This window comes from Ruegeria sp. AM7 (assembly GCF_056535965.1).
This window is the reverse complement of record NZ_JBQFJE010000001.1, coordinates 573,270-688,612: the sequence shown is the minus strand read 5'-3', so window position 1 is coordinate 688,612 and position 115,343 is coordinate 573,270. Positions and strand designations below refer to the sequence as shown.

Sequence of the window (115,343 nt, the reverse complement as noted above, 5' to 3'; positions counted from 1 at the left end):
GACCTGTCTGCGCTGCTGGGGATGGTTGAATATTCCGACGGCCACAACGCCTATATGACCACCGTTTTCCCCAAAAGGGACATCGTGAATACGCTGGGTGAATGGGTGGCAAAACAGGGTTTGCGTCAGTTCCGTCTGGCTGAAACCGAGAAATACCCCCATGTCACCTTCTTCCTCAACGGTGGCAAAGAAACCCCCGAGGTGGGCGAAGACCGCTATATGCCCAAATCGCCAAAAGTGGCGACCTATGATTTGCAACCCGAGATGTCCTCGGCCGAGGTGACGGCGAAATTTATTGAGGCGATTGAGGCCGGGTACGACCTGATCGTCACCAACTATGCCAACCCCGACATGGTAGGCCATACCGGCGATCTTCAGGCAGCTATCAAGGCGTGTGAGGCGGTGGATCAGGGGCTGGCACAGGTGATCGAGGCGCTGAACAAGGCTGGGGGTGCGATGATCGTGACCGCCGACCACGGCAACTGTGAGATGATGGTCGACCCCGAAACCGGCGGACCGCACACGGCGCATACGCTGAATCCGGTGCCCGTGGCCCTGGTTGGTGGTCCCGAGGGCGCGGCTTTGCGCGACGGACGCCTGTCCGATTTGGCCCCCACTTTGCTAGACCTGATGGGGTTGGACCAACCGCCGGAAATGACTGGGCAGAGCCTGCTGTCATGAGGCTACGTGCGGCTCTTGCTTTTGTTATTCTTGGATCACCCGTTTACGCGCAGACAGATCCGGCTACGGCGGCGTTGAATGCAGCCCGGCAACTGGAGCAAGCGTCGATCACCCTAACCGAGGCAGACAGCGCACGTGACAGGGTACGCGCCCTGACAGCAACCATTCAGGCCTATGAGGCTGGATTGACGGCCATGCGCGACGGGCTTCGACAAGCGGCAACACGTGAAGCGCAACTGTCCGCCGAGCTGCGGGCGCGCGAAAAGGACGTCGCACAGCTGCTTGGTATTTTACAAACCATAGAAACAACAAGCCCGCCTGTTTTGATGCTGCACCCGTCCGGCCCGCTCGGGTCGGCGCGCGCCGGGATGATGCTGTCCGAGGTCACACCCGGCCTGAACGCGCGCGCGCAGTCGCTTGCGCGAGACCTGCAAGAAGTACAAACATTACGTTTACTGCAGCAAAATGCATCCGAGACACTGGTCGAGGGGTTGGCTGGCGTACAAACCGCGCGCACCCGTTTAAGCGAAGCCATCGCTGACCGTACCGACTTGCCCCGCCGCTTTGTCGAAGACCCTATCCGGACTGCGATCCTGATCTCGTCCACAGAAACTCTGGACGGGTTCGCCAGCGGGTTGTCTCAGATTTCCGAGGGTGAGATTGCAGCCACAAACGCGGATGTTTCTGATAACAAAGGACAGATACAGCTGCCAACTCAGGGTGTCATTCTGCATCACGCGGACGAAACAGATGCTGCGGGTGTAACACGTCCCGGTATTGTTCTTGCAACGCGGCCTCGAGCAATTGTTACATCACCGACAGCGGCAACGATCCGATATCGCGGACCGCTGCTGGATTTGGGGAATCTGGTGATCCTTGAACCGCAACCCGGGCTTTTGTTCGTGTTTTCGGGCCTGCAGGAGGTTTACGGTGAGACCGGACAGGTTATCCCCGAAGGCTCTCCAGTGGGGTTAATGCCGGGTGAGACGCCAGAAATCGGCGCTATTTTGTCAACAAGCGGTGATGGCACTGGAACTGACCGGTCAGAAACGCTCTATATAGAGGTAAGACAGGATAATAGCCCCGTGGACCCGGAATCTTGGTTTCGGACCGACAAGGATGGATAAACGAGTATGAAGAAATTTGTGATGGCCGGTCTGGCCGGAACCCTGGCAGGCGTATTTGCAACAACTCAGATCGCTGGGCCGTTGTTGGCGCAAGAGGCCGATAGCAAGGCCAGTGTCTACGAACAGCTTGATCTGTTCGGCGACATTTTTGAACGCATTCGCGCACAGTACGTGGAAGAGGTCGACTCGGAAGATTTGATCGAAGCTGCAATTGACGGGATGCTGACATCGTTGGACCCGCATTCCAGTTACCTGTCCCCGAATGACGCGGAACAGATGCGCGTGCAGACCCGAGGCGAATTTGGCGGGTTGGGAATCGAAGTCACCCAAGAAGAAGGGTTTGTGAAAGTCGTCTCGCCTATAGATGGCACTCCGGCGGACGAAGCTGGAATCGAGGCGGGCGATTTCATCACGCATGTCGATGGTGAAAGCATTCTGGGTCTGACGCTAGACAAGGCCGTTGATCTGATGCGTGGCCCGGTTGGGTCCGAGATCGTGATCACCGTGGTGCGCGAAGGCGAGCAGGAACCATTCGACGTCACAATTGTTCGCGATACTATCAAACTGACCGCCGTACGCGCACGGACTGAGGGCACTAGCGTTGTGCTGCGAGTGACCACGTTTAATGATCAGACCTTCCCGAACTTGCAGGCCGGTCTGGACGAACAGATCAAAGAGATCGGTGGAATCGACAAAGTTAACGGGGTCGTACTGGACCTTCGAAATAACCCTGGCGGGTTGCTGACACAAGCCATCAAGGTTTCGGACGCCTTCCTGAACGAAGGCGAAATCGTCTCGACCCGTGGTCGCGATCCGGGCGAGGGCGAACGGTTCAACGCTACCTCAGGCGATCTGGCTGAAGGCAAGCCGATCGTGGTTCTGATCAACGGCGGTTCTGCCTCGGCCTCCGAGATTGTGGCCGGCGCACTGCAGGATCACCGCCGCGCTATCGTTGTCGGCACCAAGAGCTTTGGCAAAGGCTCGGTCCAAACGGTCATGCCGTTGCGTGGGGATGGGGCGATGCGTCTGACCACATCGCGCTATTACACTCCTTCAGGACGTTCGATTCAGGCACTTGGGGTCAGCCCGGATATCATCGTGGAACAGCCACGCCCTGCGCCGGCAACCGAAGAAGAGGAAGACAACCGTCCCTCACGCTCCGAAGCTGACCTGCGTGGCAGCCTGAACAATGACAGCCTCAGCGAAGATGAAATCCGGCAAATCGAGGAAGATCGCGCGAAAGCCGAAGCAACAGCGGAGTTGCGCGAAGAGGATTATCAGTTGGCCTACGCAATAGACATCCTCAAGGGTTTGTCGGCCTTCAACCCGAACGGCCCATCCCAGTAACAAGAAAGGGCCGCTCAAAAGGCGGCCCTTTTTTACTCCTCGATCTTTCGTAATTTTTCTTCGTTCAACCGTAGGGCAAGGATTACTCCGACCGAAACGGAGAGGGCGGCAAAAACAAAGGCCATATTCATTCCAGCATCAAACGCCGAAGCAATCGCGGCTTTAACCTTTTCACCTTCGGCCGAGCTGAGTTTAGCCATGACAGCCTTTGCAGAGTCCGTGGTGAGCGTGCCACCGTTTATGGCCCTCTGATCGGTCTCAGACATCTGAATCCCGTCCGCGCCAAGCTGTCTGGCAAGGCTGGACAAGCTGGTGACGTACATAATGGCCGTGGCAATCGCGACCGAGATCGCCCCGTACACGAGATGGGTCATAAAGCTCAACCCGCCTACAAGTCCGGCGCGTTCTGGCTTGACTGCGCTGACGGCGGCTGTACCCGAAGGACCGACCGTTAATGTTGCACCAAACCCGATCATGGCCATGCCTGGCAATATCTGGAAGTATCCAAGCCCAGTTGGCATCACCACGATGCTGATTGCTCCAAACGTGGCGAACAGATACCCCCATAGCAACAGGCGTTTGGGACCGAAGTCGTTGTACAAAGTACCGGATACAATAGATCCGACTGCCAGCAATATGGTGAGGGGCGCCAATCCCAGCGCCGAGTGAAAGACGGACCAGCCCAGAACCTTTTGCATGTATTGAGGGAAATAGAGTAACCCTACAAAAACCGCCGACACATTGAACATATTCAGGCCCAACGTGATCCGAAACTCGCGATTTTGCATCATTTGAGGCAACAGCAACGGTTCCTTCACGCGCTTTTCGACCTTTGGAAAGGCAACGAACAAAGCAGCGCTGACGAAGAACAGCATCAGAAGCGGCGGCGACACCCATCCCCAATCCGCACCGACGTCCAACCCGTAAAGCAAAAGCAAAACGGCAAAAGACAAAACGGCCATCCCGGCAAAATCCAAATGTTCGCCCTGTTTGTGTTGGGTTTCCCGCTCCATCAGCACCAGCGCGGTGACCATTGAAATGGTTGAGAACACCACGTTAGCCAGGAAAAACAAACGCCAGTCACCAAAACTGACCGCCGCGCCACTGATCAGCGGTCCGATGACGTTCCCGGTCGTGACGCCAGCGAGGATCATCCCCATAATTATCGCGCGATGTTCAGGCTTCGATATTTTGGTCGCACCAAAGGCCAATGTACACGGCCAGACACAGCCCGCACCGATGCCCTGTAACGCCCGAGACACGATCAGAAAATCCAAACTGGGCGCAAAAAAGCACATAAGGGACGCGAACAGAAAAATAATAAGGCCGTTCAGCATCATACGACGATGGCCAAACATATCTCCCATCCGTCCTCCGGCGACCATCGTCATCGCAAAGAACAGAGCATAGATGTTCAAAACCCATTGAGTACTGGTGATATCCGCGTCAAAGCTGTTTTCGATCGCCGGTACCAGGATCAATGCACCGGTAAAATCTATTCCGATGCCAAACCCAGTCACCATCAACGCGATGACTTTGATTATGCTGGTGCGATCCATTTAAACATCCTGAGTCTAAAAAATGGAACCAGTGATGCATGAAATTGGTTTTTAAGATAGAAAAAAGAGGGAACGTATTCGCAGAAGGTTAGCCCGAAGCGCTGTGTGACCTGCGGAACGCTTGCTTCAACATATCTAACTCGGCACGCAACAGCTCAACCTCGACCCGCAGATCATTTTCAACCGGTGAGCCTGCTATGATCGAGAAATCGCCTAGCTTTTCCGAGGTCGCTTCATCGATAACTAAAAATGTGTGCACCCCATCCGATAAAGCTGAATTGGGGACCGGCACAGTTAAACGCCACCCGTCATCCACCTCTGTCAGTTCGGTGCCCACAATTTCCTGATTACGGTATCTGACCTTGACGCAAGGTTCTTCGTCTGCGGTCAAATGAGCTTGCCAAATGCCGTTTTCCAGAAATAGAGGCGTGAGAGAAAGCTGTTTCATTGACGGGGCCTCACAAATCGGCTCGGTGGTGTCGGCAGAAGGTCAAATCGTGCAGCACAACGCTGTTCATAGAAGGACGGTCAAAAATCACGTCCAACCAAACCTTCTGAATCCGCTGTTCATTCAAAGGCAGATGCGCCAGGTCAAAATCGATCGCGTGGGACATATCACATCGCTCTAACCCGCGCAGCACCTGATCTGTGTTCGGTCCGTGCTGTATGTTCAGCCGGGCCATGGCGCTTATCTCGCGTTCCGTCCGCAAACCGAGATCGACTCGGAAAAGATGCTCTTTGGTCAGATTCCGGGTCGCCTCAGGTGGCAGTTCCACTGACACCGATAGGAACGACCCGCTGAACGCAAATACCTCTGTGCTTAGGCCGAATGGAGCGAGGTCTTTATCCTTGGTATTCCTAATTTGTCGCGCGGCTATCTCACACAGGGCGCAGTCATGGAACAATGTCACCTGACCGTCCAACTCTGCTTTGCGCGGGGCCGACGCGACGCCTCGGCGGGGCAGGGGCCGACGCCACAAATCCGGACGCCAGGACCAATCCGTTCCAAGAGGTTTGGGAAACTGCTCGGACCCGACCGACGGCCACCTTAACCTATTGTCGGCTTGAGAAATCAAACTGTCCAGATGAGAGCGCAGTTTGCGGGCTTCATCACGTTGTTTTCTCAACTGCAGCGTTTTTGTAGCCGACGCATCCTGCGCAGCTTGGCGCCAACGGGCAAGAACCCGTTGGTGAATATAGCGATCCAGAAGTTTGCCCATGGTCCCATCGCCTGAAATTGCCTTTCTTTAATCAAAGACCGGGTCAAAGATAAGGCGCAAACGGTGTAGCGGGGATTAAATTTTGATTTTTAGCTAACGGTTTCTAGTGGGCAGGCGGTTTGTTGTCTGATAGGCGGTCCACCGTTCTTGCAATCGGTCGGGCCAATGCGTACCGTCCGGCACCTGATTGCCGTGGATCATCCGAACACTACGTACCACAACCTTGAGGCAGGGCCGGGGCATGGAACCCACTCTTTTTTCATTCATTTGGAAACATTCCAAGAAACAGCAGCTGATTCTGTTAGTGCTCACCGTCTTGTCTTTTCCGTTTCTCTACGCCTCATTGGAGTTGCCGAAACAGATCATCAATGACGCGATTGGCGCGCCGGCAGATACCGTCACAGTGTTAGGAATAACGGTCACACAAGTTCAGTACCTGCTGATCTTGTGTGTGGCATTTCTGGCCACGGTCATCGCCAGCGGGTTGATGAAGATGCGCATCAACACGATGAAGGGCGTGCTGGCCGAGCGGATGCTGCGGCGTCTGAGATTCACCTTGATCCACCGCACCATGCGGTTCCCCAAATCGTACTTTGCCACCACCAGTCAGGGTGAGTTGGTGTCGATGATCACGTCTGAGGCCGAACCGATGGGCGGGCTAATGGGTGACGCCATCGCACAACCAGTGTTCCAATTCGGCCAGATGATGACCATCGTGACCTTTTTGTTCATGCAAAGTGTGTGGTTCGGCCTTGCCAGTATCGCCCTGATCCCATTGCAGGCGTGGCTGATCCCAAAACTGCAGCGCCAGATTAACCTGTTGAACAAGGATCGTATTCAGCAGGTGCGACAGCTGAGCTCGGAGATTGGCGAAAGTGCAGCTGGCATCAGTGATCTGCGCGCGAACGGTGGATGGCGTTATCGCCTGGCGCAGTTCAGTTACCGACTTGGGACTTTGTTCGAGATCCGCTTCAAGATTTACAACAAAAAGTTCTTCATGAAGTTCCTCAACAATCTGATCACTCAGATGACGCCCTTTCTGTTTTATTCGGTCGGCGGTTATCTTGCGATCACCGGAGAGGTCACGGTCGGCGCGCTTGTTGCGGCTCTGGGCGCGTATAAAGATCTGAGTGGCCCTTGGAAGGATCTTCTGACCTACTACAATCAAGTTCAGGACATGTCATTGCGCTGGGAAATCGTGACCGAGCGTTTTGCGCCGGACAACATGATCCCGGAAGAGCTGTTCGTAGGTGAGCCTGAAACGATCCCGCGCCTTACAGGCGACATCGAGTTGCACAATGTGACTGTCCGCGACGATGACGGCAAAACGATCCTCGAAGACATCGACCTGACGATCCCAAGTGGCGCTCGGGTCGCGATCAAATCCTCAAGCGCGGCCGAGCGCAGCGCGTTAGCGCAGGTGCTGACCCGCGAATTGCTGCCGGTTCAGGGTGATGTAAAGATCGCAGGCCATAACCTTGCGAGCCTGCATCAAGCCGTCATTGCCGCCCGTATCGGATACGCTTATTCGCGCCCGTACTTGTTTGACGGGACATTGGGCGACAACCTCTTGATGCCGCTGCGCACCCATCCGCAACAATCAGATGATGAAGAGAATACCCAAACACGGTGGAAGATAGAAGCCGAGCGATCCGGGAACCCAACCGACTCACTTTCCGCAGAATGGATTGATCCAGGCCTTGCGGGGCTGGAAAACGCTGACCAGATTCGCGACTGGTGGTTCGAGCTGGTCGAAGCGATGGGGATCGACGAGTTCATGTTCCGCCGCACTTTGCGTACACAGTTTGATCCAGCGCAACATCCGGCGCTGGCGCGCGACGTTGTAGCGCTTCGCGAGAGCGTCGCGCAGCGGCTTCGCGAAAAGAACCTGGACCGATATGTATACCGGTTCGATCCCGACCGGTTTAACCCGGCTGTGCCGTTGGGCGGCAACCTGCTGTACGCAGCCCCGTCCCGCGATATTTCTCCGGACATTCTGGCCGGTGACGGGCGGTTTCTGGCAATGCTGCGCGCACATGATCTGGATGACGAAGCGATGGCTATAGCCCGGGCCGTTCTGCACACGCTGAACCAGACTTTCGGGCGCGATGGAACAGATCACCCTCTGTTCCTGCGGCTGGGCATGACAAAGGACATGTACTACCGTCTGCTGGACATCGAAGATCGCCGTAAGGCCAAGGGCGACGATGCCATCAACGAACGTGAACGTGCATTGCTGCTAACCGTTCCGTTTTTGTTGACTGCCGAGCAAATTGGCCCCGACTTTCCCGATGAATATAAGGAAAAGATTCTTTCCATCCGCAGCGGTCAGGCCGAAAGGTTGCGCGCCTCAATGAATGGCATGTTCATTCCTGTCGCCCCAGACACCTATATCGACCGCATGACCGTTATGGAAAACGCATTGTTCGGACGGATTTCTCTTACAGCGGGTGCCCACGCCGACGACATCGAAGATGTAGTCGCCGAAGCGATGAACGAAGCGGGTCTGCGCCGCCGCGCAGCGGCCATAATCTATGACCTGCCATCCGGTCTGGGCGGGAACAATCTGCCGACAGTATTCCAGGAACGTGCGGCGTTTTCCCGTGCAGGGATCAAGCGACCCGACGTTCTGATTCTGGACACAGCGTTGGCAAGCCACGATTCGGAAAGCCGTTTGCGTACACGTCTTAAGCTGCGTGAATTGCTGCCCGACTCAATCATGATTTTCATGGAAAACCGGTTTGACCATCCCGAAGCCTATGACCTTTTTGTGGAAATCAAGGACGGTCGGATTGATGGCGTATCTAAAGCTCGCGTTGAAGACGAGCCAGATGCCACGGCCGATTTGAGCCGCAAGCTCAAGATCATTTCCTCGACCGAGCTGTTTTCGGGCGTCGATGGCCGCAACCAAAGACTGCTGGCTTTTTCTGCACAATGGTATGATGCAACCGCCGGTCAGGTGATCTTTTCACGCGGACAGGCTCCAGATGCCGCCTATTTGTGTATTTCTGGTCAAGCGAGGCTGGAATGGCCCGAAGAAGGCGGAGAAGCGCGGCCGATCTCAGATGTCGAACCTGGTCGACTGATTGGGGATCTGTCCGTCATCACAGGCGATCCGCGCCAATTGGACCTCGTGGCTGTTAGCGATTGTTCTTTTTTACGGATAGGAGCCGAGGAGCTACGCGCTGTTGTTGATAGCGACGCAAAAGTCGCAACGCAGCTGTTGCAAACAGTGGCCGGATACCTGACATCACTCGCCGTCCGTGTAAACGAAAAGGACTCGACCATTTTCTTTGAAGGCACCGACGCTGCAGGCCCGGAAACTTGAACATGGGCAAGCGAACACGTCCGACTTATTCGGCCCATGAAGTGTTGGTGGCCCAGGCCAGATCAAACCCTGAATTGTGGAGGCTTTTTGCGGGTCTAGGGTTGATCGTGGCGGTCGTTATCGCATTGAACCTTGTGATTTTCGCTTTCGCGGCTTGGGCGGGATCCTCCGCTTGGGCCGCTGGGCTTTTGACCGGATCGACACCATTCGCGCTGCTTGTGTTGCTGGCCAGCTTTGCATTCGTGACTGTCGGAGTAAGATTGGCCGTACGGCAAGTACACCACAGAAACTTGCGATCGGTCTTGGGCCCGTTTCCGGAAACCCTTGTCCAATTCTGGCGCGTTTTCAGGACATTGCTCTTGCTTGGAGCGGTCGTTGCCGTTTTGCCACCTTACGACATGGGCACCGAGTTGATCTCCAATACACCACTTGCGACATGGCTGATGTTTTTACCTTTGTCGCTTGCAGCTGTCCTGATTCAAACAAGCGCCGAAGAGATCCTGTTCCGCGGCTATATACAACAGTCTTTGGCGGCGCGATTCCGGTCGCCACTTATTTGGATCGGTGTGCCGTCCATTTTGTTTGCAGCTGGTCACTACGCACCCGGAACCGCTGGTTCCAATGCTGGTCTTATTACGCTGTGGTCCTGCATGTTTGGCGTTTTGGCTGCGGACCTAACGGCCCGAGCAGGCACATTGGGGCCCGCTATCGCGCTACACTTCTTTAATAACATCATTGCGTTATTGTTTATCTCGCTGCCCGATAGCCTCAGCAGTCTTGCGCTTTACGTGCTGCCATACGACATGTCGGATACCGATGTTCTGCGGCAGTGGCTACTTGTAGATTTCGCTGTGATGATTGTCGGATGGCTCGCTGCGCGACTTGCACTCAGGCGTTGATTGCATTTCTTTCCGTAGCGTCTTATTTGACGTCAAAGCCGCATCAGCAAGGTTCCGATATGAACTGGATCACAAACTACGTCCGCCCCCGGATCAACTCGATTTTCTCTCGCCGGGAAGTGCCAGAAAATCTCTGGCACAAGTGCGACGAATGCGGAACCATGTTGTTTCACCGCGAATTGGCAGAAAACCAGAATGTCTGCACCCAGTGCGACCATCACATGGCAATCACCCCGCGCGACCGCTTTGCGCATCTCTTTGATGGCGGCATTTTCACCGAAGTCGACGTACCTGCCCCCAAGGATGATCCGCTTCAGTTCCGCGATCAGAAAAAATACCCCGATCGCATGAAGGCAGCGCAGAAAAAGACCGGCGAAAAAGAGGCGATGCTGGTCGCCGCTGGCGAAATTGGCCGCACCCCGATCATTGCCGCTGCTCAGGACTTCTCGTTCATGGGCGGGTCGATGGGCATGTACGTAGGCAATGCCATCATCGCTGCCGCGCAAGAGGCGGTAAAGCTGAAACGCCCGCTGATCCTGTTTTCTGCAGCCGGTGGAGCGCGGATGCAGGAAGGCATCCTGAGCCTGATGCAGATGCCCCGCACCACGGTCGCGGTTGAGATGCTGAAAGAAGCGAACCTGCCTTATATCGTCGTCCTTACCCACCCGACCACCGGGGGGGTGACCGCGTCTTATGCGATGCTGGGCGACGTGCATATTTCCGAGCCCAACGCACTGATCTGTTTCGCCGGCCCCCGCGTGATCGAGCAGACTATTCGTGAAAAACTGCCCGAAGGGTTCCAGCGGGCCGAATACCTTCTGGATCACGGAATGCTGGACCGTGTGACCAAACGGACCGAAATGCGCGACGAACTGATCACCATCACCCGTATGCTGATGAACCAGCCGCCCGCGGTCAAAGGCGATCTGCCTGCACCCACACCCCAAGAGGCCGAAGCGGCCGCACCCTCGGCTGAAAAATGATATCCTCCTCTTCTGACGTCATCCTTGACCGGATGATGGCGCTGCACCCCAAGATCATTGACCTGACCTTGGACCGCGTGTGGCGTCTGCTGGCCGCACTGGAGAATCCGCAGACCAAACTGCCACCGGTGATCCATGTCGCGGGCACCAATGGCAAGGGCTCGACACAGGCCATGATCCGAGCCGGTCTTGAAGGGGCAGGGCTATCGGCTCATGCCTATACCTCACCACATTTGGCTCGTTTTCATGAACGCATCCGTCTTGCCGGACAGTTGATTTCGGAACCCGCTCTGACCGAGGTACTGGACGAATGCTACGCCGCGAATAATGGCGAAAACATCACCTATTTCGAAATCACGACCTGCGCCGCCCTGCTGGCTTTTGCCCGTACGCAGGCGGATTACACCTTGCTTGAGGTCGGATTGGGTGGCCGTCTGGACGCCACCAACGTGATACATGAGCCCGCTGTGACGGTGATCACGCCCGTTTCCATTGACCACGAACAGTTCCTTGGCAACACGCTTGGTAAGATTGCCGCCGAAAAGGCAGGCATCATCAAACCCGGCGTACCCTGTATCGTCGGGCCGCAGCAGGATGAGGCGCTCGAGGTTATCGAATACACTGCCGCTCGTCTGGGCGCACCGCTACTGATCCACGGCCAACACTGGCATGTGCACGAGGAAAACGGACGCCTGATCTATCAGGACGAAACCGGTTTGCGCGATCTGCCGCTGCCGAACTTGTTGGGCGCACACCAGATCCAGAACGCAGGCGCTGCAATCGCGGTCCTACGCCACCTGAACATGGGTGATGACGCCTATGAGGCTGCCATGACACGCGCCGAGTGGCCCGCCCGAATGCAACGCTTGAAAACGGGTCCGCTGGTCGAGGCCGCCCCCCAGGCCGAGCTGTGGCTGGACGGGGGCCACAACGTCGCCGCCGGGGTCGCTCTGGCCGATGTGCTGGCGAAACTGCCGCAACGCCCCACGCATATGATCTGTGGGATGCTCAACACCAAAGACGTCACCGGCTATCTGGCCCCGCTGGCCCAACAGGCCCAAAGCCTGACCGCCGTGTCCATCCCCGGTGAGGCCGCAACACTCAGCGCGGAAGACACCGCATCCGCTGCTGCCAAAGTCAACCTGCCAGCCACCACCGCACACAGCGTCGCTGATGCCCTCAACGCCATCACCACCAAAGACCCGCAGGCCCGCGTCCTGATCTGTGGTTCACTTTATCTGGCCGGTCACATCCTGCGCGAAAACGGATGAACCAAATCCGCGTAGCTTCATCTGGCTAAAAATACCTCGGGGGAGGCGCGCGCAGCGCGACGGGGGCAGAGCCCCCTATTCCCCCCAGTCCCGATCTTGCATCTCCCGCAGGCGTGACGCGGTGCGTTCAAATTCAAACGTTCCCTCGCCTTCGACATATAGCATCTCGGGCTCTGCGGCAGCCGAGCAAATCAACCGGACCTTTGCCTCGTACAGCGCGTCGATCAACGTCACGAACCGCTTGGCCTCGTTGAAATTGTTGCGCGACAGGCGGGGGATATCCTCCAGCACCAACACCTTCAACTCTTCGGCAATGGCCAGATAATCCGCAGGCCCCAGCATCCGCCCGCACAGATCATAAAACGACGCCCGCGCCACGCCGTTGCGGAAGGCCGGTAACTCAACCGCACGTCCTTTGACCTGCAGCACAAGCGGTTCTGCCGTCCCACCCGACAGGTCATTCCACACACTGCGCACGTTCTGCCGCGCCTCTGGGCCAATCGGTGTGAAATAGACCGGAACGCCCTCCAGCCGGTTCTGGCGATAATCAGTAGGAGAGACCAGCTCCCACACCTGCAACTGCTCTTTGAGATGCGCGATGAAGGGCAAGAACAGCTGCCGGTTCAACCCGTCCTTATACAGTTCATCCGGGTGCCGGTTCGACGTGGTGACGACCACAACGCCTCCCGCATGCAGCAGGTCGAACAACCGCCCCACGATCATCGCATCGGTGATATCGGTGATCTGCATCTCATCAAAAGCCAGCAGGCGCACCGATTTGATCACCTCCTGCGCGACCGGGGCCAGCGCATCCTCGACGCCCTCCTGCCGCGCCTTATGCATCCCGGCGTGGATTTCCTGCATGAAGGCGTGAAAATGCACCCGCCGCGCCGGGATATCGTCCAGCGCGTCCACGAACATATCCATCAGCATCGACTTACCGCGCCCGACACCACCCCACAGATACAGCCCCTGCGGCGCGGGCGGGGCCTTGCGGAAAAACCCCCGCTTGACCGGCACGGACAGGGCCGCGCGGATGCGTTCGAAATGGGGCAGCACCGCCTCTTGCGCGTCATCCCGCGTCAATGAGCCATCGGCGACGCGGGCCTCGTACAGCGAAATCAAATCCGTCATAGGCCCGAGCCTTACCCGCCGGGTTGCCACTTGAAAAGCGGGCATTTTCCTGAAGCATCAAATTTCCTTAACTGAAGCGGCAAATCTGCTGATTTGACCAATAGCCATTAACCTCTAGCGTTCTGGTAAAAGCAACTTCGAGGTCTGAATGCCCCACTCTGCGCGTCTTTTTAATCCGATCCTGATCGTGGGCTGCATCATTATCACGGTCAGCTTTGCCGTGCGCGCCTCGTTCGGGGTATTTCAGATCCCCATTGCCGAGGAATTCGGTTGGTTGCGCTCGGATTTCTCGATGGCCATTGCCATCCAGAACCTGGCCTGGGGTATCGGCCAACCGATTTTTGGCGCAATTGCCGAAAAAGTGGGTGATAGACGCGCGATCGTGCTGGGTGCGCTGACCTATGCGGCTGGGATGGTCCTGTCTGCCTGGTCCGTGACCCCTTTTGAACATCAGACCTATGCGTGGCTTGTGGGGTTTGGCATCGCAGGCACCGGCTTTGGCGTGGTTCTGGCCGTTGTGGGACGGGCCTCGTCAGACGAAAACCGTTCGATGTCGCTGGCCATTGTCACCGCGGCGGGCAGTTTCGGGCAGGTGCTGGGCGCACCCGCTGCCGAGTGGATGCTGAGCTTTCTGCCCTGGCAACAGGTGTTCATCGTCTTTGCCGCGGCGATTCTGGCCCTTGTGCTGACCCTGCCTTTCATGCGTGCGCCGCAACCCGCCACACGCGCACAACTTGAAGAGAGCATGGGCCAGATCGTCGGGCGCGCCTTTCGCGATCCGTCTTATGCGCTGATCTTTCTGGGTTTTTTCAGCTGCGGCTATCAGCTGGGCTTTATCACCGCCCATTTCCCCGCCTTCGTGACCGAGATGTGCGGCCCGATTCAGCCCGGAGGCGTCCTGCATTCCATCGGCATCACCACGACATCCGCGCTGGGGGCCATCTCGATCTCACTGATCGGTCTGGCCAATATCGGCGGCACGTTGCTGGCCGGTTGGGCGGGCAACCACTTTCCCAAGAAATACCTGCTGGCGGGGGTATACACCGCGCGCACATTCGCGGCGGCAGCGTTCATCATCTTTCCGATCACACCGATCTCGGTCATCGTCTTTTCGCTGGTGATGGGGTCGCTGTGGCTGGCAACGGTGCCCCTGACTTCGGGGTTGGTCGCGCATCTGTATGGGCTGCGCTATATGGGCACACTTTATGGTATCATCTTCTTCAGCCATCAGCTTGGCAGCTTTCTGGGCGTCTGGCTGGGCGGGCGGATGTATGACGTTTACGGGGATTACACGATGGTCTGGTGGATCGGCGTCGCCATCGGCGCCTTCAGCGCCATCGTTCACCTGCCCATCCGTGAAAACCACAGGGCAGTCGTGGCCTGAACTAGAGCGCCTCTTCGGGGTCAAGTAACCCTTCGCCCACAAGCCGTTCGGCCCAACCCTGCGGCCCATCGAAATGGTGCGTCTGCCAGCCGCGCGCGCGTGCTGTTTCGAGATTTTCCAGTCGGTCATCAGCGAACAGCAGCGATGCAGGTGGCAAACCGCAATCGGCCTCGACCATTTCATAGATCGGCGCATGAGGTTTGACCGCCTTCATCCGTCCCGAGACATACTGCCGGTCAAACTCGTTCAGAAACGGATAAACCGTGGTGGCATAGTCAAAATTCTGCACCCCAAAATTGGTCAGCGCAAAGACCGGCACGCCCTTGGCGCGCAACGCCCGCTGCAGCCGGACCGAGTGCAGAATTTCAGGGGCCGCCAGTTCGATCCATTTGTCATGCCACATGCGGATCTCATCGCGCCATTCGGGGTATTTCTCGGCCCAGTCATAGATCGTGTCGGTAAAATGATGCCCCTGATCGACCAGATCATTCATGCCGTGCAGGTCCACTTCGGCAAACATGGCGCGGCGGCGATCCTCGCCAATGGTTTTGTCGTAATACCGCTCCGGTTGCCACTCGATCAGAACGTTTCCAATGTCGAAAACCACGGCTTCAATCGGCATGCTGCGCCCCTGTCAAATCAATCTGTGATTGCGCCGACTGAACCAATCCCCAGCGCAATTTACAAGGCGAAACCGCAGCGCGGAACGCGCTGCCCGGCCCAACGGGAGGACGCGCATCTTTGATGCGCAGACAACCGGCGGGAGGGTTACGCCCGCAGCGCCGCCCTCAGTTCCCGTTCCAACGCATCCAGAAACCGCGATCGGTCGGCCTTGCCGAACGGTTTGCCACCGCCGCCCGCGCCCAACGGGTTGGCTGCGCGCAGATCGGCCATCAGATCGCGCATCGCAAGTTGTTGGCCTATATTGGCCGCCGTGAACGCCTCACCATTGGGGCGCAGCACCCGCGCACCCGCCTCGACGCATTTGGCCGCCAGGGGAATGTCGGACGTCACCACCACATCGCCTCCGCCACAGCGGTCAGCGATCCATTTATCGGCCTCATCCGCGCCCTCAGAGACGATCACGACCTGCACCAACGGGTTGGCCGAGGGGCGCAACCCGCCATTCGACACCAGCGCCATGGGTACTTTGTGGCGGGTGGCGACCCGCTCTGCCTCTGCTTTCACCGGGCAGGCGTCGCCGTCGATATAGAGCGTCGTCACGCCTTCTTCGCCTGTTTCTCAGCGGGCTTTTTCTTGACCTTGAATTCCTCGGGGATCGGCATCCGGTTGAACGCATCCAATCCGGCGATCTTATAGGCCTCGGCCAGCGTCGGGTAGTTGAACGTGTTCTGGACAAAGTAATCCACGGTGCCCTTCAGGTTCAGCACGGCCTGCGCAATGTGGATCAGCTCGGTCGCGCCTTCGCCGACGATCTGCACCCCCAGAACTCGGCGGGTTTTGAGCGAGAACAACATCTTCAGCATCCCATGTTCCAACCCCATGATATGCCCGCGCGAGGTTTCGCGGAACCGCGCCACGCCGACCTCATAGGGGATGCCGCGCTCCTGCAGCTCTTCCTCGGACATGCCGCAAGTGGAAATCTCGGGCACCGAATAGATGCCATAAGGGTACCAGGGGCTTTCCGGCAGGGTCGGGGTCTCCAACGCGTGGCACGCGGCGACGCGACCTTGTTGCAAAGACGTTGACGCCAGGGAGGGGTGCCCAATCACGTCGCCCGTGGCATAGATATGCGGCACGGCGGTTTGATAGGTCTTGCGATCTACGTTGATCCGGTTGCGGTGGTCGGTCTCCAGCCCCACAGCCGACAGGTTCAGGGCCGAGGTCGCGCCCATGCGACCGGCGGCGAACAACAGCATCTCTGCCCGCACGTGGCGTCCGTTGTCCAGCGTGACTTCCACATGACCCCCGGCATCCTCAATCTTTTCGACCGCCGAGCCCAGACGTAAATCCACACCGTTTTCGCGGATTTGATGGGTGAAATCATGGATCAACCGGCTGTCGATAAAGTCCAGAAATGTCTCGCGCGGTTCGATCAGCGTGACCCGCACATCCAAGGCCGAGAACATGGTGGCATATTCCACCCCGATCACGCCCGCGCCAATCACGCACAAGGAGCGTGGGATTTCAGCCATCTCAAGGAAATCGTCGCCATCGACCACGGTCTTGCCGTTGAAGGGCACGTAATCGGGCCTATAGGTCTTGGTGCCCGTGGCGATCAGGAATTTGGCGGCAGTCAGGCGAGAGGTCTCGCCCGCATCCGTAGCAACCTCGACCTCGTGTGGACCGGTGAATTTGGCCAGACCGTTCAGCGTTTCCACATGGTTGCGGTTGAACTGATGCTCCAGAACGTCAACTTCGTGGTCCAACGTCATGTGCAACCTCGCCTTGAGGTCTTCGGCCCGGATCTGATCTTTTACCCGATACGAGCGGCCGTAAAAGCTGCGCTCGCGCCAGCCTGACAGGTTCAGCACCGTTTCGCGCAGGGTCTTGGATGGGATGGTGCCAGTATGTACCGACACTCCGCCAAGCCGATCTTTGCGATCGATCACCAGCACCCGGCGTTGCAGCTTGCCTGCCTGAATTGCAGCAGCCCGTCCCGAAGGGCCAGACCCGATGATGATCAGGTCGTAATCGTAATCGCTCATGCGTTAGTCCCCGTAAAGCGCCTCGGCGTGGAAGGTGATGTGATCTTCCATGAAGGTCGACACAAAGAAATAGGAATGGTCATAGCCCGGCTGCAGGCGATAGGTTGCCTGTTGGCGACGCTCTGCAATCGCCTGCGCCAGCGCCTCGGGGCGCAACAGGTCGATGAACTGATCGCTGGCTCCGGTGTCAATCAGGACGGGGCCGTCAAAGCCCTTTTCCTTCATCATAAGCGAGGCGTCATGCTTGGCCCATGCGGCCTTATCCTCACCCAGATAGGCGCTCAGCTGCTTGCGGCCCCAATCGGCACCGGTGGGGTTCGAGATCGGCGCAAAGGCCGAGACCGAGCGATAGCGCCCCGGCAGGTTCATCGCCAGCGTCAGCGCGCCATGGCCGCCCATCGAGTGGCCAGTGATGGCCTGACGATCCATGTCGATGGCAAAGTTCTCGGCCAGCAGGGCGGGCAGCTCCTCGGCCACGTAATCCCACATGTTGAAATGTGGTGCCCAGGGGGTCTGGGTCGCGTTCACGTAAAAGCCCGCACCTTGACCCAGATCGTAGTCCTCGTGATCAGCCACGCCTTCACCACGGGGCGAGGTATCGGGGAACACCACCGCGATGCCCTGTTCCGCCGCCCAGGCCTGCGCGCCCGCTTTGGTCATGGCGTTTTCATGGGTGCAGGTCAGGCCCGAAAGATACCAGAGGACCGGGACGGGGCCGTCCTTGGCCTCGGCCGGCAGAAACAGGCCAAAGGTCATGTCACATTGGCAAGCAGTCGAGGCATGGCGGTAGACGCCCTGAACGCCTCCGAAGCAGGTGTTTTCCGAAACGGTTTCCATCTGGCTTTTGTCCTTACGTTAGGGTTGCGCCATGGCTAACGTTCCCAACACGGCTCGTAAAGTGCGGTGGTTAATACTGCTGGCATTTTTAAAAAAGGTGAAGATCAGGGCGTTCCGACCCAAGCGATCACCAATGGTACAGTCAGGATACTGGCTGCAGTTGACAGCAAGATCGCGGCCGACGCCCGATGTGGCGCAACGTTGTAATGCGCCGCAAGCATATAGACGTTCCCAGCGACCGGCAGCGCGGCCGCCGCAATCGCGACAGCAGCGGGGAAGGGCGCGATGGGAAAGATCCAAAGCAACGCAATGGCCACACATGCCGGATGGATGACAAGTTTGCAGAAACTCAGCCAACCGGCCACATGCACGCGCTCAGCCGACTTGCTGGCCAGCGAGGCTCCGATAGCGAACAGAGCGCCGGGCGTAGCAGCCCCCCCAAGGATCGTGAGAAAATCAATAAGCGGTGCAGGAACAGGCATCTGAAACGCGGACCAAAGCATCCCCGCCGAGATCGAGACGATCATCGGGTTTTTCACCAGACCCAACCCAATCAGTTTGAAAGTGGCCGGGGTGAGCCGTCCGTCTCTGCCCCCATTGATCAGGATCACGATCAATGACGAAAACACCACCAGATCAACCGTCAGAACCAGCATCACGGGGCCAATGGCGGCTTCTGTGAAAAGAAGGGCCAGCATAGGCAAACCGAGGAAACCGACATTGCCGATGGCTGCGCACTGTGCTTCGACCGCTGCGGTCGGCACGTCCAGCCCTCGGAACCAGGCGACAAGCGTTGCCAGCAGATAAACCACTACTGTTCCCGCAAGATACCCGACAACAAGCCTGGGGTTGAATATTTCGGCAAAGGGCAACGTTGCAGCAAAGCGGAACAACATGGCCGACAGTGCAAAATAGAACACGAATTTAGTCAGATAAGCCGTCGCTTCCTCGGTGAAGAACCGGGTACGACCCGCCCAATATCCAAGGCCGATGATCGCAAAGAAAGGAAGCGTGCGCAGAAAAATATCGACCATGCCGGAAGTGTTAGCACAGATTGATTACGCGGCAAGCTCCATCGCAAGGTCCGATATTCGACAGCCTGACTGGCGAAATTACAATATTTGATTGCGCGTTCAGAATTGCTTTGGTGAGAATCGTTGTATCTGAACTGACCGGTTTATAAACTCCTATATATACTGTTGGGAGAGAGCATGTCTGAAACCGCAGCCATTCTGCGCACAGGTCGCAAATTCGATCAGGTTCTGAAGGGCGCGCGAGAAGTCTTCATGGCCGATGGTTTCGAAGGTGCAAGCGTGGATGACATCGCCCGTGTTGCCGGCGTCTCGAAGGCAACACTTTATAGTTACTTCCCCGACAAACGCCTTTTGTTCATGGAAGTTGCCCAAACCGAATGCACACGTATGGCCGAGCATGTGGTGTCCCTGGTCGACGACTCACTACCAGCGCGCGAGGTCATGATGATCGCGGCCAAACAACTGACGGCTTTCTTGGTCTCAGATTTTGCGCAGCAGGTTTTTCGCATTTGCGTGGCCGAACGCGACAGGTTCCCAGAACTGGGCGAGGCATTCTACGAGGCCGGACCAAAACACGGCACGGGCCACATCGCCGAATATCTGCAAAAAGCGGTAAATAAAGGGGAGCTGCTTATTGATGATGTTCAACTTGCTGCTGAACAATTCTCGGAATTGTGCAAGGTGCGGATTTGGACATTGTCGGCCTTTGGTATTCAGACAAGCTTCTCACAAGACGAAATTAATAAAATAGCTTCGCAAGCAGTCGACATGTTCATGGCGCGGTACGGTGCATGACGACCGGGCTCAAACTGAACTGACCAAAATTTAAGCACTCGTTTCAACATCCTGCACAGCGCCGTCCTTAGATTTGACAGGTCGGGCGTTCTGAAGAACCCTTGATCGCAGCAAGCTAAGGGTATTCGACCATTGACCAGTGACTCTAACAGTTTTTCGCGCCGGTTGGGCGAGTTGCTCGACCGGATTTATCCGGATCACGATCAGGTCGCACTCGCCGAGCAGATCACACAGGCATTTTGGCCGTCGCAAACGCACAGACGCAGACAAGGTCGCAAGCCGGGGAACAAGTTATGGTCGGAAAAAGACAGCGTCTTGATCACCTACGGAAACTCGATCGAAGATCAGGTCCACAAGCCCCTTGACCTGCTCCACGACTTTTTGGTGCGACATTTAAGTGGGGTGGTCAACGGTGTGCATATCCTGCCGTTTTTTCCATTCACCTCCGATGACGGTTTTGCAGTCTCAGACTACTACAGCGTCAGTACTCAGCTTGGGGATTGGCCCGATATCACGCGCATCGCCACTGATTTTCATCTGATGTCCGATCTGGTCCTGAACCATGTGTCCAGTCAGGGCAGTTGGTTCACAAACTACCTGCAGGGCAAAGCGCCACACGATCGGTTTTTCTTTGAAGCCTCTCCGGAAGACGACCTGTCACAGGTTGTCAGGCCGCGCACCACGCCCTTGCTGCGGCAAGTCGAGACCAGCACAGGTGAGAAATACGTCTGGTGCACATTTTCCCACGATCAGGTCGACCTGGATTTCTCAAATCCCGCAGTTCTGATCGAAATGTTGCGGATCATTCGACTGCACATCGACAAAGGCGTTCGTATTCTGCGCCTTGATGCGGTTGCTTTTGTTTGGAAGGAAATTGGGACGAACTGTATTCACCTGCCGCAAACCCATGCCATCGTGCAGCTGCTGCGGCTGCTGTGCGACTATGCGACCGAAACGCTGGTTCTGTTGACGGAAACCAATGTACCCCGGACCGAGAACCTTAGTTATTTTGGCAACCGGAACGAGGCGCACGCGGTTTACAACTTCCCTCTGCCGCCTTTGATCCTGCACGCGCTGCAATCAGGCACAGCGCAATTTCTGCGCGAATGGCAGGCCGCCATGCCCCCGGCGCAATTGGGTTGCGCGTATCTGAACTTCACCGCCTCTCATGACGGTATCGGGATGCGCCCTGCCGAGGGATTGCTGCCGCCGGACGAAAAAGACCGCATGATCGACACGGTCCGCAGGATCGGAGGTCTGGTCTCGATGCGCGCACTGCCGGACGGGCGGGAAGAACCCTACGAGCTGAACTGTGGTTATTTTGAAGCCCTGACCGAGACATTTCACGGTCCCGATCAGTACCATCTGGCGCGTTTCATCTGCTCGCAGACCATCGTGATGTCGTTAGAGGGGATACCGGCCTTTTACATCCATTCCCTGTTGGCCACGCCCAATGATCACGAGGCGGTCGAACGGCGCGGCATGAACCGGGCGATCAACAGGCATCGCTGGCACTATCCCGATTTGTTGGCACGTCTGGCTGATCCGGGGTCAAATCAGGCGCTGGTGTTGTCGGAGCTGTCCAAACGTCTGCGCCTACGGTCGCAACAACCGGCCTTTCACCCGAACGCTACGCAGTTTACTCTGCGGCTGGATGATCGCGTCTTTGGCATATGGCGGCAGAGTCTGGATCGCAGCCAGTCGATATTTGCGCTGCACAATGTCTCGGCCGAGCAGGTCCATGTCAGCCCCGCCGAGATCAACATGATCGCCGAAGAGGTCTGGACCGACGCATTGACGGGCGAAATCCTTGCCACCAACGGCCCAGATATCGTGCTGGCCCCATACCAATGTAGATGGATCACGAACGCGGGCTGAATTCGTCCAGATCGTCGGAAACGGCGGCTTTCAAACGAAGCAGAAACTCGGGGTCGGCCGAATGCACGCGGTTCCACGTGGGGATGAACGGTGTCTCATGCGGGTTGTCTAGAAATATTTGCCCGGCGCGGATGATGTTTTCGGCGAACAGCTCGATGGATTTCTCTTCCTTGTGACGATCCAGTTCCAGCCCGTTCATCTTGGCATCGGTATAGTAACCCTCGAGCAGATCCAGCGCCGACCGGTAATAGGTCGCCTTGAGAGTGCGGAAGGTGTTCGGCGTGAACACCGTGCCGTCGGCGGCCAATTTGCGAAAGATCGCCTTGCAGATATCCGTGGACATACGCGACAACCCCCGATTTGCGTCCTCGGGTGATAAGTCCTGATGTTTGTGGTCGTAGTTGTCGGCAATCTCGACCTGACAGACGGATTTCGGGGCCAGATTGCGCCACGCCTCGGACAATACGCCGATCTCAAGCCCCCAATCCGACGGAATACGCAGGTCGGGCAGGGTAGGGGTGCGGATGGCGAATTCGCCTGACAGTGGATAACGGAAACTGCGCAGGTAATCGAGGTAATCCCGGTCGCCAATGACCTTTTTCAGCGCAATCAGCAGCGGACTTACCAACAGGCGCGTGACGCGGCCGTTCAGCTTGCCGTTGCCGACGCGGGGGTAGAACCCCTTGGCCATCTGAAAGGGAAAAGTCGGGTTGACCACTGGATAGACCAGCCGGTCCAACATCTCGCGGTTATAGGTGACGATATCACAATCATGGATCGCCATCACCGAACTGTCGGCGCAGGCCAGAAGATAACCGATGCAGGACCAAACATTTTTGCCTTTGCCCCGTTCTTGCGGGGCCAGACCCATTTCACGCAGATGGGATTCCAGCGCGGTCAGGCGGGGGCTGTCATTCCAGATAACCGAATGGTTTTGTGGCAGATCGGCAAAGAAGGTTCGGGCTCGGCGGTATTGATCCTCATCCGCCTGATCCAGTCCGATGATGATCCGGTGGAGGTAAGGCACCTGTGCCAGCTCATTTAGAATTCCGGTCAGCGCAGGGCCTTCCAGTTCGGAGTAAAGGCAAGGCAGAATGAGCGTGATTTTTCGGGTCTCGGCAAAAACCGAGATCTCATGCGTCAGATGCCCGGCCGGTCGGCTGCGCAAATTATGCAGCGTCGTGATGTTTCCGTTCTGATGGAAATCTGCCATATGAAATAGCCCCGTTCTTATCGAAGGTCCGCCGTCAGGGTCAGGATCGCATCCGACCACCCTTGCGGTCCACTCTGTTGTGTTCTGAGAACCCGCGCTTCTACCGGCGCAGGGAAGGGTGGTATGTTGGGGCCGTGCGGATTGGCGACCACGACACCCTGATCTGCGGCCTGTATCATCTCGATATCATTGGGCGCATCACCCAGCGCAATCGTGCGGACAGGATGCAAATGCCGCACGACTTCACGCATCGCATCCGCTTTGGTCTGACCAAAGGAAATGGTCAGAAACCGCCCGCCTTTTCGAGCGTAAAGCCCATGAGCGCGAGCCGCCTCCAGAAATTCTGCGAGGTTCACATCAGAACCGGTCCAAACTCCGGGCTCGCTAAACTTTCGTTGACGCGCCAAGTTTGCTTGTCGGGAACTCAACCCGGTTTTCTGCGCAACCTCATCGATCGTCATATCGCCGAATCCGACAAATCCCTGGGGCAGCTTTTTCAGCAAGGCGCGCAAGCGTGGATAGTCATCCTTACCCTCATCGGGATCGCCCGGCCAAAGTATTCCAGCGCCGTTTTCCACAATCGCAGGCATATCCGCCTGTCCCATAGCGTCCCGTAGGGGGATGATTTCCTGCGCTGTCTTACTGCTGGCAAGAACCACACCGGCGCCTATCTCAGCAAGGCGTTTCAATCCCGGCTTGGCGGCAGACCAACTATAGTTGCTGTGGTCCAGTAACGTCCCATCCAAATCAGAAAACACCAGTATAGGCAGCGGGCGTTTCATCTCGGGCTTAAGTCAATTCGTTGTATCATCCCCTGAAACGGTAAAATCCCGCTTTGTAGGATGTAAATCCATTCTGTCGAAATTCCGGTCAATTGAGTTGCCCGCGCCCAAAAATTAGGCGCGGGCGATCTGGCTTACTCGATAAATGTCTTCGCAAGACGGTCACTGATAGGTTGAGCCAGATAGGTGAACACTGCTCGTTCGCCTGTGTTCACAAACAGATCGGCGGGCATTCCCGGCACGAGGTCCAGCGCCGTTACTGCGATGGGCTGCTGCGCGTCGAGTTTGACCCGCGCCTTGTAGTACGCCTCGCCGGTGCGGTCGTCCTCCAGTGCGTCAGCCGAGATATCAAAGATCTCGCCACTGGCCTCCGGCACATCGGCTTGGGCAAAGGCGGACAGACGGATACGAGTGGTCTGACCGATATAGAGCTTGTCGATATCACCCGTTTTTATCCGTGCTTCTACGATCAGGTTCTGATCCGCCGGAACGATGTCCATGATGGGTTCACCCGGACGGATTACGCCGCCATTGGTGGACACCGCAAGGTTTACGACCCGACCACTGGTTGGGGCGAGAACTTGAGTACGTTGCAACCGCGCCAGCGTTCCCGCGAACTGAGGCCGAACCAGATCAAGCTGCGCCTCAACCACGGCCAGCTCTCCGGCGATCACCTCATCACGCAGCTTCTTTTGACTCAGCAGGGTCAATTCCAGTTCCTGCATTTGGTCTTCGGCCTGCGCGATCTGGGTCCGTAACGATGCATCTGCGCCGTTTAGACGCTCAAGCTCGATCTGGCGTGCACTGACGCGCGTGACCGCGACCAAGCCCTTGTCCAATAGCTTTTGCAGGTTCGCCAACTCGACATTGGTAATGTCGATCTGATTCTTTGTACTGCGACGCTGTTCCTCAAGCCCTGCAATCTGGTTACGCAGAGCCGCGATACGCTGAGCATTGATCTGCGCCTCGGTCCGACGAGCCCGCGCTTCGGCGTCGAATAATTGTTTTTGTGTCAGATAAGGCGAGACCCAGTGCAAGCGATCCATACCGTCCCGATAACCTGACATCGCAGTGGCTTCGTCGAATTGCTCCTGCCCGCTCATTTGCGCCAGTAGGCGCGCACGGCGAACAGACAGCTCACCCAACTGGCTACCTTGCACGCTCAGTTCGACGTCGATCTCGGTGCTGTCTAACTGAACCAAAGGTTGGCCTTGCTGCACGAATTCCCCGTCTGCCACAAGGATCGAGCGGATGATGCCGCCGTCCAGATGCTCGACCGTTTTGCGATCGCCTTCGACCACGAATGAGGCAGGGGCAACCACAGCACCATCCAGCTTGGACACGACCGCCCAATAGGCGCTGCCGCCGACGAAAACCGCCAGCGTGAACAGGCCGAAAAGAACATAGCGCCCGATGCCCGCCGAGGTTTCATTGATCTCTTTCAGCTGTGCCTCGTGAAAGGACACGGCGGTGTTGGATTTGGAATACTTCACCAGCTCGGTCATTGGGCTGCTCCGCTGATCTGAGTTTCACTTGATGGGTGGGCAACCGGCTTAACCACGCCCGATTGCGTCGGGGTGTTCAAAACGTTGCGGCGGTTGACCTTCATGACATCGTCTTTTTCGCCGAACTGGGTCTGGTTCCCATTGCGCAGCACCATGACCTTGTTTGCCGCCTGCAGTGTTGCCGGACGGTGGGTCATGACGATCGCGATGGCACCACGCGCTTGAGCCGCCAACAGCGCATCGCGCAGAGCCTGCTCACCATCGGCATCAAGGTCCGAGTTGGGCTCATCCAGCACAAGAACGAACGGATCACCGTATAAGGCGCGGGCCAGAGCAAGACGCTGACGTTGCCCGCCTGACAGGAAAAACCCTTGACCGATGCGTGTTTCATAACCTTCCGGCAAGCTGCTGATCATCTCGTGGACCCCGGCCTCGCGCGCCGCGCGCAGCACTTCGGCATCGTCTATCGCGGTGGAAAAACGCCCGATGTTTTCACGGATGGTCCCGTCGAACAGCTCAACATCCTGCGGCAAGTAACCGATCTGTTTGCCCAAATCCTCGCCGTTCCATTTCGACATTGGGCTTCCATCCAGCAAGACCTCTCCGCGTTGAGGAAACCAGATACCGGCAAGCATTTTACCCAGGGTGGTTTTGCCAGATCCGCTGTGGCCGATAATGGCCAGAACATCCCCGGCTTTAAGGCCGAAATCGATACTGCGGATGTTGGCATTAATAGCGCGCGGCGGGCCAGCCTGTGCGATCTTGACGTCCAGGGTCTTGAAGGCTCGGGGCAGGTTCAGGTTCGGCGGCGCATCCGCGTAATCTTCGGTCAACTGCTTAAGCTTGGAATACGACCCGCGCGCAGCCAGGAAGGTGCGCCACTGGCCGATCAGTTGGTCAATGGGCGACAGCGCTCGGGCCAGAACAATAGTTGCGGCGATCATGACACCTGCGGTCGACTCGCCTGTAATCGCCAACGCGGCACCTAAACCCAAGATGGCCGATTGCAGACCCATCCGAACGGTCTTGGACACCACCGAAAAGCTTGCTACACGATCCGCTGCGCTTGTTTTGTAACGGTGCGCGTCCGATTGCAAAGCAGTCCAGCGGCGAACCAAATCGCCCTTCATTCCCAGCGCATGAACCAGTTCCGCATTCCGGTCGCTTGTGTCGAACAGCGCGTCCGAGCGACCTCGGGCCTGCGAGGCTTGCTCCATCGGACCACGCGCACGGGCGTTGTTGATCAGCGCCATGATGGTCAGGGTAACTGCTCCGACCAGACCCAGCAGGCCCAGAAGCGGATGCAAGATGTACAAGACCATCAAGTAGATCGGGATCCACGGAGCATCGAAAAAGGCCGTTAAGGTGGTGCCCGAAATAAACTCACGAAATCCGTTGACGTCTTCGACCAGGTTTTCTCCGCTGGAGGTATCGCCCTGAACCCGACGACGCATGGCTGCGTTAAGAACCGGTGCGCCAACGCTTAATTCAAAACGGGCCGCCAAACGTCCCAGAATGCGCATCCGCATCAGATCAAGGCACGCAATCACGACGAATACACCCGCCAGCAGCACGGAGAGTGCGATCAGGGTGTCGGCATTTTGGCTTGTCAGAACGCGGTCATAGACCTGAAGCATGTAAAGTGGCCCGGCCAGCATAAGCAGGTTCAGGAACAGGCTGAAGAAGGCGACAGCGACAAAGCCTTTGCGCAGTGACCCCCAGGCAGTTTTGACGGGATTGGCTTGCTTGAACATTTCCTTGACCCTTTCCGGTTTGAAAAACGGGGCAGCACGTAGCCGCCCCGCTGTTGGTCAGTTACGCGACAAAGTCGTCGTCGTTCAGGTCGGCACTGTTGATACCGACAAGGCGGACCGAGCCTTCATTGCCGAAGGTGATCACAGCATCATCACCATCCTGAGCAACTCCTACGCTGCCGCTAAAGTCGGGCCCAAAGTCTCCGAACTGAAGCTGATCCAGACCGACTTCAAAGTCCTGAATGACGTCGTTGCCGAAGTTGCCCTCAAAGACGAAAGTGTCATTACCAGCGCCGCCGATCAGAATGTCGTCGCCACCCTCACCGTTCAGGACGTCATCGCCAGCCTGCCCATTCAGAGTGTTGGACCCCGAATTGCCTGACAGGATGTCATTGCCACCATTCGGGCTGCCCGCATTGTTCGACCCGTTGATGTTTTCGAAGCCGAACACCTGATCCAGGATTGCACCATCGGGTGCATTGACCTGTGCAACGCCGTTGCCTTCTTCATCCAGATCCAGAACAACGCCCGGCCCTGCAGTGAACAGCGCGGTGTCGACCCCTTCGCCACCGATGATCACGTCGGCACCTCCGAAGGAATGGATCGCGTCATTGCCGGCACCGCCATCGAGGATGTTGAACTCATTATTTCCAAGGATCAGGTCATCCCCGTCCGAGCCTACAACGTTTTCGAAATCGTCAATTTCAGCGACAATCTGACCGTTCTGGATGATGGCGCCATCCTGCGGGCCTTCGTCACCATTTCCAGCCGCATTCGGCGCAGGACCGCTCAAGTCCAGATCAACGGTTACACCGTCAAAACCTGAGACGTCGATCGTGTCGCTGTCATCCGAGCCGACAACCCGCTCGATCGAGCGCAGGATGTCCACTTCGATCTGGTTGTCGATGACGTCCTCGCCGATGACACCTATGCCACCAGTGGCTTCGGTATCCAGCGTTGCACCGGCATCTACCAGCGTGTCCTGCACGACCGGGCCGTTCTGGCCAGCAGGCGCATTGTGAAGATGGATGGCCGAGACAACACCCGGGATCGGCGTCAACAGATCAGCTTCGTTCAGGCCGGTCACGGTCAGCTCGCTGGAATAGGTGACTTCACCGGTTTCCAGGTTCTGAGTGATGACAGCAGTGGCCTGTCCGGTTGCTTCACTGTCAGAGGTCGGTCCGGGCTCTTGCGAAGCATCCAGCCCACCGCTGAGGGTGATGGTGCGGATGCCATGCTCGGTCACATCGCTGTCTACCAACAGTTGGCCGCGAATTTCACCCGCCGGGAAGTCCGATGTGTGGATGTTGTAGTACAGGTTGCCCTGAACAGCTTGCTCCACAAATTCAGCTCCGTTGGCTATGGAGGAGCCAAACTGATCAGGTGCCGAAACAACCGCGTCAGTGACGGTGACTGTAAAGCCGGTATCACGTGTGGCCGTCCCGTTGCCGTTCGCATCCAGGCTAACTTCGACTGCAACATCCAAATCCGAGAAATCGGCCGTGTCGATGCCTTCGCCACCGTCAATGAAATCATTGCCCAGACCGCCGGTCAGAACATTGTCTGCATCGCCTGCAATCAGGATGTCATTTCCTGCGCCACCAACAATGTCGCCATTGGTTGTTCCCAGGTCGACAAAGACATCATCCCCATCGCTCAGCAGAACGTTGCCATTGATAACGCCCTCGTCGTCGTTGACGATGGTCACAAAGCCAGCGTCCGACGCATCGATCGCGTTGACCGTACCGCGGATTTCACCTTCGTTCAGAACCGCACCAAGCAGGTTGAGACCGCCATCAACGCGCAGACCAGCCGCTGCATCCGAGTCTTCGGAACCGGCAATCAGGCCTTCGTTGACCACGACACCTGCGAATGAGGCGTCATCCTGGCTGGTGAACAAGCGCAGACCGTCACCGACCTGATTGCCTTCGACAGCGTCGCCACGACCTTGGAAAACACCTTCGTTCAGGATCGAAGCGGAAACAACATCGCCCGACACATCACCGGTTTGCAGCGAAACGGCGGAGCCATTGTTGCCTTCGCCCGCGTCGACCAGACCAGTGTTGGTAAAGCTGTAGTTGTCAGCTGTTCCATCCGCATAAACGGTGCCGTTGCGTTGATTGCCGGTGCCCAGAATGTCACCTTCATTGACAACGTCCAGACCAGTTCCGTCGATGTTCAGCGCACGGCTATCCGAAGTCACGGTACCCCGGTTAACAAATGAACCGCCTGTGTGGTCACCCGTACCGAAGTAGACGCCGTTCTGTCCGCCTGCGAACACGCCAGTTTCTTCGTTGATCAACTGACCACGAAAGTTGACATTGTTCACGGCGCGGAATGCACCGACCGTTCCGTTGGCACCTTCGGACGAGACCGTACCGGTGTTTGTGATGGTGCCGTCGAACCGAGCTGTGCCAAAGCCACCGCCTTCCTGGCGGACACCCTCCAGACGGATACCGTCACCAGCGGTGCCCAAAGCTGCACCTGCATTGCCCCGACCCGCGATCGTGCCGTCGTTGGTGATCGAAACATCGCCATTCCCTTCGCCGGCAAGTGACAACGAAACGCCCGCGCCATCATTGTGTTCGCCCGCGTCAATAGTACCCGATGCAAGGTTTTGGATCGAATAGTCGCGTGCAGTGTCATCAGCGTAGACTGCACCATTGCGCTGATCTCCGGTGCCCAGAATGTCGCCACCATTGATCAGATCAACACCGGAACCATCGATGTTCACAGCGCGGCTGCCGGACTGGATGGTTCCAAAGTTCAGAACGTCCAGATCATGTTCGCCATCTCCGATGTACAGACCGTTGCGCGGCCCTTCGATCACACCGGTCGAGGTGTTCAGGATCTCACCTTCAGTATTTGCGCCATCAGCGATGCGCAGACCCGCCGCCGTACCCTGATCGCTTTCGGTCGAGATGACCCCGCTGTTAACGATCTCGGTTTCCAGGATGGCGCCCTCGGCACCGTCATCGATGCGCACGCCGTCGCCGGCCAGCGACGTGTTTGAAGCCGCCTGACCACGACCTTGGATTGTTGCACCAAACCCATTGAAGATATCGGTTTCGACACGGTCGCCGATTTCATCTCCGACCTGCAGAGAAACCCCTGCACCTTGGTTGCCTTCGCCTGCGTCAATCGTACCGCCCGAAAAGTTCGAGATCGAAATGTCTTCCGCAGTTGAATTGGTGTAAATCGTTCCGTTGCGCTGATCACCTGTACCGATGATGTCACCAAAGTTACGAACATCGATACCTTGACCCTGGATGTCGACAGCGCGACTGTCAGAACTGATCACACCGCCGCGGAAGTTATCCAGACTGCCCGAGCTTTCAGCCCCCGCAAACTGAACGCCGTTAAACTCGCCTACAATCTCGCCAAAGTTTCTGATCGATGCGCTTCCAGTGACCTGAACGCCTGTTGCAAGCGCATCTGGACCGTTATTGGCTTCGATCCGACCGGACCGAAAGTTAAAGATGTCCACGTCCTGACCTTGCGCCTGCACTCCAGCAACAGCGTTGTTTGTGATGATTTCGCCAAAGTTCAACAGGCGCGAAAAATCATTCGCCAGCACAAAAGCCGGGGTGTCATCCACCACAGTGCTCTGGAAAAAGTTGTTTATAAGGGTTTGACCATCGCGGGTGGTCTCTTGCGCCAGCGTGGACGATGTCAAGAGACGGGCGCGAAGACTGCTAAGAAGTTGGGACAGCATGGGATACTCCGTCAAGAATTGTTGCATTCTGCGGGCCGCCCGCTGCTTTGGGCGTTCCACGTATCCAATGGGTAGTCAGCCGCTTCGGCCAGCTAAAATTCATCCTTCGAATTAGGTGTATAACAAACGCGAATACTCACAAAACCTGCGAGGTTATAGTAATTGAAATCAATATGTTATCGTGTCGTTAATCACTTAGACCACCTATTCACTAGCATCTATTGACACTTATGTGTTTGAAAGTGATCGTTTCTTCATGCGCAACACTCACCGTCAGGGTATGAATCCGAAGGTGCATCAAGACGCGCGACTTGTATCAGTAGTTGGTGATCATGAATTTCAGAGACTTGGAATACGTTCTGGCCATCGCCAAATATGGGCAGTTCAGCCAGGCTGCGGCAGCTTGCAACGTCTCTCAGCCTGCGATGTCCAATCAGGTCAAGAAACTTGAACAAGAGTTGGGGGCCGAACTGTTTTTGCGCCTCAATAACGAGGTTCGACCGACACTGTGCGGTGTTCAAGTGTTGCGCATTGCCGAACGCATTCTGAACGATGCGCAAAAGATCCGCGATACGGCGACCCAGTTCCGCGACCCCGAGGCGGTTCCATACACGATCGGAATGACGCCGACTCTCGCGCCCTACCTGACACAGTATTTCTCAGATCTGTTTAGCGCATTGTTTCCCAATATGCGCGTGACGATGATCGAGGATTTGCCACAGAATATGTTGCGTATGGTCGAAGACCACACGTTGGATCTTGCTCTGGTTGCCAAGGTCAACAATTCCGAAGCGCTCGAGTTTACCTCGATCTGGTCCGAACCTCTGTTCTTGGCTGTTCGTGACGGTCACCCGCTAAGCACCTTGCCATCGATTGCCCCCGAGGACGTGCCCCGTCACGACTTCATCCGACTGCCGCATAGTTTCGGCTATGAGCTGGAAAACCGCTTGCCCAAAATCGACCCGGCAAATCGCGCCAGCAAGCGGTTCGACCTGAGCGCGCTGCGGTTCGAGACGATCTGTCGGCATATCTGCCATTCCGACGATTGCACAATCGTGTCGTCACTTGCAGCCGAGCAATTTAAACGCGACCGTTGGCCTTTGTGCTTTATCCCGTTTGACGCGCCGGGCAACCTGCGTGATCTGGGCGCGGCGACCCGTCCGGGCTGTCCAAGACGGCCGCTATTGGACCGGATCGGGGCCTTCATTCTGGAACAGCCTCCGGTCGGTGTAACCCCAACATTCCAGATGTGATCGCGGAAAGCCGGAAACTTGCGCTGTATCAAAGTCGGCGCGACTGATTCCCCTCAAAGCTAGGAACAGAACCGGGCAATCCCGCGACGGATGGCTGTCTTTGCGGGTACGTGTTCGCGGAATCGTTAACTTTGTTGACAATGGATTTTGTATTTTGGATACATTGACCAGTGATTTCGCGACGACAAGCGTTGCCAAAGAGTGTTCTGACAAAAAAGCGCTAAGCGAAAACCAAGCAATATTTACTGGGAGAAACTCATGAAACTTAAGTTTTTGGCCGCAACCGCAGCGATTGCGTTGTCCAGCGCTGCGGCACAGGCAAATACGTTGGTCTATTGCTCTGAAGGCTCGCCCGAAGGTTTTGACCCGGCGCTGTTCACCGCTGGCACCACCTTTGATGCGTCCTCGCACCCGATCTACAACCGCTTGCTGGAATTTGAGACCGGCACCACCAATGTGATCCCAGGCTTGGCCGAAAGCGTTGAGGCCAGCGATGACGGTCTGGAATATACGTTCAAGCTGCGTCAGGGCGTCAAATTCCACTCGAATGACGAATTCACCCCAACCCGTGACTTCAACGCCGATGACGTGATCTTCTCGTTCATGCGCCAGAAGGATGAAGGCCACCCCTACAACCAGGTGTCTGGCGGCACGTGGGAATATTTCCAGGGCATGGGTATGCCCGATCTGGTCGAGTCCATCGAAAAGATTGACGACTACACGGTGAAATTCACCCTGTCTAAACCCGAGGCGCCTTTTGTCGCCAACATGGCGATGGATTTTGCCTCGATCTTGTCGGCGGAATATGCCGACGCGATGATGGAAGCGGGTACACCTGAAAAACTGAACACCGCGCCTATCGGCACCGGCCCGTTCTCATTCGTGGCCTATCAGAAAGACGCCGTGATCCGCTATGCGCAGAACGCTGATTACTGGAAAGCACCAGCGGAAGTGAGCAACCTGATCTTTGCGATTACGCCTGATGCGTCGGTCCGTTATCAAAAGCTGAAGGCGGGTGAATGCCACATCATGCCTTATCCAAACCCCGCCGACATTCAGGCGATGCAGGATGACGCCGACATCAACATGATGGAGCAAGAAGGCCTGAACGTGGGCTATCTGGCTTACAACACCACGATGGAGCCGTTCGACAACCCGAAGGTTCGCAAAGCGCTGAACATGGCGATCGACAAGCAGGCGATCATTGACGTGGTGTTCCAGGGTTCAGGGCAAGCGGCCAAGAACCCGATTCCGCCGACCATGTGGGGTTATAACGAGGCCATCACCGACGATGCCTATGATCCCGAAGCGGCCAAGGCGATGCTGGAAGCCGAAGGCGTCAGCGATCTGTCGATGAAAGTCTGGGCGATGCCGGTTCAACGCCCCTATAACCCGAACGCCCGCCGCATGGCCGAGCTGATCCAGGCGGATTTCGCCAAGGTTGGTGTGGATGTCGAGATCGTCTCTTATGAATGGGGCGAGTACCTGTCACGCTCGAAAGAGCTGAACCGCGACGGTGCTGTTCTGCTGGGTTGGACCGGTGACAATGGCGACCCGGACAACTTCCTGGCCGTACTGCTGGGCTGTGACGGCCGCGAAGCCTCGAACCGTGCGCAATGGTGCCACGAGCCTTTCGAAGATTTGATCCTGAAGGCCAAGCAGACCACCGATCAGGCCGAGCGCACCAAGCTGTATGAAGAGGCGCAGGTCATCTTCAAAGAGCAAGCTCCATGGGCCACCATCGCACACTCGGTCGTCTACATGCCTATGAGCAACAAAGTGCAGGGCTATAAGGTCCACCCGCTGGGCGGCCACATCTTCTACGGCGTCAGCGTCGAATAAATCACCACTCACGGATCGGAGCCGCCCGCGTGGCGGCTCCGGTTTTCTTTTTTGGAGGTCGGCCCTCATGCCGGATTTGTCCGAGTACCGTCAACTGGCAAAGGACATGTCAGTCGATGCCGTGGCCCTTGTGCCCGGTCCCAATTTCACCCGCGCTTTGGGGAAACCCTTCATGAGCCACGAGCGGCCCTTTGTGGTTGTGATCCCGGCCCAAGGTAGTCCCGCCGCGATTGTCCCCAATCTGGAGCTTGGCACCTGGGCTTTGGTCGGCTTTGACGGTGCCGTGTTCGATTGGATGGACCAGACGGGCTATGACAGTGCTTTTGCGGCTTTGGCCGCGCACATGCCGCTGACATCGCTGGCAGTCGAAGGGCAGGTGATGCGGGTCTTTGTGTCGAAGGCTTTCACCAACGCGCTGCCCGATCTGCGCATTGTGGATGCCGAACGCGAAATCTCGGGCTTGCGGATTATAAAGACCGAAGATGACATCGCGGCTCTGCAAGCGGCAATTGATATCTCGGAACGCGCGCTGGAGCGTGTGATAGCCGATGTGCGCGTCGGACAGACGGAAAAACAGATCGAACAGGCGCTGATTCAGGCACTGTTCGCCGAGGGTGCGGCCTCGTTGGCGTTCGCACCAATTGTGGCAGCCGGAGACAACTCGGCCCAACCGCATGGCAAGGCGCGAGCGGATTATCAGATCAAACCCGGCGACGCGTTGTTGTTCGATTTTGGCGCGCGCAAACACGGCTTTGCCGCCGATATCACCCGTACGTTCTTTGTGGCCGAGGTCTCGGACGAGGGCAGGGATGTCTACGACACCGTCCTGCGTGCCAACCTCGAAGGGTTCAACGCCTGCCGCCCGGGCACTACTGCGCATGACATCGACGATGCCGTCACTCGCGTGCTTGAGGCATCGCCTTATACCGATCGTATCCGCACCAAAACCGGGCACGGGCTGGGCCGCGACGTACATGAAGCGCCCTATATCATGCGTGGAAATCATCAGGACATTCTGCCGGGTATGGTCTGGACCAATGAGCCGGGGCTTTATGACCTTGGAAACTTTGGTGTTCGCATCGAAGATGATGTACTGGTGACGCAGGATGGCTGCCGGTCACTGACCCGCTTTCCCAAAGATCTCACAATCATAGGTCGCTGATGTTTGGCTACTTCCTTTCGCGCCTTGGAATGTTCGTTCCGACATTTCTGGGCGTGACACTGATTTCCTTCATGTTCATCCGGGTGCTGCCCGGTGATCCCATCATCGTCATGGCCGGAGAACGCGGCATGACCGAGGAACGCTATCAGGAGATGGTGGTCAAGCTGGGCTTCGACAAACCGGTACTGCAGCAATACTGGGACTATCTGGTCGGCGTTATGCATGGCGATCTGGGCGAGAGCTTTGTCACCAAGAAACCGGTCTGGGATGAGTTCTTTGCCCTGTTCCCAGCCACGCTGGAACTGTCGATCTGTGCGATGATCTTTGCTGTGGCTCTGGGCTTGCCTGCCGGTGTGATTGCTGCCGTGAACAGAGGTAAGTTCTTTGACCGCGCGCTGATGTCCTCGGCTTTGGTTGGCTATTCGATGCCGATCTTCTGGTGGGCCCTGCTTCTGATCATCGTGTTCTCGGGCAATCTGGGCTGGACGCCGGTATCGGGGCGGATCGACCTGCTGTATTACTTCCCCAGCGTGACCGGTTTCATGCTGATCGACAGCTTGCTATCGGGGCAGGAGGGGGCGTTTACCTCAGCTGTGCGTCACCTGATCTTGCCGACCATCGTACTGGGCACCATCCCGTTGGCGGTGATCGCGCGCCAGACTCGCTCGGCCATGTTGGAAGTTTTGGGCGAGGATTACATTCGCACCGCCCGCGCCAAGGGTCTTGCGCCCACGCGGATCAACGGGCTGCATGCGCTGCGCAACGCTCTGATCCCGGTGATAACAGTGATCGGTCTGTCGGTCGGCACTCTGCTGGCCGGCGCGATCCTGACCGAGACAATCTTTAGCTGGCCGGGCATCGGCAAGTGGATGGTCGACAGTATTTTCCGCCGCGACTATCCGGTGGTGCAGGGCGGGCTGCTGATGATCGCCGTGATCGTGATGCTGGTGAACCTGCTGGTCGATGTTCTTTACGGCATCATCAACCCCAAAATCCGGAGACGGTGATGGCCGAGCTTTCCGCAACCACGCCCAAGACCGAGGACCGCCCAAGCGCTCTGCGCGAATTCTGGTTCTACTTCAGCGAAAACCGCGGCGCGGTGATCGGGTTGTATGTGTTCATGGCCTTCGTAGTCTGCGCGGCCTTTGCGCCTTTGCTGGCGCCCTATGACCCAACCGAGCAGTTCCGCGACCACATCCTGCAACCCCCCGCGTGGCAAGAGGGCGGCAGCTGGGCCTTCCCGCTGGGCACCGACCCGTTGGGTCGGGACATGCTGTCGCGGCTGATCATGGGATCACGCTATTCCTTCTTTGTGGGCATCGTTGTGGTCTGTGTGGCCGTGACAGGCGGCGTAATCATCGGGCTTCTGTCCGGATTTGCGCCAAAATGGGTCGATACGCTGATCATGCGGGTGATGGATATCATCCTGTCCTTCCCCTCGCTGCTGCTGGCGCTGGTGCTGGTGGCTATTCTTGGGCCGTCGCTGACCAATGCGATGATCGCCATCGCCATCGTTTTTCAGCCGCATTACGTGCGCCTGACCCGTGCCTCGGTTCTGTCTGAGCGGCAGAAAGACTATGTCACCTCGGCCCGTGTGGCGGGCGCGGGTAAGGCGCGGTTGATGTTCAAGACTGTGCTGCCCAACTGTTTGGCTCCGATCATTGTGCAGGCGGCGCTGTCATTCTCAACCGCTATTCTGGACGCCGCCGCGCTTGGATTTCTGGGGATGGGCGCGCAGCCTCCCACGCCGGAATGGGGCACCATGCTGGCCGAGGCGCGCGAGTTCATTCTGCGCGCCTGGTGGGTCGTCACGTTCCCCGGCCTTGCCATTCTGGTCACGGTGCTGGCGATCAACCTGATGGGCGACGGCCTGCGCGACGCGCTGGACCCGAAACTGAAGCGGAGCTGACGATATGAGCTTGCTGGATATCCGAAACCTCACTGTCGAATTCGCCACCGCCTCGGGTCAGTTCCGCGCCGTGGACGGGGTGGACCTCTCTGTCGACCGGGGCGAGTTGATGGCCATCGTGGGCGAAAGTGGCTCGGGCAAATCCGTGTCGATGTTGGCACTAATGGGCCTGTTGCCCTGGACAGCCACGATCACCGCCGACCAGCTGAGTTTCGAAGGCATCGACCTGACCAAAATTTCGGCTCGCGACCGGCGCAAGATCATCGGCAAGGACATCGCCATGATCTTTCAGGAACCGATGTCGTCGCTCAACCCCTGTTTCACTGTGGGGTTCCAGATCAAAGAAGCGCTGCGCATCCATCTGGGCCTGAACCGCAAGGATCGGCACCAACGTGCGATCGAGCTGTTTGATCAGGTCGGCATTCCCGCGCCGGAAAGCCGGTTGAATACCTTTCCGCACCAAATGTCAGGCGGGATGAACCAGCGGGTCATGATAGCCATGGCGATTGCCTGCAACCCCAAGCTACTGATCGCTGATGAGCCGACAACAGCGCTGGACGTCACCATTCAGGCGCAGATTCTGGACCTTCTGGTGCGGCTGCGCGATGAACAGGGGATGGGTCTGGTGCTGATCACCCACGATATGGGCGTGGTGGCCGAAACCGCCGAACGCGTGCAGGTACAATACGCTGGTCAAAAGGTTGAAGAACAGCCCGTCAAAGACCTGTTTCGCACCCCGCGCCACCCCTATACCTCGGCGTTGCTAAGCGCACTGCCGGAACGGGCAACTTCGAAAATGCTGCCAACCATCCCCGGTGTCGTTCCCGGCCAGTTTGACCGACCAAAGGGGTGCCTATTCAGCCCGAGGTGCAGGTTTGCGGATAACACCTGCCAATCCATCCCCCCCACACCACATAGTGAATCATTCGGCAAAGCCCGGTGTCACCATGTCGAAAGAATTGCAGCCGGAGAAATCGCATGACGGCCCCTATCGTTCAGGCAACTGCGTTGGCTCGGCACTACGAAGTCCGAGGTGGACTGTTGTCGAAATCCGCAACGGTCAAAGCCCTGTCCGGAGTAGATTTTGAACTGAAACCTGGCAAGACACTTGCCATCGTCGGAGAATCCGGCTGCGGCAAGTCCACATTGGCACGTGTCGTCACTATGATCGAAGAACCGACGTCCGGAACACTTACAATAGACGGCACTGATGTCACCCCATCGAAATGGGCCGAAATGCGTGAGACCGTTCAGATCGTATTCCAGGATCCGTATGGCTCGCTCAACCCCCGGCAACGGATCGGGCAGATTCTACAGGAGCCGCTGACCATCAACCGCCCCAACATGTCCGCCTCCGACCGCGAGGCGCGGGCGCGCGAGATGCTTAACCTTGTCGGCCTGCGTCCCGAACACTACGACCGTTATCCGCATATGTTCTCGGGCGGTCAGCGCCAGCGGATCGCCATTGCTCGCGCTCTAATGTTGAACCCTAAAGTGTTGGTCCTGGACGAACCGGTCTCGGCATTGGATGTATCGATCCAGTCCCAAATCCTGAACCTGCTGGTCGAGTTGCAGGAACGCCTGAACCTTGCCTATCTGTTCATCTCGCATGACCTGTCGGTAGTTAAACACTTCGCCGATGATGTGATCGTTATGTATCTGGGCCGCGCGGTCGAGCACGCCACGAAAGACCAACTGTTCGCCGCCCCCCGTCATCCCTATTCCAAGGCGCTGTTATCGACCACGCCGCGCGCGGACCCTGAGGCGCGCAAGGAACGGATCAAGCTGGAGGGCGAGTTGCCCTCACCCATGAACATCCCCTTGGGCTGCGCCTTCGCGCAACGCTGCTGGCTTGCAACCGATGAATGCCGCGCCGCACCACCAGGTCTGAGTGGTGAGTCGCATCAGGTGGCTTGCCTACACCCGCTGGATTGATTTTAGTCACCGTTGCGCGTGGCAGTCACCATCTCGAGCAACTGATCCTTGGTACGTGCTATGTGGCGGGTAAGCAGAGCACAGGCGCTCTCGACCTGTCCGGCGCGGGCCAGCGATAGCAGCTCGCTGTGGTCTTTCTTAGCAGGCTCTCGCTGTTTCATTACACTCAGGTGCATTCGGACATAGCGGTCCGACTGCAGGTTGACGCGTTGCAGGATTTCATTGCTCAACCCGCGATCAGCCGCAGCATATAGCGCCATATGGTAAGCATTGTTCAACCCGCCCCAACGGCCCACGTCATTGGCATCGTAAGACTTCTCCATCTCATCCAGAATGCGCTCACACTCGGAAAAATGGGTTAGGGTCATCCGTGGTATTGCGTGCCGGAACAGATCGACTTCAAGCAAAACGCGCAGATCGAAAATCTCGGCGATCTCGGACAGAGAATGTGTGGTCACCGACGCGCCACGGTTGTTCGTCAATTGAACAAGACCTTCGGCGTCCAGTCGTTTGAGTGCCTCGCGGATTGGCATGCGGGAAACGTCGTAATCCTCGGCCAGCGCTTCTTGCCGAATAACCTCTCCCTCGGCCATCTCCCCGCTTAGTATCCGCTCGCGCAGATCGTTTGTTATGACATCGGGCAGGCTTTGCCGTGGGATCGCGCGTGTTCCGCTCATATGTTGTATCTCGAGTGGTGGAGTATGTATCCAAAATACAAAGTCACTTGTGTATTTCCAAGGCTCTCAATCAGTAATGTCAAAATTTTTCAATTCCATTGCAACACTCAATACTTATCATCCAAACAATCTATTGGACCGATGGAATAAAGTGATCCAGATTACCGCCGAACAAAGTAGGCCAATTTCCTATGAGGGTCCAATGTGGCGCTATTCCAATCCGGTTGAAATCATGTTTGGCGCCGGGTCTGTTTCGGAACTGCCAAAACTGATTGGCGGCCGAAATTATGCTTTGGTCACTTATCCGAGCGATCCCTTCCAGCGCCTGGCGCAGCGGGTCGAAGAAGCGGCTGGACCAGCTGCGGTACTAATAAACGACATCGCACCCAACCCGGATTACCAGCTGCTTAGGCAGCAGTGCGCACAGCTAGCTGGAATAGGGCACCAAATCGAGGTGATTGTAGCCTTGGGAGGCGGGTCTGTAATCGACTCGGCCAAGGTTTTTGCGGCCGCAGATGGCAGTTTTGACAATGTAGTAACGTATTTAGAAACCGGCGGCGGCGCGGCAAACTTGGGAACCATTCCCATTATTGCGGTTCCGACGACTGCTGGCACCGGTAGTGAGGTTACATGTTGGGCCACAGTTTGGGACGAGCAGCGCGGCAGAAAATACTCGCTTTCACGACAAAATCTCTACCCAGAAGCCGCGGTGATTGATCCCGAACTTATGGTCAACAAACCCCATGAACTGACCCTGTCCACTGGGTTGGACACACTTTCCCATGCTTTGGAAAGCATATGGAACATCAATGCAAACCCTATTTCGGCCAGACATGCCGTCCATGCGGCTGGCACCATTCTGAACACTTTGCCCGATCTGTTAAACGATCTAGGCAACCTTACTCTGCGCACGCAGATCGCAGATGCAGCACTTAGCGCCGGGCTGGCCTTTTCCAACACAAAGACTGCCATCGCCCATAACCTTTCTTATCCAATAACCCTTGGCTGGGGTATACAGCACGGAATTGCCTGTTCGTTCACGCTGCCAGTGATCTTAAGTTCAGTCGACGGCATTGGCGGTTTTAGACAGGCTGCCCTGCACGATATTTTCGGATCGGATCTGAGTTCCGCTTCGATTGAACTGACGACCTTCCTGAATCGGCTAGGTGTTTCCACCCGGTTTGCAGACTACGGCATATCCGACGCTAAACGAATGGATATTGTCGATGAAGCCTTTACCGGTGAACGCGGCCGTAATTTTGCGGGCACAAAAGAGACATTCCTGAAAACGCTGGACGCGCAGGATGGCAAAAAACCCAAGGTCGCCTGAACCATCTTTCAAAACAGACCCCGTGTGTCAGCTACTTTTGATCTGACTATCGCTAATACGCAAGGACCGCCCTATGACAGCTCAAACCCCGATCACCACAAATGAACGAGTTTATCCGACGCCCAAAGTTCCCGCGATTGCGATTTGTCTCGATGGCTGCGAGCCAGAGTATCTGGACGTAGCCATCGCCAAAGGGCTGATGCCCACGCTCAAGCGAATACGTGAGACCGGCACGTACCGACTAGCGCACTCGGTCATTCCGTCCTTTACCAACCCCAACAACCTGTCAATCGCGACCGGACGTCCGCCAAGCATTCATGGAATCTGTGGGAATTACTTGATCGACCCCGACAGCGGTGAAGAAGTAATGATGAATGACGTTCGTTTTCTGCGCGCGCCTACTATCTTTTCAAAGTTCTACGAGGCTGGATACCGGGTCGCCATGGTGACTGCCAAGGACAAGCTGCGCGCTTTGCTTGGTGCCGGATTGAAGTTTGACGAAGAGCGCGCCGTCGCGTTCTCGTCCGAACGCTCGGGCGAGACGACAAAGGCGGAACACGGTATCGACAACGCAAGCCAATGGCTGGGAATGCCTGTGCCCGAAGTGTACTCGGCGGACTTGTCGGAATTCGTTTTCGCTGCGGGTGTGAAGCTGTTGGAGGAGTTCAAGCCTGATATCATGTACCTTTCGACCACAGACTACATTCAGCACAAATTCGCGCCTGACCAGCAGGGTGCACTGGATTTCTACGCGATGTTCGACCGGTATCTGGCGCAGTTGGATGCTATGGGCGCAGCCATCGTCGTCACTGCAGATCATGGCATGAAGCCCAAACACCATACGGACGGAACACCTAACGTAGTCTATGTCCAGGACCTAATGGACAACTGGATGGGGAAGGATGCAGCCCGTGTGATCCTGCCGATCACTGACCCTTATGTGGTTCACCATGGCGCGCTTGGCAGCTTTGCCACCGCTTATCTTCCTGAAGGTGCGAACCGTTCCGATATTGTGGACAAGCTGAAAGCGACCGACGGTATCACCCATGTCCTGACCAAGGAAGAAGCCATCGCGGAATACGAACTTCCCGGTGATCGGATTGGGGATATCGTCATGGTCTCGGGTGAGAATATCTGCATCGGCACCTCCGAGGATCGTCACGATCTGGCCGCCTTGAAGGAACCGTTGCGCAGCCATGGCGGCCTGACCGAGCAAGAAGTTCCCTTTATTGTCAACCGCGTCCTGGATTTACCCTCGCAACCAGAACTGAGGAACTTTGACGCGTTTTTCTATGCTACCACCGCCGCAGCGCAATAAAATGGACGGGATCATGAACGCTTCAGACATTCGCCACGAAGGAATGCGTATCGGAGGAGAGGTTGTCTTTACCGATGCCACTGTACCGGTCCACTACCCCTATACGAATGAGGTCGTGGGCACCGTCCCGGCAGGGACAGCGGAACACGCGCGCAAGGCATTTGAGATTGCCGCAAACTACACACCGAAACTGACTCGATACGAACGCAGCCAGATCCTGCAGCGCGCGGGCGAGTTGATCGGTGAAAAGCGGGACTACCTCGCCAAATGGCTGACGTTGGAACTGGGCATTTGCCATCAGCATTCGATTTACGAAACGAAACGCGCGCAGGATGTCTATCAGTTTGCCGCTGCCGAGGCGTTAAAAGACGATGGGGAGATTTTCTCGTGCGATCTGACTCATAACGGGAAAGAGCGTAAGATTTTCACCAAACGTGAACCCGTCAAGGCAATCAGCGCCATTACACCGTTCAACCATCCGCTAAACATGGTCAGCCACAAGATCGCACCGTCAATTGCGACCAACAACTGTATGGTGTGCAAACCCACCGAGTTGACGCCGCTAACTTGTTTGGCGCTGGCCGATATTCTGTATGAGGCCAGTCTGCCGCCCGAGATGTTCCAGGTTGTAACCGGTTGGCCGCAGGACATTGGTGACGAGATGATCACCAACGAAAACATCGACATCATCACCTTCACCGGAGGTGTTCCGGTAGGCAAGTTGATCGCGTCGAAAGCCGGATACAAACGCCAGGCGCTGGAGTTGGGCGGAAATGACCCATTGATCGTTCTGAACGATCTCAGTGATGATGATCTGGACAAGGCCGCCACCATCGCGGTCGCAGGTGCAACCGGCAATTCGGGCCAGCGCTGCACTGCGATCAAACGCATTTTGGTACAAGAAAGCGTGGCCGACAAATTCGTTCCTCTGGTGTTGGAGAAAGCGAAGGCGATCCGGTTCGGTGACCCTCAGGACCCGGAAACTCAACTGGGCTGTGTGATCCATGACAAAGCCGCCGCGCTGTTTGAAAAACGTGTCCACATGGCCGAGACCGAAGGTGCGGAAATCCTTTACCACCCCGGTCGTCAAGGGGCATTGCTGCCTCCGATTGTGGTCGACAAGGTTCCCCATGACAGCGAGTTGGTGATGGAAGAAACTTTTGGGCCCATCGTACCTATCGTGCGCGTGCCCGATGACGATGCGAAGGTTATGGAAATCTCGAACGGCACCGAGTTCGGCCTGTCCTCGGGTGTGTGCACCAACGATTTGAACCGGGCAATCGCCTTTATCAACGGGTTGGATGTCGGCACTTGCAACATCTGGGAACAACCAGGCTACAGGATCGAGATGTCGCCCTTTGGCGGGATCAAGGACAGCGGCAACGGCGTGAAAGAAGGCGTAATCGAAGCGATGAAGTTCTTTACCAACGTCAAAACTTATTCGCTGCCCTGGCCCGGCTAGTGGCGCAGATGGGTGTTTCGTATTATCCCTGACGCCATGTCATTTGATTTGAAAAACCTAAACCTGTTTGTCCGAGTGGCCACCCTAGGTGCTATTGGACGGGCAGGGGCGGAGTTCGGGTTCTCGGCCACCAACACCTCACAACGCCTGCAGGCGCTTGAGACCGAACTGGATGTCAAACTGCTGAACCGCACCACGCGGGCTGTATCCCTGACCCCGGACGGAGAGCTGTTTCTGGAGCATGCCAAGCGCATCCTCGAAGACGTTGAAGATGCGCGCACCATGCTGTCTGGAAACTCTGGAACAGTATCAGGCAAACTGCGGGTAACAGCATCCGCCTCATTCGGGCGGTCACATATAGTGCCACATGTACCCGAATTCCTTCGGCTCTACCCGCATGTAGAGCTTGATCTGAACCTAACCGATATGGTGCTCGACATTGTGGAACTGGGGTACGATCTGGCATTTCGTCTAGGCGATCTTGGCCCATCCAGCCTGTTGGCCCAGAAACTGGACGATGATCCGCGTCTGCTGGTCGCGGCACCTTCCTATCTGGAACGGGCAGGGGCGCCTGAAACTGCGGCCGATCTGGCCAATCACGCTTGCCTGACAATGCACCCGCGCGAGGTCTGGCACCTGATTGATCAATCGGACACCATGCATGATGTGCGCGTGTCTGGCCCCGCCACCGTCAGCCTTGGTGATGCAGCGATGGATTGGACGCTGGCCGGATTGGGGATCAACAAAGCCTGCCTGTGGCAGACCGGAGATCATATTCGATCCGGGCGTCTGGTTCGGGTTCTGCCTCATCTGCGCGCCTGGCCGGATTCGAAAATCTGGGCCGTGCGCCCACCGGGCCGATTGATGCATGCCCGAGTCCGCGCGTTTTTGGATTTCATGCGTGTTCGGATCATCGCCGCCAACAAGGTGCTCTACGCCGATCTGATCTGAAGCTATTCTTCCGGTGCACGGGATTATCATTTCCGAATTCTGCAGATAGCGGCAGACAATGGAAGGGCATAGATGCGGCTCATAACCAATTCGGAGCCTCATTCCATGAAAGACCTCATCGAAACCAGCGATGTTCAGACTCAGATCATCGACGCCTTCAATTTCCGCCACGCAACTAAAGTGTTCGATCCTGAGCGAAAAATCACTGAGAGCGAATTCAACACAATTCTGGAAGCGGCACGCCTGTCGCCGACCTCGTTCGGGACCGAACCGTTCCAGTTGCTGGTTGTGCAATCCCCCGAGAAACGAGAGCTGTTTCGCGACTTCACCTGGGGCGCGAATGGGGCCACGAACGGTACTGCCGGACAGCTTGGAACCGCAAGTCATTACGTGATCATCCTGTCCCATACCGGCGCAACCATGAAAGCAGGGTCGGAGTATTTGGCCAAGCACAACCGCGAGGTCAAAAAGTTCCCCGAAGAAGTCATCGAGATGCTCGGCGGGGCTTACGCCAAGTTTCAAGCACATGATTTCAAATTGGAAAACGACGCGGATATCGAAAAATGGGCTGCGCGTCAGGCCTACATCGTTCTCGGCAACATGATGACAGCCGGTGCGCTGATGGGAATTGATTCATGCCCCATCGAAGGGTTCGAGTTGGACAAAACCGAAGCTGTTTTGCGCGAGCATTTCGGGATTGATACCAACCTATACAAACCCGCCGTCATGGTGGCGTTCGGCTATCGTGCGGATGGTCCGATGTTCCCCAAAACGCGCCGCGAGATGGCCGATATCGTCACATGGGTGTGACGTATATGCCCGGCACGACGTGCCGGGCAACCCACCTGCTACCTCACAAACACACAGCACGAGGCGCATAGTGCGTAGCTGACTCATGTATCAAACAGGCAGAATCGGACAATCTACTGACAGCTCAGGACAGGGAGCATCTGGAACGCTAGGTCAGTTCGAAAAAGTTTGCCAAATGCGTCATAAGGTTAAATTACACAGCGTGATTTGAAAGATCCGCGAAGACAAGAAAAACGGGGAACCAAACGAAAGCGGCGGTGCAATGGGTTCAACTTCCCTACATCTGGACAATGACCGAGGCTTCAAGGCAAGGTTGGACAACGGTGTCAGCATCTACGTACGCCCAATGGGTGTTTCCGACAAACATCTGATCGCGCAAGCCATCCATGATCTGTCCGACCAATCCCGATACATGCGCTTCTTTTCGGCGTTTCACGACGCCCCGGAACCGGTTTTGGACCTTCTGGCCAACGTGGATGGCGACAAGCACGTAGCTTGGGGTGCCGTAGACTCTGAACAGAATGGGCGGCCCATCGCTGCCGTGCATGCAATCCGGGGTAGCCGGCAAGACAAGGATGTCGAAATCGCTTGCACGGTTTTGGACGACTATCACGGTCACGGCATATCCCACCTTTTACTGGCGGCCACCGTGTGCGACTGTCTGGCTTTAGGGGTCGAGCTCGCTCATGCTGAAGTTCTGTTCGGAAACTATAAGGCCAAAGGTTTGTTCGAAGGGTTGAATGCCGACCTCGTTGAAAGCGACGAAACACTGTTGTATCGCATGGAATTGCCTTCACTCTTACGGACGATTGAACGGAAGGGTCATCCAAGTTCTTTGGCGCAATTTATGCACGCGCTGCGAATTTCTGCGGATTCCGGCCCCACAATAAGCGTTCCGCGGTCAAACCCATAAAGCATATTTATTATGAGATTCTATAATATTTGGGCGTGCGTCCGGTCCATCGCCGGAACGCGCGGACGAAACTAGCTGTTTCTGAGAACCCCAGAACGTGCGCGATCTGCTCGGTGCTCAATGTCGCTTCGCGCAAATACTTTAGCGCAAGCTCCATTCGAACAGCGTCCACAATTGCACTAAAGGTCGTTTGCTCTCGTTTCAGGTGCCGCCTGAGGGTACGACTGGTCAAACCAAGGCTCTGAGCAACGGTATCCATACTTGACGAAAGTGCAACATTTTGAATCAAGCTCCGACGGACCTGACCACTGACACCGTCTTTTTGGGTGATCTCGGACAGTTCGTTCTCGCAAATTCGAACGAGCTGATTGAAAGTCAACTGGTTTCCCAGTTCGACTTTATGATCCAACCATTCCACTCCGACATGGAACCGGTTCCGTCCTGCGTTCAGAATGATCTCGTCTGCTGCATCAGCCGGCAAGGTGTATGCGCTGTCATTGGAATATCTGACTTCGATACGGCGTGAGGTAAAACCAGCGCCCATGACATCCCTGTGCAGCGAGTTGTAGATGCCCAACTGTAGATTGACGAGGAACTCGTAAAACTCTTTCCCGGCGTAAGAGGCCGGGACAGGCTCGAAACCCCACCCTTCAGCACCCTCGTCCTGCACAAACTCCATCGATGCGGTAGGAGCAGCCAAGAAGTGGTACTTTTGCGCAAACTTGGCGGTCTCGCGATAATCCACGCTGCAGAGAACCGCGTATCCGTAGAGCCCGTAAGAAGAAACGTGCAGGTTTTGGCCGATCTCATATGGTATGTGAGGGTGCCATTTCCGGTCCGAGATATTCCTGAACGCCTTCAACAGCTGATCATTGGAAATCCGTAGATCAACGTCGTGCAATTGAGACGTTTCAATCCCCGTATCGTCGAACATATGGCCTGTTTCTAAGCCACGCCGCCGCAATACGTCGAGTGCTGCGTTTATCTTCGCGACGTTGTGTACCCGCTCCAGCAAGGTTCCTCCCAAACCTCCTTCAACCAGAAATCTGACTGGTTGGCCTTTCTAGTCATCCATTATGTCCTGATCGGTAATAAACATGCAAGACATCGACAGGTTAGCATCGCTTAGGTCTGAATCTGCCGTATGAATCAAACCACAGGGTTCATAGTCACAGATTTCATGACGCGACAAATTAGGTGGTGCATTCGGCATCGTCAAAATGACAGCAAAACAGGAGGAGACCTGATATGAAGATTACCATTGACCTCGATATGACACCGGCGGAGCTGCGCGATGCCTTGGGTCTTCCGGATGTTAAGTCCGTGCAGGACCGTTGGGTCGCCAGACTGGAAGAGTCGCTAAACGAAGAAATCGCCAAAATGTCGCCCGAGGCGCTGGCTGAAAAATGGGCCGGGGCACTGGTTCCAAACACTGATCTGCTAAACGTTTTCATGAAGATGATGCCTGGGGTCGACACCAAGTGACTGCGGTCGTAGCTCATGGCAGGTTGTGACCCAACGTAACAATCATCCAGCGAACGCATGAACACGTAAGCTACTGGTTTTGATATGATTTAACGCTGGCCTCCACCTATGCTGCAGTGCAGAATATTTATTGCACTGCAGCGAAGTCTCAATATATGATCACAGTATCAACGAAATCAGACCCGGAAGGAGGCCAACATGGCTACTGTAAAAACCGCTGCCAAGGCACCCGCAGCTGAAGAAAACAACGTCACCTCGATGGTGAATTCGATCACGTCCTCATACAAGGATGTTGCCAGCAACTTCAAAGGTTACAGCGAAAACCTGACCCAGTATGGTTCGGTTGCAAACGAAACTGTTCGCAAGACCTTTGACGGTGTCGTCGCATTTGACCGTGCGCTGATCAACTTCCTGCGCGCCAACCTGGACAACACTGTCGAGCATGGCCGCAACATCGCGAAAGCTCCGAACATCGCCAATGTCGCATCTTTGCAGCAAGCCTTTGTGACCAAGCAGATCGAAGCCGTCAGCGGCCAGATCAAAGAGCTGAGCGACATCGCAGAAGAGCAGTCCAAAGCAGCTCTGGCACCTCTGTTCAGCGCAGTTGAAGACGCTGTCGCAAAAGCCGACAAGAAATAAGATCAACACGGTTTACGTGTTGATACCCCGGCGCCGCCTCGCGCCGGGGTTTTTTGTTATCCGATCAGGTGTTCAACTGTAAAAAGAATGCCGCCGATCCCGAAGCCCAGCAAAGCGCCGTTGATACGGATGAATTGCAGGTCTTTCCCAGCCTCGGTTTCGAACCGCTCGACCAGCAAATCTGGGTCCCAACCAGATATTGTCTGAGCGACAAACTCACCAATATAAGGTCGGGCTTCTGGTATCATGCGCGCGGCAAAGTCGGCAATGGATGCGTCGAGCTTTTGCTGCAGCGCCTCATCATGGACCAAACGTTCTGCCATCTGTCGTATGTATGTCTGGATGGCGCTGACAGCTTCGTCGCTTTCCAGATAATCCGCCATTTTGCCTTTCATACTTGTAATCAGCGCCCGCAAGTTATGCTCGAAACTTACCGTACCCGAATAGTCAGCGGCAGCGTTTTCAATAACGTGTTGAAGGTGATCCGTTTTGGTAAAATCGCCAAGCACCTGAACGGCAGAGTCTTCGAAATCTTTACGCAGCTTGCTATCAGGCTTTGCCAGGTCTTCAAGGACCGACAGCAATCCATTGACAATCAACTCCGAGGCATTGCGATCCAGCCTCGATGCGATCCACCACCGGCTGTTGTCACGTACAAGCCGTTCGACTGCCCCACGATTCTGGTCAACCGTTTCGTGCAGGAACTCAACAATCTCCGTCAGGGTCTCGCCCTTTAGGCCCCGTTGCAACAATTTCGACAGTTCTTTTGCGACTTTGGGGTTCCCGGCAGCCTCTCCTGTCAGCTTTCGAACCAGCTTACTGAGCATTCGCATCAATTTGTCAGGCATATCGGCCCGCAAGACCTGCACGACACCCTGCAAAAGTCTTTCTATAAAGTATCCTGATTGGCCTTCACGCAGCAACCAGACCGCAAGTTTCGCGGATATGGCGCTGCCCTTCAGCTTTTCCAGGATCAAGTCGGTCTGCAGGAAATTCTCTTCGATGAACCGCCCGACATTGACGGCCACTCGCGACTGATTTCGCGGCAACAGAGCGGTATGCGGAATCGGCAAACCCAGCGGATGCCGAAACAACGCAACAACTGCAAACCAGTCTGCCAATCCCCCAACAATTCCAGCACCGGCGGCAGCGCGCAAAAGTTTAACAGGCCAGCCAGGATCCGTTGGTACAAATGTCACCAGATAAATCGCAACAAGAACAACAAGCGTTCCCGTTGCGAATTTTCGCATAGCCGGCAGGTCCAATTCTCGTTGTCCCATGCCAAGCTATCCTTAGTGTGGTTCGAAGATAAAACGCTCGACCCGTTGGGCAGTTTCGACCGGCATGGTCACCATAAACAAGTGACCGCAGGGCATGACTTCCAACTTGCCACGATCCAGACGGCTGGCCAGGATACGGCCATTGGCGACGGGAACAATTGGATCGTCTTCGCCCATAAGAACCAGGGCCGGCATTTTCAACTTGGGCAAGTAATGCCAACTGGTCCAACCGACAATCGCCGACAGCTGATACATGTATCCAACAGGTGTTCCGTGATCCAGAGCCTCGGAAAATTCGCGCATCAACTCTTCCTGCACGGCAACAGTACCGCCATACAAAGTCAAAGCGTTCTGAATCATAAAGGTTGGGTCACTGTGGCGCTTGGGCGTGACCATCTTTAGCAACGTCTTCGGAGATCCCGGGATCATGATCGCGCCCGCAGCCGTGGCAGCAAGCGTAAGAGACAGAACACGGTTGCCATACATGTGCGCGAATTGCTGTGCCGCGCCGCCACCCCATGACACGCCAAAGACATGGACGTCGTCAATATCAAGCTGATTAAGAAGCGACGCAGCCATATCTGCGACATGTGACAATCGATACGGCAGTGTCGGTGTCGGCGTTCCTCCGACGCCGGGCGCATCAAAAATGATGACCCGGACATTTTCGAAGCTGGTGATAAAACGTTCGGCGCTTTCGATGTTGGCGCCAATACCGTTAAACAGCAAAAGCGTTTGTCCGGCGGATTCGGGATGGTAATCCGCATAGCGAACGGGCCGACCCCATACATCCGCTGTGCGGATGACCATCTTTGCTTTTTCTGTCTGCTGGGATTCTATATTCATGCCTTACCCGCTTCAAGATGGACATAGGTACCGGGTGAGGCGCAAATGGCCGGATAATCTTTGTTCCCAGTCGATTTGGGCGCTGCTTTTTCCTTGGCAGACCGCTCGGTCATCCATTCAACCCAGTGCAGCCACCACGTGCCGTCAACCTCCGTGCTGTTTTCAAGGTACATTTCGGTCGATTCCGGCGGATTGACCATGCGGCGGAACTTGGCCTTGCGGTTGGAAGGTGGGTTCACGATGGCCTGAATATGACCGCTGGAACTGAGAACAAACTCTGACGTCCCGCCCAGCATGTGCACCGTACGATAGCAACCATCCCAAGGCGTGATGTGGTCTGTAGTTCCACCCAGAACGTAGGAATCGCAGGTGACTTTGGACAAATCCGCCGCTTCGCCCAAAACCTCGGCCGTTCCGGATTTCAAGCCGTTGGCCTGCAACAGGTCCATATAGTCGCTATGCAAACCAGCGGACATATTGGTGGTGTCGTCATTCCAGAACAGGATGTCAAAAGCTGGCGGGTTCTGACCCATCAGATAGTTGTTGATCCAATATGCCCAAATCAGGTCGTTGGGACGCAACCATGCAAAGACCTTGGCCAGATCATTCCCATCGATCACACCTTTGGCGCGCGATATTGTCTTTGCCAGCTCAAGAATCTCCATGTTGGCAAACAGGCCCATTGAGGTGTTGGCCGCGCCGTCCGTATCCAAAATGGTCACAAGGAAGGTTGCGCTGGCTGCTCGGTCAATCCCTTTGGCCGCCCAATAGCTCAGGAGCATCGACATCGTGATCCCCCCCGAACACGCACCCGCGATATGAACTTTTGGCGAATTGGTTATCTTTGTCACGATCTCTGAGGCATCGTCCAGCGACCGCACGTAGTCATCCAGACCGTAGTCAGCGTCTTCCGAGCCAGGATTGCGCCACGACACGATGAAAACAGTGAACCCTTGCTGCACCAAAAACTCGACCAGACTGCGTTCCGGTGAGAGATCCCACACATAAAACTTGTTGATCTGAGGCGGCACGATAAGGATCGGAGTACCTTTAACCTTGTCGGTCTGAGGCGAATATTGAATCAGTTCGCGCAGTTCATCACGGTGAACAACGTCGCCTTTACTGATACCGAGGTTCTTGCCCACTTCGAATTTGGACCGGTCTACAGAAGACGGCATGCCGCCATTGTTGACAACATCGTCCAACAAGTTCCGCATCCCGGCAACGATGTTTTCACCGCCCGTCTCAAGCGTCTTTTTCATAGCCGACGGGTTGCCCATCAGCACGTTGGTCGGAGACCACGTATCCAGAAACGTCCCCGTCAACAGCTTCATGCGCTCGGCGTCGCGATAATCCAGATCCAGCTCGTCAATCCAGTTCATCGTGTTGCTGCACCAAGCCAAGTAGCTTTGTTTTAGCGAACGGTAAGCCGGATTGCTTTCCCAAACCGGATCCGCAAAACGTTTGTCGGCAGGAGCGTCCTGAGTAGGGCCAAGGCCACTGAAAATGCCAAACATCTGGTTCCCAGTGTTCATACCCATGCGCATGAACTCCATGGGTTGCTTTGCCATAGCGCTGTAGAAATTTGAGATCGCTCCGGCAAACCCGTCGTCTTTGAAGTCTTTGTCAGACATTTCAATGTCCTTCCGTATTCTAAGAAATTAGGTAAAGGCCATCGCCAGAGTTTCGGCGATCAAGGCCGGATCTTCCTGCCCAGCGACCCGAGCCGTAACGGTGGATCTGATAAGAATACGACCGCCGCTCTTGACTTCGACTCCGGTCAGAATTGCCGAAACCTCGACCGCTGCCCCGCTGGGAACAGGTGCGAGGAACCGAACCTTGTCCAAACCGTAGTTCATGACGCCTTTGCAGCCGTCAGGAACAATCCCAAGGCCCATCTGCGCCGCAGCCAACAGTGACAACGTCAAATAGCCATGGGCAATCGGGCCGCCAAACGGGCTGTGCTTTTCAGCCTTCTCAACATCAACATGAATCCACTGCTGATCACCTGTAACATCGGCAAAGCCCTGAATGCGGTCCTGGTCCACCGTAACAGGAGCGCTGGGGCCGAAGGTTCGGCCCACATGCTGTTCAATATTCTCGACTGTGTAGTCGATGGGAAACGTCTTGTCGTCGCTCATGGCTTACAAACCCCGCAGGTCTTTTCTGAGAATTTTACCCACTGTCGATTTGGGCAGCTCATCCAAAAACTTGATCTGTTTAGGAACTTTATATCCGGCAAGTCCTTTGCGGCAATGTTCGATGACTTGCTCAGACGTAAGGTCAGACCCTTCCGTGACGCTAAGGAACAACCGGATTGCCTCGCCCGTCTTTTCGTCTGGAACGCCGACTGCGGCCACTTCTGCCACTTCGTCCAGCATGGCCACATGGGCTTCGATTTCGTTCGGATAGACGTTAAAGCCAGAAACCAGAACCATGTCCTTCTTGCGGTCAACGATTTTGATCAGGCCCTTCTCGTCCCGCACCCCGATGTCGCCGGTGCGGAAGTAACCGTCTTCGGTAAAGTTCGATGCGGTTTCTTCCGGGCGGTTCCAATAACCCTGCATCACCTGAGGGCCTTTGGCACAAATCTCGCCGGCTTCGCCAACACCGACCCTGTTGTCTTCATCATCCAGCAGAATGATGTCAGTCGACGGCAGGGCATATCCCACTGCGGCCGAGAACTCATCTTGTCCCATTGGGTTCAGGGTCAAGACCGGAGAGGTCTCAGACATGCCATAACCCTCCAGAACATGGTGCCCGGTGATCTCTTTCCAGCGGTTCGAAACGGCCTCTTGGACAGGGGCACCGCCGCCGATCATTGCGCGATAGTTCGAAAAATCGACATCCTTCAGGCCCGGATGTGCGCATAGCCCGGCAATAAGCGTATTCACAGCGGTTGAGACAGTGAAACCACTGTCTAGGTAAGCCGAGATCAGCTGTTCCGGGTCACGCGGGTTCGCCACAAGGTAGTTAGTCGACCCGATCGAACTGTAGGTGATCATATTCACCATCAGGGCAAAGATATGGTACAGTGGCAACGGGGTAACGATGACCTCTTGGCCGTGCCGCATGGCTTCAGGCAAAGCGGCTTTCGTCTGCTCAGTATTCGCGACAAGATTCCGGTGTGATAGAACGGCGGCTTTGGACAGGCCCGTAGTACCACCGGTGTATTGCAGGAACAGCAGGTCATCACCAGTGATGACAGGCGGATTGAATTCCAGATCCTCACCTTCTTCTACTAGCTCGGCAAAGCTCAGCGTTTCGCTCAGGCGCGTGTCCGCAGCCGGACTTGGGATCGGCGTCGCTGTCATGTCGCCCAGATCAACCGTAATCACAGTCTTGATCGGAGTGTTGTCGACAACCTCTGCCAGTGTCGGAGTCGAACCACCGAAGATCACGATGATCTCGGCGCCTGCGTCGTTCAACTGATGCTCTAATTCGTGCGGCGTGTACATCGGGTTGACGTTCACCTGAACGCCTCCGGCGCGAATGATACCCAGCATGGCAATCGGGAAGGCCAGGATATTCGGGACCATAAGCGCGATGCGGTCACCCTTTTTGACGCCCAGTTTCGATTGCAGATACGCAGCAAAATCGCGCGATAGCCGATCTGCATCCGTATAGGTCAGGCTACCGCCCAGACCGACATAGGCCGTCTTTTCCGAGTAGGTTAGAAAGGCCTGCTCGAACATCTCGACCACCGAGCTATAGCTATCGGGGTTAATTTCCACTCCCATATCGGGCCAAATGACTTCAGATGTGATTTCGGTCACTGATTGTTCCTCCAAAAAACCGCGCAAAACGCTCAATCCGGTGACAGGTCGCGATACGCAAAACCGTGACCCGCCGATCATAAATTCTGTCTGCAGGCGATCCGCGTATCGTTCAATGTCAGAAGAGGACGAAAAATCGACATGGCAGGACACTGCAGGTTCGTTTCGTAGGGTCACTAAGAACCGTAGGCCGGTTCGGCACCAATGGGGCAAGAGCAACTGAACTTCTTTCAGAGGGCTCCAACAAACAAAAACCCGGCTGGCAAGTACCAACCGGGGTCGCGATTTAATAGTTTTTGGGACCAGCTCTAGCCTTGAATGACATCCTGTCGCTGCACGCCCAGTCCCTCGATGCTCAGCTCCATCTTGTCACCGGGTTTCAGATAGGTCTGCGGGTCTTGCCCCATGCCCACACCCGGAGGCGTCCCGGTCGAGATCACATCCCCCGGCTGCAGCGACATGAATTGCGACAGGTGCGAGATCACCGTCGCCACACCGAAATGCATCGTCTTGGTCGAGCCGTCCTGATAGCGGTGCCCGTTGACCTCAAGATACATCGGCAGGTTTGCGGGTCCGCGACCTCATCGCGGGTCACCAGCCAGGGGCCGATAGGGCCAAACGTGTCGGCTGACTTGCCCTTGACCCATTGCCCCGAGCGGTGCAGCTGAAAGTCACGCTCGGACAGGTCATTGACGACGCAATAGCCCGCCACATGGTCCAGCGCGTCTTCTTCCGAGACGTATTTGGCCTCTTTTCCGATCACCACGCCCAGCTCGACCTCCCAGTCGGTCTTGACCGAGTTGCGCGGGATTTCGACCGTGTCATTGGGTCCGATAATAGCGGATGTGGCCTTGAAGAAAATCACCGGCTCGGCGGGCAGATCCATGCCCGATTCTGCGGCGTGATCGGCATAGTTGAGGCCAATGCAAATGAACTTGCCAACCTGGCCCACACAGGCACCGATGCGCGGGTCGCCCTCGACCAGCGGCAGAGTTGCAGGGTCGATCGCGCGCAAACGTGCGAGGCTGTCATCACTCAGCGCGGCGCCTGCGATATCACCGACTTCGCCCGACAAATCACGGATCGCGCCGTTTCCGTCCAAAAGCCCCGGCTTTTCTTGACCCGTGGGTCCGTAGCGCAGCAGTTTCATTCCACCATCCTTTTAAACTGTGATTACCCGCCCCCGACGACAGCGGCATCCCAAAGAAGGGTCGCCATATACATCATAAATGGGAGCGGGCGGACTTGCCTTAGGTTACATCTGCTCGGGCAAAAGAGCGACAGGAATGTCCTGATAGCAGACCGGACGCAGGAAGCGACGGATCGACAGCGTGCCCACAGAAGTTGCACCAAAATTGGTCGACGCGGGGTAGGGGCCACCATGCACCATGGTATCACACACCTCGACCCCGGTAGGAAAGCTGTTGGCCAGCAGACGCCCTGCTTTACGCTCTAGCAAGGGCAGCAGCGCCTGTGCGTCGGCCGTATCACCCGCGTCCAAATGCAGGGTACATGTCAACTGACCTTCGATGGCGCGCGCCACCTGCAGCATCTGGTCGGCATCGCGAACACGTACAACTATACCCAGAGGGCCAAAGACCTCTTCCTGCAGCTTGTGGTCGGCCAGCCAATCGTCGCCCGAGACGGTAAACAGATAGGGTGCCGCGTCGCGGGTTTCGCAACTGGTGCCAATGATCTGAGTCACGCCGGTGCCGGACGCAACGCGCGATACGCCGTCGCGATACGCGGCGGCAATCCCGTCTGTCAGCATGGTCTGGTTGGCAACAGCGGACAGGCCGGTTTCGGCCGCCGACTGGAACGCATCTGCATCCGGCCCATCGATCACAACGGCAATACCCGGATTGGTGCAAAACTGCCCCGCACCCATGGTCAGTGAACCCGACCAACCCGTCCCGATCTCGGCCCCGCGCGCAGCGGCGGCCTGAGGCAGGATGAACATCGGATTGACCGAGCCCAGCTCACCAAAGAAAGGGATCGGCTCATCGCGTTGCGCGCACAGGTCGAAGAGGGCACGACCACCGCCAAGGCTGCCGGTAAAGCCCACGGCCCGGACTAGAGGGTGCTGCACCAAACGAGTGCCTACATCGCGCTTACCGCCTTGAACCAGCGAGAACACACCCGGATGCACACCGGTCGCCTTGATCGCGGCATCAATGGCCTGCGCCACGATCTCACCCGTGCCAGGGTGCGCCGAATGGCCCTTGACCACCACCGGACAACCTGCGGCCAGCGCCGCAGCGGTATCCCCACCCGCGACCGAGAACGCCAGCGGGAAATTTGATGCGCCGAACACGGCGACGGGCCCCAGCGGGCGTTGGATCATCTTCAGATCGGGGCGGGGCAGGGGCGCGCGGTCCGGCATAGCCGGGTCGTGGCGCAGGTCCAGATAGTGACCCTTTTCGATATGATCTGCGAACAGGCGCAGCTGGCCGACGGTGCGGCCACGCTCACCCTGCAGACGCGCCTCGGGCAGGCCGGTTTCTTGCGTTCCGATTTCGGTGATGGCATCGCCGCGGGCGTCGATCTCATCAGCGATTTTGCGCAGCAACGCGGCGCGATCCGCACGCGAAGACCAACCAAAGCTGGCAAATGCCTCTTCAGCGGCTTCGACGGCTGCATCGACCAACGCAGGCGTGCCCACGCAAAAGTCGTGGCTGGGCCCGTGCGCCGGTTCCGAGGTAAAAGAAGCGTCGGTCGCGACCCATTCGCCCGCGATCAGGTGTTTTCCGGTCAACATGTTCAAATTTTCCTTAAATCAGCCCGCGTTGGGCCAGGTTTCGCATCAGATGAGACGCCCCGAACGTCCATTCCGGGCATTCCGTCGACAGGCGCACCGTATTGGTCAGAGCGCCCAGTTGGTCGTTTGCAATCGTGACAGCGTCACCGATCTTGTGAGTGAACCCGCCACCCGGAGTGTCTCGATCCTGCGTCGGAGCGAAAAGCGTTCCGAGGAACAGCATGAACCCGTCCGGATATTGGTGATGACGCCCGACGGTTTGCTTCACCAGATCCGCGGGATCACGGCTGATTTGGGACATCGACGAATTTCCGTTCAGCACAAACCCATCCGGGCCGGTAACAGTCAGGGTCAATTCGGCATTGCGCACGTCGTCCAGATCAAAGTTGTCGTCGAACAGGCGGATCATGGGTCCGATGGCGCAAGAGGCGTTGTTGTCCTTGGCTTTGCTCAGCAGCAAGGCTGAGCGCCCCTCAACGTCGCGCAAGTTCACATCATTGCCCAGCGTCGCCCCCTTGATTTCACCCTTGGACGTCACAGCCAGCACGACTTCGGGCTCGGGGTTGTTCCACGTCGAAATTGGGTGGAGCCCAACATCCGCACCGAATCCAACCGAGGACAGTACCTGCGCCTTGGAAAACACTTCGGCGTCTGGCCCGATGCCAACTTCCAGATACTGGCTCCACAGACCTTCCGAGATAAGCGCCGCCTTTACCTGTGCCGCATCTTCCGAACCGGGCACGATATTGGACAGGCTGTCACCAATACGGGCACCAATACGCTTGCGGATGGCTTCGGCCTTGGCCGGGTCGCCGGCTGCCTGCTCTTCGATGACACGTTCCACCATAGAGCCGGCGAACGTGACACCACAGGCTTTCACCGCCTGCAGGTCACAAGGCGCCAGCCATTGATGTTCCCCATCTAGCGGCCCGAGCGTCTCGCCCGAAGCCGAGCGCACATACCCTGCGGCATCGTCCATTTCGAGGATGTCGCGCACGGTTGGTGCAGTTTTCGAGGTGATGTCGACAACCTGACCATCGCGCAGGGTTACGACAGCAGGGCCAACACCGGGGCGTTCAACACGCCCGAGCCACAGCCCGTCTGAATCCAGTTTAGGAGAAGTCATTTCAGTCCCTGAGGTTATAGGCACGGGCGGCGTTACCGCCCAGAACCGCATTGCGTTCGTTTTCCGAGAGATCGCTCAGAAGTGTGTCGGTGGTATCCAACCAGCGCTGATAAGTGCTGGCCAAGGTACAAACTGGCCAGTCGCTGCCCCAGATCAGGCGTTCCGAGCCGAACGTGTCCAAGAGGTGGTTAACGTATGGGCGCAAGTCGTCAGTGCTCCAATCCGCAGCTGCTTCGGTCACAAGGCCGGACAATTTGCAATAGGCCGAGGTTTCCTGCGCCAAGGCCGCCATATCCTGAGCCCATCCGTCGATCACACCATCGCGTATCAAAGGCTTGGAGCCGTGATCGATGACCACGCGCATCTCGGGATGGCGCGCCAGCACCTGACGCAGAGGGGCCAGATGTTGGGGCAAAGTCAGAGCGTCAAATGTAAGGTCGTTCTGCTGAATGGCAAAAAACGCAGCAGACAATGCGTCGTCCAACATCCAAATGGGATCAGCTATGTCCTGAATCATCGGCCGCAAACCGACAAGCGCCGGATGTGCGGACAGCGCCTTGATCTGATCGGCCGCGTCCTCCGCTTCGAAGTCAACCCACCCGACTACCCCTTTGATAAAAGGCGTGTGGTCAGCCAGAGACAACATATATTCCGTCTCGGCCACAGTCGGCGCCGCCTGCACAAGAACGGTCCCTTCAATCCCGGCCGCTTCGATTAAAGGGGCCAGGTCTGACGGACCAAAGTCCCGATAAATGGCGGCCAGTTCCGAAGTGAGCCAACCATAATCGCCCCGAGCCAAAGCCCAGAAATGCTGGTGCGCGTCGATTTTCATCCAATCACACCCTTTTTCAGGATGATGTTGCCATACAACCTGCGCTCACCTGTCTGAACAACGGCAAAAGCTGTTGCGGCGCGATCATAGAACGCGAAGCGTTCAAGACCCTGCACCACAGCCGGGTTGTCTGCCGTTTCATTGATGATCTGCTGAAAATCCGCGACCGCCTCTGGCACAGCATCGGCGTCTCCGACCACCTGCATCGTCAGTGCTGGGTCCGGCACAAAATTGTCCAGTGGCATCACCGACAAAACTGCGCGCAGGATCTCACTGGCCGACGATCCGTCGGCCCGAATGCAGAGCGGTCCTGTACTCGTTCCCGGAAAATTGGCGTCCGCGATCACGATTTCATCGCCATGGCCCATCGCACGCAAGGTGTGCAGCAATTCGGGTGACAGGATCGGGTCGATGTCACGCAGCATCGGCGGCCTCCGAAGGAAGCGGAGCATCAGGCCGGATCAGCCCTTCGCCGCGCAGGTCGGACCAAAGGCCGGCAGGAATCTCGCGATCTAGCAACGCGACATTGGCCTGCACCTCGGCAGCGTTTACCGCGCCCGGGATCACAGTTTTGACGGACGGATGTCCCAACACGAACTGTAGTGCCGCCGCGATCAGAGGTGTCTCGTGCGCCTGACAAACAGCTTCGATGTTGCGGACGCGCTGCAAAATCTCCTCTGGCGCATCATCGTAGTTGTATTTTGCGCCCGGCACTGCACCGGTTGCCAGAATCCCCGAGTTGTAGGGACCGCCCAGGATAATTCCTACGTCACGCTTTTCACAAAGCGGCAAAAAGCTGTCCAGCGCCTCTTGTTCCAACAGGGTGTAGCGCCCCGCCAGAAGGAAGCCATCGAAATCGCCCAGACCAAGTAGTTTTTCGCAAACCTGCCATTCGTTCACGCCCGCTCCGATGGCTGCGATTTCACCGGCGTCACGCAGCTCTACCAGCGCTTTGTAACCGCCGCCGTCAAACAGCTCGCGCACCTTGGCATCGGACATCTCCTGACTGCCTTGGCTGAAAACGCAGACGTCATGGATCAGCAGAATATCCGCGTTGGCCACCCCGATCCGTTCGCGACTGGCCTCGTATGAACGCATCACTCCGTCATAGGTATAGTCAAACACGATCCGCTTTTGCGGCACGTCAACAAAAGCCTCAGGGGTCACTTCATGCGGTTCACAGTCCAGCAGAAGCCGCCCGATCTTGGTCGACAGCTGGATGTTTTCGCGCCCGAAGCGGGCGATTGCTTCGCCAAAGCGTTGCTCGGAGCGTCCAAGCCCGTATTGCGGTGCCGTATCAAAAAAGCGGATACCCGCATCATAGGCCGCCTGCAGGGCCGCCTGGGCGTCTTCGTCGGAAACCTTACGATAGAGGTTCCCCAATGGTGCGCCACCGAAACCCATACGGGTCAATGGTACAGGGCGTGCCGTGCGGTTGTTCAGTAATTCTGTAGTTGAAGCGGTCATCCTGCCTCTCGTTCGGTTTGGAGCGATAAGTTGAAAAGGTGGGGTTTTTCCTGACGCAAAACTTCGATCCGGGGCATAAGCTGGCCCATATGGCGGCGCATGGCCTGCTGCGCCATGTCTTCATCGCGCTCTAGTATTGCGTTGAATATCGACCGGTGTTCATCAAGCGTTTCGACGATCCGGCCTGGTGTCGGCAGCAGCAGCATACGTGCGCGGCTAACCTGAAGGGAAACCGTCTGCGCAACATCTGCCAAACGGTGGAAACCCGTGAAATCCATCAGCAGAGCATGAAATTCCTCATCCGCCTGATAAAAGCCCGTGATATCCTCATCCTCGACCAGAAGCTCTTGCAAACGCATGTTGCGGCTTAACCTGCGGCGCTGATCCTCGGTTAGGTCGCGGGCAACTTTGGCAATTGTCGCCAATTCTAACGCTTCGCGCAGAAACATGCCCTCGCGTATCTCTGACATCGAAAAATAAGAAACTCGGGTTCCGGATTGCGGGACGACGTCCACCAACCCTTCTGCATCCAGTCGCGCGATGGCTTCGGCAACCGGTGCGCGGGACACGCCAAGCCGTTCGCATATCGGCGCTTTCCTGAGGTTCGCTCCGGGCGCAAAGTCCAGAGACAGGATTGCGCGTTTGATAGACAAATAAACTCGGTTGGCCAACGAGCCTTCGGTCGATGAAATGTCACGCAAAAGCGTCGCGTCGATATCTTGTGGTTTATTCATGAAAGTTGATCTAGCATACTAACATGTTAGTTGACAAGTATGTGATCGCAGTTTAGCAATCACTGGCAAGCAAGCAGGAAAACGATGCAAGCAGATCAAGAAATAAAGGCTTTCACGCCCCCGACTCGCGATACGGTGAAGCTTAGCCCCGATGACAATGTCGTTATCGCACTGCGTGAATTGCAAGCAGGCGAGCAGCCCAATGACGTGCCGGTTCCGCTGGTCTCTCAGATTTCGCGAGGCCATAAAATCGCGGTTGCGCCAATTTCCAAAGGGCAGAGCGTGATTCGCTATGGTCAGATCATTGGTCAGGCGAAATCGGATATTGCGCCCGGTGACCATATTCACGTCCACAACCTGGGCATGGGCGCGCATCAACAGGATTATGCCTACGCATCTGCAAACACCGCGTTACCCGCAATTGCGGAAGAGCGGACATTTATGGGCTACCACCGCGCGGATGGCAAAGTGGGAACACGGAACTACATCGGGATTCTGACCACGGTGAACTGCTCGGGCTCGGTTGCACGGTTCATCGCCGAGGCAGCCGAGAAATCCGGAATGCTTGACGAGTTTCCCAATGTAGACGGCGTGGTCCCGATTGTGCACGGCACAGGCTGCGGGATGTCCGGTAAGGATGAAGGATACGCGACCTTGTTCCGCACTCTTGCGGGCTATGCACAACATCCGAACTTCGCGGGTATTCTTCTGATCGGTTTGGGATGCGAAGTCATGCAGGTGGCAGATCTGGTGGGGGGTCGTCCGATCCGCCCCGATGGTGCTCTGCGCTATATGACTATTCAAAACGAAGGCGGCACGCGGCGCACGATTGACCGGGGCTTGGCCGAGATCAAGGGTATTGCCAAACTTGCCAATCAAGTGACGCGCGAACCCGCGCCAATCAGCGAAATTACGGTAGGGATGCAATGCGGAGGCTCGGACGGGTATTCGGGCATCACTGCAAACCCTGCACTGGGATATGCATCCGACCTGCTGGTGCGTCACGGCGGAACGACAATCCTGTCGGAAACGTCCGAAGTATACGGTGCCGAGCATCTTTTGACGCGCCGCGCCGAAACGCCCGAAGTTGGCGCCAAGCTGATCGAGCGCATCCAGTGGTGGGAAGACTACACCGAACGCAACGGCGGCGAGATGGATAACAATCCAAGCCCCGGCAACAAGCGCGGTGGACTGACAACCATACTCGAGAAATCTCTGGGTGCGGTTGCCAAAGGCGGCACTGCTCCGATGCGGGACGTCTATAAGTTTGGCGAGATCGTGGACAAGAAGGGCTTTGTCTTCATGGACAGCCCAGGTTTCGACCCGTGTTCGGTGACGGGGCAGGTGGCCTCAGGCGCGAACCTGATCGTTTTCACCACCGGGCGGGGTTCGGTCTCGGGCTATCAGCCGACGCCTTGCGTCAAGCTGGCAACGAACTCTGAGATGTACGCACGGATGGCCGACGATATGGACCTGAACTGCGGTGACATCGTCACCGATGGTGTCAGCATCGAGGCGAAAGGAGAGGAATTGTTTGAAATTCTGATCCGCGTTGCCTCAGGCGAGAAAACTAGAAGCGAAGAGCTTGGATTTGGGGGGGTCGAGTTCGTCCCCTGGCAGATCGGCGCGGTAATGTAATTACGCACCCTGGGGGATGAGGGTAGCATGGGAGGGAACATGACAAAACTGGTCGACATGACGGGGATCGAAAAGTATTTCCCCGGCGTGCACGCGCTGAAAACAGTGCAGTTCGATCTGTTTTCGGGCGAGGTTCACGCACTTATGGGCGAGAACGGTGCCGGGAAAAGCACGCTGATGAAGATCCTGTCGGGGATTTATCAGCGCGACGGTGGTGATCTGGTGATCGAAGGCAAGTCGGTCAGCCCGACCACGCCCGGCGAAGCGCAGGATCTGGGCATCGGTATCATCCATCAGGAACTGAGCCTGATGAATGATCTGACCGTAGCGCAGAACATCTTTATCGGTCGAGAGCCCCGCAAGAGCTTTGGTAGACTGGACGAGGCCGCGCTAAACGCACAGACGGCCGAGATTTTCGCCTCGATGAACCTGACGCTGGATCCAAAGACACTGGTAGGCAGCCTGACCATTGCGAAACAGCAGATGGTCGAGATTGCCAAGGCGCTGTCTTTCCGGTCCAAGGTTCTTATCATGGACGAACCCACAGCGGCCCTGAACGATGCTGAGATAGCCGAGCTGTTCGTGATCATTCGCCGCCTCAAGGCCGAGGGCGTGGGCATCGTCTATATCAGTCACAAAATGGACGAGCTTAAGCAGATCGCGGACCGCGTCACCGTGATGCGCGATGGCGAATATGTGGGCACCGTAGGCGCGGCTGAGACACCAATCAGCCAAATCATCGCCATGATGGTGGGGCGTGAGGTGAACGAGAAACCTCTGGACGTGCCTGATCTTGGCGACGCCGAAGTTTCGCTTGAGGTGTCCGGTTTAAATCGCGGCAAAGAGATCAAGGATGTCAGCTTCTCGGTCCAGAAGGGCGAGATTCTGGGGTTCGCGGGCCTGATGGGGGCCGGTCGGACCGAAGTTGCGCGCGCAATCTTCGGCGCGGATGGGAAGGACAGCGGAACGATCCGCGTTCATGGCCGAGAGGTTTCGATCAAGTCGCCCAAGGATGCCGTGACTGCGGGCATCGGCTATCTGTCCGAGGACCGCAAACATTTCGGGCTGGCCACCGGCATGAACGTGCGCGACAATATCGCGCTGGCTTCGATGGATCTGTTCACCGGCACCGGAGGGGTGTTGAATGACGGTGAAATCAGCACCACGGCCAAGGGATATATCGCACAGCTGGGCATTCGCACGCCCTCGGACGTGCAAGAGGTCCGACTGCTGTCAGGGGGCAATCAGCAAAAGGTTGTGATTGCAAAATGGCTGCTGCGCGATTGCGATATCCTGATCTTTGACGAACCCACGCGGGGCATCGACATCGGTGCGAAGTCCGAGATTTACAAACTGCTCGAAGAACTCGCCGAGCAGGGCAAGACTATCATCGTGATCTCGTCGGAACTACCCGAGATCATGCGCCTGAGCCATCGCATCGCTGTGATGTGCGAAGGCCGACTGACCGGCATTCTGCCCGGCGGAAAAGACACCACTCAGGAAGACATCATGCATCTGGCCACCCAACGTGCGGCGGCGATGCAGGTAACGGGGGCACCACAATGACCACGGCAACAGACGTTGAAAAGAAGAAACCACTCGCGGGACTGTCCGACAGCGGCGCGTATCAAAAACTGCTAGCATTCGCCAGTTTGATCGCGCTGCTGATCGGCTTCTCAATCGCGTCGCCAAACTTTATGCAAACCTCGAACATGATCGCCATTTTGCAGGCGACCTCGGTCAACGGGGTGCTGGCAGTGGCGGCAACGCTGGTGATCATCACCGGGGGGATCGACCTTTCGGTGGGCACGCTGATGACTTTCTGCGCCGTGATCGCAGGCGTGGTGCTGACCTATCTGGGGATGCCCCTGCTGCTGGGCGTGGCGGCAGCCATCGCGGCGGGCGCGTTCTGTGGGCTTTGCTCGGGCACTTTCGTTGCCAAAATGAAAATCCCGCCTTTCATCGCCACGCTTGGCATGATGCTGATCCTGAAAGGCCTGTCGCTGGTCATCTCGGGTACGCGGCCGATCTATTTCAACGACACGCCGGGCTTTGACCAGATCTCGCGTGGGTCGCTGATCGGAGAGATCTTCCCGGCTCTGCCCATCCCGAACGGCGTTCTGATCCTGTTCCTGGTGGCGATTGCAGCGTCGTACATCCTGAGCCGCACGGTTCTTGGTCGCTACACATTTGCCTTGGGTTCGAACGAAGAAGCAGTTCGCTTGTCCGGTGTGAACACCGACGCTTGGAAGATGCGCATTTACGCTCTGGCGGGCGCAATCTGCGGCATCGGCGGCATCTTGATCGCCTCGCGCTTGAACTCGGCGCAGCCTGCGCTGGGTCTAGGATACGAGCTTGAGGCGATCGCGGCCGTGGTGATCGGTGGCACTTCGCTGTCGGGTGGACGCGGTACCATTCTAGGGACACTGATCGGCGCTCTGATCATGGCGGTCCTGACCAACGGGCTGCGCGTGCTGTCCGTGGCGCAGGAATGGCAAACCGTTGTCACCGGCGCAATCATCATTCTGGCGGTCTATGCCGACATGGCGCGGCGTAAAAAGTCCGGCTGAAGAAACCAAATAATAAACGACCAACTGTGGAGGAGAAAAACATGTTTTCACGTCGTTTCATTCTGGGGGCGCTGAGCGCTGCCACCCTTGCAGCCCCGGCCTCGATGGCCACTGCCGAGGAAATCTATATCCCGCTGGTATCCAAAGGCTTCCAGCACCAGTTCTGGCAGGCTGTGAAATCCGGGGCCGAGCAGGCGGCAGACGAATACAACGTCACCATCACCTTTGAAGGCCCCGACAACGAGACCATGGTAGACCGCCAGATCGACATGCTGGCCGCTGCACTGGCCAACAACCCAAAAGCCATCGGTTTTGCTGCACTGGACAGCCAGGCGGCTATCCCGCTGCTGCGTCAGGCGAATGACAAGGGTATCCCGATCATCGCGTTCGACAGCGGTGTTGACAGCGACATCCCGCTTTCTACCGCAACCACCGACAACTTGGCGGCTGCAGGTCTGGCGGCTGACAAGATGGCCGAGAAACTGGGCGGCAAAGGCAAAGTCGCCGTTGTGGCCCACGACCAGACCAGCCGCACCGGCATCGACCGCCGCGATGGCTTTGTGAACCGCATCGAAGAAAAATATCCTGACATCGAAGTTGTCACGGTTCAGTACGGTCAGGGCGACCACCTGAAATCGACCGAGGTTACCAAAGCGATCCTAACGGCCAACCCTGATCTGGACGGCATCTTCGGCACCAACGAAGGCTCGGCCATCGGTGTTGTTAACGGTGTGCAGGAACTGGGCACCGAAGGTCTGGTGATCATCGGCTATGACAGCGGCAAAGCGCAGAAGGATGCGATCAAAAGCGGCCTGATGACTGGTGCGATCACTCAGAACCCGGTTGGAATCGGCTATGAGACCGTCAAAGCGGCTGTATCCGCATTGAAGGGTGAAGAAGTCCCGGCCCTGATTGACACCGGTTTCTTCTACTACGACGCGTCGAACATGGACGACCCGAAAATCTCGGCCGTTCTGTACGACTAAAACCACCCACTCACGGTGACTATCCCGGCCCGCCAATTCGGCGGGCCGGATTTCGTTTGGGTTTTGCAAAACGCAGTTTAGACTAAAAAATTGATCTGCCGATCGCTGCCAGTTTCGCAATGATGCTTACAAATTACGCAAGGAATGTGCTACTGTTCCCAATATAGTTATTTTTTTACGTTAAAGGTTATTGCTTCTGTGTCCGATAAATCGAAAAATATGTTTCGACTTCGACCGCTGGAAAGGGCTGATGTAGAAACCGTCGCGCCTTGGTTCCAGAACATTGAAGACCTCGCTCTGTTTGATCGAACATCCCGCATTCCCCAAAACCGCCTCCAGACTGAAGACAGTTGGAAAGATGCCTTCACATCTGAAGGTTCCGGCTGCAAATGCTGGTTCATTGTTGAGTCCGAGGAAGAAGAAGCCTTGGGCATGGCTGGTCTCGAGGGGATTTCAAATATCAATCGCGACGCGGTCGTTGCAATGTTTGTACACAAGTCTGCACGTCGACACGGGGTTGGAATCCGAGCAACCGCAATGATCGTTGACTTTGCGTTCCGGCAACTCGGCTTGAATCGTTTGACTTCATATTACCGCGCCGACAACCACACCAGCCGTGACCTTGTCAGTAGAATTGGCTGTCAGGTCGAAGGCACAATGCGGCAAGCGTGGTTTGCGGATGGAGAGTTCCACGACATGATTGTTGTGGGCATCCTAAAGGACGACTGGATGCGGCACAGAGAAGTTCTCGCCTCGGAATTATCTACGGATACTTTCGTGGAAATGGGAGCATCGGCATCATCAAACTGGTCTTGGCCACCCAGGTCGGCAACAGGCAGCGAAAGGTAGAAACAGCCAACAGTCGAAAAAACTAAAAAATTTCTATATGTTGAAACGGGTGCCTATTTGGCACCAATTAAACGAGTATTGCCTGTGAATACCTCTAGTCCGAATTTTTCAATGACGCAAAAGCTCGGTGCTGTTTTGTTCGCCGACGTCGTCGGCTATTCCCGCTTGATGAGCGAGAATGAGCTGGACACATATAACGCTCTGAAATCGTTACTATCTCATCTTGAAACATGTTGTGCAAAATATCAGGGACGGGTCGTCGAAGTACGTGGAGATGGGCTGCTTGCCTTATTTGAAACGGCCACAAGCGCAGTTGAATTTGGCATCGAACTGCATCGGATCGCAAGCCAACACAACGAAACTCGAACAGATGATCAGCGAATCAAATTCCGCGCCGGCGTTCATCTCGGTGAAATTCTGATCGACGATCGCGGCATTCACGGCGACAATGTCAATATCGCGGCGCGGTTGCAGGAAATTGCAGAACCCGAGCGTGTTTACGTCAGCTCTGCAGTCTATGACCAAGTCTGCAACAGGCTGCGGTACGGCTACGAATTCCTGGGCCCCAAGCAGTTAAAAAACATACTCAATCCTGTCTCGACCTATTGTGTGCGCAGCGAAGTTGCAGGCGCGACAATGGCCGGCACCATGCGCCCGGAAACGCCCACGAGTCAGGTTCTGGAACGACCGGACACTCCGTCCGTCGCGGTGCTTCCTTTCGGCAGCCAAGGCGGAGATGAATCCGACAGTTGGATTGCCGAAGGCATGACCGACGACATTATCATGAATCTGTCAAAGTTCAGGAACCTTTTCATAATCGCGCGAAACTCCTCTTTCTTTTTCAAGGCACAATCGATGCCTCCAAAAGAGGCCGCCCAGCGATTGAATGTACGCTACATCGCGCGGGGCAGCGTCCGCCGGTCGGCCAGCCGAATTCGCATTTCGGCGGAATTGGTGGACGCCACCACCGAACGGACGATTTGGGCGGAACGTTTCGACCGCAGAATCGACGATATTTTCGACATATTGGACGAGGTGACCGAGTGCATCGTTGCAGCGACCGCCGTTATGATCGAGTCCCATGAAAAGCAGCGAATGATCCAGGCGATGCCATCCGACCTCGAGGCGTACAGCTCGGTTCTTCAGGGGCAGCATCACATCTTCAAGTATACGCGAAACGACAATCGCAAGGCGCAAAGCTTCTATCAATCGGCACTGGAACGCGACGAAGGATATGCCCGCGCGGCTGCAGCGCTGTCGCGCACACTGAATATAGACTGGCGGTATTCCTGGACCGAAGACCCAAGCACCGCGTTGGATCAGGCTCTGAGATTTGCACAACGTGCTATCGAGCTCGACCCGACTGACGCGCGTGGGTTTGGCGAACTGGGTTATGTCCACCTGTATCGCAAAGATCACGATGCATCGATTCAGTCATACCAGCGCGCTTTGGCGCTGAACCCAAATGATGCAGATATGCATTCGGACTATGCCGACGCGCTGGCGCATTCGGGCGACAACGAAACAGCAATCACCCATCTGCAACAAGCAATGCGGCTGAACCCGTATTTCCCGGATCAGTATCTGTGGCACCTTGGCGGGGCATATTACAACCTTCGCCGCTACGAGGATGTAATCGAAACCGTCAACAAAATGAACAACCCAACCGAAGGTCAACGAATGCTGGCAGCGAGTCACGCCCAGTTGGGCAATATGGAGATGGCCCGGTTGATTGCGGACAAACACCGTGAAGCGCATCCAAATTTTTCTTTGCAACGGTGGGCCAAGGTTATGCCCGACCGTTTGGAAGACGATACCCAGCATTTTGTCGAAGGATTGAAAAAGGCCGGGTTCTGAAAAAGAAAAAGGGCGCGTCGAGCGCGCCCTCGCTACATTGATCGTAAGCCACCCTCAGTCGCCGCCCCGAACTTTGGCCCCACTTACTTTGGCGCCGCTAACCTTTGCGCCTGATACTTTGGCTCCGCTTACCTTAGCCCCGCTCACTTTGGCTCCAGATACCTTTGCGCCACTGATCGCCGGGCTATCGAAGCCGAAATAGATATCAAGTAGGACTTGTTCAAACTGGCCGCTCATGACGTCCATGCGAATAGTGAAATCGGCCTTGTTGTAGTCCCAGACACGAATGTCGTCAGCGAACTGATAATCGGCCGTTGCAACCCCGGTCAAATCAGGCTTGTTGGGTGCCCGAGATGCAAGTCCACCGGGTGCGTTCTGTTCGGTACCTTTTCGGTTCACGGCTTCCCCGCGCCCATGCACAAGGAACATGGTCGGTTCTGGTAGCTCGTAGTACACACCCTCGTACGAAAAGCCGAAAATCTTAGCGAATCTTGCACCGTTCAGGAATTGATCACCAAGGAAGTTGTTAACACCGCGCCCCCGACGACGTTTTCCCTTGGATTCAAAAAACTGATTTTGGGAGCCGCGATTGTTTTTGAGCGTTTGTTTCCAGAATGTTCGCCGAAAATCATCGCCTTTTCTGACAAGCACGAATTGGCCCTTCCCCAACACTTCCCGATCGCTCAGAATGAATGACCCAGCGTTGTTGGTGTCCTCCGTGGCTTTATAGATGCCTGATATTGCTTCGTTGTCGACTTGTACTAGGACTTTGTTGCCTTCTTTCAAACGGACATCGTCAATTTTGTTGCCGATGGTCGGCAAGGCATTAATTTCGTTGTCGACATAAGCCACCCGAACGGTTTCGTAGTCTTTCTTTATTTGAAGATCGTCTACACCGCGCCCGAACAATAGCACTTCTGAAAAACTGAGCAGGGACTCAGACATTATATTCTCTCCCAACTATGGGATCGACGGAGTCTGAGACCTCATCTCCCCCTTTTTTAACACCCGAACAAAGAGTTCGAGAAAATGTGTTCCAAAAATCACCCCTCAAATCCATGCCACAAAATGGTGAAAAAATAAAGGATGTTACTTATTGTCCCGGCACCAAAGTTCGAACCGAGTTGGCATGACTGTCTTCGTCTGGGTTCGGCAAACGCGGACCTGCCGTCGTCAAACCGATATCGCGCATCCGAAAATTACCCTCGATTATTTGCCGGAATGCGCCGCCGGTAATTTCCTGATCCACAGTAACTAGTGCTTTTTCGACACCAAAATAGCTGAGGGTATCAGCATCCAGTAGGCTCCAGGTATCAGCTAAATAGGTCCCCAAGTAGTCGCGCGCCTCAAGTAGGGCAACGCGGAAACCCTCGGGGTTTTCCGCGTATCGCTTGTCAAAAACGTTTTGCATGATAGCGCTGTAATCGGGCGAGTCTTCCAATTGGTCCGACAGATCCTCTTCCTCAGGTGAAATCAGACCGTGTAGCAAAAGGCGTTCGTGATAGATGTCGACGAAAATGTCGAACATTGCTCCGGTCAACGGCTCAGAAAGGGCATGTTCGCTGGACCAACCCGAGGCAAATTCCGAGAGGGATCTGTTATTAGCCGCCGTTCTGATTTGCGCGTTTTCGGACAATTCTGCGAATCGATTCAAACGGTTGAATGTGTAGAGATTGCCCCGAGTGTTTTCCAACAGCTTTTCAACAACTGATCCAAAATGCAAAGACGCCAACAGCGCGACCAGATCGGCGGCGGATTCATGAAACCCGTAATACTCGCCCGAAGCGTCGCCATCAGCAGGCATTCCAATCACGCTATAAATTATGGCGTGACCAATTTCATGCGCCACGACATCGAAATTCAGACTGTAGGGCCGGTATTCGTTACCGTGCTCATGTGTTCCACCGGTTTCCAGAAAGCCCCACCCAATATGAGCATTGTCGAGACTGGGCAATAAAGACAGTTCCAAACGGTCGAAATCACGCGCGAAATGCCACGGGATGGGGCGGTCGAAATAGCCTTGCCACACATCCATGGTGAAATGAGCGGAACCGAAAAGATGCGCCGCTTCGAAGGACGGATCGGATGGGTCGATATGGATGAAATTTCCCAGCTCATCTGGCATTGCGGGCGGTTGTATATGTCCATCCCACGGGGGTAGGTACATGCCCGGTCCGTTGGGACCTGGAACAATAGCACCATAGGGTGTCGTTTTACCAACCGGATTCACCGTGTACATACGCGGACCAGAAGGTCCGGGACCGATGCTGCCTTGTGGTGCAGATATCTCGACCAGTTCCAGTTCTGCGTCAGGTTCGAGAAAAGGCGACTGTGGAAAAAGCAAAAACCGAGTGCCCGGTTCCTCATTCTCCGTTTCTTCGGGTAAGTTCATAATGCGCCCTCCCGCTTGGTTCGCTGGTCCATCACGCGTCAGAAGGCGACGAGCTATCGGTCCTATGGCAAAATAAAAACTCGGCTTCTATCAAATCGAACAAGGCATCCCGATCGGGAAGTCCCAATGAAACTGCGTATGAGTCAAAATCATCCGGTATGTCCCGGTCAAGTATTGTTTCAAAGTACCACAACACCATCGACAACCTTTCGGCGTTCGCCATTTGGCTGGTCGAGAGGGATAAGGCCGCCTTTTCTTTTGCCCGGTCGCGAAACTCGGCATAACGGCCGGCACGGCATAGTTCAGCAATGAGCTGAACCTCAATCCGGTTTTTTCTACCGGCAATCGCCTCTTCAATTCGGGTATTATCGATCAGCATCGCCTCGTAGCTATCAAGACTTAGATCGTTGTCATCGAGCCACCGCATTAAATCGGAATGACGTGGCAGACCCACGCTGGCCCGGTGGAGCGACATTTGGTGCATGACCGCGTCTCGGTCTGGCGAGTTTCCAGTACGCACATCCGCTTCCTGCGCCAATAGGCTTAGCGCGGCGCGTTCGCGCAACTTGGAAAAAAGCTGAGGGTTCAGGCGCAATTCATCCAACACCGCGTGACCGTTGGTTGTTTCTCCATCAACCCGGGCGCGCAACCCGTTCCAAACCAGCGTCCTTTCCATTCGAATTGGGTTTTCTAATGATGGGGTAGATCTGGCCAAGTGTTCGGCCATCTTTCGAAGCATTGCACAAGCGTCCTCAGCCTTCGCATCGACCTGCCCGGTTTGCAACCAAGCTTGGAAGTCGGCGATACCCTTAAGATGACTGAGGGCCTTGCAGATACTTTCCCAGCTTCTTTGCTGGTAATGGATGCTTTTTGCCACGCCTAGCATTTCATCAGCATTCGCCAAAGACACCAGCCCGTCGGCCACCGCCTTTGCCACCGTCGCACGCACCGACACCATCGGGACACTAAGCGCAGGATATCCAAGCTCTGCGGGTCCATGCAGGACGGCAACTTCATCATCGTCCTGCAAAACATCCGCGCGGTAGTCTTCGAAAATCTGCCCGACACCGATCATTCCCATGTCCGACAGCTCTGCAGCCCTGAGCGCACCCATACTGGCGCTTCCGAAGACTTGTACACCCTGCTCCATAGCCCAAAGAATTTCCTTGTGCCAAACCGACGGAACCCCTTCGAAATATCCGTCGATAATCCCGATAGCATTTGGTCGGTCGCGCGCGGCCCGATAAACATCCCCCTGCCGAACCGGAGGGAGTATCGTGGCCTCCAAATACTCTGCAACCCTTTCACGGGGCAGAGTGGGGCCGACAAATACAACGACACTCATGACTGGGCACCGCCAACAGCGTTCGCACGGCATCCCGGAACATAATCTGGGTCGTCGTGCGGGGCCTCAAGACCGGGAATAATCGCCCTGACAACCGAAATATCCAATTCTGAGCGAGACAGATTAACGACTACTGTTTGAGAAAGTCCAACCTCGCGCAAACGGTTCAGTAACAACTCTATATCTTCATCAAATGAATCAGTTGAGTAGGAGGCGCACTCTGTAAAACCCTGAAGCGGAGAGGTTTCTTTGATCAGGTTCTGTACAAAAGCGCTCCGATCAATTTGTGCCTGATCAGTAAACTCTGACGGATCCAAATCATCCCGTGCCCCAGAGATATAGGTCAGACGAGTCTGCGCAGCTTCGGTCACCGCGCGCAAAAGTGCAATCGCACGATCCGGGTGACACCCATCTCCGATGCCAATATGGCCGGACTTACCTTCTGGTTCGCAGATCACACAGCGAAAACAAGCGATGCCAACATCAGACGTCGTGTCCCAAAGACCAATCTCCAACCCCGCATGTGAGATCATGTTCAGTGCCAGTTGGCATCGTTCGTCTTCAATTGTTCTGACATCTATTCGATGTGGATTTACCTTATGATGCCAGAGGGTTGTCGCGTCTCTCTCGATCACTTCACAGATTGCATGACAACTTGCTTCGGTCACCGTATTTCCAGACGCCAGCCCATTGGTGGTTCTTGGAAAAGCGCAATGCCCTCCTACTGGGGCACTGGTGTAATCCGTGTCTACCATCTCTAAAGGAACCCAACAGTCTAACTGTGTATTCAGGTCATGGCCCTGAACCCACATAATAGCTTGATCTGGATCGAAACGCCCACCGATCACACGGGGCAGGGCCTCAATGTCAATAATAAAGGCCCGCTGGATCAGATCATTGTAACGGGCCAACTGTTGCGGAAGTTGAATCTGTTCTGCATGCCAGGACTCGATCGCCTCCATGACGCCCGAAGCCCGGGCCGCGCTAAGAGACAAGCCTTTTCCTAAAGACACTGCAACCGACCGAGAGTTTGGTCGCGCCACCATAACCGTCGGCAAGCCTATTCGATCCAGACCTGTCAGGTTGGCCACTCGAGTAATACCCATCGCCTTCAGGTGTGGTTTGACCAAGCTGAGCGTTTGTTCAGGATCACGCGCCCGATGCGTGTCCAAAATGTATTTTTTCTGTGAGTTTAAGGACATGCGACGAACCCAGAACAAACCAATCAGGTGTTTAACATGATGTTGAAATCAATATGAAACACGATGGTTGATCAAAGATCAGCGGTCAACAGTAACACGTAGAGCCAAGCAGAGTTGTTACGATTTTTAACATAACTATCATTAAGCCTATCTAGCGAGAGGAAGCGAACACGTCCTAAACTAGGGCCGCCACAAATACCCTACCTTGCTCAAAGCAACTGAAACGAGGATGGGTCCAAACAGAGTTCGGTCTATGTGAGTGTCTGTCTGAAGTCAGCACAGTTCGGGGCGATTTGATATGAGCGAGTTTCTGGCTCATCGTACGGCCCCAATGGCGGGCCACTTTTTCCAGTTCAGGGTCATCGGAATCGGTAACCGCTTGTCCCACCCGACAAAGTCGTAGGAGTAGTTGATATCGGCCCTGCCGTGGAATTGCTTCCTGTCCGCAACAGGTGAAACCCGTCTCAAACTGACGAGCATTTTCTTTACCATAGCTCGCTCGACACCCTGAGCATTGGTTGTTGCCAACCTCTCGGCCATGTTCAAAATCTGGAGCTTTGCGTTCATAGCAGCCCATTCTTTCTAAGCCAGCCCACAAAGCCGCCACGAGACCTTGGGGCCATTTTTTACAGCAACCATTGCTGCGGCCTTTAGCTCTGTATCAGAGGCACCAGCTGCCCAGAGACGTGTGATACTCAGCGCTTCTGACGCGCCTTGAGGGTCCAATAGCGGAACCAGTCGCTGTGGTGCCCGTTGGCTCTTTCTGCTACGTCAAAAGCAATCTCAGTGGGTAACGATCTGAGGCAAATGAAAGCCAATCCTGCCAAATCTTCTTCGGACAACATGCGCGCAAAGACGTTCTGAGACCTTAGCCAATTTTCGGTATTATCAAGCACAAAACAGGCCCTTGTAGTCATCAAGGCGCGATCCCTGCGGTCCAGTTTTGCCCACTCTGTGGGCCAGGAGGCAACAACTTCGGCAAAGTCCTTCATTCGCCCTGCCCCTCCACCAATTGAGCCGCTAAGGCGATGGATGCCGCCCTAACCAACACAGGAGGGGAAGGATGACGATTCAGACACCGATAATCACAGACGAAGCTGAGTTCGTTACAGGCACTCAAGCCATTAGTTCAACCCGCTGACCATTTGGCAGGCGCAAATTCCATGAGATGATAAAAGCGAATCTCATAAAGCCGCATTTCGCGCATGCCGGCGCCCGGCCGATCTATTACGTGGAAGAAATCGACGCCGTTTTTCAGCCCCTAGCGTGTGAAAAGGTGGGGCCACAGTGGGGGCCAAAACTATACAAACACTAATTTAATTAATGATTACAACGTATACTTGGTACGGGTGGAGGGACTTGAACCCCCACGCCTTGCGGCGCCAGAACCTAAATCTGGTGCGTCTACCAATTTCGCCACACCCGCATCCCAGACAGAACCTGTCAGATTGATCGGGTGAATAGCAAAGCTTGAAAGCAAGTGCGAGAGGGAATTTCACCCAAAGCAAAGGTTTATTCCACGCTCTTTAAGGATTCTTACGCACGAAACCCACGCACCACATTTGCGCCACAATTCAAACGCCAAAAAATCTTATTCGCGTCAAAATAACACCGCCTTGCCAGTAGTTGATAGGGGCTGAGGACTTACCGAGTCTTTTTTGCCTTTGGGCCACATACGAGTTTCCAGCTCAACTTCAACAAAAGGGTCGTAACTGTGACCAACATGATGAACTCTGCTGCTACCGAGCAAGACGCCGTTGGTCTTGCACGCGAAAGTTTTCTTGGTGAACTCAAAACCCTGACCAAAGATCATCCCGACACAGGGTTTGGTATCTCATTGCGGACCCATTCGGGTGGCCACTACCTGTTAGCCAATTCCCGGATGCCTCTGCCCAAGACCAAATCCGCAGGTTTCCCGACCGGCCGTCGTCTTGCCTGCCTGGAAAACAGTGAGTGTTTCAGCTCGATCGAAGTGCTTGCCGATTCCGGAGCCTATGAAACGATCACCCCTGTCGATGAAGCGGCGATCCTGGGGAATGCTTTGAACCTGATCGCACGCATCGATACGCTGACCAGCACTCAGCCCGATCAGGTCCCACACCATATCGCCGCGACCGGAACCGGAGGCTGAACTATGGCGCGCAATGACCATCTTTTGTCCGTTGGCAACGAAGCTCTGACGCCTATGACGTCAGCCATGTCCGCGCTGACGACGCAGATCGACCAGCTGACTGAGGTGGCAGACGCGCGCTCGACTGCCCGGCTTGCCACGCTGAAGACTAAGATCGAAAATTTCACTGCCAGCGTTACGTTGGTTGGTCAGGTTAAGGCGGGCAAGTCTTCGATTGTGAACATTTTGGCCGGGCGCCCTGCCCTGTTGCCCTCTGATGTAAACCCGTGGACCTCGGTGGTCACGACGTTGAACATAAACACCCGGACCGAAGGCGACACACGGTCCAAGTTCACGTTCTTCGAGCAGGAAGAATGGGACAACCTGATGATCGGTGGTGGTCGTTTGGGCGAACTGGCAAATCGTGCTGGGGCAGACGACGAAATGGACGATATCCGCCGTCAAATCGGCGAGATGAAGGATAAGTCAGAAGAACGCTTGGGCAAGCATTTCGACCTGATCCTGGGGCAAAGCCACCAATACGACTACTTCGACGAAGAGCTTATCCAGCGCTATGTCTGTCTGGGTGATGAGGATGATCCGGACATCAATCCCAAAACCGGACGATTTGCCGACGTCACCAAGTCCGCTGACCTGTTCATGGACATTCCGCAGTACCCCATTTCGTTGAAGCTCTGCGACACACCCGGCGTGAACGATACCTTCATGGTGCGCGAGCAGATCACTCTGCGCAGCCTGCGGGGGTCCGAAGTCTGCGTTGTCGTTCTGGCTGCAAGCCAGGCGTTGACAACTATGGATATGGCGCTGATGCGCATTATCGCACAGTTTGAAAACCGCCAGATTATCCTTTTCGTCAACCGAATTGACGAACTGGCGGACCCTGTAAATCAGGTTCCGGAAATCCGAGATCGCATCCAAGACACGCTCAAGCAAAACAACATCGACGCCAACACCAGCGTCGTTTTCGGCAGCGCGCTATGGGCCGAGGCAGCGATCACCGGGAATCCCGATATCCTGACCGAGGAATCGCGCGAGGCTTTGAACACTTTCTATCTGGCCGCCGGGTTTGGCGATCAGGCACCATCACTGGACAAAATCTGGGCGCTTTCAGGCTTGCCAGACCTTTTGCTGGCCATGAATGAACGGATCGCCGAGGGGGCAGGCAACCGCCTTCTCGAGCGCGTCCGCCACAGGGCGCGCAATATCGCAAGCCAAATCCGCGCCACTGCAGTCGCCAAGAGCTTATCTAATAGCGACGGCATTGTCCGAGATCTGGATGGGGTGTCGACCGAAGAGGCGATCGCAAAGATCACCGAACAATACGAAAAGAAAGTGGCGGAACTGACCACGTCACTACGTGACAAAGTGATCGAACGTCTGAAGTCGGCGGAATCCAATTTTGTCAAACGTGCAACGGACTCTTTGATCTCTCATCTCGAGCAGAATGGAGAAGAAGGCACGTGGCAATATGATCCGGCAGGATTACGCACCTTGCAAAAAGCAGCCTATTTCAGCTTTGCACGCTCGATGCGCAAGGAAGCCGGTTCGCTGTACTCAACCGCGGCCTCGGATGTCGAGGCCCTGTATCAGAAGCTCTTGGGCAATCATCTAGGCGAGTTTGCCATCGAAGCCCCCATCGTGCCACGTGTCCCGCCCCCATTGGGAATTGGCCGGACCATCGCACTGGATTTGCAAAGCACATGGTGGCGTCGTTGGTGGCAGCGTCGTAAAGGGTTCGAAGCCTATGCTGCGGACTATACGCGGTTGATAGCTTCCGAGGCGAATTCGATCACCAAAGACATCGAAGAAAACCAGGTTGCTGCAGTATTGGAAAATGTCCGTGCCGTTCTGTCAGACTTCCTGCGTGAGCAGAAAGAGACATTGCTGAGCATTTCGGCCTCGGCCGAAGCGGTTCCAAATCCAAACGCAGCACTGCTGGCGGGTGGGGTGCCCCAGAAATCGCGGGACGATATCTTGGGCGATATCCTGAAAGATCTTAGCAACGAGGCAGCATAAGTAGCGACATGGCAAAAGATTCACAAACCCGCTTCGTTTCATCCAAGGCATGGGAACGCGTCGAACAGTGGTCCCGCCGCAAACCTATCTTCGCTCTTATGGGCGAATTCAGCGCCGGCAAATCCACCTTGATGAACTTTCTACTGCGGTCGCACACGCTGCCAACGCAGGTGACGGCAACTCAACTGCCGCCGGTTTGGTTCAGCTGGGGCAATCAATCTGCTTACGTTCAGCGCCACGATGGCTCGCGCGATGATATCACCCTGGATCAACTGGAAACCGTCGGAGTGAACGATGCTCAGTTCATTCGGATTTTCCTTGAAGCTGACATTCTGGAGGCCGTTGATCTAATTGACACGCCCGGTATCTCGGACCCCAAAATCTCGGACGATGTCTGGCGGCGCGCGGTTGGTCAAGCCAATGGTGTGTTGTGGTGTACCCACGCGACCCAGGCCTGGCGCGAGACCGAACGCGCAACATGGGTGGCGTTGCCAGAACGGCTTCAGAACAACTCGTTACTGTTGGTGACGCGTGCCGATGTGTTGGGGCCCAAGGATCGGCAAAAAGTCCTGCGCCGCGTCAATCGTGAGGCCGGGCATCTGTTCAATCGCTCGATCTTGTTCTCGGCTCGTGATGCAATTACCGCACGCGACAAAAGCGGCGATGCCGAGCTTTGGGCTCGCAGCGGCGGCGGCAAGATGGTCGACAGCTTCCTTGAGATTACGGAACAGATCATGGACCATCGCGCCGATCTTCTGGCGCGCTACCAGATCGACGACAGCCTATCTCCCATGGCGTTGCATGATCGTGTTGACGAGATTCAGCAGGACCAGTCTTCTCCATTGCAGTTGGTGAACCCGGAAGTCGATCCATTCGAACTGGATCGCGACGAAGTTGTCACCAGTTTCCCCGTGCGCCCTGCCCGCGTGGAATTGCGCGCTGACGATAGTGAACGCGCCCCTCGTATCGTGCCCGATGAGGCAGATCGCCTGAGGGCCGAGATGGCCACAAATACAGTTGACGCAGCACCGATTGCGGACACGCAGGAAGAAGAGGACGATCTGCGCGCTTTCTTCCGCGAGTCACCGAGCCCTACGCTGAATCTGACCGATGCACCGCTAAACACGTCCGACGAAGATGAGTATGACCTGTTGGATGAAGAGGACTTCGAAGACGAAGACTTAGTCGCAGAAGTCGCGGCTGAGGACGCTGAACAGGATGAAGACGTTTCCGACACCTTTATGGTTTCGCTTGAAGATAAACTGTCGGCGACACCTGAACAGAAGGAAGATACTCGGGAAGTTGCAGAAGAAACACCCGCTGAAACATCGGTTTCTTCTATAACGGCGCTCATGGCCGAGCAGGCGAAACATAGCGAAGAGTTCGAGCCGGAGCCCGAGACCTCGGGGTTGATCGATATGCAGGTTGTTTCGCTGCCGAACGGGTCCGAGCCACCGGTCCACAAGGAACGACTGGAGGATGTACTGAACGCTCCCGCGGGCTCTCCTCTCAGCGCCGCCGCCATGTGGCGCGAGATCTCTGAAGATGAGGAGCTGCCGCAGGACGCCGAAAGTCTGAAAAAAATGTTCCTGTCTTTCCTGGACGAATACGATCAGATCGCGGCGGAACATTTTGCGCGTGGCACCAAATCCACGGTCACGCCATTGCCTGAGGTGAACAAAAACGGCGGGGCCGAGTGGCATGTATTGTAACAGGTTTCTGAATTAGAAAAGCAGTACGTAAGATGAAAATCGAAGCCGCTTTGATCACAGCCACCGAGACCATACCCGACTGCATCGCAGCCGGGTATGTCGATATGGAAACGGGCATGTTGCTGGGTGCTCATGCGCCCGACCCGCAAGACCAGAGTGTTCTGGACACTCTGGCAATTGCTGTTGCCAACCTGTTTCAGGGGCGCGGTGTCCGTGGATTTGAAGCGCTTTTGCGCAGTATTGGAACGGAAGGCACACAGGAAGAGGGCTTTGGCGAAATCGCAGTATTGGCTGGCGACCGAATCAATATCTTCCTGCGCACTCCTGCGTACCCGGATCACGTTGTCTGCTACATCTGCCGCAGTAGCGCCAATATCGGTTTGGCCCTTACAAAATCACATCTAAGCCTCGCGCCGGTTACGGCGGCGGTTTGAGCTAGACCAGAGGAGGTCACAGTATGATGGATACGGAAATACTCGACCTGCTCGAGGATATCGGACGTTCGTCCGTGGCACGCCAGAACCCCGCCGTTACGTTGACAGGTGATTCAGCGCAGACCCGGCGCGATCAGGTCCTGCGCACAATTCGGGGAACGGTACTACCGCGCCGTCTGGAGTTTACAGCGGCAAATGGCGATTGCCTGGCTATCGAAGTGAACAGCTCTAGGGTGACGGATGTATTCCGCGTTCGAACCGGGATCGCCCCTGACTTCGAAACCCAACCGCGTGATACACTGGCTAAGAAACTGGCCGAAATCGTTACGGATATTGCGTCAGCTCCTGGACCGCTGAGTTTGATCTCCTTGCAACCAGACGCCGTGCTAGAAGCCGACGACGTCGGCATCACTTTCAGCGAGATATCGAAAGCCTGTTCTCAGGTCGAACTGCCATCTGAACCGATCGTTTCAATCGTGCCAGAGCCCGCTACAGACGACGTGCCAGCCGACGAACAGTCTGTACTGACGAACGGGTTCTTCGACGGCGCGGCATCTTTCGCGCTTGGCCGGATACATATCGGGGATAAGTCCGAAGTTCGCACCGATGGCGTTTGTGCATCAGGGCAGCCAGCCCACGCCGACCAAACCGTTTTGGAACAATTCGTCAAAGACCTAGTCGGTTGGAACGAGGATTCTACAAATGACGATCGCGGTCCTCAGTTGATCGTAATGCGACCAGCCGGCGGCAAGGGAACTGCGCTGGCCGCCCTCAAAGATGGTCAACAGACCGCCATTGTGATCCATGAAAGCCGCAAACTGGGTGCCGCGGTAAACTTGTGGAAGTCTATAACCGGCTCAGGCAGATGACCGGGCCTGAAACGTTCAAATTTTCGGCGAATTCAATTTGTGAGTTCGAGTAACCAGGGTAAATGTTATGAGTGAAAATCAACGTCGCGAATTGATAAGGGTTGCCGAAGATCTGAAAGGTCTAAGCAACGAAGAAACACGTCAGTTTATTTCCCGTATTGTCACTGATCTTACGGATCTCAAGCCCTCTATTGCCTTTGTCGGGCAGATCAAAGCGGGTAAATCACGGCTGATTAACGGGTTCACCGGTCAGGCAGAGTTTCTGCCTTCGGATGTGAACCCTTGGACGACGGTCATTACTGACATGCATTTCGGGCATCCTTCGGGCCGCACCAAAGGGGCCGAGTTTCATTTCTTTGACAACCGGCAGTGGCAATCTCTGATCGCCGAAGGTGAAGAGCTGCGCAATATGTTCCCCGATGACGAGGACAGTTATAAGCGCGAGATGATCGAAGAGCAGGTTGATGCGATGAAAGCGCGCGCCAAACTGCGTCTGGGTTTGAGTTATAAGGACCTGTTGGGTCAGCACCACGACCTCGATAATCTGACGACCGACGATTTGGCGCGGTATGTTTGTGCAGGCGACGACCCGACCGACGACGGGAACCATGACCCCGGCTCGGACCGCGGTCTATACAGCGACATTACCCGAAAGGCTGAGGTCTATTTTGACATCGGCCATTTCCCTTTTCCGCTGACAGTCACGGACACACCCGGAGTAAACGATCCGCTTCTGATCCGCGAAGAAATCTCGCGCCAGTACCTTAAGGAATCAGACTTTTTCGTCGTCGTATTGTCGGCGCACCAAGCCTTGTCACGGGCGGACCTGAAATTGTTCCGCTTGATGCAGGCGCTCGAACTGGGTCAAATCGTAGTCTTTATCAACCGCGTGGACGAGTTGGGCGGTGGTGCAGAGGATGCCGTCAAGGTGCGCGCCGACGTAATAGATGGGCTGGACAAGGCGCTTGGCAATTCGGACATCGATGTGCTGATGGGCAGTGCGCAATGGGCCCACTACGCGCTTACGGGCGACGATACTGGCGTCAACCATGACCACGTCCTTGCATGGCTTCGCGCCCATCCCGAACAGATGAAGCAATATCTGGACGGTGTTGAAGAAATCAAACAAGGTCCCGGTCCGATCAGCCGCGAAGGCGTCCTGAGGTTTGCTGCGATGATCGCATCCGGGCTTCCCGATCTGCGCCGTCACGTCACCAGCGCTTTGACCCACGGCCCGCGCGATGAACAGCTTCGTATGGCATGGCAACACTTGGACAGTTTCGCCAAGGGAGAGTTGGAACGGTCTCGTGCGCATCTGCGGGCCATCGAGGAAGAAATTTCAGGCAAACCCGAAAGCGAAGATGACAACGACAAAACTCTGGCCGGGTTGCGCGCGAAAGTGGCTGACAAGACGTCTGAGATCATCGACGGGATGGATGAAGTTCTAGCCAATCTGCGCGGTGTCATGGACGATACAGTGGCCGAAGCGGTATCGGACGTGGTGCGTGGACCCAATGGGGATTCGCCCTTGCTGGCAAAGGGCGGCGAGACGGAACTGAATTTCGGCCCGCTGCGCGATCGTATGCGCGAACTTGTCCAAGGCGCCACTCAGGTTATTCGCCAGCGAATGCTCAGTGAATTATACGCGATCGACATGCAAAGCAACGCCGCCTTGCGCGCCCTCCCAGGCTGGCAGGATCAGACAGACAACCGAATGAACACAAGCGCTGTACGGTGGTTCCGGCCTGACACAACGGCGCTGACACGCGGAATTACGGTTGAGCTGCGCGTGACATGGCTGTCGCGCCTGATTTCGCGAAAAAGCGTTGTTACCCGCGCTGAGAACATGATCGTTCAGGAATTTGAAATGATCGGGGATGATCTGGTCGACACTGCTCGCAGTGACTTGCTTGAGCGGTTGAACACAGTTCTGGATCATTACATGGCCCTTTTGGCAGGGCATCTTGAAAATCGTTCTGGTTCAAGCGAAACAAATGCCAAGGCCGAAGCGCAAGAGGCGTATAACAACGCCCAGCGTGTTGCAGATGAACTGGACACCGTTTTCGGAGCTGACGCCGCGAACGAGACTTTACCTGAGGCAGCTGAATGATCGAATTTCCGGGAACCGAGGAGGAAGTGCGTAAGCTTGAGCACTTTCTGACCGCGACTGAAGACCTTCCCACTGACGCTAAGCTGGACGACATGCGCGATCGCGCATTGGCCCATGCCGAGCGCCTTTCGAATGCGGTCAATATCGGCTTCGCCGGAGAATTCGGTGCCGGGAAATCCAGCCTTGCCAATATGCTGGCGGGTGCCGACATTCTACCGACCGGCCCGCAGCATCTGAAACTGCCGCTGGTTATCGTTGCCTATTCCGAAACTCCTGAAACGACAGTGGGGTGGTGGGGCAAAGAACCCAAAGTATACTCCGGTATTGCGCTGGAAAAGGCGGCTCAGGAAAATCCAGATTTTATCTCTGTGGGGATTAACACCCCTGCCTTGCAGGAGATTTCGTTGTTTGATTTGCCGGGAACCGGCGCATTGGACGACAGTTACAAGCCAACGCTGGATCTGTTGAAATTCGTCGATTGCGCGATCTGGTGTACCAACGGGACCCACGCCTGGCGTGAGACCGAGCGCCATCTGTGGTCCCAGGTTCCGCAGGAACTGCGCGCTAACAGTTTGCTTGCCGTAACGCATGCCGATTTGCCACCTGTCCGTGATGCGCTGGACCGGGTTCTTGCGCGATTGAACAAGGAAAACGGTGAAGTGTTCCGCTCGGTGGTGCCAATTGGCACGCCGGTGGCAGTACGGGCCATGGCGCAGGAACCCGAACCAGACTTCGCCCTTTGGGAAACTTGCGGCGGGCAGAACTTGGCCGAACAGGTATTGGAAATCGCGTCAAACCGCCGCCAGCATGACATCTCCGCTGCGCAAAGAGATCTTGAGAAAGACTTTATACCCTATCTGCAAACGCTGGATATTGACGAACCCGAACCAGCGCAGCCTGACACAGCAAAGATGCAGGCGGTCCTGGAATCCGCGCTGCCACCGCTGGAAAATCCGATCCTTGAAGACTGGCTTGCCGCGATCGCCAGTATCTATGAGGACTTGCGAGAATCCTCCGAAATTGAACCCACGGCCTTTTTGACCAGTTGCCAAGAAATCGTCGAGGATTTCGCCGAACGTTTGGAACAGGGCGGAGAAATAGATCCGCAGGCCGATTGGATTCCAGCCGAATTCGAAAAAGCCACGGATTTGCTTTTGCTGCTGCAATTTGAAAGCGGCGATGCGCCTTTGAAGGATGCGGTCAGTATTCTGGCCCAGCTCAGCGACAACCTCGCTTGGGCAGGCAGCCGGGTTGAGTCATCACAACCGCGTACCGGCACTTAACGCAATCACGTTAGGATTGTGCCTTTAAGCTGCGATTCGTCGTGTCAAGAATCATGCGTTCATTGTTTCGGAATCAATGAACAATAACTCCAAAACCGGCCTTCAGTCCGCATTTTTTTACACCGACGCATCAACATCTAGCTTTCTACCATAGCCCACCACCAAATGTTGATTATTGCGCCTTCCCGTTCTCAGTGAAGCCATGAGGCGGCCCCAATAAAGTCAAATTTGAATCGTCTAACATTCTTAGTTGTCCTGCGGTTGTGTTTGTTTGTGAGTTGACGCGCTGTTTCAGCAAAAATGCGGCCGCAAAATGATTAGAATGGGCGGGAAGAAATGAGCCATAATCAGGCTGTCGATGCGACGCACGACGAACCTAAAATTGAAGGTCTGCAACCGGGCGCAAAGCTATTGCGCGGCCAGTACGAGATCCTGCGGTTTCTCAGCAATGGCGGTTTTGGGATCACATATTTGGCGCGTAACAGCCTGGACCGTGAGGTCGTGATCAAGGAATGCTATCCGGGCGCTCTGTGTCAGCGTAACGGTGATGCCGTCGAACCCATCGACCCCCGGCAAAAGGAAGACTTGCGCGCAATCATTGATCTGTTCATTCAGGAAGCCCGCAATCACGCACGGCTGGTCCATCCCAATATTGTCGACGTGCATCAGGTGTTCGAAGACAACGACACCGCCTACATTGCAATGGACTTCATCCAGGGTTGCGATCTTCTGGACTACGTCGAGAACCCCGACAACAACGCCGGACCTGACTTTATTGTCCAGGTAACCGAGAAAATGTTGTCGGCGGTGTCATTCATCCACCAAAGCGGAATGTTGCATCGCGACATCTCGCCCGACAACATCCTGATTGACAGCAACGGTGAACCCGAACTGATCGACTTTGGCGCCGCCCGCGAGCAGGCCGCGAACCAATCTGCTGCACTTTTGACGCTGCGGGTGATCAAAGACGGCTACTCTCCGCATGAGTTTTACGTACGCGGGGCAGAACAAGGCCCCAGCAGCGACCTCTATGTTCTGGCCGCCACATTGTATCACGCGATCAGTGGCGAGCGTCCGGTCGATGGGCAATCCCGGTTGAACGCGTTCAACAATGGCACCAAAGATCCGTACCTTCCTCTGGCTGGACGGTACAAGGGATATCCCGACGGATTCTTGGAAGCGATCGACAAAGCGATGGAGGTTCACGCTACGGACCGTCTGCAAACAGCATTGGACTGGTTGCGTATGTTCCGCGGCCCCGGCGTGATGTTCGATACGTTTGAATATCGCCCTGTTTCGGTCATCGTCGCGATGGATCGTTTGGATGAAGAGGCAGAAAAAGCTCGGGTCAAAGCTGAAAGCGAAAACGCCGAGGCTGTCGTGACAGCCTTGCTTGCGGGTAATCCTGACATCGCCCTGGGTCATGAAGACAAAAAAGAGGACGAACTGGCGACTTTTCAAGCACCCGAGGAGCCTCCGGTCGCAGTTGACACGATCGTAAAGAACGGCTCAGGCGGCGGGGCTAAACTGATGGCCGGTGTTGCGGTTGTTGCTATTGCCCTAGCCGCAGGCGGCTATTTCGCAATGTCGGGCAAAGACGAGCCTGCAATACAGCCAACCGACCCCGAGGTCGCCCTCGCGCAGATTGCGGCGGCCGCCGAGATACCGGAACCCGTCGCTATAGATGAAGCCGAAGTTGCAGAACCAGCCACAACAGACGACGCAGTCAACGTCGCGATCGAAGAAACACCCAAGCAGGTGGAGTCAGAGCCGGAACCTGTCGAGCAGACTCTGGCTGAACCGGCTGTCACACAAGAAGCAGAAGCCCAGACAGCCGAACTCCCTGCCCCTGCGGATGACACCCCAATTACTCTTGCCGAGGTTCAATTCGCCTTTTCACATTGGGACGTGGAAATCCCATTTCAGATTTCTAAACGGCGTGTCTCGACTGGCAATGTAATCGCCGTCACTGGAATCGACCCGACACAAGATATGTCGGTGATCGGCGAATGGGTCGAACGTGGCGCCGCAATCTATACCCTCAACGGAGAGCCAGTACAGTCCGACGCAAGTTTTGCAGCACAGGTGTTGAACGACCTGAACGTCGACCCCGATGGCTATATCCGCGTCACAGCTCGGTATCGTCCGCTGGGTGAAAAACGAGCGATGAACGGCCTTCTGGCATTGCCGGCGATGCGTATGGTCGGTCTGGAAAACGGCTATGGCCTGACAATCCGAAATTCAGACGGCCAGGGGTGGTCAACGATAGTCAAGACAGTACCGACTGACACTGCAGGCGGACTGCGCGAAGGCGATGTTTTGGTATCGGAAGCGCAGACAGGAAATGTGTTGGACGGCCCTGAAAGCCTGGATGCAATGCTGACGGCTCTGGTCGCCGAGAACCAACCACAAGCCCGCCTGACCGTTTTGCGCAACGGAGCCCAAACCGATGCCGTCATGCAACTAGCGCAGGAGTAATTCACCCGGTTTGTTTTGTATCCGCCAGTGTGTGTTTGCTGAGGATCGTGCGCAAGTTCGTACATCTCTGTCGGGGCCCGGCCCGTCGCGGAAAGTAACAGTGACTATGGTTTCCAATCATCAGTGCCATTGCGCAGACCTGCGCGAAGGTGAGTAGCAGCCCCATGGGACTGAAGTCCCGTGCACAGAAGCAAAGGTGTCGTCACCATGTTCAAATACAAAAGCCCTCTGAGCCGGCTTCTAGAAGGTGCCGGCAAGCCGAAAGAAACCGAAACCGAAGAGGTCACCGAGGTAAGCGCTGACAAACCCGAACCGATTGCGGATTTCAATGCGCTGCGAGTCGCACTGGCGGGTAACAACATGCCGTCATCGGGTAGCTACGAAGACACAGAAGATCTGATCCCCGAAGAGGACATGCCAGAGTTCGCAGAGAACGAAGACGTGGCCGACGCCTCGGATGACAAAATCCTGTCTGAAGTTGTTGCTGAAGCGCACGAGCATGCAGACGAGATTGAGCCAGAACAGGTCGAAGAAGACCCAGTTGTTACGCTCCACGTTGCCACCGAGGAAACCATTGCCGAAACCGAGGTCGTTCTGGTCGACGCCACCCCTTCGGAACCCGTGATCGAAGTCGTTGCCGAGGAACCCTCAGCCCAGATCGAAGAAGTTACCGCAGAAGTGGTCGATGGACCTCTGGCGCCTCAGTCAGAAGAAACCACAGCCGAGGTGGTTGAGACACCTCCCGCCCCGCAACCGGTACAATCGGATCGTCGTGGACGGGTCAAAACCACCTTCCTGGGCTTTGAGCGTGCCGACACGCATGTGCAGGATCTGATGGAAACATCCGAACCAGTGGCCAAGACGGAAAGCGCGCAGCAAACATTCCCGGTTGGTTGGTTGGTTGTGACGGCCGGCCCAGGACGCGGAGCCTGCATAACGCTGACAGAGGGCCTGATGCAAATCGGGCGCAACGACGATCAGGCCATTCAGCTGGACTTTGGCGACACCGGCATTTCTCGCAGCAACCACGCTGTCATCGCCTATGACCCCGAAGATCGCAAATGCTATCTGGGTCATGGCGGCAAGGCCAATCTGGTGCGCCTGAACGGCAAGCCCGTCCTTAGCACCGTAGCGCTGAACAGCGGCGACTTGATCCGCATCAGCGAAACCTCGGTTCGGTTCGCGGCCTTCTGCGATGATGGCTTTGACTGGCGGGACGCCTGATAGATGTTGGCAACCCCGGCATATGACATTGCGCTGATCCTGGATCAGGGTCGGCGTGAATCGCAGGAAGACGCGGTCGCCGCGCGCATGTTCGATGCAGCGGGAGCCGGATATATCGTGGTCGCTGACGGCATGGGAGGGCACGCGGCGGGCGATGTAGCATCAGAACTTATCATAACCGCATGGCGCGAGGCGCTGGACGCTGAACTGGAAGAAACTGTACCGTCCGAGAGTGCGCTGATCGACGCGTTGCCATTGGCCGCCATGCAGGCCAATGCCGCCGTGGCACAGCATTCCGAAGAACAGGGTGAGGGGTTCAACATGGGTTCAACCATGCTGGGCATCCTGCTTTTGGAACAGCGGGTTTTTTGGATCTCGATTGGCGACAGCCCCTTGTACTTGTTTCGGGACGGAATGTTGCGGCAAGTCAACGAAGATCACTCGATGGCGCCGATCATCGACGCGCAACAGGCCGAGGGCAAGTTGACCCGAGAAGAGGCGCTGTCGCACCCAGATCGGAACCAATTGACCTCGGTCATCATGGGTGCCGCTATCCCGAAAGTGGATTGCCCTGAACTCCCGCTGGAACTGACCACATCTGACGTATTGATCGCTGGCAGTGATGGGCTTCAGTATCTTAGCAACCCCGAGATTGAGCACATCCTGCAGACGCAGTCGAAGGCTTTGGCACAAGATATCGCAGACGCGCTGTGGCGCGCCTTGCGCGACAAAAACGACCCCGATCAGGACAATGCGTCCATCGCAGTTCTGAAACTGACAAGAAACGATTAAAGGCAAAGCGACAGGACACATGAGACCTCATCTGATCATCTCCAGCCTGGCTCTTGCGGCTGCGACCGGCACCGTTTCGGCGCAAGAGGCGTGCTCGACTTACGAAATTCAGCGCGGCGACAGTCTGCGCGAGCTGGCTATTCAAGTTTATTCGACCGAAGATTTTGGCATCATCTTCGACGCCAACCGCGATGTGATAGGGAACAATCCCAACATCATCCGCGTAGGAGACGTCCTGACCTTGCCTTGTCTTGAAGATGTAGGCCGGGCCCCCACACCCCCTGCTACCGAGGCCGAGGCTATGGCCGCCGAAATGGCGTCCGAACTGGTGAAGGCTGCAGAGGAACGTGCTGCAAAGGCCATTGCCGAGGCTGAAGCGCGCGTCGCGGCAGCCGAGGCAGAAGCCAAGCAAGCCAGTCAGGATGCAGTTGTCGAAGCCAAAGCCGCTGCCCGGCAGGAAATTGAAGCCGCCCGTACCGAAGCCGCTGCGCTAATCCGGGACGCAGATGAAAGCGAGCAGCCTGAAATTCGCGACCGCCAGCTGTTGCTGATTACCGGCGGCAACTATGCACCTTTCACAGACGAAGCTCTGCCGCATCGGGGGCTATACACAAACCTTGTGGAAACCGCGATGCTGCGCGCAGCGCCGGAACAGGGATACAAGATCCAGTTCGTCAACGACTGGTCCTCGCATCTGGACCTGCTGATGCCGACTCTGGCCTTTGACGCAACATTCCCCTGGTCGCGACCGAATTGCGACGAACCCGCGGCCTTGTCGGAAAAAGACCGTGGTCGTTGCGACACCTATAATTTCTCGAACCCGTTCTACGAAGTGGTCGATACCTATTTCGCGCGCGAAGGTTCCGGCTATGAACAGACCCTTACATATGCTGATTTCGCCGGCACCACGATTTGCCGGCCCGAAGGCTGGACCTTGTCTCATATGGATGCGGTTGGCCTTTACGAACCCGCAATCTCACTTTTGCGCCCAGTGTCCCCTGACGACTGTTTCCATGCAGTTATGGAAGGCCGCGCAGATATCGTCGCAATCGAAGCCCACCTGGCTGTCGAGGCGATATCGCGCCTGGGATACGAACACCGCATCATCGAAAACCCCAACCTTGCGGCGATCAAGTCGCTTAACGTCATGACCCACAAAGATAATCCGGATGGGGAAGCGATCCTTGAGACGCTCAACCAGGGTCTGGCGATCATGCAGCAATCCGGAGAGTGGCGCGATATCGTGTCAAACGCTCTGCGGTATCAAATGGAAAATGGCTAAGGCCCCAATTGGCCTAACAACAATAATGTCTGGAGGATGAGGACATGTTTAATATTGATCTGAAGAAAGTTGCGCTGTCGGCCACCGCCGTCACTGCCCTGAGCGCCGGAGCCGCCGCAGCACAGGAAGCCTGCACAAACTACACCGTTTCCGATGGCGACACGATGGCGACCATTGCAATCGCAGCCTATGGCACATCAAACTACCAGCCGATCTTCAACGCGAACCGCAACATTATCACCAACCCGAACGCTCTGGAGCCCGGCCTTGTTCTGGCTCTGCCCTGTGAAGATGGCAGCCTTCCCAACGGTCAGTCCGCGCAAGAGATCATTGCAGCCGAAGAACAGCGCGCGGCAAGCGTCAAACGTTCGAACGTATATGCGCCGCCCATCAAAATGGTTGCGGGCAACGGCTGGGAGCCTTTCACCACTGAAGGCCTGAGCGGCGGCGGCATTATGACCCGTCTGGCGACAACCAGCCTACAACGTGCGGGCAACCAGCGTGACTATTCTGTCAGCTTCGTTGATGACTGGACGTCGCACCTGGAAACTCTGCTGCCGCTCGGCGCGTTTGACATTTCGATCGCCTGGACTGTGCCAGACTGCACGAACCGCACCTATGAGTGGTCCCCTGAAACCGAAGCACGTTGTACGCAATTCGTGGCCTCGGTGCCGGTTTATGATGTGGTCGGCGGCTTCTATACCCTGCCCGAAAGTGACTACACAAACGCCACCACTTTCAAAGATTTCGAAGGTGCAACTGTCTGCCGTATGCAGGGTTGGAGCATGGTCGTTCTTGAAGAAGTTGGCCTGAACTACGACAATACAACTGTGGTTCAACCAAACTCGGCACGCGAATGCCTGGATGCGGTTTTGACCGGTACTGCAGATGTCGCCGCATTCGAAGTGGAACTGTTCGCTGCGACCATGAAAGACATGGGCCTGACCTCGAGCGACATCGTAGAAAACCCCTATGTCTCAACACTGTCGTCGATGAGCTTCCTGGCGCACCGCACCAACCCGTTCGCTCGTGAATACATCGCGATGATGAACAAGGGTCTTAACGAGATGCGTGAATCCGGCGAATGGTACGCGATCATCTCGGATACGTTGCGCGAGCAGAACGAAAAGCTCAACGCAGCGTCCAACTAAGGCTAAACAAGAAAGGGCTGGTTGAAAAACCCGCCCTTTCTTAGATTACCAAGCCCCCAAGGGAATCCCCCAATTACCAGACTTTTCTGGAAGTACAGGATGCAGCTAACATACCCGGTGAGGTTTCGACCTCTCCACTCACTCTAAAAGGGGCCGACTTTGGGGGTCGGCCCCTTTTACTTTTCTAAATCCTTTGCGCCTCACGCCATAACGCGGGCCAACCGATGTTAATCGATCAAACCGTTCAAGGTCGCACTCGGGCGCATAACCTTCGCGGTCTTAGCCGGATCGGTGTGATAATACCCACCCAGATCAGCGGCACCGCCCTGCGCTGATGCCAGTTCCGCCAGGATCGTCTCTTCTCCGTCTGCAAGTGCCGTCGCCAATGGTGCAAATTCGGCGGCCAGTTCGGCATCGTCCGATTGCGCGGCCAAAGCCTCGGCCCAGTAACGGGCGAACCAGTAGTGGCTGTCGCGGTTGTCGGGCTGGCCAACTTTGCGGCTGGGCGAGCGATTGTGATCCAGAATACCCTGCGTTGCGGACTCCGCCGCGGCACCCAGAACGCCTGCCTTGGCGTTGCCTTTGCTGTCGGCCAGGAAGTTCAGCGACTCACTCAGCGCGCAGAATTCACCCATCGAATCCCAACGCAAGTGGCTTTCCTCGACCAGTTGTTGCACGTGTTTCGGGGCCGAACCGCCCGCGCCGGTTTCAAACAGACCACCGCCATTCATCAGTTTGACGATGGACAACATCTTGGCCGAGGTGCCCAGTTCCAGAATGGGGAACAGGTCGGTCAGATAGTCGCGCAGCACATTTCCTGTGATCGCAATCGAGTCTTTGCCCGCTGTGATCGTCTCCAGCGATTGACGGGTCGCTTCTCGCGGGGCCAGGATCAGGAATTTGTCAGCCACGCCTGCGGCCTCAAGCGCCGGTGTAACGTATTTGATTAGTTCAGCATCATGGGCGCGATTGGCGTCCAGCCAGAAGATCGCCTCGGACCCGGTCAGGCGCTGGCGGTCCATGGCCAGCTGGATCCAGTTCTCGATCGGGGCTTTCTTGACGGTGCAGGACCGCCAGATATCGCCCTGTTCGACATCATGCGAATGCAGCGTCTCGCCATTGGCCAGAACGATACGGATAGTGCCGTCAGCAGGTGCCTGGAACGTGGTTGGGTGGCTGCCGTATTCCTCGGCCTTCTGCGCCATCAGGCCCACATTGGCGACCGCACCGGCAGTGGCCGGGTTCAGCGCGCCATTGGCTTTGAAGAAGTTGATCGTTTCGTCATAGACGGACGCATAGCAACGGTCAGGGATCACGCAATTGGTGTCGCCCTTGGCGCCAGCTTCGTCCCAGCCTTTACCCCCTGCGCGGATCACGGCGGGCATTGAGGCGTCGATGATCACATCCGACGGTACGTGCAGGTTGGTGATGCCTTTGTCACTGTCGACCATATACATGGACGGACGGTCGCCCTTGATCGCATCGATGGCGGCCACGATCTCAGCATTGCCCTGAACACGCTCCAGCAGATCACCCAGGCCCGAGTTCGGGTTCACACCCAGCGCATCCAGTTCTGCACCGAATTTGTCAAAGACCGAAGCCAGCCAAGCCTTGACCGCATAGCCAAAGATGATCGGGTCCGAGACCTTCATCATCGTGGCTTTCATGTGCAGCGAGAACATGGTGCCGTCTTTCTTGGTGTCCTCAATGGCCTCAGCCAGAAACGCGGACAGAGCCTTGACGGACATGAAAGTCGCGTCGGCCACGGTGCCCTCGGCCAACGGCCAGCCGTCTTTCAGAACGGTGGTGGTGCCGTCTTTGCCCACGAATTCGATCTTGGCATCGCCTGCCTGCGCGGCGGTGATGGTGGCCGATTTCTCGTTTGCGTAGAAATCGTTGCCCGACATCGAGGATACTTTGGTCTTGCTGTCCGAAGCCCAATCACCCATCGAATGCGGGTTCTTCTGGGCGTAATTCTTCACGGCCTTTGCCGCACGACGGTCGCTGTTGCCTTCGCGCAAAACCGGGTTCACGGCCGAACCCTTGATGGCGTCATAGCGCGCGCGAATGGCTTTTTCTTCGTCGGTCGAGGGCTCTTCGGGATAGTTCGGAATGTCGTAACCCTGCGATTGCAGCTCTTCGACGGCGGCTACCAGCTGCGGGACCGAGGCCGAGATATTGGGCAGCTTGATCACGTTTGCTTCGGGCGTTTTCACCAGCTCACCCAAAGCGGCCAGATCATCGGTGATGCGCTGAGCGTCTGTCAAGTTCTCTGGGAAGGTCGCCAAAATGCGCCCGGCCAGAGAAATATCCTTGGTTCCAACGCTGACACCAGCCGCCGAGGCGAACTTTCGAATGATGGGCAGGAACGAGGCGCTGGCCAGCTCGGGCGCTTCGTCTACAATGGTATACAATATGTCGAAGTCTGATTTATCTGCCATATTCTTTTACCTTTTTTAAAGCCTTTCGGGGCGTGCGTTCCAAGAGCTGGCCACTTCTGCGTGGCCAAAACGGGGCGCGACTAGATTACCGCCCCAACGGTGACTCTGATTTGACAGGGCCTCCCTTAAATCAGGATCGCCTTGGGATCAATTCCCTATCTGGGGCGCAAATTGACACGGGTGGGTCGATTGTTCCGCATCCAGCACGACAAAAACACAAACCGAAGGAAAAAACGCAACTATTGGTCAGTCGATTCCGACACCGGTTTCTCAAGTTGGAAGAAGCTCATGTCCCAGGCAACTCGCTGGACATATTCCTGGACCACCTGATCCAAATGATCTTCGGACCCGGCATAAGCCGCCCATGGAACGGAAACGCCAGCCGAGGCGAACACACCGCTCAAGATTTCCTTTCGCCCGGAATATCCAAAACTTTGCAAAGCCGTTTTGATATCTGGCTCCGCCAAGTCTGGCCTGCCTGCAAAAGCAAATAGATAACCGCTAAGCAACTGCTCTATTTCGCCGCGCCACAAATACCAAACAATCGCAGAATAATACCATCGCGTGAAAAAGGTGCCCTTATCTTTTTCAACGTCACCCTTCTGAAGGACGGCAATCTTTTTTATATATTCGATCCCCTTGTTCTCATCACCGATCTTGAGATGAACCAAAGCCGGCCAGTACAAATCTGATGTTTTGCCCTGCTCTAGCCGCGCAAGGTTATGTGCCGCCTCAAGCGCGCTGTCGCGGTCCCCGGTGTATTTCAGGTCGTAAAGCAGTTGAGAGTAGTGCACCCAATCTTCGTCCGGCCAGCGTACTTCGGCCTGTTTTAGGAATGCCTCGACCCCGTCAAAGCCGTTCAATTCATAGCTTAGATCCAACAACTCGTAACCCGCCTTGCCATAGCCCGAGTCGATCTTCAGGGCCGCTTGCAACCCGCGCCTTGCAGCGTGCGGGCGCCCGTTCCGTCTGTCAAAACCGGATTTGCGGTACAGGGCAAACAAACTGTCAGGATCTATCTGCAACGCGCTGTCATAATCCGCTGCTGCCGCCTGAGTGTCACCAAGGGCGTCATAGGCGAACGCGCGTCTCAAGAGTGAATTTGCGTCATTGGGATACACCGTCAAAGCACGAGTGTAATCCGCTACCGCCTTGTCAAACTGCCGGTCGCAATAATACGCCCAACCTCGGGCTCTAAACAGCGCATTACGATTGGCCTCGGTGGCTCCGTTTCCGTTCAACAGCGCCGTACACGCTGACACTGCCTGGGTGCGCTTAGCCTTACCGCCGAAACAAGTCAGCGCAAGCTCGGAATAATTGACCGAGGATTGAGACGGCGCGTTTGCTGATAACAGCAGCGCGGTTGCAATAAAAAATAGGGCGGCAACCCGAATTTTCATGAGGATCCTTTCGCAAAGGCTACTCTTCTTAAGGTAGTAATGAGGCCTGCGGCTAAAAAGGTTTGAGAAGTACAATAGATCGCACGTGATGCCTGCAAGGCACGGTGTCGTCTAAACGCCCCAAGTGTCGCTTAACCGATACCCGCCTTGCCATGGGTCATCGGGATCCAGCATGTGTTGATGGGTACCCGTGATCCAACCTCGGCCGCTGATCTCGGGGATAATTGCAGGTCTGCCTTCCAGATCCGCATGCCCGGTAATGCGGCCTGTGAAACGTGAACCAATGATCGAAACGGCCTCGAAGGTTTGACCAACAGCCAGTTCTCCCTTGGCGGCCATCAAGGCCATGCGAGCCGATACAGCTGTTCCCGTTGGCGAGCGGTCGATCTTGCCCGGTTGAATCGCCACGGCAGATTTTCCAGTCAAGCCAGCCGGAGTCGCCTGAACCGGTCCACAAAACGCGCAGAATGAGATATGGGTCCAATCCGGGTTCTGAGGGTGGGTAAAACCCAGCTGTTCATTCGCAGCATTGGTAATCGCTACCCCAATGCGCGCGAGATCCCGAGCCTCGTGCGCTACGATATCAAAACCCAATGTCGGCGCGTCGACCACGACAAAGCTGTCGCCGCCATATGCTGTGTCAACGACCAGCTCCCCCACACCGGGCACATCCAGTGTAGCGGCAATTTTGTCCGCAAAACTGGGCAGGTTCCGAACATGAATACGCTCGGCTTTGCCATCCCGACATTCGGCACGAACCCGGACCAGACCTCCCGGCGCTTCCAGCGTCAGATGCGTTTCCGGCTCTTGCATCGGGATCATTCCGCTGTCCAGCAAAACGGTAGCGACGCAGATCGCGTTCGAACCGGACATGGGCGGCGTATCTTCGGGTTCCATGATGATGAATGCGGCATCCGCATCGGGATGTTTGGGCGGCACCAAAAGGTTCACGTGGCGAAAGACACCACCGCGGGGTTCATTGAGAACAAAGTTGCGCAAAGTCTGATCCTGCGCAACGAACGAGCGCTGTTCCCACAGGGTATCTCCGGGCGGGGGCAACACACCCCCTACGATGACGTCACCCACTTCACCCTCTGCATGGGCCGATATGACGTGGAGTGTTTTGACGCTGCGCATTTGACCTCTCTAAAATCGAGTAGCCGCGTAAGGCGTCATCGGGATGGGCAGTTCATCGCCGTCGATCAGCCCCGCTACAAGTTCGGCCGTACCCGCCGATTGAGTGAGCCCCAGATGCCCGTGCCCAAAGGCGTAGATGACATCAGGTGCGTGCGCAGCCGCCCCAATGACCGGGATACTATCCGGCAGGGATGGCCTGAAGCCCATCCATTGCGTTCCCCCCGCCGTGTTCAACCCCGGCAGAAATTGTATCGCTTTGTTCAGCAGTGTGTCGGCGCGCTTGAAATTGGGCGGCAAAGTCAGCCCACCCAATTCGACTGCACCACCGATGCGCACGCCGCCGTTGATGCGGCTGGCGACAAACCCATGTCTTGAAAAGGTCAGATGCATCCGCAGATCGAAAGCGCCGGGTGGCAGGGTTGTGTTGTAGCCGCGCTCGGTTTCTAGCGGGATATGGTCGCCCAGTGTTTGCGCCAGATGATGCGACCAGGCACCCGCAGCCACAACAACCTTTGTTGCGTCCAGTGTCCCGTCGTCAACGGTTATCCGCACACCATGTTCTAACGGAGTCAACGCGCGAATATTGCGCGTTTCGATCCGCCCCTGCCTTTCACGAAACGATTTGGCCAAATGGTCGACCCACTGCTTTGGGTCGACCACGTTAAGCCAGTTTGGGGTGAAACCAGCATGGGTGAACCGTCGACTAAGTCCCGGCTGTTTCTCGGCGATCGCCTCGGGTGTCTCAAGCAGTTCAAATTCGATTCCGTGCGCGCGTCTAAGATCCCAGGTTGACAGGCTGGCGTGATATTCGGCCTGGGACTCATACAATTGCAGTTGCCCATCGCGCTGCATCATCTCTTCGCCATTGACAGAAGGGATCAGTCGCTCCAGAGCGGCGCTGGAAATCTTCATAAGGTTCGACTGCGCGCCCAACAGATCCGCATAGCGCGACGGCTGGCTAGCCCGCCAAAAGCGATACATCCAAGGTGCAATCTTGAACGCATAGGCAGGAGGTATCGACAACGGGCCCAGCGGGTCCAGCAACCATTTCGGCGCTTTGCGCATGATGCCTGGTGTCGCCAGCGGTTCGACCTCGGGGAAGGCAAAAGCCCCGGCATTTCCGGCCGAGGTTTGCGCGGCGACTCCGTCTTTGTCCAGCACCAGCACCGAGTGTCCCCGGCGCTGTAACTCCAGCGCGGTTGTGATGCCGATGACTCCGGCCCCGATGACAACAACCTGCTGAGTCATAACTGAATGCCGTTGCGGAACGGATCAGCTGAGGCAAAAATCAAATTGGCCTGAGCCATTATATGAGCCTGCCCGGTAATCGAAGGGATAACTCCACCTTCGTGGCCAGGCTGATACGACAGGCGATACGTGCTACCAATAATGCTCTGTTGAACGATTTCCTCACCTGGGACCAAAGCACCATCTGCCGCCATACAGGCCAACAGGGCCGAGCATCCCGTCCCGCAAGGCGAACGGTCGTAATTGTCGTCCGGGCACAGCACAAAGTTGCGGCTGTGAAGGTCCGGGTCGATTGGCGTGTCCTGAAGGATGACATGATCAATCAGCTCGCCCTTTTCGCCCCCGATGCCCTGCGCGATCGACGCCTTGCGGATGGCAACAGTCAGATCGGTCAACGCGCGAATTCTGTCAGACGTTACAGGGATCGGGCTGGGATCAACAATAAAGAACCAATTGCCCCCGTAGGCAACGTCGCCCACGATTTCACCGTGGCCCGGTACGCTTATTGTCACGTCACTATGGACCCGTCGGCTTTCGATATTTCTGACTGTCACAGTGTTTTCGTCGTGCAGAGTAACCACCACCACACCGGCAGGAGTTTCAATTCGGCGCTCTCCGACATCAATGCGGCCCAGATGAGCCAGTGTAACCGCCAGCCCGATTGTGCCGTGGCCACACATGCCCAACACCGCATCCACGTCGAAATAAATCACACCAGTCACGCAGGTCGGGTCGACCGGTTCAACCAACAAAGCACCGACCATTGCCGGTTGTCCACGTGGTTCAAGAAGGATGGAGCGGTAGAACTCTCTGTGATCGGACTCCAACCTCCGTGCACGGTCAGCCAATGGACCAGTCCCCAGATCCGGCGCGCCGTCAAGGATGACCCGCGTGGGCTCCCCGCCGGTATGGCTGTCGATCACATGCATTCAGCGATCACTCCACCCTGTTTCGACCAGTTTGCGAACCATGCACCGAACAGCGCGTATTGCTGTTCGCAATAGTTGCGTTGTGCATCTGTCAGTTCATCTGTTTCGTTGAAGTGCAGACGATATTCCTCTTCCCCGTTCAGAACCAGTAGGTGTTTGTAGTAGAGCACCAGATCCGGCCCTTCGTCAAAGCTGGACAATACATGAATGGCTTCGGTCAACTCTTGTGCGCGTTGGCGCGCTTCGGCGTGGCCTTTGGCTGCCTTTTTAGACAACGCGGCCAGCAATAACGCTTCGCGCGGCAATGCAGTCCCAATCCCTGTGATCGAGCCGGTGGCACCGCAATTGACAAAACCGTGGTAAACCTCGGTATCAACCCCGACCATAAGCGTGACTTGATCGTCGTGGCTGGTGATATTTTCAGCCGCATAACGCAGGTCATCCTTGCCCCCGAACTCTTTGAAACCGATCAGGTTGGGATGTTCCGCGCGCAAAGCAAAGAACAGGTCAGCGCGCGTTGCGAACCCATAATAGGGACTATTGTAAATAATCGCGGGCACGTCGGGTGCGGCATTCAGAATCGCCTTAAAGTGGTTCCGCTGCGCAGTCGGAGAGCTACCACGGGACAGAACACGTGGGATCACCATCAGCCCCACAGCTCCGACTTTTTGTGCGTGGGCGGCATGGGCAACAGCAGACTTGGTGTTGATTGCTCCGGTGCCTACAACGACGGGCAGACCGGCAGCGACCAGACGCTCTACCCCTTCCATGCGTTGCGCATCAGTCAACAGCGGCCAATCCCCCATCGAGCCGCAATAGACAACCGCCGACATGCCTGTGTCTATCATCTGACGTCCTTTGCGAACCAAAGCGTCAAAATCCGGCTGGCGATCCGCTGTGCATGGGGTCATGAGCGCGGGCATAGTGCCGGTAAAAACGTTGGTGGTCATCGGACAATCCTTCGAAAACACAAGTTTGAGAACGCAGCGCATGCGCTGCTTTTCCTTGCGTTATCGGATATTGGATACAAAATCCACACTCAAATAACCAAAAAGGCGTCGAACTCAATGCACGACGCCCTTCTAGCCCAAAATCTACAAAGACTATCGCAGCCGTTCGCCTGTTTCGTTGTCAAACAACATCGCCCGCTCGGCCGAGAACGAGATTCCGATTCGTGCGCCTTGCTTGCTGCGTTCATCGTCACGCTCTTCGATGATCAGCTTGTCTCCATTTGCGGTCAACAGATAAGAATAGCTGACGCCGCCAAGCGCTTCGGTCAGGTCCACGGTGCAGGTATCGCCTGTACGATCGACCCGAAGGTGCTCAGGCCGTATCCCCAACGTCACTTTCGTCGCATTTGCGGGGACAGAAGACGTCACCGGTACAGGATGATTGAACGCGGGGTGCGTTACACGGCCATCAACCACGTCACATTCCAAAAAGTTCATCGCTGGCGAACCAATAAACCCGGCAACGAATCTGTTGTCCGGGTCGCGGTACAAATCCATCGGAGCACCGACCTGTTCGATCCGACCGTCTCGTAAAACAACGATCTTGTCGGCCATAGTCATCGCCTCGACCTGATCGTGGGTCACATAGATCATGGTTGCGCCGATTTCATTGTGAAGGCGCGCGATCTCAACCCGCATCTCGACCCGCAATTCGGCGTCAAGGTTCGACAACGGCTCGTCGAACAGGAACACGTCGGGACCGCGTACAATGGCCCGGCCAATGGCAACACGCTGACGCTGACCGCCGGACAAAGCCTTCGGTTTCCGTTTCAGGTATTGATCCAACTTCAGAATGGCCGAAGCCTCCTGAACCTTTTGGATTATCTCGGCTTTCGCCACGCCGTTCATGCGCAGGCCAAACCCCATATTCTCGGCCACAGTCATGTGCGGATAGAGTGCGTAAGTCTGGAACACCATCGCAACGCCACGCTTGGCCGGGTCCAGATGTGTCACATCCCTTGCGCCGATGTGGATTTCGCCTTCGGTGGTTTCCTCAAGTCCAGCAATCATCCGCAGCAGTGTGGACTTACCGCACCCTGAAGGGCCAACGAAAACACAAAACTCTCCGTCTTCGATCTGCAGATCGATTCCATGAATGACCTGCGTCTCGCCATATCGCTTGATCGCACCGTTCAGAGTGACCCCTGTCATGTCCCTTGCATCCTGTCGCTATTTCCGTTTGGGCGGGTTTCCGGGAACCGCCATGACTGCGCCTCAGCTCCGATCTGATCGGCCACACGGCGGACCCGAGGCACCCAAGCTTGTAGCTGGGCAAAACTCATCCGTTCGGTTGACCCAGTGATCGAGATCGCGCCCAGCATGCGCCCCCCTTCGGTCAGGACCGGGCAGGCAACGCAGATGATGCCGGGCTCATGCTCTTCATCATCAACGGCATATCCGCGCTCTCGGATCGCAACCAGATCAGCGCGCAATAACTGCTCGGAAGCGAGCGTCTTGTCTGTAAAGCGATGAAAGCTCTGCTGTGAAAGAGCTTTGGCCAGTTGGTCAGGCTCCAAATGTGCCATCATCGCCTTGCCGACACCCGTGCAATAGGCAGGACCCACCTTTCCCGCTTGCGAATACATTTCGACCGGCTGCGTCGCGTTTCTTTTGTCGACGTACAAAACCTGACCGGAATCCAGCTGGGCCAAATGAACAGTTTCCCCGGTTTCACGGCTAAGCGCGTCCAAAAATGGCCGGGCAATCGGCGCGAGTGAGCTTTGGGTCCACGCAGCGTGGGCCAGGCGCACCAGACGCAGACCCGGCGCATAGGTCTGTCTGTCGGGGTCATAAGACAACATACCCTGATTGGTCAGCGATTGGAGAAACCGATATAGCGTGGCCTTTGGGAAATCGCTGTGCTCAAGCAATTCGCCAAAGCGAACCGGACGCGCGAAAGCCGCAACCTGATCCAGCACATCACATGCTTTACCTATCGTTCCGTCACCAGCCACGGGCGCGCATTCTCCTCCACTTACCCAATGGCCGAGGCCACGAGGGTCTTGACAAGACTAACCGAGTCGATGTGTAGTTTTCAACATATAAAACTGAGTTCCACAATATGGAACCATATGGAAGCTAAGGGAGGAAACCATGCATTCCATCTACAAGCGCACAACGGCCGCGCTGGCCATGAGCGTTGCACTTGCCATTCCGGCCTATGCCGAGTTGACCGGCGAGCTTCGGATTTTCCTTGATACATCGAACCCGGCGCCACGCGCGACGATGGAGGCGATGATCAATCAATTCGCAGCTAAACATCCGGGGCTTGAGATCGAAACCACCGTGATCGACCGCGAAGCCTACAAGACCCAGATCCGCAACTTCCTGACCGCCGATACTCCCGATGTGGCCAACTGGTACGCCGCCAACCGCATGAAACCTTATGTCGAGGCCGGCCTGTTCGAAGACGTCTCGGACCTATGGGCTGAACCCGAAATCGGTGAAAACCTCGCCTCGACCAAGGGCGCTATGACCATCGATGGCAAGCAATGGGGCGTACCTTATACCTATTACCAATGGGGCGTGTACTACCGCAAAGACATCTTCGATGAGCTGGGCCTGTCCGAACCTACGACTTGGGAAGAAGAGCTGGCGAACTGTCAGAAGATCGTCGAATCCGGCCGCGCCTGCTATACGATCGGCACCAAGTTCCTGTGGACCGCCGGGGGCTGGTTCGACTACCTCAACATGCGCACCAACGGGTTCGATTTCCATCAGCAACTGGCCAATGGCGAAGTCAGCTGGGAAGACGACCGCGTAAAACAGACCTTTGCCAACTGGCGTCAGCTGATCGACATGGGCGCATTCGTCGACAACCACCAGACCTATAGCTGGCAAGAGGCCCTGCCCTTCATGGTCAATGGCGACGCCGCGGCCTATCTGATGGGCAATTTCGCAGTGGCCCCCCTGCGCGAAGCGGGTCTGACGGATGACCAGCTGGATTTCTACCAGTTCGTCGCCATCAACCCCGATGTCGAACTGGCCGAGGACGCGCCAACCGACACGTTCCACATCCCATCGAACGCCTCGAACAAAGAAGCCGCGCGTGAATTCCTGCGCTTTGTCGTTTCGCCCGAGGTGCAGACCCAGATCAACAACGGCCAGAACCTTGGTCAGTTGCCGATCAACGCAAAATCTTCGGTGGATGACGACAAATTCCTGCTGCAAGGGTTCGAGATGCTGTCGACCAACAGCCCCGGTGGCGTCGCCCAATTCTGGGACCGCGATGCACCAGCGGAAATGGCAAAAGTCTCGATGGAAGGTTTCCAGGAGTTCATGGTCAAACCCGACAATCTGGACCGTATCCTGTCCAAACTGGAACGCGCTCGCAGCCGGATTTACGAGAACTGATCCACATACAGCGTCAGGCGGGTGCCAACCCGCCTGACTCCGCCGAACAACCACGGAAGCCCCATGTCCGCAGTCGACACCCCTGAACACGAAAGCTGGTTCCACAGAAACCAACAGCGTATCGCACCGTGGCTGTTTCTGGCCCCCGGCCTGCTGTTCTTCATGGTCTATGTGATCATCCCCGTCTTTCAGTCTTTCAACCTGTCGCTTTACGAATGGGACGGGTTGGGCGCGGCGGAATATGTGGGGTTTCGCAATTACGAAGACCTGTATTGGGAATGGGTCGACCGGGATGCGTTCTACACCTCGCTGAAAAACAATCTGATCTGGCTGATCCTCTATCTGGCCGCGATCCCGGCGGGTCTGTTCATCGCGCTGTTCCTGAACCAGACAGTTGCGGGCATTCGCCTGTATAAGTCGCTGTTCTTCTTCCCCTTCGTGATCTCTCAGGTCGTGGTGGGGCTGGTCTTTACATGGTTCTACGACCCCACATTCGGCCTGCTGAACGAGTTTCTGGGCTTCTTCGGCCTCGGCCCGCTGAACGTGCTGGGGGATGAGCGGTTCGTGACCTATGGCATCATCGTCGCGGGCCTTTGGCCGCAGACGGCCTATTGCATGATCCTATACCTGACCGGCCTGAACGCCGTGGACCCCGAACAGATCGAGGCCGGGCGTCTGGACGGTGCAAAAGGCTGGCGGATGCTGTGGCACATCATCCTGCCGCAACTGCGCCCTGCCACCTTCATCGCCTTTGTCGTCACAATCATCGGCGCGCTGCGCAGTTTTGACCTGATCTCGATCATGACCCAGGGCGGGCCGTTCGGTTCTTCCCGCGTGCTGGCCTACTACATGTTCGAGGTCGCCTTGTCCGAATACGGTTTCCGCATGGGGTACGGCGCGGCCATCGCCGTGATCCTGTTCCTGATCATGCTGTGTTTCATCGCCTATTTCCTGTGGTCGATGTATCGCGAAGAAAGGGGGCACTGACATGTTCCCCAAACCCATCGAAAAACAACCCCGCGCGGCCCGGATCACCTATCAGGCCATGCTGCCCATTGCGCTGCTGCTGTGGCTGGGGCCCTTGCTGGCGGTGGCGCTGTTTTCGGTCAAACCGGCGGCGGATTTTACCAATGCAAACTATTGGGGCCTCCCCTCCAGCTTTGAAGGCGCGGTCAACTATGGGCAGGTGTTCTTCAATTCGGACATGCCGCGCTACCTGCTGAATTCATTCCTGATCACCATCCCCACCGTGATCGGTGCGGTGGCGCTCAGCTGCATGACCGGTTTTGCGTTGGGCATCTACAAGTTCCGCTCGAACCTGTGGATTTTCTTCCTGTTCGTCGCAGGCAATTTCGTACCCTTCCAGATCCTTATGGTCCCGGTGCGCGACCTGACACTGGAACTGGGTCTCTATAACACCAAAACCGGATTGGTGCTGTTCCACATCGCCTTCCAGACCGGGTTCTGCACGCTGTTCATGCGCAACTTCATCCGCGCCCTGCCGTTCGAGTTGATCGAAGCCGCACGGGTCGAAGGTATCAGCGAAGTCCGCATCTTCTGGTACGTAGTCCTGCCACTGATGAAACCGGCGATTGCCGCGCTCAGCGTGCTGATCTTCACCTTCATCTGGAACGACTATTTCTGGGCCGTTGTGCTGACCCAAGGCGCCGAAAGCCAGCCTGTCACGGCGGGCATTACCAGCTTCAACGCCCAGTTCCGCGCAGCCTACCAACTGATGAGCGCGGGTTCGATCGTCGCCGCCCTGCCTCCTGTGGCCATGTTCTTCCTGATGCAGAAACACTTCATCGCGGGCCTGACGCTGGGGGCTGTGAAATGACATCAAATCAGAGGTTTGCAACATGGTAAAGATCGCCTTTATCGGCGCGGGCTCGACCATCTTCATGCGCAATATCGTGGGTGACGCGCTGCTGACCCCATCTCTGGCCGACAGCCACTTTGCCCTGATGGATATCGACCCCAACCGGCTGGCCGAAAGCGAGGTCGTTGCTCGCGCCATGATCCGATCGGTTGGAACGGGGGCCAGTGTCACCACCCATACCGACCGCCGTGCGGCGCTGGAGGGCGCAGATTTCGTGATCACCGCCTTTCAGGTCGGTGGCTACAAGCCCTGCACGGTGACGGATTTCGAAATTCCCAAGCAGTACGGCCTGCGCCAGACCATTGCCGATACTTTGGGTGTCGGCGGCATCATGCGTGGGCTTCGCACTGTTCCCGTTCTTTGGGACATTGCGCAGGACATGATGCAGTTGTGCCCCGGTGCCACGCTGCTGCAATATGTCAACCCGATGGCCATCAACACGTGGGCCCTGGCCGAGCAATTCCCGGCCTTGAAACAGGTGGGCCTGTGCCATTCAGTCCAGAACACAGTTGAAGAGCTGGCCCATGATCTGGACCTGCCCAAGCAGGACATCCGATACAAGGTCGCCGGGGTGAACCACGTCGCGTTCTTCCTGCGGTTGGAACACAAGGGGCGTGATTTGTACCCCGCGCTGCGGCAGGGCTATGCCAGTGGTCAAGTCCCCAAAGCGCCGCTGCTGATGCCCCGCTGCCCCAACAAGGTCCGGTACGAGGTGATGGATCATCTGGGGTATTTCTGCACTGAAAGTTCTGAACATCTGGCCGAATATGTGCCATGGTTCATCAAGGACGGACGCCCCGATTTGATCGAGCAATTCTCGATCCCGCTGGACGAATATCCCACCCGCTGCGAGGAACAGATCGCCGCCTGGCGGGAACAGGCCAAAACCTTGACCGACGGCCGCGATATCGAAGTGGTGCGCAGCCATGAATTTGCCGCCGACCTGATGAACGCCATCGTCACTGACACGCCCTATGTCGCTTACGGCAATCTGCCCAACACGGGCCAAATCCCGCAATTGCCGCTGGGTGCTGCGGTCGAAACCCCTTGTCTGGTGGACAGCAACGGCGTGCAGCCTTCGGTCGTCACCGACATCCCGCCGCAACTGATCGCGCTGATGCGCAGCCAGATCAATGTGCAGGAACTGACAGTCCGCGCGCTGGTCGACCAGAACCCCGAACACATCTATCACGCCGCGATGATGGACCCGCACACCGCCGCCGAACTGGACTTGCGCCAGATCCGCAATCTGGTCAGCGATCTGCTGACCGCGCATTCCGACTGGTTGCAGGACTGGTGCCAGCCCGCCAAAGCCGCTTGAAAGGGCTTCGCAAATGACCAAGAAACGCCGATCAGAACACTGGTATGGAAAGCTGGACAAAGACGGGTTCATCCACCGCTCGTGGATGAAGAACCAGGGCTTTCCAGATCACGCCTTTGATGGCCGCCCCATCATCGGTATCTGCAACACATGGTCGGAACTGACGCCTTGCAACTCGGGCCTGCGCGATCTGGCCGAGGGCGTCAAACGCGGCGTGTGGGAAGCAGGCGGCTTCCCCGTCGAATTCCCGGTCATGTCGCTGGGCGAGACCCAGATGAAGCCCACCGCCATGCTGTTCCGCAACCTGCTGGCCATGGATGTCGAGGAATCCATCCGTGCTTATGGTATCGACGGAGTTGTCCTGTTGGGCGGGTGCGACAAGACCACGCCGGGCCAGTTGATGGGCGCGGCCTCGGTCGATCTGCCGTCGATTGTGGTCAGTTCCGGCCCGATGCTGAACGGCAAGTTCAAGGGCAAAGATATCGGCTCGGGCACGGATGTGTGGAGGTTCTCGGAAGAGGTTCGTGCCGGAGAAATGACCCTGCAGGATTTCATGAACGCTGAATCCGGTATGTCGCGCAGTAAGGGTGTCTGCATGACCATGGGCACCGCCTCCACTATGGCGTCCTTGGTTGAGGCGATGGGCATGTCCCTGCCCACCAATGCCGCTCTGCCCGCTGTTGATGCGCGCCGCATGGCGCTGGCGCATCTGACCGGCAAACGGATTGTCGAGATGGTGGACGAAGACCTAAAACCTTCGGATATCCTGACCAAAGAGGCGTTTCAGAACGCAATCCTGACCAATGCCGCGGTGGGCGGGTCGACCAACGCGGTGGTTCACCTGCTGGCGCTGGCGGGTCGCGTGGGCGTGGACCTGACGCTGAAGGATTTTGAAATCGGGTCAGAGATTCCGCTGCTGGTGAATTGTATGCCCTCGGGCCAATACCTGATGGAGGATTTCTGCTATGCCGGTGGTGTTCCGGTGGTGCTGAACGAACTCAAACCCTTCCTGCGGCCTGCGAAAACGGTTCTGAACAAGGATATCTCGGCCCATTATGAGGGGGCCGAATGTTACAACACCGACGTCATCCGGCCCTTCAACGATCCGGTGAAACCTGCGGCGGGCCTGCGGGTTCTGCGCGGCAATCTTGCGCCGAACGGAGCCATCGTGAAGCCTTCGGCGGCGACAGATGAATTGCTGGAAACCGAAGCCGAAGCCTATGTTTTTGAAAGCATCGAAGACCTGAAGGCCAATATCGACCGCGATGATCTGCCGGTGACGCCCGAGACCATTCTGGTGCTCAAGGGCTGCGGCCCCAAGGGCTATCCGGGCATGCCCGAGGTCGGCAACATGCCGATCCCGGCCAAGTTGGTCAAAGAAGGCGTGCGCGACATGATCCGCATCTCGGACGCGCGCATGTCGGGCACGGCATTCGGCACCGTCATCTTGCATGTCAGCCCTGAGGCGCAGGCGGGCGGCACGCTGGCGTTAGTCAAGACCGGAGACCGCATCCGTGTATCGGCCAGCAATGGCGAACTGGAACTGCTGGTGGATGAAAAGGAGCTGGACGCCCGCCGCGTCGCGTGGCAACCGGACGATCCGCATTACACCCGTGGCTATGCCCGGCTTTACATCGACCATGTGCTGCAAGCCGATCAGGGCGCGGATCTTGATTTTCTGGTGGGCAAAGACACCCGCCTTGTCACCCGAGAGAGCCACTGATGACCCAACCCGCCACCTTCCACGACCTGAACGGGGCCTCGGTTTACATCACCGGCGGTGGGTCCGGCGTGGGTGCAGCCCTGACCGATGGGTTCATGGCGCAAGGGGCCAATGTAGCCTTTATCGGACGCTCAGACGCCAGCGAATTTGTCGAGCAGATGCGCGACAAGCACGGCCGCGCACCCTTATTCCTGCAAGGAGACATGACCGATACCGACTTGCTGCACGCCACCATGCAACAGGCCGCCCAGGCACATGGCCCCCTGAACGTGCTGGTCAACAACGCTGCCAATGACAAGCGCCACTCGCTTGAAGAAACCACAACCGAATTCTGGGACTGGATGATCGAGGTCAACCTCAAGGCCTATTACTTCGCTTGCCAACAAGCCGCGCAGCAGATGACGGCGGGCGGGGCGATCATCAATTTCAGCTCGATCAGCTATATGATGGGCAATGCGGGTTATCCGATCTACACCACAGCGAATGCCGGGATCACCGGCATGACCCGGTCGCTTGCGCGTGAGCTTGGACCGCAGAACATCCGCGTCAACGCGCTGGCCCCCGGCTGGGTTCTGACGCAAAAACAGCTGGATATGTGGGCCACGCCCGCGGATCTGGCCACCCACATGGACCGCCAATGCCTCAAGGAGCATTTGACGCCAGAGGATATGATTGCGCCCACCTTGTTTCTGGCCTCAAACGCCAGCCGCGCCATGACCGGACAGTGCATGGTGGTGGATGGCGGCGTCGTGGTAACGGGGTAGCACCATGAGTATTGAATGGATTGCAGCGGATTGGGGCACCTCTCACTTGCGGGTTTGGGCCATGCAGGGCGGCAACGTTCTGGATCAGGCTCAATCCGACAAAGGGATGGGTAAGCTTCCGAAAGATGGGTTTCAAAACGCGCTGTTGGAACTTATCGATGACTGGTTAGGGGACGCACCGGTCGATGTCGTCGCCTGCGGCATGGTCGGCGCACGCCAAGGTTGGGTTGAGGCCCCCTACTCGACTGTGCCAACCGCCCCGGTGCCTGAAACGCCTATTCGTGTACCAAATACAGACCCCCGCATTCGCGCTTTTGTGGTGCCTGGTTTAAAACAGGCTACCCCGCCAGATGTGATGCGTGGCGAGGAAACGCAAATCGCTGGTTTCCTGTCTGGGCGCAAGAACTGGGATGGTGTGATATGCCTGCCCGGAACGCATACCAAATGGGTCCAGGTCAGCGCCGACGAGGTCGTCAGTTTCCGAACTTTCATGACAGGCGAGATGTTCAGTCTGCTTAGTGAGCAATCTGTTCTAAGACACTCGGTCGATGACGGCTGGGATCAGGACGCTTTTGCCGAGGCCACGGCGGACACCCTGTCGAAACCCGAACAGATGGCGGCACGCTTGTTTGGGCTGCGCGCATCGGATTTGTTGAACGCAGATGATCCGGGCGCCGCGCGCGCGCGATTGTCCGGTTACCTCATCGGGGCAGAACTGGCCGCCACCCGCCCCTACTGGCTGGGGCAACAAATCGCAATCATTGGGGCGGATAACCTTTCTCAGATCTATGCGCACGCGCTTAAACAGCAGGGCGCATTTGTTGAAATTGCGAACAATACCCAGGCCACTCTGGAGGGTCTGCGGCAAGCCCGGAACCGCACGAGGCAAACAGCATGAGCAGACCCATTATCGCCATTCTCAGAGGGCTGCGTCCTACCGAAGCTGCAGATGTAGGCGCCGCCCTGATCGACGCTGGCATCGACAAAATCGAAGTTCCGCTGAACTCTCCCGACCCGCTCGAAAGCATCGGGATTCTAGCCGACAAATACGGCGAAAAATCCCTGATTGGCGCTGGTACGGTCTTGGCCACAGATCAAGTGGAGGCCGTGGCCGCTGTCGGAGGTAAGCTGATCGTTTCACCGAATTGCGACATCGACGTCATCAAACGATCGGTCAGGCTGAACCTTCAAAGCTGGCCAGGCATCTATACACCTACCGAGGCGTTCAATGCTCTCAAGGCCGGGGCAACCGGCCTTAAGCTGTTTCCCGGCGTAATGGCAGGCCCCGCGGGTTTGGCTGCATTGCGCCCCGTTTTGTCCGCAGGCACACAAGTCTTCGCCGTCGGTGGCGCAGGCCCTGAAAACTTTGGCGAGTGGATCAACGCCGGCGCAGATGGGTTCGGCATAGGATCAGCCCTGTTCAAACCGGGTATGTCAGTGCCTGAGATTGCCGAGCGCGCCCGCAAGATCGTTGCCGCCTATGACAAGGCGGTTGGATGAACTCCGTCTACGACGATCGCCCCTGCGAGCTGGGTGAGGGGCCACTGTGGCACCCTGGACGTCAACAGCTGTTCTGGTTCGACATCCTTGGCAAACGGCTGCTCACGCAACGTGACGGCGCACCCCAAAGCTGGCAATTCGATGAACATGTCTCAGCAGCAGGGTGGGTCAACCGGGGCGTGCTGCTAATCGCGTCTGAAACCGGACTATGGCGGTTCAGCCTAGACACAGGCAAAAAAGAGTTGATCGCGACACTAGAGGCAGAGAATTCCATAACGCGTTCGAATGATGGCCGGGCTGATCCGTGGGGCGGTTTCTGGATCGGAACGATGGGCAAGAACGCGGAACATGGGGCTGGGTCGATCTATCGGTTTTGGCGCGGTGAAGTCCGCCGTTTGGTGCCAGATGTCACGATCTCGAACGCCATCTGTTTCGCGCCGGACCGATCCTGTGCCTATTTTTCTGACACAATGACCAAACAGGTTATGCGCTGGTCGCTGAACCCTCAGACTGGCTGGCCCGAGGGCGAAAGCACCGTTTTCCTTGATCTGCGCGATGATCACCTGAACCCTGACGGCGCGGTGGTAGATGCCGAAGGTCAGATATGGATCGCGCAATGGGGTGCGCATCGCGTCGCAGTGTATTCTCCTGACGGGCAGTTCCTGAAAGCCGTGACCTTCGACGCGGCGCATACGTCATGCCCGGCGTTTGGAGGCGACGATTTCACAACCCTTTTCTGCACAACCGCGCGCCAGGGGCTGGATGCCGAAACGCTTAGAAACCATCCCACAAACGGTATGACCTTTGCCGCCCCAAATGCGGGGCAAGGCCAGCCAGAACACAGAGTGATCCTATGAAGCCCGAACTCGGCGTCTGCTATTACCCCGAACACTGGCCAGAAGAAAATTGGGCTGAGGATGCCGCCCGCATGGTCGAGACCGGGCTGTCCTGGGTACGGATTGGCGAATTCGCCTGGAGCCGGATGGAGCCCGCTCCGGGCGATTTGCAATTCGACTGGCTGGATCGGGCCATTGAAACACTCGGTGCAGCCGGTCTGAAAGTGGTTCTGGGAACCCCGACTGCCACACCTCCGCGGTGGATGATTGAGAAACATCCTGACATGCTGGCAATGAATCCGGATGGAAGCCCACGCAAATTTGGTTCTCGCAGGCACTACTGCTTTAGCCATGAAGGTTATATCGCGGAATGCGCGCGGATCACCCGTATCATGGGCGAACGCTATGGCCGAAACCCTCACATCGCAGCATGGCAGATAGACAATGAATACGGCTGCCATGACACAACCCTCAGCTACAGCCCGGTCGCGCTTGTCGCATTTCAGAGCTGGCTTGAAGCGGAATATGGCTCGATTGACGCGCTCAATACGGCGTGGGGTAACGTGTTCTGGTCGATGGAATATGACGGGTTCGACCAGATTGACCTGCCCAACCTGACTGTGACTGAACCCAACCCCGCCCATGTTCTGGCCTTTCGCCGGTTCAGCTCGGATCAGGTGGTGGTGTTCAACAAAGCACAAGTGGACGTGTTACGCGGTCTGACCGACTCGCCGTTGTTGCACAATTACATGGGTCGCGTGCTGGAGTTCGACCATTTCAAGGTGGGCGAGGACTTGGATATCGCCACGTGGGATAGCTATCCGATCGGCTTTCTGTCGGACCGTCTTGAGGTGGACGAAGCGCATAAAGCCGCCTTTTTGCAACAGGGCGATCCTGACATGCAAGCCTTCCACCACGACCTCTACCGCGCGGTGGGGCGGGGTCGCTGGTGGGTGATGGAGCAACAACCCGGCCCGGTGAACTGGGCCCCATACAACCCGGCGCCGCTGCCGGGTATGGTCAAGCTCTGGTCGCTTGAGGCTGTCGCCCATGGGGCCGAGGTGGTCAGCTACTTCCGCTGGCGTCAGGCACCGTTCGCACAAGAACAGATGCATGCCGGGCTTTTGACGCCGAATGATCGCCTGGCCCCCGGATTAGCTGAGGCGCGGGAAACTGCAGACACCTTAGCCGAAATCGGTCCGGTGGCCCAAACAAGGGCGGATGCTGCCATTCTGTTCGACTATGCCTCGGATTGGGCATGGGCCACACAACCTCAAGGCGCTGGGTTTGATTACTTCCGGCTGGTTTTCTCGGCCTATCGCGCCCTGCGCCGGGCGGGGCTGTCGGTGGATTTCCTTTCACCCGACACAATCCCAGAGAACGGATACAAAATCATTCTGGCACCGGGCCTGGCGACAATCGACAAAGACCTTGAACATCACATCCAACAGGGATGCACTCTGGCGATCCTTGGACCGCGCAGCGGGGCGATCACCCACGATTTTCAGATCCCAAGCACAGGCCGCCCCGGATTAACCGGATTAGACAGCGAAGTTGATCTGATTGAGACCTTACCACCGTCGATCCAACGAAACGTCACAGGTGGTGGTGCGGCCCAGCATTGGGTCGAGCGGTTGTCGGGAACAGCTCCGGCCTTGTTGACTCATGCAGATGGCACCCCCGCGCTTACAGGTACAGATACCCTTTGGTATCTGGCTGGGTTTCCCAACGAGCCTCTGTGGGATCGCGTCGTTCAAATGGCGGCCCAACATACCGGTTTGAAACTGTATCCTGTTCCCGGTGGCCTGCGCCGCCGCGAGACTGTGCACCACGTGTTCCTGATCAACTACAACACGACACCGGTCACGTGGAACGGGCACGTGATTGATGCCTGTGATGTATTGATCGTTGAGAAAGAAACGCCCGCCGAAGAATAATTCCGGCGGGCGTGATTGACGTCGCTAGTCTGTCTTCAGACTGTTAGGATCAAAGGCCCCGCCGAACCCACCGTTTGTCGACGGCTGCGGCTCCGAGCTCGACTCCTCGTCGCCTCCGCCCAACGTGTTCGGTGCAAACACATTGCCAAACCCGCTGTTGTTTGACGGTTTCGGCGTTGATTGCGCACCACCCTGTTCGGCCTCTTCCGCTTCGCGCTGTTTGCGGCGTTCTTCGCGTTGCTTGCGCAGTTCTTGAATACGCTGCTCCGCCTCAAGCTGCTTTTGCTCTTTGACGTTGGCGATGCATTGCGCAGGGTTATAGGCTGTCGCGGTGCCAACCACGGTGATCGTGGCCACACCGAAGACAACCACCAAAAGGGCCGCCACGTTGCCCGCGAAGAAGCTGGGCAACTTGATCTTGCCCGCCAATTCCTCGACCGTAGCGTTCTTGCGCGCGGCGGCCACCAGCTCCTGCCGTTTCAGCTTGGCCTCATTCAGCAAAGCAAAGAACACAGTCAGCGCCACGATGATAAAGGCCAAAGCCGAAATCGAAGGCGTGATGCCGTACCGCACCTTTTGCGCCAGTTCGATGGTCAGCGTCGGGTATTCGCCAAAGGTGAAAGTCGTGGTGTTGTAGTTTTCGAACGATGCAAGAAACGCCAGCACTGCGGCGCTTGCAATCGCCGGACGCATGAAGGGCAGCAGGATCTTGCGGAATGCCTGTGCATGGGTTGCACCAAGGTCCAGCGCGGCCTCGGTCAAGGCCACGTCGTATCGCTGCAGACGCGCCACCAGCACCAGCATGCAGTAACTGGCGATAAAGGTAGACTGGCCAATCACCGTCAGGAAGATGCCGTTCGACAACACACTATCCGCGCCCAGCCCGAGCATCCGGTTGATCCGGTCCCAGAACACCAGTGTCGAAATCCCCAGCACAACGCCGGGGATCAGGATCGGCGCGATGATGATAGTGTAATAAGTCGCGCGCAGCTTGGGCCAGATTTGGGTCAGCATCAGCGCCCCCGCCAGCCCCATCGCAACCGACAAAACCACCGTACCGGCCCCGATGATTAGCGAGTTCTTGATGCCGTTCAGGATACGCTGATCCTGAAACAGTTCTCCGAACCACTGGAAGGTCAGGCATTCCCACGGGGTCATCCGTGGGAATGCGGACGAGTTGAAGGCTGTGACTGACATGATCACCAGCGGGCCCAGCAGATACAGGAAGAAGATCGCCAGATAGACCCAGATGCTGATACGAAGGAAGGACAGGTTCATTTCCCGATATCCCCCATATTCACCTTGAACAGGCGCATCACTGCCAGCACGAACAGGATACAGGTCACCAGCAGCACGATGGCGTAGGCGGCCCCCTGCGGCCAGTCATTGTTGTCGTTGAACTGCTGATAGATCAGCTGCGTGAACCACAGCGAGGACGGCCCGCCCAGAATCTGTGGCGCGGCCAGCGCACCGGCCGACAGCATGAACACCATCGTACAGCCCGAGCTGATCCCCGGCTTGGCATAAGGAATGACTACCCGCCAGTGAATACGCCACCACGGCGCCCCCAGATCGCGTGCGGCCTCGATCTGGTTGTGGTCCAGACTTTCGATCACGTTGTAGATCGGGAAGATCATCAGCAGGATATAGGCATAGCCCAGCCCTGCATAGAGCGCGATATCGTTGCGGATAAAGTCAAACGGCGTATCCCAGATGCCCAACCCCAGAAACAAGGTATTCAGCACTCCGGTTTCGCCAAAAATGATCCGCAGCGCAAAGGCGCGCAGGATTTCGTTGATCCAGTAAGGGATGATCAGCATGATCGCAAAGATGCGGATATGGCTGCCCTTGGACTGACCCAGATAATAGGCGATCGGGTAGCACAGGATCAGGTTGAAGATCGTCACACAGACCGCAGCCAGC

Annotated in this window: 96 protein-coding genes, 1 tRNA gene and 1 pseudogene (2 of these 98 cut by a window edge); 53 read left to right on the top strand and 45 right to left on the bottom strand. The window is 56.4% G+C overall.

What is annotated here, in order from left to right; translation table 11 throughout:
• The 3 genes in view from gpmI to ACR3EG_RS02950 are tightly spaced (at most 6 nt apart) and all read left to right on the top strand, a layout consistent with a single transcriptional unit that may run on beyond the window.
• Window positions 1-681 carry the 3' portion of a 2,3-bisphosphoglycerate-independent phosphoglycerate mutase gene (gene gpmI / locus ACR3EG_RS02960; RefSeq protein ID WP_480482774.1) on the top strand. 837 nt of this gene lie to the left of the window's left edge, so only the last 681 of its 1,518 coding nucleotides appear in the window; its start codon lies off the left edge, out of view; the stop codon is at window positions 679-681.
• On the top strand, window positions 678-1,808 hold the full coding sequence (locus ACR3EG_RS02955) for a murein hydrolase activator EnvC family protein (RefSeq protein ID WP_480482772.1): 1,131 nt from the start codon (window positions 678-680) through the stop codon (window positions 1,806-1,808). Before gpmI ends, ACR3EG_RS02955 begins: the two co-directional genes overlap by 4 nt.
• A gap of 6 nt (window positions 1,809-1,814) precedes the next feature.
• Window positions 1,815-3,155: a S41 family peptidase gene (locus ACR3EG_RS02950; RefSeq protein ID WP_480482770.1), complete on the top strand. Its 1,341-nt coding sequence runs from the start codon at window positions 1,815-1,817 to the stop codon at window positions 3,153-3,155.
• Window positions 3,156-3,187: 32 nt separating this feature from the next.
• Here the strand turns inward: ACR3EG_RS02950 and ACR3EG_RS02945 are convergent, their stop codons facing one another.
• The 3 genes from ACR3EG_RS02945 to ACR3EG_RS02935 form a co-directional block, all read right to left on the bottom strand.
• Window positions 3,188-4,714: an MFS transporter gene (locus tag ACR3EG_RS02945; RefSeq protein ID WP_480482768.1), complete on the bottom strand. Its 1,527-nt coding sequence runs from the start codon at window positions 4,712-4,714 to the stop codon at window positions 3,188-3,190.
• A gap of 88 nt (window positions 4,715-4,802) precedes the next feature.
• Complete coding sequence (locus tag ACR3EG_RS02940) at window positions 4,803-5,162, bottom strand: Ig-like domain-containing protein (RefSeq protein WP_480482767.1); 360 nt, start codon at window positions 5,160-5,162, stop codon at window positions 4,803-4,805.
• A 10-nt stretch (window positions 5,163-5,172) separates the two neighbouring features.
• Window positions 5,173-5,934, bottom strand: a complete 762-nt coding sequence (locus tag ACR3EG_RS02935; RefSeq protein WP_480482765.1) for a DUF6478 family protein — start codon at window positions 5,932-5,934, stop codon at window positions 5,173-5,175.
• Window positions 5,935-6,175: 241 nt separating this feature from the next.
• Between ACR3EG_RS02935 and ACR3EG_RS02930 the strand changes: the two genes are divergently transcribed.
• The 4 genes from ACR3EG_RS02930 to ACR3EG_RS02915 all read left to right on the top strand — a co-directional run bounded on the left by ACR3EG_RS02930 (window position 6,176) and on the right by ACR3EG_RS02915 (window position 12,415).
• Window positions 6,176-9,262 (top strand): ABC transporter transmembrane domain-containing protein, encoded by a 3,087-nt coding sequence (locus ACR3EG_RS02930; RefSeq protein ID WP_480482763.1) that lies wholly within the window; start codon window positions 6,176-6,178, stop codon window positions 9,260-9,262.
• Window positions 9,263-9,660: 398 nt separating this feature from the next.
• Window positions 9,661-10,161 carry a CPBP family intramembrane glutamic endopeptidase gene (locus tag ACR3EG_RS02925; RefSeq protein ID WP_480482761.1) on the top strand — a complete coding sequence of 167 codons (501 nt, stop codon included), beginning with the start codon at window positions 9,661-9,663 and terminating at the stop codon, window positions 10,159-10,161.
• Between the two features lie 59 nt (window positions 10,162-10,220).
• Window positions 10,221-11,144: an acetyl-CoA carboxylase, carboxyltransferase subunit beta gene (gene accD, locus ACR3EG_RS02920; protein ID WP_170356541.1), complete on the top strand. Its 924-nt coding sequence runs from the start codon at window positions 10,221-10,223 to the stop codon at window positions 11,142-11,144.
• Complete coding sequence (locus ACR3EG_RS02915; protein ID WP_480482759.1) at window positions 11,141-12,415, top strand: bifunctional folylpolyglutamate synthase/dihydrofolate synthase; 1,275 nt, start codon at window positions 11,141-11,143, stop codon at window positions 12,413-12,415. Before accD ends, ACR3EG_RS02915 begins: the two co-directional genes overlap by 4 nt.
• 75 nt (window positions 12,416-12,490) lie before the next feature.
• Here the strand turns inward: ACR3EG_RS02915 and zapE are convergent, their stop codons facing one another.
• Window positions 12,491-13,549: a cell division protein ZapE gene (gene zapE / locus ACR3EG_RS02910; protein WP_480482757.1), complete on the bottom strand. Its 1,059-nt coding sequence runs from the start codon at window positions 13,547-13,549 to the stop codon at window positions 12,491-12,493.
• 148 nt (window positions 13,550-13,697) lie between these two features.
• On the opposite strand from zapE, the gene ACR3EG_RS02905 reads away from it, so the two are divergent.
• A complete protein-coding gene (locus ACR3EG_RS02905; RefSeq protein ID WP_480482756.1) occupies window positions 13,698-14,933 on the top strand; it encodes an MFS transporter in 1,236 nt (411 codons plus the stop codon).
• A gap of 1 nt (window position 14,934) precedes the next feature.
• Here the strand turns inward: ACR3EG_RS02905 and ACR3EG_RS02900 are convergent, their stop codons facing one another.
• The 5 genes from ACR3EG_RS02900 to ACR3EG_RS02880 all read right to left on the bottom strand — a co-directional run bounded on the left by ACR3EG_RS02900 (window position 14,935) and on the right by ACR3EG_RS02880 (window position 19,473).
• Window positions 14,935-15,555 (bottom strand): HAD family hydrolase, encoded by a 621-nt coding sequence (locus tag ACR3EG_RS02900; RefSeq protein ID WP_480482754.1) that lies wholly within the window; start codon window positions 15,553-15,555, stop codon window positions 14,935-14,937.
• A 146-nt stretch (window positions 15,556-15,701) separates the two neighbouring features.
• Window positions 15,702-16,157 (bottom strand): YaiI/YqxD family protein, encoded by a 456-nt coding sequence (locus ACR3EG_RS02895; RefSeq protein ID WP_480482752.1) that lies wholly within the window; start codon window positions 16,155-16,157, stop codon window positions 15,702-15,704.
• A complete protein-coding gene (gene sthA / locus ACR3EG_RS02890) occupies window positions 16,154-17,602 on the bottom strand; it encodes a Si-specific NAD(P)(+) transhydrogenase (protein WP_480482750.1) in 1,449 nt (482 codons plus the stop codon). Before sthA ends, ACR3EG_RS02895 begins: the two co-directional genes overlap by 4 nt.
• 3 nt (window positions 17,603-17,605) lie before the next feature.
• Entirely contained in the window at window positions 17,606-18,439 is an 834-nt protein-coding gene (gene fghA / locus ACR3EG_RS02885) for an S-formylglutathione hydrolase (protein ID WP_480482748.1), read from the bottom strand.
• A 104-nt stretch (window positions 18,440-18,543) separates the two neighbouring features.
• Window positions 18,544-19,473: an AEC family transporter gene (locus ACR3EG_RS02880; RefSeq protein ID WP_480482746.1), complete on the bottom strand. Its 930-nt coding sequence runs from the start codon at window positions 19,471-19,473 to the stop codon at window positions 18,544-18,546.
• A 177-nt stretch (window positions 19,474-19,650) separates the two neighbouring features.
• Here ACR3EG_RS02880 and ACR3EG_RS02875 point away from each other — a divergent pair, with 177 nt between their 5' ends.
• Both ACR3EG_RS02875 and ACR3EG_RS02870 read left to right on the top strand, forming a co-directional pair.
• A complete protein-coding gene (locus ACR3EG_RS02875; protein WP_480482744.1) occupies window positions 19,651-20,268 on the top strand; it encodes a TetR/AcrR family transcriptional regulator in 618 nt (205 codons plus the stop codon).
• A gap of 132 nt (window positions 20,269-20,400) precedes the next feature.
• Window positions 20,401-22,146, top strand: coding sequence for a sugar phosphorylase (locus tag ACR3EG_RS02870; RefSeq protein WP_480482742.1), 1,746 nt, complete (start codon window positions 20,401-20,403; stop codon window positions 22,144-22,146).
• Here ACR3EG_RS02870 and ACR3EG_RS02865 read toward each other — a convergent pair.
• The 5 genes from ACR3EG_RS02865 to ACR3EG_RS02845 form a co-directional block, all read right to left on the bottom strand.
• Window positions 22,130-23,359, bottom strand: coding sequence for a glycosyltransferase family protein (locus ACR3EG_RS02865; protein WP_480482740.1), 1,230 nt, complete (start codon window positions 23,357-23,359; stop codon window positions 22,130-22,132). The genes ACR3EG_RS02870 and ACR3EG_RS02865 overlap by 17 nt on opposite strands.
• Window positions 23,360-23,376: 17 nt before the next feature.
• A complete protein-coding gene (locus ACR3EG_RS02860; protein WP_480482738.1) occupies window positions 23,377-24,141 on the bottom strand; it encodes an HAD-IIB family hydrolase in 765 nt (254 codons plus the stop codon).
• Between the two features lie 134 nt (window positions 24,142-24,275).
• The gene (locus ACR3EG_RS02855; RefSeq protein WP_480482736.1) at window positions 24,276-25,646 is read right to left on the bottom strand and encodes an HlyD family type I secretion periplasmic adaptor subunit; all 1,371 of its coding nucleotides are present in this window, start codon (window positions 25,644-25,646) and stop codon (window positions 24,276-24,278) included.
• Window positions 25,643-27,400 carry a type I secretion system permease/ATPase gene (locus tag ACR3EG_RS02850; RefSeq protein WP_480482734.1) on the bottom strand — a complete coding sequence of 586 codons (1,758 nt, stop codon included), beginning with the start codon at window positions 27,398-27,400 and terminating at the stop codon, window positions 25,643-25,645. The genes ACR3EG_RS02855 and ACR3EG_RS02850 overlap by 4 nt, the downstream gene beginning before the upstream one ends.
• A 61-nt stretch (window positions 27,401-27,461) precedes the next feature.
• The gene (locus tag ACR3EG_RS02845; RefSeq protein WP_480482732.1) at window positions 27,462-31,115 is read right to left on the bottom strand and encodes a beta strand repeat-containing protein; all 3,654 of its coding nucleotides are present in this window, start codon (window positions 31,113-31,115) and stop codon (window positions 27,462-27,464) included.
• A gap of 332 nt (window positions 31,116-31,447) precedes the next feature.
• Between ACR3EG_RS02845 and ACR3EG_RS02840 the strand changes: the two genes are divergently transcribed.
• From ACR3EG_RS02840 to ACR3EG_RS02810, 7 genes are all read left to right on the top strand, one after another.
• Window positions 31,448-32,368 carry a LysR family transcriptional regulator gene (locus ACR3EG_RS02840; protein WP_480482730.1) on the top strand — a complete coding sequence of 307 codons (921 nt, stop codon included), beginning with the start codon at window positions 31,448-31,450 and terminating at the stop codon, window positions 32,366-32,368.
• 258 nt (window positions 32,369-32,626) lie between these two features.
• Window positions 32,627-34,210 carry an ABC transporter substrate-binding protein gene (locus ACR3EG_RS02835; protein ID WP_480482728.1) on the top strand — a complete coding sequence of 528 codons (1,584 nt, stop codon included), beginning with the start codon at window positions 32,627-32,629 and terminating at the stop codon, window positions 34,208-34,210.
• A gap of 67 nt (window positions 34,211-34,277) precedes the next feature.
• Window positions 34,278-35,372, top strand: a complete 1,095-nt coding sequence (locus ACR3EG_RS02830) for a M24 family metallopeptidase (protein WP_480482726.1) — start codon at window positions 34,278-34,280, stop codon at window positions 35,370-35,372.
• Window positions 35,372-36,379 carry an ABC transporter permease subunit gene (locus tag ACR3EG_RS02825; protein WP_170356522.1) on the top strand — a complete coding sequence of 336 codons (1,008 nt, stop codon included), beginning with the start codon at window positions 35,372-35,374 and terminating at the stop codon, window positions 36,377-36,379. Before ACR3EG_RS02830 ends, ACR3EG_RS02825 begins: the two co-directional genes overlap by 1 nt.
• Window positions 36,379-37,281: an ABC transporter permease subunit gene (locus ACR3EG_RS02820; protein WP_480482724.1), complete on the top strand. Its 903-nt coding sequence runs from the start codon at window positions 36,379-36,381 to the stop codon at window positions 37,279-37,281. The genes ACR3EG_RS02825 and ACR3EG_RS02820 overlap by 1 nt, the downstream gene beginning before the upstream one ends.
• Before the next feature lie 4 nt (window positions 37,282-37,285).
• Window positions 37,286-38,263 carry an ABC transporter ATP-binding protein gene (locus ACR3EG_RS02815; protein ID WP_480482722.1) on the top strand — a complete coding sequence of 326 codons (978 nt, stop codon included), beginning with the start codon at window positions 37,286-37,288 and terminating at the stop codon, window positions 38,261-38,263.
• Window positions 38,260-39,216 carry an ABC transporter ATP-binding protein gene (locus ACR3EG_RS02810; protein WP_209196205.1) on the top strand — a complete coding sequence of 319 codons (957 nt, stop codon included), beginning with the start codon at window positions 38,260-38,262 and terminating at the stop codon, window positions 39,214-39,216. Before ACR3EG_RS02815 ends, ACR3EG_RS02810 begins: the two co-directional genes overlap by 4 nt.
• Before the next feature lie 2 nt (window positions 39,217-39,218).
• Here the strand turns inward: ACR3EG_RS02810 and ACR3EG_RS02805 are convergent, their stop codons facing one another.
• Window positions 39,219-39,893, bottom strand: a complete 675-nt coding sequence (locus ACR3EG_RS02805) for a GntR family transcriptional regulator (RefSeq protein ID WP_480482720.1) — start codon at window positions 39,891-39,893, stop codon at window positions 39,219-39,221.
• A 76-nt stretch (window positions 39,894-39,969) separates the two neighbouring features.
• Between ACR3EG_RS02805 and psrA the strand changes: the two genes are divergently transcribed.
• From psrA to ACR3EG_RS02775, 6 genes are all read left to right on the top strand, one after another.
• Window positions 39,970-41,223 carry an iron-containing alcohol dehydrogenase PsrA gene (gene psrA / locus ACR3EG_RS02800; protein WP_480482718.1) on the top strand — a complete coding sequence of 418 codons (1,254 nt, stop codon included), beginning with the start codon at window positions 39,970-39,972 and terminating at the stop codon, window positions 41,221-41,223.
• Window positions 41,224-41,296: 73 nt separating this feature from the next.
• A complete protein-coding gene (gene phnA / locus ACR3EG_RS02795) occupies window positions 41,297-42,541 on the top strand; it encodes a phosphonoacetate hydrolase (protein ID WP_480482717.1) in 1,245 nt (414 codons plus the stop codon).
• Between the two features lie 13 nt (window positions 42,542-42,554).
• On the top strand, window positions 42,555-44,003 hold the full coding sequence (gene phnY, locus ACR3EG_RS02790) for a phosphonoacetaldehyde dehydrogenase (RefSeq protein WP_480482715.1): 1,449 nt from the start codon (window positions 42,555-42,557) through the stop codon (window positions 44,001-44,003).
• Between the two features lie 36 nt (window positions 44,004-44,039).
• A complete protein-coding gene (locus ACR3EG_RS02785) occupies window positions 44,040-44,954 on the top strand; it encodes a substrate binding domain-containing protein (RefSeq protein ID WP_480482713.1) in 915 nt (304 codons plus the stop codon).
• A gap of 105 nt (window positions 44,955-45,059) precedes the next feature.
• Entirely contained in the window at window positions 45,060-45,764 is a 705-nt protein-coding gene (locus ACR3EG_RS02780) for an NAD(P)H-dependent oxidoreductase (protein ID WP_480482711.1), read from the top strand.
• A gap of 262 nt (window positions 45,765-46,026) precedes the next feature.
• Window positions 46,027-46,677: an N-acetyltransferase family protein gene (locus ACR3EG_RS02775; RefSeq protein ID WP_480482709.1), complete on the top strand. Its 651-nt coding sequence runs from the start codon at window positions 46,027-46,029 to the stop codon at window positions 46,675-46,677.
• A gap of 10 nt (window positions 46,678-46,687) precedes the next feature.
• Here ACR3EG_RS02775 and ACR3EG_RS02770 read toward each other — a convergent pair whose 3' ends face one another.
• Entirely contained in the window at window positions 46,688-47,692 is a 1,005-nt protein-coding gene (locus ACR3EG_RS02770; protein WP_480482707.1) for a helix-turn-helix domain-containing protein, read from the bottom strand.
• A 233-nt stretch (window positions 47,693-47,925) separates the two neighbouring features.
• Between ACR3EG_RS02770 and ACR3EG_RS02765 the strand changes: the two genes are divergently transcribed.
• Entirely contained in the window at window positions 47,926-48,162 is a 237-nt protein-coding gene (locus tag ACR3EG_RS02765; protein WP_170356510.1) for a DUF6489 family protein, read from the top strand.
• A gap of 198 nt (window positions 48,163-48,360) precedes the next feature.
• Window positions 48,361-48,801, top strand: coding sequence for a phasin family protein (locus ACR3EG_RS02760; protein WP_480482705.1), 441 nt, complete (start codon window positions 48,361-48,363; stop codon window positions 48,799-48,801).
• 56 nt (window positions 48,802-48,857) lie between these two features.
• Here ACR3EG_RS02760 and ACR3EG_RS02755 read toward each other — a convergent pair whose 3' ends face one another.
• The 12 genes and pseudogenes from ACR3EG_RS02755 to ACR3EG_RS02700 all read right to left on the bottom strand — a co-directional run bounded on the left by ACR3EG_RS02755 (window position 48,858) and on the right by ACR3EG_RS02700 (window position 61,620).
• Complete coding sequence (locus ACR3EG_RS02755) at window positions 48,858-50,081, bottom strand: DUF445 domain-containing protein (protein WP_480482703.1); 1,224 nt, start codon at window positions 50,079-50,081, stop codon at window positions 48,858-48,860.
• 12 nt (window positions 50,082-50,093) lie between these two features.
• Window positions 50,094-50,927: an alpha/beta fold hydrolase gene (locus ACR3EG_RS02750; protein WP_209196215.1), complete on the bottom strand. Its 834-nt coding sequence runs from the start codon at window positions 50,925-50,927 to the stop codon at window positions 50,094-50,096.
• On the bottom strand, window positions 50,924-52,561 hold the full coding sequence (locus ACR3EG_RS02745; protein ID WP_209196216.1) for a PHA/PHB synthase family protein: 1,638 nt from the start codon (window positions 52,559-52,561) through the stop codon (window positions 50,924-50,926). The genes ACR3EG_RS02750 and ACR3EG_RS02745 overlap by 4 nt, the downstream gene beginning before the upstream one ends.
• A 27-nt stretch (window positions 52,562-52,588) precedes the next feature.
• Window positions 52,589-53,068 carry a MaoC family dehydratase gene (locus tag ACR3EG_RS02740; RefSeq protein ID WP_480482700.1) on the bottom strand — a complete coding sequence of 160 codons (480 nt, stop codon included), beginning with the start codon at window positions 53,066-53,068 and terminating at the stop codon, window positions 52,589-52,591.
• Window positions 53,069-53,071: 3 nt separating this feature from the next.
• Window positions 53,072-54,703, bottom strand: coding sequence for an AMP-binding protein (locus tag ACR3EG_RS02735; RefSeq protein ID WP_480482698.1), 1,632 nt, complete (start codon window positions 54,701-54,703; stop codon window positions 53,072-53,074).
• Between the two features lie 308 nt (window positions 54,704-55,011).
• Window positions 55,012-55,853, bottom strand: a pseudogene (locus ACR3EG_RS02730) (fumarylacetoacetate hydrolase family protein).
• 105 nt (window positions 55,854-55,958) lie between these two features.
• Entirely contained in the window at window positions 55,959-57,461 is a 1,503-nt protein-coding gene (locus ACR3EG_RS02725; protein WP_480482696.1) for an aldehyde dehydrogenase (NADP(+)), read from the bottom strand.
• Between the two features lie 13 nt (window positions 57,462-57,474).
• The gene (locus ACR3EG_RS02720; RefSeq protein WP_480482694.1) at window positions 57,475-58,587 is read right to left on the bottom strand and encodes a fumarylacetoacetate hydrolase family protein; all 1,113 of its coding nucleotides are present in this window, start codon (window positions 58,585-58,587) and stop codon (window positions 57,475-57,477) included.
• A gap of 1 nt (window position 58,588) precedes the next feature.
• Window positions 58,589-59,419 carry an amidohydrolase family protein gene (locus ACR3EG_RS02715; protein ID WP_480482692.1) on the bottom strand — a complete coding sequence of 277 codons (831 nt, stop codon included), beginning with the start codon at window positions 59,417-59,419 and terminating at the stop codon, window positions 58,589-58,591.
• Window positions 59,416-59,844: an RbsD/FucU family protein gene (locus ACR3EG_RS02710; RefSeq protein ID WP_170355079.1), complete on the bottom strand. Its 429-nt coding sequence runs from the start codon at window positions 59,842-59,844 to the stop codon at window positions 59,416-59,418. The genes ACR3EG_RS02715 and ACR3EG_RS02710 overlap by 4 nt, the downstream gene beginning before the upstream one ends.
• On the bottom strand, window positions 59,834-60,886 hold the full coding sequence (locus tag ACR3EG_RS02705) for an aldo/keto reductase (protein ID WP_480482690.1): 1,053 nt from the start codon (window positions 60,884-60,886) through the stop codon (window positions 59,834-59,836). Before ACR3EG_RS02705 ends, ACR3EG_RS02710 begins: the two co-directional genes overlap by 11 nt.
• Entirely contained in the window at window positions 60,883-61,620 is a 738-nt protein-coding gene (locus tag ACR3EG_RS02700) for a GntR family transcriptional regulator (RefSeq protein ID WP_480482688.1), read from the bottom strand. Before ACR3EG_RS02700 ends, ACR3EG_RS02705 begins: the two co-directional genes overlap by 4 nt.
• A gap of 84 nt (window positions 61,621-61,704) precedes the next feature.
• On the opposite strand from ACR3EG_RS02700, the gene ACR3EG_RS02695 reads away from it, so the two are divergent.
• The 6 genes from ACR3EG_RS02695 to ACR3EG_RS02670 all read left to right on the top strand — a co-directional run bounded on the left by ACR3EG_RS02695 (window position 61,705) and on the right by ACR3EG_RS02670 (window position 69,520).
• Entirely contained in the window at window positions 61,705-63,258 is a 1,554-nt protein-coding gene (locus tag ACR3EG_RS02695) for a UxaA family hydrolase (RefSeq protein WP_480482686.1), read from the top strand.
• Window positions 63,259-63,297: 39 nt separating this feature from the next.
• On the top strand, window positions 63,298-64,824 hold the full coding sequence (locus ACR3EG_RS02690; protein WP_480482684.1) for a sugar ABC transporter ATP-binding protein: 1,527 nt from the start codon (window positions 63,298-63,300) through the stop codon (window positions 64,822-64,824).
• Window positions 64,821-65,828, top strand: a complete 1,008-nt coding sequence (locus ACR3EG_RS02685) for an ABC transporter permease (protein ID WP_170355083.1) — start codon at window positions 64,821-64,823, stop codon at window positions 65,826-65,828. Before ACR3EG_RS02690 ends, ACR3EG_RS02685 begins: the two co-directional genes overlap by 4 nt.
• Window positions 65,829-65,869: 41 nt before the next feature.
• Window positions 65,870-66,814 (top strand): substrate-binding domain-containing protein, encoded by a 945-nt coding sequence (locus ACR3EG_RS02680; RefSeq protein ID WP_480482682.1) that lies wholly within the window; start codon window positions 65,870-65,872, stop codon window positions 66,812-66,814.
• Between the two features lie 198 nt (window positions 66,815-67,012).
• Window positions 67,013-67,663, top strand: coding sequence for a GNAT family N-acetyltransferase (locus tag ACR3EG_RS02675; RefSeq protein ID WP_480482680.1), 651 nt, complete (start codon window positions 67,013-67,015; stop codon window positions 67,661-67,663).
• Window positions 67,664-67,774: 111 nt separating this feature from the next.
• The gene (locus tag ACR3EG_RS02670; RefSeq protein ID WP_209196227.1) at window positions 67,775-69,520 is read left to right on the top strand and encodes an adenylate/guanylate cyclase domain-containing protein; all 1,746 of its coding nucleotides are present in this window, start codon (window positions 67,775-67,777) and stop codon (window positions 69,518-69,520) included.
• 54 nt (window positions 69,521-69,574) lie between these two features.
• Here ACR3EG_RS02670 and ACR3EG_RS02665 read toward each other — a convergent pair whose 3' ends face one another.
• The 7 genes from ACR3EG_RS02665 to ACR3EG_RS02635 form a co-directional block, all read right to left on the bottom strand.
• Window positions 69,575-70,465 carry a hypothetical protein gene (locus ACR3EG_RS02665; RefSeq protein ID WP_209196228.1) on the bottom strand — a complete coding sequence of 297 codons (891 nt, stop codon included), beginning with the start codon at window positions 70,463-70,465 and terminating at the stop codon, window positions 69,575-69,577.
• A gap of 148 nt (window positions 70,466-70,613) precedes the next feature.
• Complete coding sequence (locus tag ACR3EG_RS02660; RefSeq protein ID WP_480482678.1) at window positions 70,614-71,912, bottom strand: gluzincin family metallopeptidase; 1,299 nt, start codon at window positions 71,910-71,912, stop codon at window positions 70,614-70,616.
• A gap of 31 nt (window positions 71,913-71,943) precedes the next feature.
• Complete coding sequence (locus ACR3EG_RS02655) at window positions 71,944-73,257, bottom strand: TfuA-like protein (RefSeq protein ID WP_480482676.1); 1,314 nt, start codon at window positions 73,255-73,257, stop codon at window positions 71,944-71,946.
• The gene (locus ACR3EG_RS02650; protein WP_480482674.1) at window positions 73,254-74,459 is read right to left on the bottom strand and encodes a YcaO-like family protein; all 1,206 of its coding nucleotides are present in this window, start codon (window positions 74,457-74,459) and stop codon (window positions 73,254-73,256) included. The genes ACR3EG_RS02655 and ACR3EG_RS02650 overlap by 4 nt, the downstream gene beginning before the upstream one ends.
• A 315-nt stretch (window positions 74,460-74,774) precedes the next feature.
• Window positions 74,775-75,026 carry a hypothetical protein gene (locus ACR3EG_RS02645; protein WP_480482672.1) on the bottom strand — a complete coding sequence of 84 codons (252 nt, stop codon included), beginning with the start codon at window positions 75,024-75,026 and terminating at the stop codon, window positions 74,775-74,777.
• A 128-nt stretch (window positions 75,027-75,154) separates the two neighbouring features.
• A complete protein-coding gene (locus ACR3EG_RS02640; protein WP_480482670.1) occupies window positions 75,155-75,451 on the bottom strand; it encodes a hypothetical protein in 297 nt (98 codons plus the stop codon).
• Window positions 75,452-75,800: 349 nt separating this feature from the next.
• Window positions 75,801-75,885, bottom strand: a tRNA-Leu gene (locus ACR3EG_RS02635).
• A 297-nt stretch (window positions 75,886-76,182) separates the two neighbouring features.
• Between ACR3EG_RS02635 and ACR3EG_RS02630 the strand changes: the two genes are divergently transcribed.
• The 12 genes from ACR3EG_RS02630 to ACR3EG_RS02575 all read left to right on the top strand — a co-directional run bounded on the left by ACR3EG_RS02630 (window position 76,183) and on the right by ACR3EG_RS02575 (window position 91,941).
• A complete protein-coding gene (locus tag ACR3EG_RS02630) occupies window positions 76,183-76,590 on the top strand; it encodes a hypothetical protein (RefSeq protein WP_174821893.1) in 408 nt (135 codons plus the stop codon).
• A gap of 3 nt (window positions 76,591-76,593) precedes the next feature.
• Window positions 76,594-78,606: a dynamin family protein gene (locus tag ACR3EG_RS02625; RefSeq protein ID WP_480482668.1), complete on the top strand. Its 2,013-nt coding sequence runs from the start codon at window positions 76,594-76,596 to the stop codon at window positions 78,604-78,606.
• Between the two features lie 8 nt (window positions 78,607-78,614).
• The gene (locus ACR3EG_RS02620) at window positions 78,615-80,318 is read left to right on the top strand and encodes a dynamin family protein (protein WP_480482666.1); all 1,704 of its coding nucleotides are present in this window, start codon (window positions 78,615-78,617) and stop codon (window positions 80,316-80,318) included.
• A 32-nt stretch (window positions 80,319-80,350) separates the two neighbouring features.
• On the top strand, window positions 80,351-80,752 hold the full coding sequence (locus tag ACR3EG_RS02615; RefSeq protein ID WP_480482664.1) for a hypothetical protein: 402 nt from the start codon (window positions 80,351-80,353) through the stop codon (window positions 80,750-80,752).
• Window positions 80,753-80,775: 23 nt separating this feature from the next.
• Entirely contained in the window at window positions 80,776-81,621 is an 846-nt protein-coding gene (locus ACR3EG_RS02610) for a hypothetical protein (RefSeq protein ID WP_480482662.1), read from the top strand.
• A 67-nt stretch (window positions 81,622-81,688) separates the two neighbouring features.
• Entirely contained in the window at window positions 81,689-83,731 is a 2,043-nt protein-coding gene (locus ACR3EG_RS02605; RefSeq protein WP_480482660.1) for a dynamin family protein, read from the top strand.
• On the top strand, window positions 83,728-85,014 hold the full coding sequence (locus ACR3EG_RS02600) for a dynamin family protein (protein WP_480482658.1): 1,287 nt from the start codon (window positions 83,728-83,730) through the stop codon (window positions 85,012-85,014). The genes ACR3EG_RS02605 and ACR3EG_RS02600 overlap by 4 nt, the downstream gene beginning before the upstream one ends.
• A gap of 336 nt (window positions 85,015-85,350) precedes the next feature.
• Complete coding sequence (locus ACR3EG_RS02595; RefSeq protein ID WP_480482656.1) at window positions 85,351-87,492, top strand: serine/threonine protein kinase; 2,142 nt, start codon at window positions 85,351-85,353, stop codon at window positions 87,490-87,492.
• A 207-nt stretch (window positions 87,493-87,699) separates the two neighbouring features.
• A complete protein-coding gene (locus ACR3EG_RS02590) occupies window positions 87,700-88,716 on the top strand; it encodes an FHA domain-containing protein (RefSeq protein ID WP_480482654.1) in 1,017 nt (338 codons plus the stop codon).
• 3 nt (window positions 88,717-88,719) lie between these two features.
• On the top strand, window positions 88,720-89,508 hold the full coding sequence (locus tag ACR3EG_RS02585; RefSeq protein WP_480482652.1) for a PP2C family protein-serine/threonine phosphatase: 789 nt from the start codon (window positions 88,720-88,722) through the stop codon (window positions 89,506-89,508).
• A gap of 19 nt (window positions 89,509-89,527) precedes the next feature.
• A complete protein-coding gene (locus tag ACR3EG_RS02580) occupies window positions 89,528-90,790 on the top strand; it encodes a peptidoglycan-binding protein LysM (protein ID WP_480482650.1) in 1,263 nt (420 codons plus the stop codon).
• Between the two features lie 44 nt (window positions 90,791-90,834).
• Window positions 90,835-91,941, top strand: coding sequence for a peptidoglycan-binding protein LysM (locus ACR3EG_RS02575; protein ID WP_480482648.1), 1,107 nt, complete (start codon window positions 90,835-90,837; stop codon window positions 91,939-91,941).
• 227 nt (window positions 91,942-92,168) lie between these two features.
• Here the strand turns inward: ACR3EG_RS02575 and ACR3EG_RS02570 are convergent, their stop codons facing one another.
• The 8 genes from ACR3EG_RS02570 to ACR3EG_RS02535 all read right to left on the bottom strand — a co-directional run bounded on the left by ACR3EG_RS02570 (window position 92,169) and on the right by ACR3EG_RS02535 (window position 102,061).
• Window positions 92,169-94,382 carry an NADP-dependent isocitrate dehydrogenase gene (locus ACR3EG_RS02570; RefSeq protein WP_480482646.1) on the bottom strand — a complete coding sequence of 738 codons (2,214 nt, stop codon included), beginning with the start codon at window positions 94,380-94,382 and terminating at the stop codon, window positions 92,169-92,171.
• 239 nt (window positions 94,383-94,621) lie between these two features.
• Window positions 94,622-95,782 (bottom strand): tetratricopeptide repeat protein, encoded by a 1,161-nt coding sequence (locus ACR3EG_RS02565; protein ID WP_480482644.1) that lies wholly within the window; start codon window positions 95,780-95,782, stop codon window positions 94,622-94,624.
• Between the two features lie 111 nt (window positions 95,783-95,893).
• The gene (locus ACR3EG_RS02560; protein WP_480482642.1) at window positions 95,894-96,919 is read right to left on the bottom strand and encodes a trans-3-hydroxy-L-proline dehydratase; all 1,026 of its coding nucleotides are present in this window, start codon (window positions 96,917-96,919) and stop codon (window positions 95,894-95,896) included.
• Between the two features lie 9 nt (window positions 96,920-96,928).
• The gene (locus ACR3EG_RS02555; protein ID WP_480482640.1) at window positions 96,929-98,167 is read right to left on the bottom strand and encodes an NAD(P)/FAD-dependent oxidoreductase; all 1,239 of its coding nucleotides are present in this window, start codon (window positions 98,165-98,167) and stop codon (window positions 96,929-96,931) included.
• Window positions 98,164-99,096, bottom strand: a complete 933-nt coding sequence (locus tag ACR3EG_RS02550) for a 4-hydroxyproline epimerase (RefSeq protein WP_480482638.1) — start codon at window positions 99,094-99,096, stop codon at window positions 98,164-98,166. Before ACR3EG_RS02550 ends, ACR3EG_RS02555 begins: the two co-directional genes overlap by 4 nt.
• Window positions 99,087-100,046: a dihydrodipicolinate synthase family protein gene (locus ACR3EG_RS02545; RefSeq protein WP_480482636.1), complete on the bottom strand. Its 960-nt coding sequence runs from the start codon at window positions 100,044-100,046 to the stop codon at window positions 99,087-99,089. The genes ACR3EG_RS02550 and ACR3EG_RS02545 overlap by 10 nt, the downstream gene beginning before the upstream one ends.
• A gap of 153 nt (window positions 100,047-100,199) precedes the next feature.
• Window positions 100,200-101,258 carry an ABC transporter ATP-binding protein gene (locus ACR3EG_RS02540; RefSeq protein WP_480482634.1) on the bottom strand — a complete coding sequence of 353 codons (1,059 nt, stop codon included), beginning with the start codon at window positions 101,256-101,258 and terminating at the stop codon, window positions 100,200-100,202.
• Window positions 101,255-102,061 (bottom strand): IclR family transcriptional regulator, encoded by an 807-nt coding sequence (locus ACR3EG_RS02535; RefSeq protein ID WP_209196248.1) that lies wholly within the window; start codon window positions 102,059-102,061, stop codon window positions 101,255-101,257. The genes ACR3EG_RS02540 and ACR3EG_RS02535 overlap by 4 nt, the downstream gene beginning before the upstream one ends.
• 139 nt (window positions 102,062-102,200) lie before the next feature.
• Between ACR3EG_RS02535 and ACR3EG_RS02530 the strand changes: the two genes are divergently transcribed.
• The 10 genes from ACR3EG_RS02530 (at window position 102,201) to ACR3EG_RS02485 (ending at window position 113,420) form a co-directional block, all read left to right on the top strand.
• Window positions 102,201-103,460, top strand: a complete 1,260-nt coding sequence (locus tag ACR3EG_RS02530) for an ABC transporter substrate-binding protein (RefSeq protein ID WP_480482632.1) — start codon at window positions 102,201-102,203, stop codon at window positions 103,458-103,460.
• A gap of 63 nt (window positions 103,461-103,523) precedes the next feature.
• On the top strand, window positions 103,524-104,447 hold the full coding sequence (locus ACR3EG_RS02525) for a carbohydrate ABC transporter permease (protein WP_209196250.1): 924 nt from the start codon (window positions 103,524-103,526) through the stop codon (window positions 104,445-104,447).
• Window position 104,448: 1 nt separating this feature from the next.
• Entirely contained in the window at window positions 104,449-105,297 is an 849-nt protein-coding gene (locus ACR3EG_RS02520) for a carbohydrate ABC transporter permease (RefSeq protein WP_480482630.1), read from the top strand.
• A gap of 22 nt (window positions 105,298-105,319) precedes the next feature.
• The gene (melA, locus tag ACR3EG_RS02515; RefSeq protein ID WP_480482628.1) at window positions 105,320-106,660 is read left to right on the top strand and encodes an alpha-galactosidase; all 1,341 of its coding nucleotides are present in this window, start codon (window positions 105,320-105,322) and stop codon (window positions 106,658-106,660) included.
• A 13-nt stretch (window positions 106,661-106,673) separates the two neighbouring features.
• Window positions 106,674-108,383, top strand: coding sequence for an IlvD/Edd family dehydratase (locus ACR3EG_RS02510; protein WP_480482626.1), 1,710 nt, complete (start codon window positions 106,674-106,676; stop codon window positions 108,381-108,383).
• Window positions 108,383-109,147, top strand: coding sequence for an SDR family NAD(P)-dependent oxidoreductase (locus ACR3EG_RS02505; RefSeq protein ID WP_480482624.1), 765 nt, complete (start codon window positions 108,383-108,385; stop codon window positions 109,145-109,147). Before ACR3EG_RS02510 ends, ACR3EG_RS02505 begins: the two co-directional genes overlap by 1 nt.
• A gap of 4 nt (window positions 109,148-109,151) precedes the next feature.
• The gene (locus ACR3EG_RS02500; RefSeq protein WP_480482622.1) at window positions 109,152-110,045 is read left to right on the top strand and encodes a 2-dehydro-3-deoxygalactonokinase; all 894 of its coding nucleotides are present in this window, start codon (window positions 109,152-109,154) and stop codon (window positions 110,043-110,045) included.
• Window positions 110,042-110,647, top strand: coding sequence for a 2-dehydro-3-deoxy-6-phosphogalactonate aldolase (locus ACR3EG_RS02495; protein WP_480482620.1), 606 nt, complete (start codon window positions 110,042-110,044; stop codon window positions 110,645-110,647). Before ACR3EG_RS02500 ends, ACR3EG_RS02495 begins: the two co-directional genes overlap by 4 nt.
• Entirely contained in the window at window positions 110,644-111,504 is an 861-nt protein-coding gene (locus ACR3EG_RS02490) for an SMP-30/gluconolactonase/LRE family protein (RefSeq protein WP_480482618.1), read from the top strand. Before ACR3EG_RS02495 ends, ACR3EG_RS02490 begins: the two co-directional genes overlap by 4 nt.
• Entirely contained in the window at window positions 111,501-113,420 is a 1,920-nt protein-coding gene (locus ACR3EG_RS02485) for a beta-galactosidase (protein ID WP_480482616.1), read from the top strand. Before ACR3EG_RS02490 ends, ACR3EG_RS02485 begins: the two co-directional genes overlap by 4 nt.
• Window positions 113,421-113,444: 24 nt before the next feature.
• Here ACR3EG_RS02485 and ACR3EG_RS02480 read toward each other — a convergent pair whose 3' ends face one another.
• Window positions 113,445-114,698 carry an ABC transporter permease subunit gene (locus tag ACR3EG_RS02480; RefSeq protein ID WP_170355121.1) on the bottom strand — a complete coding sequence of 418 codons (1,254 nt, stop codon included), beginning with the start codon at window positions 114,696-114,698 and terminating at the stop codon, window positions 113,445-113,447.
• Window positions 114,695-115,343, bottom strand: the 3' portion of a protein-coding gene (locus ACR3EG_RS02475; protein WP_480482614.1) for an ABC transporter permease. The gene runs 272 nt beyond the window's last position; 649 of the gene's 921 nt are visible here — the last part of the coding sequence; its start codon lies beyond the right edge, outside the window; its stop codon occupies window positions 114,695-114,697. The genes ACR3EG_RS02480 and ACR3EG_RS02475 overlap by 4 nt, the downstream gene beginning before the upstream one ends.

What these genes read in the sequence shown, in the direction of transcription:
- ACR3EG_RS02955 (WP_480482772.1), top strand. Translation starts at nt 678, where the DNA reads ATGAGGCTACGTGCGGCTCTTGCTTTTGTTATTCTTGGATCACCCGTT.
- ACR3EG_RS02950 (WP_480482770.1), top strand. Translation starts at nt 1,815, where the DNA reads ATGAAGAAATTTGTGATGGCCGGTCTGGCCGGAACCCTGGCAGGCGTA.
- ACR3EG_RS02945 (WP_480482768.1), bottom strand. Translation starts at nt 4,714, where the DNA reads ATGGATCGCACCAGCATAATCAAAGTCATCGCGTTGATGGTGACTGGG.
- ACR3EG_RS02940 (WP_480482767.1), bottom strand. Translation starts at nt 5,162, where the DNA reads ATGAAACAGCTTTCTCTCACGCCTCTATTTCTGGAAAACGGCATTTGG.
- ACR3EG_RS02935 (WP_480482765.1), bottom strand. Translation starts at nt 5,934, where the DNA reads ATGGGCAAACTTCTGGATCGCTATATTCACCAACGGGTTCTTGCCCGT.
- ACR3EG_RS02930 (WP_480482763.1), top strand. Translation starts at nt 6,176, where the DNA reads ATGGAACCCACTCTTTTTTCATTCATTTGGAAACATTCCAAGAAACAG.
- ACR3EG_RS02925 (WP_480482761.1), top strand. Translation starts at nt 9,661, where the DNA reads ATGGGCACCGAGTTGATCTCCAATACACCACTTGCGACATGGCTGATG.
- accD (WP_170356541.1), top strand. Translation starts at nt 10,221, where the DNA reads ATGAACTGGATCACAAACTACGTCCGCCCCCGGATCAACTCGATTTTC.
- ACR3EG_RS02915 (WP_480482759.1), top strand. Translation starts at nt 11,141, where the DNA reads ATGATATCCTCCTCTTCTGACGTCATCCTTGACCGGATGATGGCGCTG.
- zapE (WP_480482757.1), bottom strand. Translation starts at nt 13,549, where the DNA reads ATGACGGATTTGATTTCGCTGTACGAGGCCCGCGTCGCCGATGGCTCA.
- ACR3EG_RS02905 (WP_480482756.1), top strand. Translation starts at nt 13,698, where the DNA reads ATGCCCCACTCTGCGCGTCTTTTTAATCCGATCCTGATCGTGGGCTGC.
- ACR3EG_RS02900 (WP_480482754.1), bottom strand. Translation starts at nt 15,555, where the DNA reads ATGCCGATTGAAGCCGTGGTTTTCGACATTGGAAACGTTCTGATCGAG.
- sthA (WP_480482750.1), bottom strand. Translation starts at nt 17,602, where the DNA reads ATGAGCGATTACGATTACGACCTGATCATCATCGGGTCTGGCCCTTCG.
- fghA (WP_480482748.1), bottom strand. Translation starts at nt 18,439, where the DNA reads ATGGAAACCGTTTCGGAAAACACCTGCTTCGGAGGCGTTCAGGGCGTC.
- ACR3EG_RS02880 (WP_480482746.1), bottom strand. Translation starts at nt 19,473, where the DNA reads ATGGTCGATATTTTTCTGCGCACGCTTCCTTTCTTTGCGATCATCGGC.
- ACR3EG_RS02875 (WP_480482744.1), top strand. Translation starts at nt 19,651, where the DNA reads ATGTCTGAAACCGCAGCCATTCTGCGCACAGGTCGCAAATTCGATCAG.
- ACR3EG_RS02865 (WP_480482740.1), bottom strand. Translation starts at nt 23,359, where the DNA reads ATGGCAGATTTCCATCAGAACGGAAACATCACGACGCTGCATAATTTG.
- ACR3EG_RS02860 (WP_480482738.1), bottom strand. Translation starts at nt 24,141, where the DNA reads ATGAAACGCCCGCTGCCTATACTGGTGTTTTCTGATTTGGATGGGACG.
- ACR3EG_RS02855 (WP_480482736.1), bottom strand. Translation starts at nt 25,646, where the DNA reads ATGACCGAGCTGGTGAAGTATTCCAAATCCAACACCGCCGTGTCCTTT.
- ACR3EG_RS02850 (WP_480482734.1), bottom strand. Translation starts at nt 27,400, where the DNA reads ATGTTCAAGCAAGCCAATCCCGTCAAAACTGCCTGGGGGTCACTGCGC.
- ACR3EG_RS02845 (WP_480482732.1), bottom strand. Translation starts at nt 31,115, where the DNA reads ATGCTGTCCCAACTTCTTAGCAGTCTTCGCGCCCGTCTCTTGACATCG.
- ACR3EG_RS02840 (WP_480482730.1), top strand. Translation starts at nt 31,448, where the DNA reads ATGAATTTCAGAGACTTGGAATACGTTCTGGCCATCGCCAAATATGGG.
- ACR3EG_RS02835 (WP_480482728.1), top strand. Translation starts at nt 32,627, where the DNA reads ATGAAACTTAAGTTTTTGGCCGCAACCGCAGCGATTGCGTTGTCCAGC.
- ACR3EG_RS02830 (WP_480482726.1), top strand. Translation starts at nt 34,278, where the DNA reads ATGCCGGATTTGTCCGAGTACCGTCAACTGGCAAAGGACATGTCAGTC.
- ACR3EG_RS02825 (WP_170356522.1), top strand. Translation starts at nt 35,372, where the DNA reads ATGTTTGGCTACTTCCTTTCGCGCCTTGGAATGTTCGTTCCGACATTT.
- ACR3EG_RS02820 (WP_480482724.1), top strand. Translation starts at nt 36,379, where the DNA reads ATGGCCGAGCTTTCCGCAACCACGCCCAAGACCGAGGACCGCCCAAGC.
- ACR3EG_RS02815 (WP_480482722.1), top strand. Translation starts at nt 37,286, where the DNA reads ATGAGCTTGCTGGATATCCGAAACCTCACTGTCGAATTCGCCACCGCC.
- ACR3EG_RS02810 (WP_209196205.1), top strand. Translation starts at nt 38,260, where the DNA reads ATGACGGCCCCTATCGTTCAGGCAACTGCGTTGGCTCGGCACTACGAA.
- ACR3EG_RS02805 (WP_480482720.1), bottom strand. Translation starts at nt 39,893, where the DNA reads ATGAGCGGAACACGCGCGATCCCACGGCAAAGCCTGCCCGATGTCATA.
- psrA (WP_480482718.1), top strand. Translation starts at nt 39,970, where the DNA reads ATGTCAAAATTTTTCAATTCCATTGCAACACTCAATACTTATCATCCA.
- phnA (WP_480482717.1), top strand. Translation starts at nt 41,297, where the DNA reads ATGACAGCTCAAACCCCGATCACCACAAATGAACGAGTTTATCCGACG.
- phnY (WP_480482715.1), top strand. Translation starts at nt 42,555, where the DNA reads ATGAACGCTTCAGACATTCGCCACGAAGGAATGCGTATCGGAGGAGAG.
- ACR3EG_RS02785 (WP_480482713.1), top strand. Translation starts at nt 44,040, where the DNA reads ATGTCATTTGATTTGAAAAACCTAAACCTGTTTGTCCGAGTGGCCACC.
- ACR3EG_RS02780 (WP_480482711.1), top strand. Translation starts at nt 45,060, where the DNA reads ATGAAAGACCTCATCGAAACCAGCGATGTTCAGACTCAGATCATCGAC.
- ACR3EG_RS02775 (WP_480482709.1), top strand. Translation starts at nt 46,027, where the DNA reads ATGGGTTCAACTTCCCTACATCTGGACAATGACCGAGGCTTCAAGGCA.
- ACR3EG_RS02765 (WP_170356510.1), top strand. Translation starts at nt 47,926, where the DNA reads ATGAAGATTACCATTGACCTCGATATGACACCGGCGGAGCTGCGCGAT.
- ACR3EG_RS02760 (WP_480482705.1), top strand. Translation starts at nt 48,361, where the DNA reads ATGGCTACTGTAAAAACCGCTGCCAAGGCACCCGCAGCTGAAGAAAAC.
- ACR3EG_RS02755 (WP_480482703.1), bottom strand. Translation starts at nt 50,081, where the DNA reads ATGGGACAACGAGAATTGGACCTGCCGGCTATGCGAAAATTCGCAACG.
- ACR3EG_RS02750 (WP_209196215.1), bottom strand. Translation starts at nt 50,927, where the DNA reads ATGAATATAGAATCCCAGCAGACAGAAAAAGCAAAGATGGTCATCCGC.
- ACR3EG_RS02745 (WP_209196216.1), bottom strand. Translation starts at nt 52,561, where the DNA reads ATGTCTGACAAAGACTTCAAAGACGACGGGTTTGCCGGAGCGATCTCA.
- ACR3EG_RS02740 (WP_480482700.1), bottom strand. Translation starts at nt 53,068, where the DNA reads ATGAGCGACGACAAGACGTTTCCCATCGACTACACAGTCGAGAATATT.
- ACR3EG_RS02725 (WP_480482696.1), bottom strand. Translation starts at nt 57,461, where the DNA reads ATGTTGACCGGAAAACACCTGATCGCGGGCGAATGGGTCGCGACCGAC.
- ACR3EG_RS02720 (WP_480482694.1), bottom strand. Translation starts at nt 58,587, where the DNA reads ATGACTTCTCCTAAACTGGATTCAGACGGGCTGTGGCTCGGGCGTGTT.
- ACR3EG_RS02715 (WP_480482692.1), bottom strand. Translation starts at nt 59,419, where the DNA reads ATGAAAATCGACGCGCACCAGCATTTCTGGGCTTTGGCTCGGGGCGAT.
- ACR3EG_RS02710 (WP_170355079.1), bottom strand. Translation starts at nt 59,844, where the DNA reads ATGCTGCGTGACATCGACCCGATCCTGTCACCCGAATTGCTGCACACC.
- ACR3EG_RS02705 (WP_480482690.1), bottom strand. Translation starts at nt 60,886, where the DNA reads ATGACCGCTTCAACTACAGAATTACTGAACAACCGCACGGCACGCCCT.
- ACR3EG_RS02700 (WP_480482688.1), bottom strand. Translation starts at nt 61,620, where the DNA reads ATGAATAAACCACAAGATATCGACGCGACGCTTTTGCGTGACATTTCA.
- ACR3EG_RS02695 (WP_480482686.1), top strand. Translation starts at nt 61,705, where the DNA reads ATGCAAGCAGATCAAGAAATAAAGGCTTTCACGCCCCCGACTCGCGAT.
- ACR3EG_RS02690 (WP_480482684.1), top strand. Translation starts at nt 63,298, where the DNA reads ATGACAAAACTGGTCGACATGACGGGGATCGAAAAGTATTTCCCCGGC.
- ACR3EG_RS02685 (WP_170355083.1), top strand. Translation starts at nt 64,821, where the DNA reads ATGACCACGGCAACAGACGTTGAAAAGAAGAAACCACTCGCGGGACTG.
- ACR3EG_RS02680 (WP_480482682.1), top strand. Translation starts at nt 65,870, where the DNA reads ATGTTTTCACGTCGTTTCATTCTGGGGGCGCTGAGCGCTGCCACCCTT.
- ACR3EG_RS02670 (WP_209196227.1), top strand. Translation starts at nt 67,775, where the DNA reads ATGACGCAAAAGCTCGGTGCTGTTTTGTTCGCCGACGTCGTCGGCTAT.
- ACR3EG_RS02665 (WP_209196228.1), bottom strand. Translation starts at nt 70,465, where the DNA reads ATGTCTGAGTCCCTGCTCAGTTTTTCAGAAGTGCTATTGTTCGGGCGC.
- ACR3EG_RS02660 (WP_480482678.1), bottom strand. Translation starts at nt 71,912, where the DNA reads ATGAACTTACCCGAAGAAACGGAGAATGAGGAACCGGGCACTCGGTTT.
- ACR3EG_RS02655 (WP_480482676.1), bottom strand. Translation starts at nt 73,257, where the DNA reads ATGAGTGTCGTTGTATTTGTCGGCCCCACTCTGCCCCGTGAAAGGGTT.
- ACR3EG_RS02650 (WP_480482674.1), bottom strand. Translation starts at nt 74,459, where the DNA reads ATGTCCTTAAACTCACAGAAAAAATACATTTTGGACACGCATCGGGCG.
- ACR3EG_RS02645 (WP_480482672.1), bottom strand. Translation starts at nt 75,026, where the DNA reads ATGAACGCAAAGCTCCAGATTTTGAACATGGCCGAGAGGTTGGCAACA.
- ACR3EG_RS02640 (WP_480482670.1), bottom strand. Translation starts at nt 75,451, where the DNA reads ATGAAGGACTTTGCCGAAGTTGTTGCCTCCTGGCCCACAGAGTGGGCA.
- ACR3EG_RS02630 (WP_174821893.1), top strand. Translation starts at nt 76,183, where the DNA reads ATGATGAACTCTGCTGCTACCGAGCAAGACGCCGTTGGTCTTGCACGC.
- ACR3EG_RS02625 (WP_480482668.1), top strand. Translation starts at nt 76,594, where the DNA reads ATGGCGCGCAATGACCATCTTTTGTCCGTTGGCAACGAAGCTCTGACG.
- ACR3EG_RS02620 (WP_480482666.1), top strand. Translation starts at nt 78,615, where the DNA reads ATGGCAAAAGATTCACAAACCCGCTTCGTTTCATCCAAGGCATGGGAA.
- ACR3EG_RS02615 (WP_480482664.1), top strand. Translation starts at nt 80,351, where the DNA reads ATGAAAATCGAAGCCGCTTTGATCACAGCCACCGAGACCATACCCGAC.
- ACR3EG_RS02610 (WP_480482662.1), top strand. Translation starts at nt 80,776, where the DNA reads ATGATGGATACGGAAATACTCGACCTGCTCGAGGATATCGGACGTTCG.
- ACR3EG_RS02605 (WP_480482660.1), top strand. Translation starts at nt 81,689, where the DNA reads ATGAGTGAAAATCAACGTCGCGAATTGATAAGGGTTGCCGAAGATCTG.
- ACR3EG_RS02600 (WP_480482658.1), top strand. Translation starts at nt 83,728, where the DNA reads ATGATCGAATTTCCGGGAACCGAGGAGGAAGTGCGTAAGCTTGAGCAC.
- ACR3EG_RS02595 (WP_480482656.1), top strand. Translation starts at nt 85,351, where the DNA reads ATGAGCCATAATCAGGCTGTCGATGCGACGCACGACGAACCTAAAATT.
- ACR3EG_RS02590 (WP_480482654.1), top strand. Translation starts at nt 87,700, where the DNA reads ATGTTCAAATACAAAAGCCCTCTGAGCCGGCTTCTAGAAGGTGCCGGC.
- ACR3EG_RS02585 (WP_480482652.1), top strand. Translation starts at nt 88,720, where the DNA reads ATGTTGGCAACCCCGGCATATGACATTGCGCTGATCCTGGATCAGGGT.
- ACR3EG_RS02580 (WP_480482650.1), top strand. Translation starts at nt 89,528, where the DNA reads ATGAGACCTCATCTGATCATCTCCAGCCTGGCTCTTGCGGCTGCGACC.
- ACR3EG_RS02575 (WP_480482648.1), top strand. Translation starts at nt 90,835, where the DNA reads ATGTTTAATATTGATCTGAAGAAAGTTGCGCTGTCGGCCACCGCCGTC.
- ACR3EG_RS02570 (WP_480482646.1), bottom strand. Translation starts at nt 94,382, where the DNA reads ATGGCAGATAAATCAGACTTCGACATATTGTATACCATTGTAGACGAA.
- ACR3EG_RS02565 (WP_480482644.1), bottom strand. Translation starts at nt 95,782, where the DNA reads ATGAAAATTCGGGTTGCCGCCCTATTTTTTATTGCAACCGCGCTGCTG.
- ACR3EG_RS02560 (WP_480482642.1), bottom strand. Translation starts at nt 96,919, where the DNA reads ATGCGCAGCGTCAAAACACTCCACGTCATATCGGCCCATGCAGAGGGT.
- ACR3EG_RS02555 (WP_480482640.1), bottom strand. Translation starts at nt 98,167, where the DNA reads ATGACTCAGCAGGTTGTTGTCATCGGGGCCGGAGTCATCGGCATCACA.
- ACR3EG_RS02550 (WP_480482638.1), bottom strand. Translation starts at nt 99,096, where the DNA reads ATGCATGTGATCGACAGCCATACCGGCGGGGAGCCCACGCGGGTCATC.
- ACR3EG_RS02545 (WP_480482636.1), bottom strand. Translation starts at nt 100,046, where the DNA reads ATGACCACCAACGTTTTTACCGGCACTATGCCCGCGCTCATGACCCCA.
- ACR3EG_RS02540 (WP_480482634.1), bottom strand. Translation starts at nt 101,258, where the DNA reads ATGACAGGGGTCACTCTGAACGGTGCGATCAAGCGATATGGCGAGACG.
- ACR3EG_RS02530 (WP_480482632.1), top strand. Translation starts at nt 102,201, where the DNA reads ATGCATTCCATCTACAAGCGCACAACGGCCGCGCTGGCCATGAGCGTT.
- ACR3EG_RS02525 (WP_209196250.1), top strand. Translation starts at nt 103,524, where the DNA reads ATGTCCGCAGTCGACACCCCTGAACACGAAAGCTGGTTCCACAGAAAC.
- ACR3EG_RS02520 (WP_480482630.1), top strand. Translation starts at nt 104,449, where the DNA reads ATGTTCCCCAAACCCATCGAAAAACAACCCCGCGCGGCCCGGATCACC.
- melA (WP_480482628.1), top strand. Translation starts at nt 105,320, where the DNA reads ATGGTAAAGATCGCCTTTATCGGCGCGGGCTCGACCATCTTCATGCGC.
- ACR3EG_RS02510 (WP_480482626.1), top strand. Translation starts at nt 106,674, where the DNA reads ATGACCAAGAAACGCCGATCAGAACACTGGTATGGAAAGCTGGACAAA.
- ACR3EG_RS02505 (WP_480482624.1), top strand. Translation starts at nt 108,383, where the DNA reads ATGACCCAACCCGCCACCTTCCACGACCTGAACGGGGCCTCGGTTTAC.
- ACR3EG_RS02500 (WP_480482622.1), top strand. Translation starts at nt 109,152, where the DNA reads ATGAGTATTGAATGGATTGCAGCGGATTGGGGCACCTCTCACTTGCGG.
- ACR3EG_RS02495 (WP_480482620.1), top strand. Translation starts at nt 110,042, where the DNA reads ATGAGCAGACCCATTATCGCCATTCTCAGAGGGCTGCGTCCTACCGAA.
- ACR3EG_RS02490 (WP_480482618.1), top strand. Translation starts at nt 110,644, where the DNA reads ATGAACTCCGTCTACGACGATCGCCCCTGCGAGCTGGGTGAGGGGCCA.
- ACR3EG_RS02485 (WP_480482616.1), top strand. Translation starts at nt 111,501, where the DNA reads ATGAAGCCCGAACTCGGCGTCTGCTATTACCCCGAACACTGGCCAGAA.
- ACR3EG_RS02480 (WP_170355121.1), bottom strand. Translation starts at nt 114,698, where the DNA reads ATGAACCTGTCCTTCCTTCGTATCAGCATCTGGGTCTATCTGGCGATC.